Annotated in this window: 93 protein-coding genes, 1 tRNA gene and 2 riboswitches (2 of these 96 only partly in view); of the genes, 50 read left to right on the top strand and 44 right to left on the bottom strand. The window is 66.1% G+C overall.

All coding sequences use genetic code 11. The features are described 5' to 3' along the window. The 5 genes from cydB to IB259_RS14665 all read right to left on the bottom strand — a co-directional run. Positions 1 to 877 carry the 5' portion of a cytochrome d ubiquinol oxidase subunit II gene (gene cydB / locus IB259_RS14685; protein ID WP_125470129.1) on the bottom strand. It extends 131 nt beyond the left edge of the window, so only the first 877 of its 1,008 coding nucleotides appear in the window; its start codon is at positions 875 to 877; its stop codon lies off the left edge, out of view. A gap of 4 nt (positions 878 to 881) precedes the next feature. Then, positions 882 to 2,318, bottom strand: a complete 1,437-nt coding sequence (locus IB259_RS14680; RefSeq protein WP_054452023.1) for a cytochrome ubiquinol oxidase subunit I — start codon at positions 2,316 to 2,318, stop codon at positions 882 to 884. A 300-nt stretch (positions 2,319 to 2,618) separates the two neighbouring features. Next, complete coding sequence (locus IB259_RS14675; RefSeq protein ID WP_119450340.1) at positions 2,619 to 3,314, bottom strand: alpha/beta hydrolase; 696 nt, start codon at positions 3,312 to 3,314, stop codon at positions 2,619 to 2,621. A gap of 87 nt (positions 3,315 to 3,401) precedes the next feature. Continuing rightward, a complete protein-coding gene (locus IB259_RS14670; protein ID WP_175180578.1) occupies positions 3,402 to 4,280 on the bottom strand; it encodes an EamA family transporter in 879 nt (292 codons plus the stop codon). 18 nt (positions 4,281 to 4,298) lie between these two features. Beyond that, positions 4,299 to 4,916, bottom strand: coding sequence for a nitroreductase family protein (locus tag IB259_RS14665; protein ID WP_175161305.1), 618 nt, complete (start codon positions 4,914 to 4,916; stop codon positions 4,299 to 4,301). Positions 4,917 to 5,054: 138 nt separating this feature from the next. On the opposite strand from IB259_RS14665, the gene IB259_RS14660 reads away from it, so the two are divergent. Next, positions 5,055 to 5,951 carry a LysR family transcriptional regulator gene (locus tag IB259_RS14660; RefSeq protein WP_175180580.1) on the top strand — a complete coding sequence of 299 codons (897 nt, stop codon included), beginning with the start codon at positions 5,055 to 5,057 and terminating at the stop codon, positions 5,949 to 5,951. Positions 5,952 to 5,973: 22 nt separating this feature from the next. Here IB259_RS14660 and phbB read toward each other — a convergent pair whose 3' ends face one another. From phbB to IB259_RS14630, 6 genes are read right to left on the bottom strand one after another with little or no spacing between them, the layout of a single operon-like run. Continuing rightward, positions 5,974 to 6,720 carry an acetoacetyl-CoA reductase gene (gene phbB / locus IB259_RS14655; protein ID WP_192329380.1) on the bottom strand — a complete coding sequence of 249 codons (747 nt, stop codon included), beginning with the start codon at positions 6,718 to 6,720 and terminating at the stop codon, positions 5,974 to 5,976. Continuing rightward, positions 6,710 to 7,177: a hypothetical protein gene (locus tag IB259_RS14650; protein WP_082400836.1), complete on the bottom strand. Its 468-nt coding sequence runs from the start codon at positions 7,175 to 7,177 to the stop codon at positions 6,710 to 6,712. The genes phbB and IB259_RS14650 overlap by 11 nt, the downstream gene beginning before the upstream one ends. 47 nt (positions 7,178 to 7,224) lie before the next feature. Continuing rightward, positions 7,225 to 8,349 (bottom strand): ABC transporter permease, encoded by a 1,125-nt coding sequence (locus IB259_RS14645; RefSeq protein ID WP_059371289.1) that lies wholly within the window; start codon positions 8,347 to 8,349, stop codon positions 7,225 to 7,227. 1 nt (position 8,350) lies between these two features. Continuing rightward, positions 8,351 to 11,095, bottom strand: coding sequence for a ribosome-associated ATPase/putative transporter RbbA (rbbA, locus tag IB259_RS14640; RefSeq protein ID WP_192329378.1), 2,745 nt, complete (start codon positions 11,093 to 11,095; stop codon positions 8,351 to 8,353). Next, complete coding sequence (locus IB259_RS14635; RefSeq protein ID WP_054452014.1) at positions 11,095 to 12,162, bottom strand: HlyD family secretion protein; 1,068 nt, start codon at positions 12,160 to 12,162, stop codon at positions 11,095 to 11,097. The genes rbbA and IB259_RS14635 overlap by 1 nt, the downstream gene beginning before the upstream one ends. Positions 12,163 to 12,183: 21 nt before the next feature. Continuing rightward, on the bottom strand, positions 12,184 to 13,662 hold the full coding sequence (locus tag IB259_RS14630) for an efflux transporter outer membrane subunit (RefSeq protein ID WP_192329376.1): 1,479 nt from the start codon (positions 13,660 to 13,662) through the stop codon (positions 12,184 to 12,186). Positions 13,663 to 13,856: 194 nt separating this feature from the next. Between IB259_RS14630 and IB259_RS14625 the strand changes: the two genes are divergently transcribed. Together IB259_RS14625 and IB259_RS14620 are read left to right on the top strand one after the other, a co-directional pair. Beyond that, complete coding sequence (locus IB259_RS14625; RefSeq protein WP_054452012.1) at positions 13,857 to 14,474, top strand: TetR/AcrR family transcriptional regulator; 618 nt, start codon at positions 13,857 to 13,859, stop codon at positions 14,472 to 14,474. 97 nt (positions 14,475 to 14,571) lie between these two features. Continuing rightward, positions 14,572 to 16,146, top strand: coding sequence for a cyclic diguanylate phosphodiesterase (locus tag IB259_RS14620; RefSeq protein ID WP_192329374.1), 1,575 nt, complete (start codon positions 14,572 to 14,574; stop codon positions 16,144 to 16,146). A 3-nt stretch (positions 16,147 to 16,149) separates the two neighbouring features. Here IB259_RS14620 and kch read toward each other — a convergent pair whose 3' ends face one another. Continuing rightward, positions 16,150 to 17,361 (bottom strand): voltage-gated potassium channel protein, encoded by a 1,212-nt coding sequence (gene kch / locus IB259_RS14615; RefSeq protein ID WP_054452010.1) that lies wholly within the window; start codon positions 17,359 to 17,361, stop codon positions 16,150 to 16,152. 431 nt (positions 17,362 to 17,792) lie between these two features. Further along, positions 17,793 to 18,608, bottom strand: a complete 816-nt coding sequence (locus IB259_RS14610; protein ID WP_119450333.1) for a response regulator transcription factor — start codon at positions 18,606 to 18,608, stop codon at positions 17,793 to 17,795. 664 nt (positions 18,609 to 19,272) lie between these two features. Here IB259_RS14610 and IB259_RS14605 point away from each other — a divergent pair. Further along, on the top strand, positions 19,273 to 19,668 hold the full coding sequence (locus IB259_RS14605) for a helix-turn-helix domain-containing protein (RefSeq protein ID WP_119450332.1): 396 nt from the start codon (positions 19,273 to 19,275) through the stop codon (positions 19,666 to 19,668). On the opposite strand, the gene IB259_RS14600 is transcribed toward IB259_RS14605, so the two are convergent. Then, a complete protein-coding gene (locus tag IB259_RS14600) occupies positions 19,649 to 20,797 on the bottom strand; it encodes an acyltransferase (RefSeq protein ID WP_119450331.1) in 1,149 nt (382 codons plus the stop codon). The genes IB259_RS14605 and IB259_RS14600 overlap by 20 nt on opposite strands. Positions 20,798 to 21,104: 307 nt before the next feature. Here IB259_RS14600 and IB259_RS14595 point away from each other — a divergent pair, with 307 nt between their 5' ends. From IB259_RS14595 to IB259_RS14585, 3 genes are all read left to right on the top strand, one after another. Beyond that, positions 21,105 to 21,635 carry an META domain-containing protein gene (locus tag IB259_RS14595; RefSeq protein ID WP_054452006.1) on the top strand — a complete coding sequence of 177 codons (531 nt, stop codon included), beginning with the start codon at positions 21,105 to 21,107 and terminating at the stop codon, positions 21,633 to 21,635. A 129-nt stretch (positions 21,636 to 21,764) separates the two neighbouring features. Next, complete coding sequence (locus IB259_RS14590; RefSeq protein ID WP_054452005.1) at positions 21,765 to 22,562, top strand: META and DUF4377 domain-containing protein; 798 nt, start codon at positions 21,765 to 21,767, stop codon at positions 22,560 to 22,562. 85 nt (positions 22,563 to 22,647) lie between these two features. Then, positions 22,648 to 23,385 carry a sulfurtransferase gene (locus IB259_RS14585; RefSeq protein ID WP_054452004.1) on the top strand — a complete coding sequence of 246 codons (738 nt, stop codon included), beginning with the start codon at positions 22,648 to 22,650 and terminating at the stop codon, positions 23,383 to 23,385. 73 nt (positions 23,386 to 23,458) lie between these two features. Here IB259_RS14585 and metG read toward each other — a convergent pair whose 3' ends face one another. Together metG and IB259_RS14575 are read right to left on the bottom strand one after the other, a co-directional pair. Further along, positions 23,459 to 25,525 carry a methionine--tRNA ligase gene (metG, locus tag IB259_RS14580; protein ID WP_054452003.1) on the bottom strand — a complete coding sequence of 689 codons (2,067 nt, stop codon included), beginning with the start codon at positions 25,523 to 25,525 and terminating at the stop codon, positions 23,459 to 23,461. 237 nt (positions 25,526 to 25,762) lie between these two features. After that, the gene (locus tag IB259_RS14575; RefSeq protein WP_006226181.1) at positions 25,763 to 26,038 is read right to left on the bottom strand and encodes a hypothetical protein; all 276 of its coding nucleotides are present in this window, start codon (positions 26,036 to 26,038) and stop codon (positions 25,763 to 25,765) included. Positions 26,039 to 26,139: 101 nt separating this feature from the next. On the opposite strand from IB259_RS14575, the gene apbC reads away from it, so the two are divergent. The 4 genes from apbC (at position 26,140) to dcd (ending at position 33,478) form a co-directional block, all read left to right on the top strand. After that, entirely contained in the window at positions 26,140 to 27,228 is a 1,089-nt protein-coding gene (gene apbC, locus IB259_RS14570) for an iron-sulfur cluster carrier protein ApbC (protein WP_054452002.1), read from the top strand. A 3-nt stretch (positions 27,229 to 27,231) separates the two neighbouring features. Further along, positions 27,232 to 29,124: an autotransporter assembly complex family protein gene (locus tag IB259_RS14565; RefSeq protein ID WP_192329372.1), complete on the top strand. Its 1,893-nt coding sequence runs from the start codon at positions 27,232 to 27,234 to the stop codon at positions 29,122 to 29,124. After that, a complete protein-coding gene (locus tag IB259_RS14560) occupies positions 29,121 to 32,813 on the top strand; it encodes a translocation/assembly module TamB domain-containing protein (protein WP_370528704.1) in 3,693 nt (1,230 codons plus the stop codon). The genes IB259_RS14565 and IB259_RS14560 overlap by 4 nt, the downstream gene beginning before the upstream one ends. 101 nt (positions 32,814 to 32,914) lie before the next feature. After that, complete coding sequence (dcd, locus tag IB259_RS14555) at positions 32,915 to 33,478, top strand: dCTP deaminase (RefSeq protein WP_041654363.1); 564 nt, start codon at positions 32,915 to 32,917, stop codon at positions 33,476 to 33,478. A gap of 4 nt (positions 33,479 to 33,482) precedes the next feature. On the opposite strand, the gene IB259_RS14550 is transcribed toward dcd, so the two are convergent. Next, complete coding sequence (locus tag IB259_RS14550) at positions 33,483 to 34,334, bottom strand: GNAT family N-acetyltransferase (RefSeq protein ID WP_192329370.1); 852 nt, start codon at positions 34,332 to 34,334, stop codon at positions 33,483 to 33,485. 164 nt (positions 34,335 to 34,498) lie between these two features. Between IB259_RS14550 and IB259_RS14545 the strand changes: the two genes are divergently transcribed. Further along, complete coding sequence (locus IB259_RS14545; RefSeq protein WP_175161315.1) at positions 34,499 to 35,740, top strand: diguanylate cyclase; 1,242 nt, start codon at positions 34,499 to 34,501, stop codon at positions 35,738 to 35,740. A 10-nt stretch (positions 35,741 to 35,750) separates the two neighbouring features. On the opposite strand, the gene IB259_RS14540 is transcribed toward IB259_RS14545, so the two are convergent. Continuing rightward, on the bottom strand, positions 35,751 to 36,269 hold the full coding sequence (locus IB259_RS14540; protein ID WP_054452319.1) for a GNAT family N-acetyltransferase: 519 nt from the start codon (positions 36,267 to 36,269) through the stop codon (positions 35,751 to 35,753). 113 nt (positions 36,270 to 36,382) lie between these two features. On the opposite strand from IB259_RS14540, the gene IB259_RS14535 reads away from it, so the two are divergent. From IB259_RS14535 to gcvP, 8 genes are all read left to right on the top strand, one after another. After that, the gene (locus IB259_RS14535; protein WP_054451998.1) at positions 36,383 to 36,835 is read left to right on the top strand and encodes a hypothetical protein; all 453 of its coding nucleotides are present in this window, start codon (positions 36,383 to 36,385) and stop codon (positions 36,833 to 36,835) included. A 265-nt stretch (positions 36,836 to 37,100) separates the two neighbouring features. Beyond that, positions 37,101 to 39,362, top strand: a complete 2,262-nt coding sequence (locus tag IB259_RS14530) for an arginine/lysine/ornithine decarboxylase (RefSeq protein ID WP_054451997.1) — start codon at positions 37,101 to 37,103, stop codon at positions 39,360 to 39,362. Next, on the top strand, positions 39,362 to 40,564 hold the full coding sequence (locus IB259_RS14525) for an NAD(P)/FAD-dependent oxidoreductase (protein WP_088154258.1): 1,203 nt from the start codon (positions 39,362 to 39,364) through the stop codon (positions 40,562 to 40,564). The genes IB259_RS14530 and IB259_RS14525 overlap by 1 nt, the downstream gene beginning before the upstream one ends. 150 nt (positions 40,565 to 40,714) lie before the next feature. Next, positions 40,715 to 41,329 carry a superoxide dismutase gene (locus IB259_RS14520; RefSeq protein WP_119450325.1) on the top strand — a complete coding sequence of 205 codons (615 nt, stop codon included), beginning with the start codon at positions 40,715 to 40,717 and terminating at the stop codon, positions 41,327 to 41,329. A 30-nt stretch (positions 41,330 to 41,359) separates the two neighbouring features. Next, positions 41,360 to 42,253, top strand: a complete 894-nt coding sequence (locus tag IB259_RS14515) for a ZIP family metal transporter (RefSeq protein ID WP_054451994.1) — start codon at positions 41,360 to 41,362, stop codon at positions 42,251 to 42,253. A 54-nt stretch (positions 42,254 to 42,307) separates the two neighbouring features. Continuing rightward, a riboswitch (glycine riboswitch) is annotated at positions 42,308 to 42,403 on the top strand. A 35-nt stretch (positions 42,404 to 42,438) separates the two neighbouring features. Next, positions 42,439 to 42,561: riboswitch (glycine riboswitch) on the top strand. An 86-nt stretch (positions 42,562 to 42,647) separates the two neighbouring features. Next, on the top strand, positions 42,648 to 43,748 hold the full coding sequence (gcvT, locus tag IB259_RS14510) for a glycine cleavage system aminomethyltransferase GcvT (RefSeq protein WP_119450323.1): 1,101 nt from the start codon (positions 42,648 to 42,650) through the stop codon (positions 43,746 to 43,748). 98 nt (positions 43,749 to 43,846) lie between these two features. Then, positions 43,847 to 44,224: a glycine cleavage system protein GcvH gene (gcvH, locus tag IB259_RS14505; RefSeq protein ID WP_042795177.1), complete on the top strand. Its 378-nt coding sequence runs from the start codon at positions 43,847 to 43,849 to the stop codon at positions 44,222 to 44,224. 103 nt (positions 44,225 to 44,327) lie between these two features. After that, complete coding sequence (gene gcvP, locus IB259_RS14500; RefSeq protein ID WP_192329368.1) at positions 44,328 to 47,201, top strand: aminomethyl-transferring glycine dehydrogenase; 2,874 nt, start codon at positions 44,328 to 44,330, stop codon at positions 47,199 to 47,201. Positions 47,202 to 47,297: 96 nt separating this feature from the next. Here gcvP and IB259_RS14495 read toward each other — a convergent pair whose 3' ends face one another. From IB259_RS14495 to IB259_RS14450, 10 genes are all read right to left on the bottom strand, one after another. Further along, positions 47,298 to 49,271 (bottom strand): DUF945 family protein, encoded by a 1,974-nt coding sequence (locus IB259_RS14495; protein WP_175180589.1) that lies wholly within the window; start codon positions 49,269 to 49,271, stop codon positions 47,298 to 47,300. A 238-nt stretch (positions 49,272 to 49,509) separates the two neighbouring features. Next, positions 49,510 to 50,985, bottom strand: coding sequence for a M81 family metallopeptidase (locus IB259_RS14490; RefSeq protein WP_175161328.1), 1,476 nt, complete (start codon positions 50,983 to 50,985; stop codon positions 49,510 to 49,512). Positions 50,986 to 51,018: 33 nt separating this feature from the next. Continuing rightward, a complete protein-coding gene (locus IB259_RS14485; protein WP_054451989.1) occupies positions 51,019 to 52,428 on the bottom strand; it encodes an amidase in 1,410 nt (469 codons plus the stop codon). A gap of 32 nt (positions 52,429 to 52,460) precedes the next feature. Beyond that, positions 52,461 to 54,152, bottom strand: coding sequence for an ABC transporter ATP-binding protein (locus IB259_RS14480; RefSeq protein ID WP_054451988.1), 1,692 nt, complete (start codon positions 54,150 to 54,152; stop codon positions 52,461 to 52,463). 5 nt (positions 54,153 to 54,157) lie between these two features. After that, the gene (locus tag IB259_RS14475) at positions 54,158 to 55,063 is read right to left on the bottom strand and encodes an ABC transporter permease (protein ID WP_192329366.1); all 906 of its coding nucleotides are present in this window, start codon (positions 55,061 to 55,063) and stop codon (positions 54,158 to 54,160) included. A 4-nt stretch (positions 55,064 to 55,067) separates the two neighbouring features. Further along, complete coding sequence (locus IB259_RS14470; protein WP_054451986.1) at positions 55,068 to 56,009, bottom strand: ABC transporter permease; 942 nt, start codon at positions 56,007 to 56,009, stop codon at positions 55,068 to 55,070. Between the two features lie 26 nt (positions 56,010 to 56,035). Then, on the bottom strand, positions 56,036 to 57,601 hold the full coding sequence (locus IB259_RS14465) for an ABC transporter substrate-binding protein (RefSeq protein WP_054451985.1): 1,566 nt from the start codon (positions 57,599 to 57,601) through the stop codon (positions 56,036 to 56,038). An 82-nt stretch (positions 57,602 to 57,683) separates the two neighbouring features. Beyond that, positions 57,684 to 59,192: a M81 family metallopeptidase gene (locus IB259_RS14460; protein WP_192329364.1), complete on the bottom strand. Its 1,509-nt coding sequence runs from the start codon at positions 59,190 to 59,192 to the stop codon at positions 57,684 to 57,686. 205 nt (positions 59,193 to 59,397) lie between these two features. Then, entirely contained in the window at positions 59,398 to 60,891 is a 1,494-nt protein-coding gene (locus IB259_RS14455) for a CoA-acylating methylmalonate-semialdehyde dehydrogenase (RefSeq protein ID WP_054451983.1), read from the bottom strand. Positions 60,892 to 60,982: 91 nt separating this feature from the next. Beyond that, the gene (locus IB259_RS14450; protein WP_054451982.1) at positions 60,983 to 62,308 is read right to left on the bottom strand and encodes an aspartate aminotransferase family protein; all 1,326 of its coding nucleotides are present in this window, start codon (positions 62,306 to 62,308) and stop codon (positions 60,983 to 60,985) included. 161 nt (positions 62,309 to 62,469) lie between these two features. On the opposite strand from IB259_RS14450, the gene IB259_RS14445 reads away from it, so the two are divergent. Continuing rightward, positions 62,470 to 63,891 (top strand): PLP-dependent aminotransferase family protein, encoded by a 1,422-nt coding sequence (locus tag IB259_RS14445; RefSeq protein ID WP_054451981.1) that lies wholly within the window; start codon positions 62,470 to 62,472, stop codon positions 63,889 to 63,891. A 1-nt stretch (position 63,892) separates the two neighbouring features. On the opposite strand, the gene IB259_RS14440 is transcribed toward IB259_RS14445, so the two are convergent. From IB259_RS14440 to IB259_RS14425, 4 genes are all read right to left on the bottom strand, one after another. Then, positions 63,893 to 64,378, bottom strand: coding sequence for a dihydrofolate reductase (locus IB259_RS14440; RefSeq protein WP_175161333.1), 486 nt, complete (start codon positions 64,376 to 64,378; stop codon positions 63,893 to 63,895). Between the two features lie 84 nt (positions 64,379 to 64,462). Next, complete coding sequence (locus IB259_RS14435) at positions 64,463 to 66,526, bottom strand: bifunctional diguanylate cyclase/phosphodiesterase (protein WP_054451979.1); 2,064 nt, start codon at positions 66,524 to 66,526, stop codon at positions 64,463 to 64,465. Positions 66,527 to 66,885: 359 nt separating this feature from the next. Continuing rightward, entirely contained in the window at positions 66,886 to 67,857 is a 972-nt protein-coding gene (locus IB259_RS14430) for a thymidylate synthase (RefSeq protein WP_054451978.1), read from the bottom strand. A gap of 110 nt (positions 67,858 to 67,967) precedes the next feature. After that, positions 67,968 to 68,411, bottom strand: coding sequence for an OsmC family protein (locus IB259_RS14425; protein WP_119450316.1), 444 nt, complete (start codon positions 68,409 to 68,411; stop codon positions 67,968 to 67,970). Between the two features lie 124 nt (positions 68,412 to 68,535). Between IB259_RS14425 and coq7 the strand changes: the two genes are divergently transcribed. The 10 genes from coq7 to IB259_RS14375 all read left to right on the top strand — a co-directional run bounded on the left by coq7 (position 68,536) and on the right by IB259_RS14375 (position 81,388). After that, the gene (gene coq7 / locus IB259_RS14420; protein WP_013396216.1) at positions 68,536 to 69,213 is read left to right on the top strand and encodes a 2-polyprenyl-3-methyl-6-methoxy-1,4-benzoquinone monooxygenase; all 678 of its coding nucleotides are present in this window, start codon (positions 68,536 to 68,538) and stop codon (positions 69,211 to 69,213) included. A 779-nt stretch (positions 69,214 to 69,992) separates the two neighbouring features. Further along, positions 69,993 to 71,099, top strand: coding sequence for a glycosyltransferase (locus IB259_RS14415; protein ID WP_013396215.1), 1,107 nt, complete (start codon positions 69,993 to 69,995; stop codon positions 71,097 to 71,099). A 102-nt stretch (positions 71,100 to 71,201) separates the two neighbouring features. Beyond that, positions 71,202 to 72,479 carry a Vi polysaccharide biosynthesis UDP-N-acetylglucosamine C-6 dehydrogenase TviB gene (tviB, locus tag IB259_RS14410; protein ID WP_054451976.1) on the top strand — a complete coding sequence of 426 codons (1,278 nt, stop codon included), beginning with the start codon at positions 71,202 to 71,204 and terminating at the stop codon, positions 72,477 to 72,479. A 9-nt stretch (positions 72,480 to 72,488) separates the two neighbouring features. Further along, complete coding sequence (locus tag IB259_RS14405) at positions 72,489 to 73,514, top strand: SDR family oxidoreductase (protein WP_054451975.1); 1,026 nt, start codon at positions 72,489 to 72,491, stop codon at positions 73,512 to 73,514. A gap of 1 nt (position 73,515) precedes the next feature. Beyond that, positions 73,516 to 74,865 carry a murein biosynthesis integral membrane protein MurJ gene (gene murJ / locus IB259_RS14400; RefSeq protein WP_192329362.1) on the top strand — a complete coding sequence of 450 codons (1,350 nt, stop codon included), beginning with the start codon at positions 73,516 to 73,518 and terminating at the stop codon, positions 74,863 to 74,865. Next, a complete protein-coding gene (locus IB259_RS14395; RefSeq protein WP_192329360.1) occupies positions 74,866 to 76,008 on the top strand; it encodes a glycosyltransferase family 4 protein in 1,143 nt (380 codons plus the stop codon). Positions 76,009 to 76,053: 45 nt separating this feature from the next. Beyond that, complete coding sequence (asnB, locus tag IB259_RS14390) at positions 76,054 to 77,985, top strand: asparagine synthase (glutamine-hydrolyzing) (RefSeq protein ID WP_192329358.1); 1,932 nt, start codon at positions 76,054 to 76,056, stop codon at positions 77,983 to 77,985. Positions 77,986 to 77,988: 3 nt separating this feature from the next. Then, on the top strand, positions 77,989 to 79,104 hold the full coding sequence (locus IB259_RS14385; RefSeq protein ID WP_192329356.1) for a glycosyltransferase family 4 protein: 1,116 nt from the start codon (positions 77,989 to 77,991) through the stop codon (positions 79,102 to 79,104). Beyond that, positions 79,101 to 80,258, top strand: coding sequence for a glycosyltransferase (locus tag IB259_RS14380; RefSeq protein ID WP_175161342.1), 1,158 nt, complete (start codon positions 79,101 to 79,103; stop codon positions 80,256 to 80,258). Before IB259_RS14385 ends, IB259_RS14380 begins: the two co-directional genes overlap by 4 nt. Beyond that, complete coding sequence (locus IB259_RS14375) at positions 80,255 to 81,388, top strand: glycosyltransferase family 4 protein (RefSeq protein WP_192329354.1); 1,134 nt, start codon at positions 80,255 to 80,257, stop codon at positions 81,386 to 81,388. Before IB259_RS14380 ends, IB259_RS14375 begins: the two co-directional genes overlap by 4 nt. A gap of 38 nt (positions 81,389 to 81,426) precedes the next feature. Here the strand turns inward: IB259_RS14375 and pgi are convergent, their stop codons facing one another. Both pgi and IB259_RS14365 read right to left on the bottom strand, forming a co-directional pair. Further along, complete coding sequence (gene pgi, locus IB259_RS14370; protein ID WP_192329352.1) at positions 81,427 to 82,980, bottom strand: glucose-6-phosphate isomerase; 1,554 nt, start codon at positions 82,978 to 82,980, stop codon at positions 81,427 to 81,429. 5 nt (positions 82,981 to 82,985) lie between these two features. Continuing rightward, entirely contained in the window at positions 82,986 to 84,377 is a 1,392-nt protein-coding gene (locus IB259_RS14365; RefSeq protein ID WP_192329350.1) for a phosphomannomutase/phosphoglucomutase, read from the bottom strand. Positions 84,378 to 84,710: 333 nt separating this feature from the next. On the opposite strand from IB259_RS14365, the gene IB259_RS14360 reads away from it, so the two are divergent. From IB259_RS14360 to IB259_RS14325, 8 genes are all read left to right on the top strand, one after another. Then, positions 84,711 to 85,340, top strand: coding sequence for a BPTD_3102 family carboxylase-like protein (locus IB259_RS14360; RefSeq protein ID WP_054451966.1), 630 nt, complete (start codon positions 84,711 to 84,713; stop codon positions 85,338 to 85,340). A gap of 116 nt (positions 85,341 to 85,456) precedes the next feature. Then, positions 85,457 to 86,872: an FAD-binding oxidoreductase gene (locus IB259_RS14355; RefSeq protein ID WP_192329348.1), complete on the top strand. Its 1,416-nt coding sequence runs from the start codon at positions 85,457 to 85,459 to the stop codon at positions 86,870 to 86,872. A 29-nt stretch (positions 86,873 to 86,901) separates the two neighbouring features. Beyond that, positions 86,902 to 87,618 carry a response regulator transcription factor gene (locus IB259_RS14350; protein WP_119450305.1) on the top strand — a complete coding sequence of 239 codons (717 nt, stop codon included), beginning with the start codon at positions 86,902 to 86,904 and terminating at the stop codon, positions 87,616 to 87,618. Further along, on the top strand, positions 87,615 to 88,985 hold the full coding sequence (locus tag IB259_RS14345) for a HAMP domain-containing sensor histidine kinase (protein WP_175161351.1): 1,371 nt from the start codon (positions 87,615 to 87,617) through the stop codon (positions 88,983 to 88,985). Before IB259_RS14350 ends, IB259_RS14345 begins: the two co-directional genes overlap by 4 nt. A gap of 62 nt (positions 88,986 to 89,047) precedes the next feature. Beyond that, entirely contained in the window at positions 89,048 to 89,782 is a 735-nt protein-coding gene (locus IB259_RS14340) for a phosphatase PAP2 family protein (protein ID WP_054451962.1), read from the top strand. A 155-nt stretch (positions 89,783 to 89,937) separates the two neighbouring features. Continuing rightward, entirely contained in the window at positions 89,938 to 90,666 is a 729-nt protein-coding gene (locus IB259_RS14335) for a FadR/GntR family transcriptional regulator (RefSeq protein ID WP_054451961.1), read from the top strand. Between the two features lie 144 nt (positions 90,667 to 90,810). Next, complete coding sequence (locus IB259_RS14330; RefSeq protein WP_119450302.1) at positions 90,811 to 92,706, top strand: LTA synthase family protein; 1,896 nt, start codon at positions 90,811 to 90,813, stop codon at positions 92,704 to 92,706. Between the two features lie 444 nt (positions 92,707 to 93,150). Continuing rightward, positions 93,151 to 94,167, top strand: coding sequence for an acyltransferase (locus IB259_RS14325; protein ID WP_175180605.1), 1,017 nt, complete (start codon positions 93,151 to 93,153; stop codon positions 94,165 to 94,167). A 7-nt stretch (positions 94,168 to 94,174) separates the two neighbouring features. Here IB259_RS14325 and fahA read toward each other — a convergent pair whose 3' ends face one another. After that, positions 94,175 to 95,491, bottom strand: coding sequence for a fumarylacetoacetase (gene fahA / locus IB259_RS14320; RefSeq protein ID WP_192329346.1), 1,317 nt, complete (start codon positions 95,489 to 95,491; stop codon positions 94,175 to 94,177). 124 nt (positions 95,492 to 95,615) lie between these two features. Further along, on the bottom strand, positions 95,616 to 96,914 hold the full coding sequence (gene hmgA / locus IB259_RS14315) for a homogentisate 1,2-dioxygenase (protein WP_054451958.1): 1,299 nt from the start codon (positions 96,912 to 96,914) through the stop codon (positions 95,616 to 95,618). 165 nt (positions 96,915 to 97,079) lie between these two features. On the opposite strand from hmgA, the gene IB259_RS14310 reads away from it, so the two are divergent. Then, positions 97,080 to 97,988, top strand: a complete 909-nt coding sequence (locus IB259_RS14310) for a LysR family transcriptional regulator (RefSeq protein ID WP_054451957.1) — start codon at positions 97,080 to 97,082, stop codon at positions 97,986 to 97,988. Positions 97,989 to 97,994: 6 nt separating this feature from the next. Here the strand turns inward: IB259_RS14310 and IB259_RS14305 are convergent, their stop codons facing one another. The 4 genes from IB259_RS14305 to mutM form a co-directional block, all read right to left on the bottom strand. Beyond that, complete coding sequence (locus IB259_RS14305; RefSeq protein ID WP_054451956.1) at positions 97,995 to 98,189, bottom strand: DUF2783 domain-containing protein; 195 nt, start codon at positions 98,187 to 98,189, stop codon at positions 97,995 to 97,997. A gap of 19 nt (positions 98,190 to 98,208) precedes the next feature. After that, positions 98,209 to 99,879: an FAD-dependent oxidoreductase gene (locus tag IB259_RS14300; RefSeq protein ID WP_192329345.1), complete on the bottom strand. Its 1,671-nt coding sequence runs from the start codon at positions 99,877 to 99,879 to the stop codon at positions 98,209 to 98,211. A 109-nt stretch (positions 99,880 to 99,988) separates the two neighbouring features. Continuing rightward, entirely contained in the window at positions 99,989 to 100,942 is a 954-nt protein-coding gene (locus IB259_RS14295; protein ID WP_119449627.1) for an MBL fold metallo-hydrolase, read from the bottom strand. A 139-nt stretch (positions 100,943 to 101,081) separates the two neighbouring features. Beyond that, positions 101,082 to 101,909: a bifunctional DNA-formamidopyrimidine glycosylase/DNA-(apurinic or apyrimidinic site) lyase gene (gene mutM, locus IB259_RS14290; RefSeq protein WP_054451953.1), complete on the bottom strand. Its 828-nt coding sequence runs from the start codon at positions 101,907 to 101,909 to the stop codon at positions 101,082 to 101,084. On the opposite strand from mutM, the gene IB259_RS14285 reads away from it, so the two are divergent. The 9 genes from IB259_RS14285 to ychF all read left to right on the top strand — a co-directional run bounded on the left by IB259_RS14285 (position 101,908) and on the right by ychF (position 109,978). Continuing rightward, a complete protein-coding gene (locus IB259_RS14285) occupies positions 101,908 to 103,794 on the top strand; it encodes a lipopolysaccharide assembly protein LapB (RefSeq protein WP_119449626.1) in 1,887 nt (628 codons plus the stop codon). The two genes, mutM and IB259_RS14285, sit on opposite strands and share 2 nt — an antisense overlap. A 53-nt stretch (positions 103,795 to 103,847) precedes the next feature. Next, positions 103,848 to 104,390: a lipoprotein insertase outer membrane protein LolB gene (lolB, locus tag IB259_RS14280; protein WP_119449635.1), complete on the top strand. Its 543-nt coding sequence runs from the start codon at positions 103,848 to 103,850 to the stop codon at positions 104,388 to 104,390. 76 nt (positions 104,391 to 104,466) lie between these two features. Next, the gene (gene ispE / locus IB259_RS14275; protein WP_082400801.1) at positions 104,467 to 105,378 is read left to right on the top strand and encodes a 4-(cytidine 5'-diphospho)-2-C-methyl-D-erythritol kinase; all 912 of its coding nucleotides are present in this window, start codon (positions 104,467 to 104,469) and stop codon (positions 105,376 to 105,378) included. Between the two features lies 1 nt (position 105,379). Next, a tRNA-Gln gene (locus IB259_RS14270) sits at positions 105,380 to 105,456 on the top strand. A gap of 140 nt (positions 105,457 to 105,596) precedes the next feature. Beyond that, positions 105,597 to 106,547 carry a ribose-phosphate pyrophosphokinase gene (locus IB259_RS14265; protein WP_006227587.1) on the top strand — a complete coding sequence of 317 codons (951 nt, stop codon included), beginning with the start codon at positions 105,597 to 105,599 and terminating at the stop codon, positions 106,545 to 106,547. 147 nt (positions 106,548 to 106,694) lie between these two features. Continuing rightward, positions 106,695 to 107,309 (top strand): 50S ribosomal protein L25/general stress protein Ctc, encoded by a 615-nt coding sequence (locus tag IB259_RS14260; protein WP_042797362.1) that lies wholly within the window; start codon positions 106,695 to 106,697, stop codon positions 107,307 to 107,309. A 98-nt stretch (positions 107,310 to 107,407) separates the two neighbouring features. Then, positions 107,408 to 108,004, top strand: coding sequence for an aminoacyl-tRNA hydrolase (gene pth, locus IB259_RS14255; RefSeq protein WP_054451950.1), 597 nt, complete (start codon positions 107,408 to 107,410; stop codon positions 108,002 to 108,004). Continuing rightward, on the top strand, positions 108,004 to 108,789 hold the full coding sequence (locus IB259_RS14250) for a type II CAAX prenyl endopeptidase Rce1 family protein (protein WP_192329343.1): 786 nt from the start codon (positions 108,004 to 108,006) through the stop codon (positions 108,787 to 108,789). Before pth ends, IB259_RS14250 begins: the two co-directional genes overlap by 1 nt. A gap of 97 nt (positions 108,790 to 108,886) precedes the next feature. Next, the gene (gene ychF, locus IB259_RS14245) at positions 108,887 to 109,978 is read left to right on the top strand and encodes a redox-regulated ATPase YchF (protein ID WP_054451948.1); all 1,092 of its coding nucleotides are present in this window, start codon (positions 108,887 to 108,889) and stop codon (positions 109,976 to 109,978) included. Between the two features lie 192 nt (positions 109,979 to 110,170). Here ychF and IB259_RS14240 read toward each other — a convergent pair whose 3' ends face one another. The 4 genes from IB259_RS14240 to IB259_RS14225 form a co-directional block, all read right to left on the bottom strand. Beyond that, positions 110,171 to 110,554 carry a ligand-binding protein SH3 gene (locus IB259_RS14240; RefSeq protein WP_225596859.1) on the bottom strand — a complete coding sequence of 128 codons (384 nt, stop codon included), beginning with the start codon at positions 110,552 to 110,554 and terminating at the stop codon, positions 110,171 to 110,173. 30 nt (positions 110,555 to 110,584) lie between these two features. Then, a complete protein-coding gene (locus tag IB259_RS14235; RefSeq protein WP_175161364.1) occupies positions 110,585 to 111,340 on the bottom strand; it encodes a sulfite exporter TauE/SafE family protein in 756 nt (251 codons plus the stop codon). 118 nt (positions 111,341 to 111,458) lie between these two features. Further along, complete coding sequence (locus IB259_RS14230) at positions 111,459 to 111,902, bottom strand: MarR family winged helix-turn-helix transcriptional regulator (RefSeq protein WP_054451943.1); 444 nt, start codon at positions 111,900 to 111,902, stop codon at positions 111,459 to 111,461. A 3-nt stretch (positions 111,903 to 111,905) separates the two neighbouring features. Beyond that, entirely contained in the window at positions 111,906 to 113,504 is a 1,599-nt protein-coding gene (locus IB259_RS14225; protein WP_175161366.1) for an MDR family MFS transporter, read from the bottom strand. A gap of 393 nt (positions 113,505 to 113,897) precedes the next feature. Here IB259_RS14225 and IB259_RS14220 point away from each other — a divergent pair, with 393 nt between their 5' ends. Beyond that, on the top strand, positions 113,898 to 115,343 hold the 5' portion of the coding sequence (locus tag IB259_RS14220; RefSeq protein ID WP_175161368.1) for an AsmA family protein. Its footprint extends 1,074 nt past the window's final position; the window shows 1,446 of its 2,520 coding nt (coding positions 1-1,446); its start codon is at positions 113,898 to 113,900; its stop codon lies beyond the right edge, outside the window.

Below are 115,343 nucleotides of genomic sequence, written 5' to 3'. Positions count from 1 at the left end.
ATGCGGTCCAGATGGACACGTCAGGCGGGATGATGGCGGGCCAGATGCTGATGCCCAGGCCGCTGTACCCCAGGAACAGCAGCGCCAGCGACAGCACGAAGGGGCCGGCGTTGGGCATGCCCTTGACGCGGCGAATGAGATCGAAGCCGGTCACGGCGACCAGCAACGGCACCGGCAGGAACCAGAACATATTGGGCAGGCTGAACCAGCGCTGTGCGATCTGCGGCTGCGCCAGCGGCGTCCAGACGCTGAGCGCCGCGATCACGGCCAGCAGCAGCAGCGTGAGCGGACGGGCGATGTCGCACATGTGGCGGTGCAGGCGGCCTTCGGTCTTCATGATGAGCCAGGTGCAGCCGAGCAGCGCGTAAGCCACCACCAGCCCCGCCCCGGTGAAGAGCGAGAACGGGCTGATCCAGTCCCAGGCGCCGCCTTGATAGGCGCGGTCCACGACCGGGATGCCTTCGATGTAGGCGCCCAGCGTCACGCCCTGGAAGAACGTGGCGCACACGGAACCGAGCACAAAGGCGCGGTCCCACAGCGGGCGGTGATGCTCGTCCGCCTTGAAGCGGAATTCGAACGCCACGCCGCGGAAGATCAGGCCCAGCAGCATGAATACCAGCGGCAGGTGCAGCGCGCTCAGGATCACCGAGTAGGCCAGCGGGAACGCGGCCATCAGGCCGGCGCCGCCCAGTACCAGCCAGGTCTCGTTGCCGTCCCACACGGGCGCCACGGTGTTGACCATGACGTCGCGTTCCTCGCGATCGGAGATCAGCGGAAAGAGGATGCCGATGCCCAGATCGAAGCCATCCATGATCACGTACATCATCACGCCGAACAGGATGATGACGGCCCATACCAGTGCAAGGTCGATGCCCATGGCCTCAGACTCCCGAATGCTTGCGTTGCGCGGGCTCGATGCCCGCCAGGGTGGAGGCGGCCGACAGCGGCCGCGAGGGCTGGCGCGGTTCCCCCGGGCCGCCCGACAGCGGCGCGTGGCCGGGGGCGGGGCTGGGGCCCATGCGGATCAGGCGCAGCATGTACGAGACGCCGGCGCCGAACACCAGCAGGTACACCACCACGAACAGCGCCAGCGTCAGCGTCAGTTCGCCCAGTCCGTGCGGCGTGGCCGCGTCGGCGGTGCGCATGACGCCGTACACCACCCAGGGCTGGCGGCCGATTTCCGTCACGTACCAGCCGGCCAGGATGGCGATCAGCCCGGAAGGTCCCATCCACAGCGCAAACCGGTGCAACCAGCGCGATTCGTACAGCCGGCCACGCCAGCGCGACCACGCGGCCCAGAGGGCGAGCGCGATCATCAGCATGCCCAGGCCCGCCATCACGCGGAACGACCAGAACACGGCCGTGGCATTGGGACGGTCTTCGGGTGGATAGGACTTCAGGCCCGGGAACTGGCCGTCCCAGCTATGCGTGAGGATCAGGCTGCCCAGGCGCGGAATGTTGACCGCGTAGCGCGTTTCCTCGCGCTCCATGTCGGGGATGCCGAACAGTGTCAGCGGCACGCCAGCGCCAGGCTCGTTTTCCCAATGGCCTTCGATGGCCGCGATCTTGGCGGGCTGGTGCTTGAGCGTGTTCAGGCCATGGAAGTCGCCCACCACGGCTTGCAGCGGGGCCACCAGCAGCAGCATGCCCATGGCCATCGCGAACATCTTCTTCACGGCGGGGCTGCGGTCGCCGCGCAACATGTGCCAGGCGCCGGATGCGCCCACCATCAGCGCGGTCGCCAGGAACGCGGCGATGCCCATGTGCGCTAGGCGGTAGGGGAAGGACGGATTGAAGATCACGGCCAGCCAGTCCGTGGGCACCACGCGGCCGTCCAGGATTTCATAGCCGGCGGGCGTCTGCATCCAGCTGTTGGAGGCCAGGATCCAGGTGGCCGACACCAGCGTGCCCAGCGCCACCATCACGGTCGAGAAGAAATGCAGGCCCGGCCCGACGCGCGACCAGCCGAACAGCATCACGCCCAGGAAGCCGGCTTCCAGGAAGAAGGCGGTCAGCACTTCATAGGCCAGCAAGGGCCCGGTCACGCTGCCGGCGAAATCGGAGAAGAAGCTCCAGTTGGTGCCGAACTGATACGCCATCACGAGGCCGGACACCACGCCCATCCCGAAGTTGACGGCAAAGATCTTGGTCCAGAAATGGTAGAGGTCGCGGTAGACGGTGTTGCGCGTGCGCAGCCACAGGCCTTCCAGCACGGCGAGATAGCTGGCCAGGCCGATGGTGATGGCGGGGAAGATGATGTGAAACGAGATGGTGAAGCCGAACTGTATTCGGGCAAGCAATAGCGCGTCGCTATCCATGGCGGTATTCCTGACTTCTTCGCCAGCGCGCCTCAACCGCCACAAGACGGCGTGCGCTGACGGGTGTTTGACCTACACCGTGAAGTTAGAGCCGCAGCCTGGATCAGTACAGATTCAGAGCATGAATAAAAAAGCGGATCAGTTTGGATGGATTGCTGGAAGAAAATGGGCTTTTCATAGGGAGAACATCTGTGCTGCAAGTCTTGCGAAGACGATGAAGTTACAAAAAAAGCAGCACAGAAAAGGCGGGTGCGTCCCCTGATACGCTGGTTTTGAGTGCGCAGCCCGCCAGGCCGGCGCCTAGGATGCGCAGGCGCGCGCCGCTTCGTCGATCAGGCCGGCCACCTCGGCGGCGCGCGACGCAAGCGATGCGTGGCTGGCGTCCAGCGTGATGGTCTTGCGGGTGTTCAGGCGCGCGGCCATGCGCGTCTGGTTTTCGGGGGCGATCATCCGGTCCTGGCTGGATATCTGGTACCAGGACGGCTTGCTGCGCCATGCGGGGACGGACACCGTTTCGCCGAAGGCGCTGGCCAGGGGCGCCTTTTGCGTGACGGCCATGACCAGGCCCTCGTCGGCGGACAGGTCCTGGCAGAAGCTCTCATGGAACTTGTCGGCGCGCAGCCAGAGGTAGCCGTCGCTGTCGGGCGCCAGGTTGGGCGCGGCCGCGGGCAGCATTTCTTGTGTGATGCCGCCCGGGCTTTCTCCCGCGTCCGGGGCGAAGGCGGCGATGTACACCAGGCCGGCCACGTTGGGCTGGTTGCCGGCTTCGGTAATGACCGCGCCGCCGTACGAATGGCCCACCAGCAGCACGGGGCCCTTCTGCTGCGCGATCATTTTGCGCGTGCGTTCGGCGTCGCCGGCCAGGGAGGCCAGCGGCATGTCGACGGCGTGCAGGTCTTGATAGCCCTTGCGCGCCAGTTCCAGGATGACGCGGCTCCAGTGGGCGGCGCCGCCCCAGAAACCGTGCACAAGAATGATGCTGGGTTTGCTGCTCATGATGCGGCTCCTTCCTCGGGATGGAGCAACGATCATGCGCCGGCCAGGACGGCGCCGCCACAACTATTTGCGGCGGCGCCAGTGCCGTTACAGCGGACGCGGGGCTGGCGCGACGGCGGCCGCACGCTGGGCGCGCTGGCTCAGCCACACGCTGGCGACCACGATCACCATGCCGGCGATCTGCGCGGCGCTCAGCTGCTGGCCCAGCATGCCCCAGCCCAGCAGCACGGCGGTAATGGGGCTGAGAAAGCCCAGCGAGGAGACCACCGCGGGCTCCAGCCGCGCTACGCCCCGGAACCAGAGCACATAGGTCAGCGCCGCGCCAATCAAACCCAGGTAGGCGATGCCGGCCACGTTAAGCGCCGTGAGCGGCGGCAGGGCGGGCTCGGCGGCGAAGGCCAGCGGCGCCAGCAGGATGCCGCCCGCCGTCAGCTGCCACGATGTGAAGGTGAGCGCGGATACCGGCGGCTGCCAGCGCCGGCTGAGTACCGTGCCCAGGGCCATCGAGGCGGCGCTGATCAATCCGGCCGCAATGCCTACCGGGTCCAGCGCGGCCTTGGGCGTCAGCACCAGCAGCGCCACTCCGCCCAGGCCGCCCAGCGCCGCCAGCACCGACAGGCCGCGTACGGGTGTGCCCAGCAGGCTGCGTGCCAGCAGTATCACCACCAGCGGCTGGACCGCCCCCAGCGTGGCGGCCACGCCGCCCGGCAGGCGGTAGGCCGCCACGAACAGCAGAGCCCAGAAAACGGAAAAGTTCAGCGCGCCCAGGATGAAGGCGCGCAGCCACCAGATGCCTTGCGGCAGTTGGCGCACGATCAGCAGCAGCAGGAAGCCGGCCGGCAGCGCGCGCAGCATGGCGACCGTCAGCGGATAGTCCTGCGGCAGCATCAGGGTGGTGACGACGTAGGTGCTGCCCCAGATGGCGGGCGCCAGGGCAGTCAACAGCAGATCGGAACCGCGGTTCATGGTCATGCTCCGGCTAGCTCAGGCAAGTTCAAGCACGTCGTGGACGGGGCGGCGCGGCTTCTGCGGCCAATTGCCTTCCTGCGCGTAGCCCATGGCGACCAGCATGACCGGCACCTCCTCCTGGCGCAAGCCGAAGGCCTGGGCCACGCCGGCGGCGTCAAAGCCGGTCATCGGGCTGGCGGCCAGGCCTTGGGCCTGTCCTGCCAGCATCAGGGTGGAGGCGCCGAAGGTGGCGCTGCGCACGGCCTCGTCGCGCTGCGTCTGCGGCGAGTCGGCATAGAGGCGGCTGGCCGCGGCTTCCCAGGATGGCACCATGGCCGCGGGCATGAAGCCCGCGTCCACGGACGGTTGCAGGCGGTCGGCCATCCAGGCGGCCTGGGGCAGCACGCCCAGCACGATGAAGGTCACCGCCGATTCGCTCACCTTGGGCTGGTTCCACGCCAACTCGCGCAGCCGGCGCTTGCCCTCCTGGCTGCGCACGGCGATGAAGCGCCAGTTCTGCAGATTGAAGGCGGTGGGCGCGCGGGTGGCCCAGGAGACCAGGGTACGGATGATGTCGTCGTCCACGCCGCGGGCGGGATCGAAGAAGTTGGCGGAAACGCGTTGCGCGATTGCGTCGGTCAGGGCGTGGTTCATGGCTGCCATCCTTGGGATTTGCTGAGATTGCCGGCTCGCCATATGCGCGCCGTCTCCATGTCCACAGGCTAATTGAATCCTTGTTTGGCGATAATATCCAATTCAATGGCAATATCATTCACCAATAGTGAATAATCTATGGATCATCTGACGGCGCTGAGGGTGTTCAGGCAAGTGGTGGAGCGGGGCGGCTTCGCAGCCGCGTCGCGGCAGATGGGCCTGTCGCCCGCCGCGGTCAGCAAGAACATCGCCGAACTGGAAACCCACCTGGCGGCGCGCCTGCTCAACCGCACCACCCGCCGCATGAGCCTGACCGAAGCCGGCGCGCGCTACTACGAACAGGTGGCGCGCATCCTGGACGACCTGAGCGAAGCCGAGCAATCGCTGGGGCCCTTGCAGCAGGCGCCGTCGGGCACCTTGCGGGTCAGCGCGCCCATGTCGCTGAGCCTGGTCCGGCTGTCCGCCGCCATGCCGCGCTTCCTGGAGCGCTATCCGCAGGTATCGCTGGACCTCAACCTGGAGGACCGCCGCATCGACATCGTCAAGGAAGGCTACGACCTGGCTATCCGCGGCACCGACCGGCTGGAGGATTCCAGCCTGGTGGCGCGCAAGCTGATGACGCTGGACCACGTGCTCTGCGGCGCGCCGGCCTACTTCGAGCGCCATGGCGTGCCGGCCTCGCCGCTGGCGCTGCGCAACATGGAGCGCGTGCAGTTCACCTTGTCTGGCCACGCGGACGAATGGACCTTCAAGCGCGCGGGCGAGACCGAACGCGTGCCGGTGCGGGGCCGCTACAGGGTGAGTTCCAGCCTGGCGGTGCGCGATGCGCTGCGCGCCGGTTTTGGCGTCAGCCTGGTGCCGCGCGTGTACGTGCAGCAGGACCTGGACAGCGGCGCGCTGCAGGCGGTGCTGCAGGATTGGAAACCCGACGAGACCTACGTGTATGCGGTGTATCCCTCGCGCCGCCACATGGTGGCCAAGGTGCGCGCCTTCGTCGACTTCCTGCTGGAAGAACTGGGCGCGCCGCGGGAATGAGCCGCGGCGGCCCGTAGCCGCATCAATACATGTGCTGGCCGCCGTTCATGGCGACATTGCTACCGGTCATGAACGCCGCGGCATCGCTGCAGATGAAGGCGACCAGCGCGCCGATCTCTTCCGGGCGGCCGAGCCGGCCCAGCGGGATCTGCGGCAGGATCTTCTCCTTCAACACCTCTTCGGGCACGGCCTCCACCATGCGCGTCGCCAGGTAGCCCGGCGATACGGTGTTCACCGTCACGCCTTTCCTGGCCAGCTCCAGCGCCAGGGATTTGGTGAAGCCGTGGATGCCGGCCTTGGAGGCCGCATAGTTGGTCTGGCCAAACGACCCCTTGGTGCCGTTGACGGACGAGATGTTGACGATGCGGCCCCAGCCCCGGTCGGCCATGGCGCCGCATAGCGGCTGCGTCATGTTGAACATGGAGTCCAGGTTGCCGCGCAGCACGTCCGTCCAGTTTTCGTGACTCATCTTGCGCAGGCTGGCATCGCGGGTAAGGCCGGCGTTGTTGATCAGGATGTCGATCTGGCGGCCGTCTTCCTCCAGGCGCCGCGCCAGCGCCTGGCACGAGTCGTAATCGGCCACGTCCACCCTGTACATGGCGTAGCGGCGGCCCTGGGCCGCCTCCGCGTCCACCCACGCCCGCGCGGCGTCTTCGCTGGAGTGGTAGGTGATGATGACCTGGTGGCCGGCATCGTGCAGGGCGCGCGCGATGGCTTGCCCGAGGCAGCCGGCCCCGCCTGTGACGAGCGCAGTGCGTTCAGCCGTCATGATGGGATCCCGGTTGGCTTGCGTCGCGCATGGCCGAGCACGCCGACGCCATCTGGTTCGACAGCGTCTTCCAGATCTGCGCCATGGGGGTGTCTTCGATGCCCATGGCGCCGCCGGTGGCCTGCTTCAGCCAGCCTCGCATTGCTTCGCTCATGCCGGCGGCCAGGGTGGCCTGTTCTTCGAGCAGCGCGTGGGTGATGGCCTGGCTGGCTTCAAGCTGGCTTTGCCATTGCTTGCGCGTCATTTCGCCCAGCGCGGGCGCGATCTCTTGCCAGTTGCCGGATTGTTGCAAGGGCGCCAGTGCGGCCAGGTATTGTTCCGCGTTGCCGCCGGCCAGGCGGCGGCCCAGTTCAACCCAGCGCTGCTGGCTTTCCTGCGCAAGCTGCGCCATGCGCTGGCAATAGGCGGCATTGGCGCTGGCAAGGCCCTGAGGCGTGGAGGCAGTGGTTTTCTTCATCATCCGTCCTTTTAAGAGAGTGGTAAGGGGTAACGAACACACAGGCCTCAAGCCATCTGGCTGAGGGTCTTGCGAAAGCGCGCCAGCGAGAACGCGAACAGGACCGAGCCTATGAGCGCCAGCGCCAGGAAGGGTTGCCACACGACGCTCAAGCCCGCGCCGCGGTAGAGAATGGCCTGGCCGAGTTCCACGAAGTGAGTGGTGGGAGCGGCCAGCATGATGTCCTGTACGAACTGCGGCATGCTTTCGCGCGGCGTGGTGCCGCCCGACAGCATTTGCAGGGGCAGCAGCACTAGTACAAGCAACATGCCGAACTGCGGCATGCTGCGCGCAAGCGTGGCCATGAATATGCCCATAGAGGTCGTCGCGAACAGGTGCAGCGCCGCCCCGACCAGGAACAGCGCCACCGATCCTTCGATCGGCACTTGCAGCAAGCCGCGTACCACGAAAGTCAACGATAGCCCAGCAGATGCCAACACCACCAGCCCCATCGACCAGACCTTCGCGACCATGATCTCGGTCGGCGTCACCGGCATGACCAGCAGGTGCTCGATGGTGCCGTGCTCGCGTTCGCGGATCAGCGCGGCGCCGGTCAGGATGATGGACAGCATGGTGACGTTGTTGATGATCTCCATCAGCGCGCCGAACCAGGCCTGGGTCAGATTGGGGTTGAAGCGCATGCGCACCGCCAGCTCCACCGGCAGTTCGGTGGGCGCGCGGTAGCGTTTGACGAACTCGTTGATCTCGTCGCTGATGATCTGCTGGATGTAGCTGCTGCCCGTGAACGCCTGGCTCATGCGGGTCGCGTCCACGTTGAGCTGGATTTCAGCGGGCCGGCCGGCCAGCACGTCGCGCTGGAAATTGGGCGGGATGTTGACCGAGAAGGTGTAGCGCCCCGCGTCCATGCCGGCATCGGCCTCGGCCGAAGTCGTTACTTCCGGCGGTGTGAAGTGCGGGGGATAGAAGGCCGACGTGATGCGCGCGGACAGGGGCGAGACGTCCTCGTCGACCACGGCGATGGGGGCGTTGTGCAAGGTTTCCGGCACGGCCGTGGCGGCGGTGTAGATCATCAGCGTGAACGACACGAGGATCAGGATCAGCATCATCGGGTCGCGCGCCAGGCTCCACAGCTCCTTCACGCCCAGGCGGTAGATATTGGCCAGGTGCCGCATCTCAGGTCTCCTGTTTCTTCAACAGCAGCGCCGAGGCGCCCAGGATGACGGGAATGGCGATCAGCAGCGGCCAGAACGAGCCTTGCAGGTTGGAGAAGTCCAGGGCCTTGCTGAAGACGCCGCGGCTGATGGTCAGCATGTGCGTGGCGGGGTAGACCTGTCCGATCAGGCGGCCGGCGCCTTCCAGCGACGACACCGGGTTGAGCAGGCCGGCGAACTGCACCGCGGGCACCAGGGTGCCTATCATGGTGAAGAACAGCGCCGCGATCTGACTGCGGGTGAACGTGGAGGCCAACAGGCCGATGGCGGTGGCCACCACGTTGTAGATCAGCGCGGCGGCAAGCAGGGTCAGGAAGCTGCCGGTGATGGGCACGCCGAACAGCGTCACGGCCAGCAGCGTCATCAGCAGGAAATTCAGCATGGCCAGCGCCACGTAGGGCGCCTGCTTGCCCAGCAGGAATTCCAGCCGTGTCACGGGCGTGACGTACAGATTGATGATGGAACCCAGCTCCTTTTCGCGCACCACCGCCAGCGCCGTCAGCATCGCCGGCATCATCAGGAGCAGCAGCGGGATCACGGCGGGCACCATGGCGGGGAGGCTGCGCACATCCGGGTTGTAGCGAAAGCGCGTCTCTATGCTGACCGGCAGGGTCGCGTCCGAGCCCAGGCGTTCGCGCGCCTGCTGCATCAGCCAGCCCTGGTGCATGCCCAGCACATAGCCGCGGATGGTCTCGGCGCGCTGCGGCATGGCGCCGTCGATCCAGACGCCGATCTGTGCGCCGTTGCCGCGCTCCGCGTCGCGCGCAAAGCCTTGCGGTATCTCGATGGCCAGCGACAGCTCGCCGCTGCGCATGCGCGCGTCCATCTCCTCGTAGCTGGAAATGGGCGGATGTTCGATGAAGTAGCGCGAGCCCGCCAGGTTCAGACTGTAGTTGTGGCTCAGGCCGGTCTGGTCGCGGTCCATGACCGCATAGCGCAGGTCCTCCACGTCCATGCTGATGCCAAAGCCCATCACGAACATCAGCAAGAGCGAACCGGCCAGGGCCAGCGTGGCGCGCACCGGGTCGCGGCGCAGTTCCAGCGATTCGCGCCACATGTAGCTCAGCATGCGCTGCAGGCTGAAGCCGCGGTGTTCCGGCGTTTCGGCGGAGGCGGACGCCAAGGGGGGAGCGGCTTGCGCGTCGGCGTCTTCTGGTTTGGTGCCGGCGCCCGCGTCGATCAGGTAGGCGATGAAGGCTTCCTCCAGCGTCTGCGCGCCGCGCATGCGCGTGATCTCGTCGGGCGACGCGCTGACCAGCACCTTGCCCGCATGCATCAGCGACATGCGGTCGCAGCGCTGGGCCTCGTTCATGAAGTGCGTGGAAATGAAGATGGTGACCTGGTCCTGGCGCGCCAGCGCGATCAGCAGGCGCCAGAAGTTGTCTCGCGCGACGGGGTCCACGCCCGAGGTCGGTTCATCCAGGATCAGCAGTTCGGGCTTGTGCACCATGGCCACCGCCAGCGACAGGCGCTGGCGCACGCCCATGGGCAGATTCTCGGGCAAGGTGTCCAGCACTTCGCCCAGGTCGAAGCGCTGCACCATCTCGTCCACGCGCGCCGGAATCTCGGCCTCCGGAACGTGGAACAGGCGCGCGTGCAGCACCAGGTTCTGCATTACGGTCAGTTCGCCATACAGCGAGAACGCCTGCGACATGTAGCCCACGCGGCGGCGGGTATCGATGTTGCGCGGATCGACCTCGGCGCCGAACAGCCAGGCCTGTCCTTCGCTTGCCGGCAGCAGGCCGGTCAGCATTTTCATGGTGGTGGACTTGCCGCAGCCGTTGGAACCCAGGAAACCGAAGATCTCGCCCTTGCGGATGCGGAAGTTGACGTGGTCCACGGCGACGAAATCGCCGAAGCGCATGGTCAGGTCGCGCGCCTCGATGGCGATCTCGGCGTCTTGGTCGATGGCCAGCGGCACGATCTCCACCGGCTTGTGGCCGCGCTTCTTTTCTTCCGGCAGCAAGGAGATGAAGGCGGCTTCCAGCGAGTCCGCGCCGGTGCGCTGCTGCAGTTCGGCGGGCGTGCCGGTGGCCAGCACACGGCCTTCGTCCATGGCGATCAGCCAGTCGAAGCGCTGCGCCTCGTCCATGTAGGCCGTGGCCACGATCACGCTCATGCCGCTGCGCTCGCGGCGGATCTCGTTGATCAGGTCCCAGAACTGCGCGCGCGCCAGCGGATCCACGCCGGTGGTGGGCTCGTCCAGGATCAGCAAGTCGGGGTCGTGGATCAGGGCGCAGCACAGACCCAGCTTCTGCTTCATGCCGCCGGACAGCTTGCCGGCCGGGCGCGACAGGAAGGCCGACATGCCGGTGCTGCGAGTCAGGCTGTCGATGCGGCGGCGGCGCTCGGCTTCGTCATGGCCGAACAGGCGGCCGAAGAACTGCAGGTTCTCTTCGACCGACAGGGTGGGATAGAGATTCTTGCCCAGGCCCTGCGGCATATAGGCGATGCGCGGGCACACGTCGTCGCGGTGCCCGCGGCTGGCCATGTCGCCATCCAGCACGTCCACCTTGCCTTCCTGCACCGCGCGCGAACCCGCGATCAGGGCCAGCAGGCTGGACTTGCCGACGCCGTCCGGGCCGATCAGCCCGACCATGCGGCCGGCGGGAATGTCCAGGGTGATGCCGTCCAGCGCCACCGTCTTGCCGTAGCGCAGGCTGACGCCGGACAGCGTCACCACGGGCGCGGTGTCCGGGGAGGTCATCAGGGCACCTTGACTTCAAGATTGGCGGGCCATTGCGCGTCGGCATCGAGCTTCAGCCAGGCCACGCCCGGCAGGCCCGTCTTGACCTGCTTCAAGTGCCGCTGCAGCAGCTCGGGGCTGATCTGGGCCTTGACGCGGAACATCAGCTTCTGCCGTTCGCTGGCGGTCTCCACCGTCTTGGGCGTGAACTGCGCGGTGCTGGCCACGAAGGAGACCTTGGCGGGGATGACGTATTGCGGCGCGGCGTCGAGGATGATGCGTACGTCCTGACCCAGCGCCACGCGGCCGGCCGCCTGCTCGGGCAGGAAGAACGTCATGTAGACATCGGCCAGGTCCACCATGTTCAGCACCTTGCCGCCAGCGCCCAGCACTTCGCCAGGCTGTGCCACGCGGTACTGCACACGGCCGTCGCGCGGGGCGCGCAGCTCGCTGTCGGCGATGTCGGCCTCGATGCGGGCGATGGTGGCCTGTGCGGCGGTGACGGCGGATTGCGCGCCGACCTCGGCGGCGCGCGCGGCGTCGATGGCGGCCTGCGCGGCCTTCACCTGCGCACGCGCGGCATGCACCGAGGCCTGTGCGCTGCGCACGCGGGCGCGGTCGTCGTCCAGTTCCTGGATGGACGAGGCGCCTTCCTTGGACAGCGTCTCAGAGCGGGCCAGGCGGCGGCGCGCGGCGTCCAGTTCGCTTTCGCGTTGCACCACCACGGCCTCTGCAGCCAGCTTGTCGCTCTCGCGTTGCGCGACCTGCGCGCTGGCGCTGGCCGCGCCGTTGACGGCCTGCTGATGCTGGGCGCGCGCTTCCTCGCGCTGCGCCTGCAAAGTGTCGATCTGCATGCGCGCCAGCGGCTGGCCGGCGGCGACGAAGTCGCCTTCGACCGCCAGCACTTCCTGCACCCGGCCGGCCAGCTTGGCAGCCACGTCGATTTCGGTGGCTTCGATGCGGCCGTTGCCGCTGATGAATCCCTCGCCCGGGCCGCTGTCGGACAGCAACCGCCAGCCGTAGTAGCCGCCGGCGGCAACCGCCAGGGCGATCAGGACAGGGACCAGTTTTCGGGTGGGCAGGCGCATCGGGGATCCTTGATTATTGGTTTATCGGGGGCTGGCGGTTGGCGCGGAGGCGGTCTGCGCCGCGGGCGGCGCTTGCGTGCCGCCGCCCAGCGCCGCATACAGCCGCACGCGGCTGGACAGCAGGGCGCGGCGCGTCTGCGCGAGCTTCTGCTGGGCCGCCAGCAGATCGCGCTGCGCGTCCAGCACCTCCAGATAGGGCGAGGCGCCATGGTCGTAGCGCAGTTGGGCGAGGCGGGCGCGTTCGTTCTGCGCCGCCACGGTGGCGCGCAGCACGTCCACCTGTTCCGCCAGCCAGTAGCGCGCGGACAGCGCGTCGGACACGTCCTTGAAGGCGGTCTGTATGGTCTGTTCGTAGGCGGCCACGGCCTGGTCGCGGCGCGCTTCGGTCAGGTCCAGGTTGGCCGAGCGCCGGCCGCCGTCGAAGATCGGCAGGCTGATGCTGGGCGCGAAGTTCCAGGCGCGGCTGCCGCCCGAGAACAGGCCGTCCAACTCGCTGCTGGCGGTGCCGAACGCGCCGGTCAGGGTGATGGTCGGCAGGAAGGCGGCGCGGGCCGCGCCGATGTTGGCATTGGCGGCCTGGAGCTGATGTTCGGCGGCGACGATGTCGGGACGGTTGACCAGCAGGTCCGAGGGCAGGCCCGCCGGCAACTCGCGCATGACGGCGTTGTCGTCCAGGCGCGTGGGCAGCTTGGGCAGGTTCAGCGGCGCGCCCGCCAGCAGCTCCAGCGCGCTGGCCTGGGCGGCGCGGGTCTGTTCCAGGTCCGCGCCCAGCGCCTTGGCCTGCTGCCACAGCGTTTCGACCTGGGTCAGGTCCAGTTTGGAGATTGCGCCTTCCTCGAAGCGGCGGCGGAAGATGCGCAGCGACTCTTCGCGCGAGGCGATGGTCTCGCGGGTCAGCGCCAGGCGCTCGTCCAGTTCGCGCAAGGACAGGTAGCTGTCCGCCACTTCGGCGACCAGGCTCAGCGTCGCGGCCCGCGCGGCCGCATCCGAGGCCAGGTAATTCTGCAAGGCGGCGTCCTTCAGGCTGCGCACGCGGCCCCAGAAGTCCAGCTCCCAGCTGGCCATGCCCAGGCCCACCTGGTATTGGCTGGAGACCAGCGGCTGTCCCGTGAGGTTCAGGTCGCCCGGTACACGGGCGCGGGAGCCGTCCGCTTGCACGCCTATGGTGGGGAACTGGTCGGCGCGCTGGATGCCATACAACGCGCGCGCTTCTTCCACGCGCAGCAGGGCGCGGCGCAGGTCGCGGTTGTTGTCCAGAGCGGTGGATATCAGCGTCTGCAGCGCTGGATCGGGGAAGTAGGTCCGCCAGCCGATTTCGGCGGCGGCTGCGGCGTTGGCCGCGGTCGCTTCGGGCCCTGGGGCTGTATAGGCGGCAGGCACGGGCAGCGCGGGGCGTTCGTAGTCGGGCGCCATGGACACGCAACCGCTGGCCAGCAGCGTCAGCAGGGCTGCGGGAACGAGGCGCGTGGCGATCGTGGCCGGAAACGGGCGGAGTGTCATGCGGGGTCTCTCCAGCGCGGGGGCCGGGCGCGTCCCAGGGCAGGCTTGTGACGCCGCCTTCGGGGCGGACCCGATACCGGGTTCATGCTTGCAGATATTGTGCAGTGCGGCGGCTACGCATTCCTTGATCAGAATCAAAGTAGCGACTGACTGGTCGGTTTTTAATGAATTGCACATATACAGGGAGCAGAAGGATGGTCATGCAGCGCCGTCGTCTTCCTCCGGTGGTGCGGATCGGGCAGATTCTCGATGCCGCGCTCCAGGAGTTCTCGCAGGCGGGCTATGCCGGCGCCAGGATGGATGACATCGCGCTGCGGGCTGGCCTGTCCAAGGGTGGGCTCTATGCGCATTTCGACAGCAAGGAAGCGGTCTTCGAAGCCCTGCTGACGCGCCACCTCAGCCCCTCGCGGCTCGACATCGAGGCGGTGGTGGATGGCGCCCAGTCGCCGCGCCATCTGGCCGAACGCATCGTCAATCATCTCTACGTCAGCCTCGGAAACGCGGCCATGATCAGCACCATGCGGCTGCTGCTGGCCGAAAGCGGGCGCGTGCCCCACCTGGCCGCGCGCTGGCGGCAGGAGACCGCGCAGGCGCATCAAACCGACATCGCGCGGCTGCTGGAGCGCGCGCGCGACCGCGGCCTGTGCGCCGATTGCGTCGCGCTCAAGCATCCCTGGCTGCTGCTGTCGCCCATCGTTCATACCCTGGTCATGTCTGCGCTGATGGGACCTGACGAGCGCATCGACCTGCCCGAGCGGCGGCAGGCGCATGTGGCGCTGATCTGCGAGCTTCTGCGCCAGAGCCCTGCGTGACGGAGGGCCCCGGAGTTCCTTGACGCTGCGCCCGGCTTGGTGTCCTATCCAGAGTTGGTCGCGCGGCGGCCATGCACGACCTACGCGGCGAGGTGACATGGCGACATCGGGAGTGACTGGCCACACACCGTCCTGGCGTTATCTGCCAGTGGCCCTGGCTTTGGTGCTTCCCATCCTGGCCTGTGTTGGCTGGACATGGCTGCAAGCGCACAACGCACAGCGGCTCGAAGGCGAGACCGCCGCGCGCATCGTGCGCGCCCAGGCCGAGAGCATCCTCATCCAATCCCAGGACATGCTGGGGCGGGTGGCGGAACAGGCGGGCAAGCCTTGTGACGAGGTGCTGCCCATGCTGCAGCGCTGGGGCACCTTGAATCCGTATTTTCGTTCCCTGGTCCTGGTACGTAACCAGCGCGTCTACTGCTCATCGGCGGTAGGCGCCGTGGACGCCTCGCTCGACGATTTCAGCAAGTGGAAAATCAACATCGTGTCGGACCACTGGCAGATCTCGGTGGCCGGCACGCCCTTGGCGCCGGAGCGGCCGGCCATCCTCATAGGCAAGTCCGGCGCCGACGGCCATGGCGGCATCGTGGTGGTGGATGGCCGCTACGTGCAGGACCTGGTGAATGCCGTGGCCACCATGGACGACCTGCAGCTGGAATTGGTCGTCGGCAGGAACGGCGCGCCGATACGCAGCGATTCCTGGGGCGGCGCGGCGGCGCGCGCGGTGCCGCTGCGCGACGAGGACGATGCCACCGCGACGGGCCTGAGAGTCAACGTCCTGGCGCCGCCAGAGACCCTGGTGCGCGCGTGGTCCCGGTCCATGGCGACGTATCTGCCGGTGGCGCTGCTGCTCGGGCTGGGCCTGGCCGTGGCCACGCACCGGCTGCAGGTCAGCAGGCGTTCGTTCAAGGAACGCCTGCGCCGCGCCATGCGGGCTGGCGAGTTCCTGGTGCACTACCAGCCCGTGTACGGGCAGGCCACGGGCCGCTGCGAGGGCGTGGAGGCGCTGATGCGCTGGGAGAGGCCGGGCATCGGGCCGGTGCGCCCGGACGTCTTCATCGCCGAGGCCGAGGCCGAAGGCATGATCATTCCGCTGACCCAGCATCTGCTCACGCTGATCGAACGTGACATGCGGACCTGGCCCACGCCGCCGGATTTCCACATCGGCGTGAACATCGCGGCCGAACACTTATCCAGCGTGGAACTGCTGCCCGACGTCCAGGCCTTCGCGGCCAAGATCGCGGCGCGGCATCCGCTGGTGGTGCTGGAGATCACCGAGCGCAGCCTGATCATGGACAACGGGCAGGCACGGCGCAACATCGATGCCTTGCGCGCCCAGGGCCTGCGCGTGGCGATCGACGACTTCGGCACCGGCCACTGTTCGTTGTCGTACCTGCAGAAATTTCCGGTGGACTACCTGAAAGTCGACCAGGGCTTCGTGCAGGCCATCGGGCCCGCGGGCGAGGAAGCGCCAGTGCTGGACGCCATCATCACGCTGGCGCACCGTCTGGGGCTGTCGGTCGTGGCGGAAGGCGTGGAAACGCCATATCAGTTCGACTATCTGAAGGCGCGCGGCGTGGCGTTCATCCAGGGCTATCTGTTTGCGCGGCCGATGCCGTCGGCCGAGTTCGTGCGCTGGTACGCCGGGCATGAACCGCCCGGCGACGCGTAGTCTTCAGGCGGCTTTGCCGTTGGGGGCGGCCTTGGCGAAGAACAGGTCGGTGATGCTCTGGCTGTCCATGGGCTCGCCGTTGATGGCGCGGGCCAGCAGCTCGGCGCCCAGCAGTTGCACGGAGAACACCAGGTCGGGATTCACCCGGCGGATCTTCTCCAGATGCTTGCTGGTGTTGACCAGCGCGACCGTCTTGGCGCCGTTTTCGCCGCAAGCTTCCTTCGCGGCCAGCACGATGAAGGCGTTCTCGGCGTCGTCGTCGCGCAGCGCCAGCACGTAGCGCGCGCGGGTCACGCCCGCGTTGTGCAGCACATCCACGCTGGACGGGTCGCCTTCGATCAGGTCCGTGGCCGCCGGATATTCCTGCGGCACGCCAGGAGGCACGATGACGGTGACTTCGTCGCCGCGGCGCCGCAGGCCGTCGTAAACGCTCATGGCCAGGGGCGTCGCGCCCGCGATGATGATGTGATTTTTGCGCATGGCGGTGGAGAACCTGCCTTTGACCAGCCGTTTCAGATTGCCGCCGATCACCGGCCCGGCGATCGCGCTGATGGAGGTGGCGAAGATGGTGATGCCCAGGATGATAATCGACGCGGTGAACAGCCGCGCGGTTCCGGTGTGCGGCGTGATGTCGCCATAACCGACCGTGGACATGGATACGATGGAGAAGTAGAGCGCGGTGGTGGCGTCTGTGATGGGCGGATTGAATTCATTGCCCAGATAGAGCGTGCCGAAGACCGCGTAGATCAGCAGCGACAGCATGCTGACCAGGGCGAACAGCGAGCCGGCGGTCACGCTGGCGCGGTCGAAACGGCGCCAGTAGGCGATCAGCGCGATGACCAGGACCAGCGTATAGATGCCCAGGCCGGCGCGGCCGCTGTCTCCCATGATGGCGAAGGTGCCCACGCCGATCAGCAGCACCAGTGAGAACGCCCAGGCGATGCGCGCCTTGAGGATCAGTCCCAGCGCGATGACCTGCAGCCCCACGCCTAACACCAGGCGCGGTATCTCCAGCAGGCCCACCACGCGCATGACCTCATGCCAGTTGTCGATGGCGAGCCAGAATCCGTATTCGCGCGCCCGCACCTCGCGCAGCACCGGATGCATGAAGGCGTACCCGTCCAGCGCCACCAGGATGGCCAGGCACCAGTTGGGCGGAAACAGCGCCAGCAGCTTGCGCAAGCGGTGCTTGAGGGGAACGGGTAGTGTGGGCATGGCTTTGGCGGGAACGGATCCCAAGTCCTTTGGCGGCATTGTAGGGGGCGTGCCGCGCTATACCAGATATGTATGGAAGGCTATCAACAAAGAATTACTGCAAACCTGCCCGAGGTCCTAAACTTCGTGCATCAAGCGGCTATCCATGAGGAACGCCGCTGATAAGGGCGGGACGGCCGCTGTTTTAGCAAACGGACGAATCGCCTGGCGTTGATCACGTTGCAGCCTGTGCAGGGACTAGAGACCCCGCCCAGGTTCACGGTCTGACCGTACGTGAGCAGTATGAGGCACGAATGTTGGAATCGCGTGATCCAGGTAGTAGGCATCAGTGCCGGCTGATGACTCCAGGCTCACGTGTTGTTTTAGCGCGGCGTCTTACCTTTCGAGGCAGCGCCGCGTTTTTTTCGTCCTGGCCCGTTGCGGGCCGGACCTCAGATGGACGCGTTCGCGTCCGCCGTTTCTCGGCGCCAGTCGCCCTGGGCCTCCAGGCGGCTTTCTTCCCCAGATACCCGAAATTCCAGGTCCAGCGTGATGTCCGCTGCGAACATGTAGCCCCAGCCATGCACGGCGCGGATCGGCAGCGTCATCTCGTTGGCCGCCGCCTTGCGCCGCAAGCGGCTGATCATGACGTCCACGAAGCGGCGCCGCGAGATGCCGCTGTCGGCCTCGTCCGCGCCGTCCGCGTAGAAGGCGTCGCGGCTGACCTTGCGGTCGGGCGCGTTGACCAGCCGTGACAGGAAGTCGCGCTCGCCGGTGGTCAGCCCCAGCGTGCGGCCCGTGGGGCTGATCAGGGTCCAACCCTTGTTCGCAAGGCGCCAGGTGTCGTGCATGGATTCATCCAGCGTGTGTCCGTCGGATGCGGCGTCCGCGCCGTCCAGGCCCACGGCGCGGCGCACCAGCGCCTGCAGCGCCGCCGCCAGCTCCAGCCCGGATACGTCCGGCGGCAGGCAGGCATCCGCGCCGCAGAGCAGCGTACGGATGCGGCTTTCGGCATCGGCGAATGCGGCAATGGCGACAATGCCCAGGCCTCGGTCCACGGCGCGCAGCCGGACGGCGGCATTGTGGATGTCGGGCAGGGGCGCTTTCAGCACCACCAGCGGGCAGGGGCGGCGCGAGTATCTGTCGTAGACGTCGGCCAGGTCATGGCAGCGGCGCACATTGAAACCCAGGTGCGAAAGGGCTTCGATGAGTCCGGCATGCCTGGCGTCGTCGTGGCCCAGAAATATGACATCCAGCGTGTTGTTCATTGATGCTTCCAATGAGGAGACAGGCCTGGGCGGCTGTGCCTGATGCCTAGGCGGGGCGCTGCGTGTCATACCCGTCTCCCTGTGCTGCGCGCCGAGGCGCGAGAGCGCCGGGCGGTGTTGTTCGGATGGGCGCGAGGCCGGGGGGGATTGCCCCTGGTTTCGTGCTTACGCCGATGGCCGCCCATGCTTCGATGCTGCTTGGAAGTCACGCCCGTGTTTCATTTAAACACGGGCGTGTTTTTTTGTGAAGATACGTTTCTGTAGTTTCTGACAGTAACAGAAAGCGCAGGGGCAGCGCTATGGAAACGCTTGAAATACTGTTTGTTTTGGGAAGCGGGTGTTAACGCATTATGTATCGCCGATACATTATTTTCGATTTTGAATACGTGAAACGCCCTAAACTCGCCACGCTCTTGCCGCCGCGGCACGCTTGCATGACAGGGGATGCAGCTGCGCGGCAATACCGATGTGGAAAATGCAAGCCAATGATAGATATGGTCTTTTTGATGGCGCATCGACGCGCTTCGAGGCGCCTGGAACAGGCTTGAAGCGCGCGCAGTCGGCTACGTGGCGCGATTTACGGATTAGCCCCGCAATTCGGGTGTAATCCGTTTATTTGGCGCCAGTATTGAGATGTTTTAATCAAATAAATAAATTCTTATTAATGTCTCAGGTTGATCGATTGGACACGTTTAGCCATCGTCTGCGCAACGCAAGAATGCTTCAGGGATGGACTCAAAAGGACTTGGCGGTCGCAAGCAACCTGTCGCAAAGCGCTATCGGCAACTACGAGAGCGGGCAGCGCCGGCGGCCATCCAGCGACGCGCTCATCAAGCTGACCCGCGCGCTATGCGTCAATCCCATGTGGCTCAGCACCGGCGAGGGGCCGATGCTGAACCCGGAGCCGGGCGTCATCCAGGCGGGCGCGGAGCGTGTGGCGCTCCCCGCCGCCTGGCCGTTCGAATCCATCTCCTATGCCACCTATGCGCGCCTGAGCTCCCAGGAAAAACGGCAGATCGAACAAGTGCTGGCCGCCTACATCAAGGCACGCGGCGAATAGACCCGAGGGGCTGCGCGGGCGCGCCAGCGGGGCGCCGCCGGGTGTCGGACGCGGGCGCGGGATCGCGGTCGTCGGTGCGCAGGCGGCTGCGCAGACGCTCGATGGGATCCGCAATCACGCTGTTGAGCAGGGCCGAGAATGCGATGGTGCTCGTGATCACCAGCGCCATGAAGAGCAGCGGCTGGTCCAGATGCGCTTCTTCAAGCAGCCACTTGAAGAACATGATCACCAGCGAATGGCAGATGTAGATCGGGTAGCTCAACTCGCCGATCGCCTTGTCGAGCCTGTGGCGCGACTGGAACAGGAAGGCCAGCGGCAGCAGCGCCCCGAACAGCAGCACGGCCAGGCCGTCGCGCACGGTCTGGTTCATGGCGATCGAGAAATGCAGCACACAGTAGACCGCCAGCACGGCCGTGCCGATTTCCGGCAGGCGCTTGATCCGTTGCGTCCAGGCCTTATAGCGCGGCAAAAGCACCTGGTGCGACAGCGAACCGAGCAGGAACAGGGCGAGTTCGGTCGGAAAGAACCGATACGTCCAGGGATCGCCCAAGCCTATGCCGGTGGCGATCAGCACGCCGCGCAACGCCAGCGATGCGGCCAGCAATGCGAGCAGCCGGCGCGGCGAATGCAGGATGAAGGGAGCGACCAGGTAGAAGCTCATCTCCACGCCCAGGGTCCAGGCCTGCGGCACCAGCAGCCCTTCGTAAAGCGGGACTTCGCTGTGCGCGAAGTTGCCAGTGAACTTGAGCGCGGAATGTTCGATGCCGAAGAACATCAGCCAGTCCTGGCCCATGATGAAAATGTTGGAGAGCACCAGGAACAGTTCGGCGCTGAAGGGCAGCGCGTCGTAGATGCGGAAGAATGCGCCGCCGCTCATCACGTGCGCGGCCAGCGTCAGCGCCGCAACGGCCAGATAGATCGGGAACAGCCGCAGGAAGCGGTTTGCATAGAACTTGCCCACCGCGCCTTGATAGTGGTCGGTGGCGGTGAGCACATAGGAAATCAGGAAGCCCGAAATGACGTAGAACAGCTGTACCGCGAGACGGCCGCCCACCAGATGATCGGTGGCGCCTGCGCCCAGATGGTCCAGCACCACCGACAATGCCAACAAGGTTCTCAAAAAGCCCATCGCCGTGTCTCCCCCGGATTGATCTTATTTTTGGCCCCCGTGAGGAGCCGGACACCTGCGCCTGCGGTCGTTGCGATCGGCTGCCGCGCCTTGCATGCCGGCCAGGCACGGGTGACGATCTGTACTGATTCTGCGCGTCGATGTGTGCCGCCGCCATGGGGCGTTCGATGCAGCAAGGCCATGCAATTGGAGCGTGGCCATGCATTTGCCGTGCTGCTTTTGGATACCGCTTATGGGCTTAGAACACGCGTGCTGGACCGAAAGGGCGGTTACAGTCGAGGGATGTGTAATTGATGGAGTCCCGTACATGTCCAAGCTCTTGTCCACGCGTTGCCGCTTGATTGCTCCGGCTCTGCTGGCCGCGGCCCTGGCCGGTTGCGCCGGATCGACTGGCGGCGCGCGCCCGCAAGGCGCAGCTGCGGCCAACGCCGCCAGCAGCGCGGATTCGCTGGCCCAGACCAGTTGGGAACTGGTGCGCTGGACGCAGGCGGGCGGCGCGCTACGCGACATTCCCCATGGCGACAACGGCGAACCGGTACGCCTGACCTTCCTGGCGCAAGGCAAGCAATATCGCGTCAATGGCTTTTCCGGCTGCAACCGCTACATGGGCACCTACAAGCTCGAAGGCGGCAAGCTCTACATCGACGCGCCCGCCGCCACGCGCATGGCCTGCCCCGCGCCGGAACGCGCCCGCCTCGAAGCGGACTATCTGCGCGGCCTGGCGTCCATCGACACGTTCACGCTGGACAACGGCGGCGCGCCGCGGCACCTGACCTTCAATCTGCGCGGCGGCGACGTGCTGGAGTTCGCGCGGCGCCAGGATCCGCCCACCCCCTGACGTAGCCAGCGGACCGCGTATCAAAGAGTGTTAAGCCGCGAATAACGGCGCCAGGCCGCGCCTACAATGGCGTGGTCCGGCCCGCCGCCTTGCGCGGGCGCTGCATTCCTCGCTTTTTCGGAGACCCTCATGCCCCTTCCCGCGTCTTTGCGCTGGCTGGCGCCTTGCCTGTTGTCCATCGGCCTGGCCGCCTGCTCGGCGCCGCCCAAGCGTGCCGCGGATGGCCAGGATCCGCGCTTTCAGCCCGCTTCCGCTTCCGACATGCTGGCGCAGACCAGCTGGGATCTGGCGCGCTGGACCTTGCCCGGCGGCGGCTTGCGGCAGATTCCGCATCCCTCTTCCAATTCGCGCCCGCTTACGGCGAGCTTCGTCCATGACCAGGGGGCGCCGCGCATTTCCGGTTTCTCCGGCTGCAACCAGTACAACGGCTCCTATACCGTTGCCAACGGCCTGCTGATCGTGCAGGGGCGCCCGGTGTCGACCATGATGGCCTGCGCGCCGCAGAACATGAAGCTGGAGCAGGATTTCCTGGCTGCGCTGACCAGCATCACCGCCACGTCGGTGGACAACGCCAACAATCCGCAGCGTATGACCTGGGTGCTCAGCTCGGGCGACAGGCTGGACTTCGGACGCCGCACCGATCCCATCGCAGGCGGCCAGCAGGGACCGACCAAGCTGGTCTACGTGAATTCGGAGCGCGTGCCTTGCACCGCCGGCGCGGGCCGCGCCATGTGCTACCAGGTGCGCGACAGCGCCGGACAGCCCTGGCAGCTCTGGTACGGCGAAATCACGGGGTTCAACTTCCAGCCTGGCGTGCGTTACCGCTTGCGCGTGGTCGAGGTCCGCAACCCGAATCCGCCGGCCGACGCGTCGACGTTGCAGTGGGTGCTGGACGCGGTGGTCGAGCAGGAAATCGTCAATCGTTGAGCCGGATCAAACGGGGCGGCGGGCGGGGAAAACCGCCCAGCGATTACTATTACGCCTTTCGCCGCCCGCTTTTTTCCGCTTTTCCATGACTTCCGTCGTCAATATCGCCGCTTACAAATTCGTTTCGCTGGATGCTCTGCCCGAGTTGCGCGCCCGCCTTCTGGACGAGGCAGGCCTGGCCGCGCTCAAGGGCACCATCCTGTTGGCCGAAGAGGGGATCAACCTGTTCCTGGCGGGTTCGGCGGATGGCATCGACGCGTTTCTGCGCACCCTGCGCGCCGATCCGCGCTTCGCCGACCTGGAAGTGAAGTTCAGCCATAGCGCGGCGGTGCCGTTCCGCAAGCTGTTGGTGAAGATCAAGCGCGAGATCATCCGCATGAATCATCCGGCGATCCGCCCGGAAGCGGGACGCGCGCCCGGCGTGGATGCGAAGACGCTGGCGCGCTGGCTCGAGGCCGGCATGGACGACGCCGGACGGCCCGTGGTCATGCTGGACACGCGCAACGCCTTCGAGGTCGACGAAGGCACCTTCAGGAACGCCATCGATTGGCGCATTGAACGCTTCACGCAATTTCCTGCGGCGGTGCAGGCGCACCGGGCCGAACTGGAAGGCAAGACCGTGGTCAGTTTCTGCACCGGCGGGATCCGCTGCGAAAAGGCCGCGATCTACATGAACGAGGCCGGCATCGAGCACGTCTACCAACTCGATGGCGGCATCCTCAAGTACTTCGAGGAAACCGGCGGTCCCGGCTATGACGGCAAATGCTTCGTCTTCGACGAACGCATTTCGCTGGACCCGGCGCTGGCGCCCAGCAAGGCCTGATGTACCGCGCTCAATAACAAAAAGCCCGCCGATTTGAACTGGCGGGCTTTTTGCATTCAGCGGGGGCGCGGGATCAGCGCACGCGCATGCCGGGCTTGGCGCCGGGGAAGGGTTCCAGCACGTAGATGCCGGCGTCCACGGACTCATCCGCATGGCTGGCGGCCAGCACCATTCCTTCGGATACGCCGAACTTCATCTTGCGCGGAGCCAGGTTGGCCACCAGGACGGTCAGCTTGCCGATCAGGTCTTCCGGCTTGTAGGCCGACTTGATGCCCGAGAACACGTTGCGGTGACGGCCTTCGCCCGCGTCCAGCGTCAGGCGCAGCAGCTTGGTCGAGCCTTCCACGTGTTCGCAGTTGACGATCTGCGCAATGCGCAGATCGACGCGCGCGAAGTCGTCGATGGAGATGGTCTCGGCGATGGGCTCGCCGCCAGGCACCACCACGGGGGCGGCCGGCGGCTCGAACAGGTCTTCCAGCATCTGCGGTTCGACGCGCTGCATCAGGTGCTTGAAGGGCGCCACACGCTGCGGCAGCACCGAGGCATCGGCCCAGGTGAAAGGCGCCTGCGCGCCGAACAGTTCCAGCGCCACGCGTTCGGACAGCGCCGGCAGCACCGGCGCCAGCATCACGGACAAGGCCTTGAAGCCGGCCAGCGAGCGCGAGCAGATGTCCTGCAGGGCGGCCTTCTGAGCGTCATCGGCGGTGGCGATGCCCTTGGCCAGCACCCAGGGCTGGGCCGTGTCGAACGCCTGGTTGATGCGATCGGCGTAGGCCATGATTTCGCGGATGGCGCGGTTATATTCGCGCGCCTCGAACGCGGCGCGGATGGACTCCGCCTGTTCGGCGTACTCCGCGGCCAGCGCCGAGGTGTCGCCCGAATAGCCGAGGACGCCATCGAAATGCTTGGTGATGAAGCTGGCGGCGCGGCTGGCGATGTTGACGTACTTGCCGATCAGGTCGCTGTTGACGCGGGCGATGAAGTCCTCGGGGTTGAAGTCCATGTCTTCGACCCGGGCGTTCAGCTTGGCGGCGATGTAGTAGCGCATCCATTCGGCGTTCATGCCGAGTTCCAGGTAACGCAGCGGCGAAATGCCGGTGCCGCGGCTCTTGGACATCTTTTCGCCGCTGACGGTGATGAAGCCGTGCACATTCACGGCGTCAGGCGTCTTGCGGCCGGCGAACTTCAGCATCGCGGGCCAGAACAGCGCGTGGAAATACACGATGTCCTTGCCGATGAAGTGGACCTGTTCGGTGGGGCCGGCAGGATCGAGCAGCGCATCGAAGTCCATGCCCTTGACCGCGCAATACGACTTCAGCGAGGCCAGGTAGCCGACGGGCGCGTCCAGCCAGACGTAGAAATACTTGCCCGGCGCGTCCGGGATCTCGATGCCGAAGTAGGGCGCGTCGCGGGAGATGTCCCAGTCGCCCAGCTTGGCCTCGCCATCGTCCGAACCCAGCCACTCGCGCGTCTTGGCCAGCATTTCAGGCTGCAGATGCTTGCCGCCGGCGGCGTTGGAGCCGGTGGTCCATTGCTGCAGGAATTCCACGCAGCGCGGATCGGACAGCTTGAAGAAGAAGTGGTCCGAGGACTTCAGCACCGGCGTGGCGCCGGTCAGGGCCGAGTACGGGTTGATCAGCTCGGTGGGCGCGTAGACCGCGCCGCAGACTTCGCAGGAATCGCCGTACTGGTCCTTGGCGTGGCACTTGGGGCATTCGCCCTTGATGTAGCGGTCGGCCAGGAACATGCCTTTGACCGGATCGTAGAACTGCTCGATGGAGCGGGTTTCGATCAGGTCCTGTGCCTTGAGCGCGCGGTAGATGTCCTGCGATAGCGCGACGTTCTCGGCTGAATCGGTCGAGTGCCAGTGGTCGAAGCGGATGTGGAAGCCGTTCAGGTACTGCGGGCGCTCGGCGGCGTAGCGCGCCACCAGGGCCTGCGGCGTGATGCCTTCCTTTTCCGCCTTCAGCATGATCGGCGCGCCGTGCGCGTCGTCCGCACCCACGAAGTGCACCGTGTGGCCCGCCATTCGCATCGAACGAACCCAGATATCGGCCTGGATGTACTCCATGATGTGGCCGATGTGGAAAGATCCGTTGGCGTAGGGCAGCGCTGTGGTGACAAAAAGGGTGCGAGACATGGTTGTCTTTGGAGGTTGAGGGAAAAAAGGGGTAGGCCGGCCATTTTAGGGCAAGCGCGCAGACTTGCCGGACAGCGGCCCGTCAATGGCTCAACCCGCCCTTCGCGGCAGGCGAATCAGGCGGGTTGCGAAAGAATGCGGGGATGGGCGCGAATACACGGCAATTCCGCCGCGCGGACGCACAAGCCCACGGTCCGCTTGCGCCGCGGGCGGCGCAAGCATGCTGGAAAGCCGCCGTCAGCGGATTTCGCGGGCTTCGACGTCGATCACGTCGCCGCGCGGCTGCGTGGCGAAGGGGGCGGTGGCGGACTGGAACGGTCCCGGGCGGGCGCCCTGGCGCTGGCTCCAATAGGCGCGTACGCCGAAAGGTTTGCCGCGCACCTTGGCGACCACGTACAGGATCGCCACGGCGATCGCCGTGGAAAGCATGAACACCAGCGCCATCGCCATGCCGATCAAGGCCAGGGCGGCGAATAGGACGGCACGAAAGAAGCGGATAAGTGTGTTGGTCATGAAGATCGGATGCAAAACGCAGGGAAAGGTTCCCGGGTATCCGCTATCCTTTAGGGGATGGCGGGCCGCAGAAGCCGCGCTGCCTACGGAACCATAGTGACATGAGTATAACGATAGAACAAATTCGCGCCGCGCTGCGCGCCGCGCAGGACCCGAATACCGGTATGGATTTGGGCGTTTCTGTAAAAGATCGTGACATCAAGCTGGAAGGCGGACGGGTTTCGCTGGCGCTCGAGCTGGGGTATCCGGCCGATGCCGCGCGCACCCAGGTCCGCGATATCGCCGTGGCGGCGCTGGCCGCGGCCGGCGTGGCCGACGCCCAGGTCGAGGTGAGCTGGAAGGTCGCCGCCCATGCCGTGCAGAAAGGGCTGAAGCCCTTGCCCAATGTGCGCAACATTATTGCGGTAGCGTCCGGCAAGGGCGGCGTGGGCAAGAGCACCACGGCCGTGAACCTGGCCCTGGCCCTGGCGGCGGAAGGCGCCAAGGTGGGCGTGCTGGACGCCGACATCTACGGCCCCAGCGTGCCGACCATGCTGGGCATCTCGGGCCGTCCCGAAAGCCTGGACAACAAGAGCATGGAGCCGCTCACGGGCCACGGCCTGCAGGCCAACTCCATCGGCTTCCTGATCGACGCCGACTCGCCCGCCATCTGGCGCGGCCCAATGGTGACGCAGGCGCTGGAGCAACTGCTGCGCCAGACCAATTGGCGCGATCTTGATTACCTCATCGTCGACATGCCTCCCGGCACGGGCGACGTGGCGCTGACCCTGGCGCAGAAGGTGCCGGTGGTGGGCGCCGTCATCGTCACCACGCCGCAGGACGTGGCGCTGCTGGACGCGCGCAAAGGCTTGCGCATGTTCCAGAAGGTCGATGTGCCGATCCTGGGCGTGGTCGAGAACATGGCCATCCACATCTGCTCGCAATGCGGCCATGCCGAGCATATCTTCGGCGAGGGCGGCGGCCAGCGCATGGCGGAGCAATACCAGACGCCCTGGCTGGGCAGCCTGCCGCTGACGCTGGCGATCCGCGAGCAGACCGATGCCGGTTCGCCGACCGTGGTGTCGGATCCGGGCAGCGAAGCCGCGGCGCTGTATCGCGGCATCGCCCGCAAGCTGGCAGCTGGCGTGGCGGCGCTTCCCCGCGACATGGCCGGGAAGTTCCCGTCCATCGTCGTGCAGCAACCGACCTGACGCATGCGGTGGGCAGCCCGCGCCTTCTTGGCAGGACTTGTTGTGATGACGGGCGAGGCGTTGGCCAAGCGCCCGGAAATCATTGTGGACCCCGGCGGCGTGCCGCCGGCCGCCCTGCAGGCGATTACCGAAGCCGTCGATGCGATCGCGCGGCTGGCGGAAGACCAGGACGGCGGTGAAATCAACCGCCTGCGTCGGCGCGCGCGCGACGCGACGCTGGCGGCCCTGGCCACCCAGGGCTATTTCTCGCCCACGGTGAAGCTCGAAGCCGGCACCGATATCGGCGGAGAAACCTGGGACATCAGTATCGTTTCGGGCGAGCGCACCACCGTTACGTCCGTGGACCTGAGCTTCACCGGCCGCATCACCCGGCCCGAGTTCGAGGCGCGGGTGCAGAAACTGCGCGACGACTGGCAGCTCAAGACGGGCCAGCCCTTCATCAACAGCGACTGGAACAAGGCCAAGTCGAACCTGCTGGACGCGGTGTCCTCGCGTGACTTCATGCTGGCGCGCATGACCGCGTCGCAGGCGGAAATCGAGGCCGATACGGCATCGGCCGCCCTGCGCGTCACAATAGACAGCGGCCCCCAGGTGCGCATGGGCGAGCTCACCACGGAAGGCCTGAAACGGGTGCCCGAGAAGCTGGTGGAGCGCTATGTGCGCTACTCGCCGGGCGCCGCCTATGACCAGAACAAGCTGGACACCTGGCAGCAGGACCTGCAATCCACTGCGTTCTTCCGCGGCGCGTTCGTGTCGCTGGAGCAGCCGGGCCAGGCGCAGCCGACTCCTGCGCCCAATGCCGACCGGGCACGCGCGCCGGGCTCGACCGATCTGGCGGCTGCCACGCCGGCGGGAGATCCTTCCGTGTCCGGCGGCATGCCGCCGCCTGCGCCCGCCTACGACTCGAACGGCGAAGTGACCTTGCCGGTGCAGGTACGGGTGGTGGAAGCGCCGCCCAAGCGGTTCACCGGATCGATAGGCGTGGACGACGAGGCCGGCCTGCGCGTGGAGTCGCTGTACCGGCAGAACGTGGTCTTTGGCCAGCCGGTCACCCTGGAGACGGGCTTCAGCGTGGACCGGCTGCAGCAGCGCGCCTACGCGGACTTCCTGTTGCCGCCGAACCAGCGCGGCTACAAGGATTCCTTCGGAGTCCTGTACGACCACTCCGACATTCAGGGGCTGGACGTGACGCGTTACGCGCTGGGCGCTACGCGCCTGCAGGAGCGCAAGGGCGCGGGCGATAGCCGGGTCGAATACGAGACCCGCTGGGGCCTGCTGCTGGCGGAGGATCACGTGAAGATCGACGGCGGCGACCAGTACAAACTGCCGACCCTGACCGCCACGGCCGAATGGCTGCGCCGCGATGTCGATAACAAGTACGACCCGCGCGAAGGCAACCTGATCGCGGTGGGCGGCGGCGTGGGCGTGACGCTGGACTCCGGCGAACCCTACACCCGCGCCCGGCTGCGGGCCCAGAAATGGTGGCCCATCGGCAAGCTGGACGTGCTGACCGTGCGCGGCGAAGTCGGCCGGGTCTGGTCCAACAGCAAGGTGCGCGTGCCGGACGATTTCGGTTTCCGCACCGGCGGCGCGCGTTCGATCCGCGGCTACAAGTACCAGAGCATAGGCGTGAAGCAAGACGACGCTGTGGTGGGCGCGCCCACGCTGCTGGTCGGCAGCATCGAGTACGACCACTATTTCAATGAGCGCTGGGGCATGGGCGTGTTCGTGGACGCGGGCGACGCCGCGGAATCGTTCGGCGACATGTCGATGGCGGTGGGCTACGGCGTAGGCGCCCGCGTGCGCACGCCGGCCGGACCCTTGTTCCTGGACGTGGCCTATGGCCAGCGCGACCGCGACCTGCGCCTGCACTTTTCCTTGGGGATCGCGTTTTGAAGGCCTTGCGCAAATTCCTGCGCCATGTGCTGGTGTGGTGGTTGCCGGGCCTGGCCATGCTGGCCGTGCTGGCGGGCGGCTTCCTGTTCTGGCTGGTCGGTTCGCAGAACGGCACGCGGCTGCTCCTGACCACCGCCGCCCAGCAATTGAATGGCCAGGCGCTGGACGTGAGCGGCTCGCTGTTGCGCGGCGTCTCCGTGGGCAAGCTGGACCTGGACGTCAGCGGCACCCGCGTCGACATCACGGACCTGCACCTGGACGTGAACTGGCGCGCCCTGGGCGACCGTCTGCTGCACGTGCGCGATGTATCGGCGGGCTCGGTTTACATCGGCCTGACCGCAACGCCCGAGACGGCGCCTGCCGAGGACGACGGCGAGCCTTTCTCCTTGCCCGAACTGCCGGTGGACATCGCTATCGACCGGGTGGCGCTGGGCGACTTCCAGTTGGACCAGGACGGCGAACCCTTGCCCGTGACCCTGGGCAATCTGGACGCCACCTTCGCCGCGGGCAAGCAGGGCGCGCAGTTGCGCATCGCCAGCCTGCGGGTGGGCCACGAGGCTGCGCAGGCGGACATCTCCGGGCAGGCCGAACTGCAAGGCATGGCCGATCCCTGGCCGTTCGCCGCTCGCCTGGACGTGACCGCGCGCGGGACCGGCTCCGATTCCCCGCTGTGCGAAGCCGACAAGCTGAGTGGCGTGTATGAGCGTCAGGCGGGCGCTGCCAAGAAGCCCGAGCCCAAGCCTGGCGCCAAGGCCGACCCCAAGGATGAATCCAAAGCCGGGGCCAGGACAGATCCCAAGGCGACGCCTTCCGAGCCGCCCCGGCCCGCCTGCCAGGTGGTGCTGCGCGCCGATGTCGCCGGTTCCCTGGATGGTATCCAGGCCAAGCTGGAGGGCGAGGGCTCCGGCCTGCTGCTGGACCTGACCGCCGACCTTGCGCCGCGCACGGCGCTGGTGCTGCGCAGCGCCCGGGCGCAGGCGCAACTGCCTGACAAATCGACCCTGGCCGCGCAGCTAGACCTGCAATCCGATAGTACGCAAGGGACGGGCCGCGACCGCATCGCGGGCACGATAAGCGCCCAGCGCCTGGATTTGTCGCCCTGGCTGGGCAAGGATGTTCCGCCTGCGGTCCTGACCGTGCGCGGCGACGTGCAAGCCGACATCGAGAACCTGAGCCAGCTACGCCACGCCGCGGTCGATCTGCGCTTCGAAGAGGGCACGCGCTGGAACAAGCAGCCCCTGACTGGCGCGCTCAAGGCCCAGGTGGATATCGCCGCAGCGACCAATAGCGCGGAATCCGCCGCCGTGCCGAACGGTGCCGCCTCGCCCGAGGCCGATCCTCTGGCCGGGCTGCGCATCCACGGCCTGGACGTGGACCTGAAGCTGGGCCGCAACCGGGTCCAGGCCAGGGGCGAGCTGGACGCCAAGGACGGCGCGCTGTCGCTGGACGCCCAAGCGCCCCAGCTCGACGCGTTCTGGCCGGGCATCCCCGGCGGCGCGGAGTTGAAAGGCAAGCTGGCGGGCACGCTGGCTGCGCACCGCGGCGAGCTTGCTGCCGGCTACACGCCGCCCAAGCCGCGCGCGGGCGTGCTGGGCGAGGCGCCCGCCAAGGCCAACATCGTCTTTGCCGGTTCCTGGGGCAAGGGGCCAGCCGGCACGCCCGACGCAGCCCTGCCGGGATGGCGCGGCACGTTCTCGAGGCTGACGGCAGAGACCGCCGGCTTCACCGTGGCCGTGGACCGTCCGGTCACGCTGGCTTTCGTGCCTTCCGCCGTGGAACCGCAATGGCAGTGGCAGGTGGGGCAGACGGCGCTGAGCCTGACCCTGCCTGGCAAGGAGCGCGTGGTCCTGGCGCACCAGGGTTCGCGGGGGGGCGGCAAGCGTTGGGAAACGGCGGGCAAGGCCGACAACCTGGTGATCACGGCCGCCATGGCGCGCCAGGTGATAGGCGCCTTCGATCCCGAGGCCGCGGCCAAGCTGGGCAAGCGGCCCGGCCGCGTGAACGCGATGGTGCCCGAGGGCCAGCGCCGCATCGCGCTGGACGTCTTGTGGGACCTGAAGTTCGACGGCCGGCTGGGCGGCCGCGCGCGCATCGCGCGCCGCGAGGGCGACCTGCTGATACCGGGCGATCCTCCCATCCCGCTGGGACTGAAGGCGCTGGTGCTGGACCTGACCGCCACGCCGACCTCCGCCAACGCCAGCCGCCTGGACGCCAAGGTCAATCTGGCCACCGACAAGATGGGCCTCATCAACGGCACCGGCACCGCCGTGTTGGTGGTGGACGCCAAGGGCGGCATGGCGCTGGACCCGCGCCAGCCGCTGCGCGCCAAGCTGGACGCGGATATCGCCGACCTGGCCTGGGTTGGCCTGTTCGTGGGCGACTCGATGGAAGTCGGCGGCACGGTCAAGGCCAATCTGGAAGCCCAGGGCACCCTGGCGGGCAAATGGTCGGCCAGCGGCAGCATCCGCGGCGACAAGCTGCGCGTGGTGCGCATCGACGACGGCGTGCGGCTGATCGACGGCACCTTGTCCGCGCGCCTGGACGGCGACCGGGTGGTGCTGGAAAGCCTGCGCTTCCCGGCCTCGTTGCGGGTGATGCCGGCCGAATGGCGCACCAAGGAATGGATCACCACCAATCCCGAGGCAAAGGGCGGCTACGCCGAAGCCAAGGGGCAGTGGAATTTCATCGATGGCGGCGGCGATATCCGGCTGACCCTGTACCGCTTCCCGGCGCTGCAGCGTTCGGACCGCTACGCCATGGTGTCCGGGGTCATCGACGTGAAGGCGGCCATGCCGCGCATCGACATCGTGGGCGACCTGAAGGCGGACGCCGGCTGGTTCAGCCTGGAAATTCTGCAGGGCGTGCCGTCGCTGGACGATGACGTCAAGGTGCGCCGGCCCGGCGATGACCCTGGCACCGTCTCCACGCCGCTGCAGACCAGCATGAACCTGAAGTTCGACATGGGGCCGCGCTTCTACATCACCGGCATGGGACTGGACGCCGGCCTGCTGGGCTCCATTCAGATCATGCTGAACGATGGACGCCTGACCGGCGTGGGCGCGCTGCGCACCCGTGGCGGCGGCATCGAAGCCTACGGCCAGAAGCTGCGCCTGAGCCGCGGCACGCTGACCTTCCAGGGCCGTCTGGACAACCCCTTGCTGGATATCGAGGCGCTGCGCACGGGCGAACAGGTCGAGGCGGGCGTCAAGGTGGTCGGCACGGCGCAGCGGCCGCGCATCGACCTGGTGTCGTACCCGGACGTCAGCGACGTGGAAAAGCTGTCCTGGCTGCTGCTCGGCCGCGGCCCCGACGAAAGCGGCGGCGACGCGGCGCTGCTGATGTCGGTGGGTACCGCGCTGCTGGGCGGCGGGCAGCCGTTCTACAAGCAGTTCGGCCTGGACGACGTCAGCATCAAGACGGGCAACATCGGCAGCTCCGGCAGCATCCTGCCGGACCGCACGGTGGCTGGCGACGTCAACCGGGACAGCGACAGCCAGCTGGCGACGCAATTCCTGGTGGCCAGCAAGACCTTCGCCAACGGCATCACCCTGAGCGTGGAACAGGCGCTGGCGGGAAGCGATACCGTCGGCCGCGCCAGCTACAGGCTGGCGCGCGGCTTGTCGGTGGACCTGAAGGGCGGGGCGGTCAATGGCATCGCGCTGGTCTACCGGACCTTCTGGGGGAACTGAGGCGGAACCGGGCGGCACGGTCCCGCCCGGCCCCTCGCCGGTGGCGCATCCGCACTCGGGATAAAATGGCGTCCATTCCATTCCCTAGCACCATTCCCACCATGAGCATCAAAAGCGACCGCTGGATCCGCCGCCAGGCCGAAGCCGGCATGATCGAACCCTTCGAAGCAGGGCAGGTCCGCACGGCCAATGGCGGGCGTATCGTCAGCTACGGCACCAGCAGCTACGGCTACGACGTGCGCTGCGCGGACGAGTTCAAGATCTTCACCAACATCAATTCCACCATCGTCGATCCGAAGAACTTCGACGAAGGCTCGTTCGTGGATTTCAAGGGCGACGTCTGCATCATCCCGCCCAATTCCTTCGCGCTGGCCCGCACGGTCGAGTACTTCCGCATCCCGCGCAGCGTCCTGACGGTTTGCCTGGGCAAGAGCACCTATGCGCGCTGCGGCATCATCGTCAACGTCACGCCGCTGGAACCCGAATGGGAAGGCCACGTGACGCTGGAGTTCTCGAACACCACGCCGCTGCCGGCCAAGATCTACGCGGGCGAAGGCTGCGCGCAGATGCTGTTCCTGGAAAGCGACGAAGTCTGCGAGACCTCTTACCGCGATCGCGGCGGCAAGTACCAGGGCCAGCGCGGCGTGACCCTGCCGCGCACCTGAAGTCTCAGTCCGCGCGCCGCGGCGCCGGACGCAGGTAGTCGATATCCCACTCGCTTTCGCCCGTCTGCACGAACCCGTGCCGGCGGTAGAAGCGGTTGGAATCGCTGTCGCGCAGCGCGCCCAGGCTTACCGCCAGCCCCAGGCGGTCGGCCTCCTGCAGGATCTTGCGCATGACCTGTCCGCCCAGCCCCGAACCCTGCGCGGCGGGGCGGATGTACAGATGATCCAGGCGCAAGCCGTCACCCTCCGGGCGCAGCGCGTAAAACCCGATCCGCTGGCCATCTTGCTCGATGGACCAGGTGTGTTCCGGCCGGAATGTGCTGCGCAGCCGCGAGCGCGCGCGTTCAGGATCGAAGCGCCCCAGGCGCTCCAGGCTTTCGCGCATGGCTTCGATGCGCAGCGCCAGCAGGTCTTCGAAATCCGCTTCCGAGATCGGGGCGTATTGCAGCTGCGCCGTGGACAGCTCATCGTAGCCCCGGCCCAGGAACTGCAGGATGCAGATACCGTGACCGTAGGGATCGCTCAGGTGGGCGATGCGGCCCCAGGTGTGCGAGACGGCCGGGTCTTCCAGGCGCGCGCCAGCGGCCACCGCCTGTGCGACCGCGCGGTCCGCGTCCTCCACCACCACGTCCAGATGCACCGGCGTCCAGTGCCGCGCATAGTCGCGCGGCTGGCGCGTGGCGCCGGCGGCGGGCGTACCCGCCGCCTTTTCCAGCAGATAGATGGGCGCCTCGGCCCCTGCCATCTCGGCCACCGTCGGTCCTATCCGGCGTCGCAGTGTCAGGCCGAACGCGCGTTGATAGAAGTCGATGGCGTGTTCGAGATCGGGCACGTCGATGTTGACCAGGATGCGCATTGGGGGGCCGTCTGCTGAGTGAAGAAAAAAACATATCATGGCCGCGGCGCGCGGTGTTACTTGCAAATCCGCTAAAGAACATCGCCGCCGCGTCCGTAAATGACAGTACATGTGTTTGCCGATTTGGCGACGTCATCTCCGCAAGCGTAAAAAAGCCCCGACCCGTGCGTTACCCCCATATCCCCTGGCTGCCTTTGTTGTTCTATCCTGCGCTGCCGGTGGCCGCTGCGGTGGGGCTGCTGCTGTGGCGCGAATGGCCGCCGGCCTTGACGCAGATCGTGCCGTTCGTGCCTTGGGTGATGGCGCTGATCGGCGTTGCCGTGTGCCTGATGTACCAGCGCGCACAGACCATGGTGCTGATGCTCAGCGTGCTGGCCGCCACGGCGGCCTGGCCGGCGCTGGCCACGGAAGCGCCCTGGGCCGTCGGACCGGCGCTGGCGTGGTGGTCCCTGGCCTACACCATCAACGCCCTGTGGTCCGAGCGCTCCAGCATGTTGCTGGACCTGGCCGCGCGCATCGGCATGATCGCCGCCGGCGCGGCGGCGATTGCGCTGGCCGGCAAGGACGGCGTGAACGATCTGCTTGGCATGCTCTCCGTGCAGGGCAGGTTGGCCCACCTGAGCGTGCCGATCGAAGGATTGATCGCCTTGCTGGCCACGGGCCTGACGCTGACCCTGCTGTTGCTGCGCTATGGGCGTCCGCAGCAGGCGGGGCAGTGGCTAGGATTCGTGTGCATGGCGTGGGCCTTGCCGCGCGGGGCGGAGCATCCCGTCGAACTGGCGCTGATGTCTACCGCCGCGCTGACGGCCCTGTGCATCTCGCTGGCCCACGAAGGTTTCCACATGGCGTTTCGCGACGAGCTGACCGGCCTGCCGGGCCGGCGCGCGCTGAACGAGCGTCTGCAGCGCATGGGGCGCGTCTATACGCTGGCGATGGCCGACGTCGACAACTTCAAGGCTTTCAACGACACCCACGGGCATGACGTAGGCGACCAGGTCCTGCGCATGGTGGCGGCGCAGTTGCGGCGCGTGCCGGGCGGCGGCCGGGCCTACCGCTACGGCGGCGAGGAATTCACGCTGGTGTTCCCGGGCAAGACCGCGGCGGAAAGCATGCCGCACCTGGAAAGCGTCAGGCGCTCCATCGAGGCCTACCAGATGCGCCTGCGCGACAAGCCGGTGCGCCCCAAGGCCGACCAGATCGGCCTGCGCCGCCGCGGCGGGCGCGACGCGCGCAATGCGCGGCCGCTGCGGGTGACGGTCAGCATAGGCGTAGCCGAACGCAGCGACTCCCTGCGCGCGCCCGACGCGGTGATCAAGGCGGCGGATCAGGCGCTCTACAAAGCCAAGGACGAAGGCCGCAATCTGGTGCGGGCGTTCAGCACGCGGCGCCGGACTGGCGCGGCCTGATGCCGCGCCGCTACTTGCCGGCCAGCGGCAGCGCCATCAGCGCTTCGTCGTAGAGTTCGCCGTTCACGCATAGCGCTTCGCGCTCGCGCCCGTATTCGGCAAAGCCCAGGCTTAGATACAGCGCGGTGGCCGCCTGATTGTTGGCGGTCACGCTCAGCTGCACCTGGCGGATGCCGCGCATGCCCGAGGCATGGGCGATCGCCGCCTGCATCAGTTGCCGGGCCAGGCCCTGACCGCGCTGCGCCGGCGCCACGTACATGCTCCAGATGTGCGCTTTGTGGCGCATCTTCAGTTTGCGCTGTCGGCCCACGCCGACCATGCCGGCCAGGACCCCGCCGCAGAACGCGCCAAACATTGCGCTGTCGTCCGAAGGCTGGATCCAGCCGCGGATATCCTCCAATGTCAGCGTGTGTTCCTCTTCGTAACTCGATCCGAACGATTCAGGGGTTTCCACCAGGGCGTCCAGGCGCAATTGGCGCAGCGGCGCCGCGTCGGCGGGAACAAGGCGTCGGACGGTGATCGGGGACATGGTCGGCAAGTGTTGGGAATAGGGAACGTTCGGCGGTGGATTCGCCAGTATAGGGGGACGCGCTGCCTATAATGGTCCTAACGCCGCTTGCGGTTTTCACAAAGGAGCCAATGATGTTCGGTTTCCTCAAGACAAACCAGGACGCCAAGCGCGACGAAGTCCAGGAAGAGTTCGTGGCGCGCGTGGCGGGTGCTGCGCAGGACTTCGTCCAGGCAGCCGGCTCGGCTGGCGCCGTGCTGGATTACACGCCATCCAGCGTCCATGCGCTGGACGAAGCGCTGGAGGCCGCCCATCTCGGGACCTTGCCTCTCACTCCCATGCAGACCGTCGGCGCCGCCGCCTACCTCTACGAGGTGGGACGCCGCGCGTATGGCGGCCTCTACGAAGTGTGCGATGACGAGGACCCAGTGGTGCTGGTCTGCGGCGAGCCCGATTCCGAGGTCTGCTTCGGCGCCATCGCCAAGGTCGAAAGGCGCATCCGTTACGGCTCCGCCGAGGCCATCCCACCTTATTTCGAACAGTTCCTGATGGCCTTGCAGGCGGGCGAGGCCCGCACCATCCGCTAGCGTCCCGGCGCTTCGGGCGCCCGGTTTGCTTCCCCGTGCGGCCCGGCTCTCTGTGCTGAAAACGTCCGCTTTTGGCGCGATGACAACGGCCGTCCGGGCCATTCCGGGATTTCCCTTAGGGCTGTAAGAAAAACAGCCCTACAATTCGGCCATTCCCGCCGCCCTGGCGGGTGCTCGCGCCGTCTGTCATCAGGCGGATTTTTACTAGAAGTACACTCGCGCCGCGTTACGCGTCCGAACCCGCCTTGCCCCCAGGAGCGCCTGCATGAAATTCCGCTTCCCCATTTTCATCATCGACGAAGACTACCGTTCCGAGAACGCGTCCGGTCTGGGTATCCGCGCCTTGTCCGCGGCGATCGAGGCCGAGGGCGTCGAGGTGATCGGGGTGACCAGTTACGGCGACCTGAGCTCGTTCGCCCAGCAGCAGAGCCGGGCCAGCGCCTTCATCCTGTCGATCGACGACGAAGAATTCGACGTGGATTCGCCCGAGGACGTGGCCAGCGCCATCAAGAACCTGCGCGCCTTCATCGGCGAGCTGCGTTTCCGCAATGCCGACATCCCCATCTACCTGTACGGCGAGACGCGCACGTCCGAGCACATCCCCAACGACATCCTGCGCGAGCTGCACGGCTTCATCCACATGTTCGAGGACACCCCCGAATTCGTGGCGCGCCACATCATCCGCGAAGCCCGCAGCTACGTCGACAGCCTGCCGCCGCCGTTCTTTCGTGAACTGGTCAAGTACGCGCAGGACGGCTCGTACTCCTGGCACTGCCCCGGCCACTCCGGCGGCGTGGCGTTCCTGAAGAGCCCGGTGGGCCAGATGTTCCACCAGTTCTTCGGCGAGAACATGCTGCGCGCAGACGTCTGCAACGCCGTGGACGAACTGGGCCAGCTGCTGGACCACACCGGTCCCGTGGCCGAATCCGAACTGAACGCCGCGCGCATCTTCCACGCCGACCACTGTTTCTTCGTGACCAACGGCACCTCCACCTCCAACAAGGTGGTGTGGCATGCCAACGTGGCCGCGGGCGACGTGGTGGTGGTGGACCGCAACTGCCACAAGTCGATCCTGCACGCCATCACGATGACGGGCGCGATTCCGGTGTTCCTGCGCCCCACGCGCAACCACCTGGGCATCATCGGTCCGATTCCGCTGGAAGAATTCCACCCGGACAACATCCGCAAGAAGATCGAGGCCAATCCCTTCGCGCGCGAAGCGGTGAACAAGAACCCGCGCATCCTGACGCTGACGCAGAGCACCTACGACGGCGTCATCTACAACGTCGAAATGATCAAGAAGCAGCTGGGGAGCTACGTCGACACGCTGCACTTCGACGAAGCCTGGCTGCCGCACGCGTCGTTCCACGAGTACTACCAGGACATGCACGCCATCGGCCAGGACCGTCCGCGCAGCCAGGACGCGATGGTGTTCGCCACCCACTCCACGCACAAGCTGCTGGCCGGCATTTCGCAGGCCTCGCAGATCATCGTGCAGGAGTCCGAGACCCGCAAGCTGGACCGCAACGTCTTCAACGAAGCCTACCTGATGCACACGTCCACCTCGCCCCAGTACGCGATCATCGCGTCCTGCGACGTGGCCGCCGCCATGATGGAGCCGCCGGGAGGCACCGCGCTGGTCGAGGAAAGCATCCGCGAAGCCCTGGACTTCCGTCGCGCCATGCGCAAGGTGGAATCCGAATTCGGCAAGAACGACTGGTGGTTCAAGGTTTGGGGGCCGAACCGCCTGGTTTCGGAAGGCATCGGCAACCGCGACGAATGGATCCTGGAGTCCAACGACCACTGGCATGGCTTCGGCGAAATGGCCGAAGGCTTCAACATGCTGGACCCGATCAAGGCCACCATCATCACCCCGGGCCTGGACATGTCGGGCAGCTTCGGCGAAACCGGCATTCCCGCCGCGCTGGTCTCCAAGTACCTGACCGAGCACGGCGTGGTGGTCGAGAAGACCGGCCTGTATTCGTTCTTCATCCTGTTCACCATCGGCATCACCAAGGGCCGCTGGAACACGCTGCTGACCGCCTTGCAGCAATTCAAGGACGACTACGACCGCAACCAGCCGCTTTGGCGCATCCTGCCGGAATTCTGCCGCGACCATCGCCGCTACGAGCGCATGGGCCTGCGCGACCTGTGCCAGGAGATCCACGAAGCCTATCGCGCGCGTGACGTGGCCCGCCTGACTACCGAGATGTACCTGAGCGACATGGTGCCGGCCCTCAAGCCGTCGGATGCCTTCGCCCGCATGGCGCACCGCGAGGTCGAGCGCGTCGACATCGACAAGCTCGAAGGCCGCGTCACTGGCGTGCTGCTGACCCCGTATCCTCCGGGCATCCCGCTCTTGATCCCGGGCGAACGCTTCAACCGCACCATCGTCCAGTACCTGCAGTTCGCGCGCGAGTTCAACCAGCGCTTCCCGGGCTTCGAAACCTACATCCACGGCCTGGCCGACGAAGTGGGTCCGGATGGCGAAAAGCGCTACTACGTCGACTGCCTGATCGAAGACTGATGTTCGATGTAGCAGTACTCGGCGCCGGCGCCGCGGGCATGATGTGTGCCGCGGTCGCCGGCCAGCGCGGCTTGCGCGTGGTGCTGGTCGACCACGCCGAGCGCCTGGCGGAGAAGATCCGCATTTCCGGCGGCGGCCGCTGCAACTTCACCAATATCGGCGCCGGCCCCGCCAACTTCCTCTCCGACAATCCGCATTTCTGCCGTTCGGCCTTGGCCGGTTACACGCCGCAGGATTTCCTGGCGCTGATGAAACGCCACCACATCGCCTGGCATGAGAAGCATCGCGGCCAGCTGTTCTGCGACGATTCCAGCGAATCCATCATCGAAATGCTGCGCGCGGAGTGCGACGCGGGCAGGGTGCAGTGGCGCATGGGATGCTCGGTGGCCGAGATCGGCCATGGCGAGCAGGGTTACGAGCTGCACACCAGCCAGGGCACGATCCGCGCCGCGAAACTGGTGATCGCGACCGGCGGCATGGCCATTCCCCAACTGGGCGCCACCGATTTTGGCCTGAAGATCGCGCGGCAGTTCGGCCTGAAGGTCGTGGAACCGCGTCCCGCCCTGGTGCCGCTGACCTTCGATGCCGAGCAGTGGCGGTCCCTTTCCGAATTGTCCGGCGTGGCGCTGGAGGTCAATCTGCACACGGGGCAGGGCAAGGCGCGCGGCGAGTTCCTCGAGGACCTGCTCTTTACCCATCGCGGCCTGTCCGGACCTGCCATTCTGCAGATCTCCAGCTACTGGAAACCTGGCGAGCCCATCGTGATCGATCTGGCGCCTGGCCGCGATCTGGCGGAAGAACTGCTGGCGTCGAAGTCGGGCAACCGGCAGCAGCTGCATACCGTCCTGGCGGGCCTCTGGCCCAAGCGCCTGGCCGACCGCTGGCTGCACCTGGCGGAGCAGGGCGGCAAGCCGGGCCTGGCGGCGCTGCGCCTGGCCGACGCGCCGGACAAGACCCTGCGCACACTGGCCCAGGACATCCATCAATGGAGCCTGGTGCCCAGCGGCACGGCTGGCTACAAGAAGGCCGAAGTCATGCGCGGCGGCGTGGACACGCGCGGGCTGGACCAGAAGTCCATGCAGGCCAAGACCGTCGCCGGCCTCTATTTCATCGGCGAAGCCGTGGACGTCACGGGTTGGCTGGGCGGCTACAACTTCCAGTGGGCCTGGGCTTCGGGCGTGGCCTGCGGCAAGGCGCTGTAGCGTCCTCTGGCGGGACAGGGCGCCGATAGGCCGGCGCTATGGCAGGTATTGGAAGCCTGCCATTGTTATATCAAATAAAAATACTTATCATTTATGTTTTCGATATTGATCCAAACCCTGAATCGGGGGGCGGATCCAACGGAGACATGCATGGCCTACACCCTTCCGCCCCTACCGTATGCCTACGACGCCCTGGAACCTCACATCGACGCGATGACGATGGAGATCCACTACAGCAAGCACCATCAGACCTACGTCAACAGCCTGAACGCCGCGCTGGAAGGCGCGGGCATCGTCACCAACGAGCCGGTCGAGTCCCTGGTGGCGCGGCTGGAGCAGTTGCCCGAAGCCATCCGCGGCGCCGTGCGCAACCATGGCGGCGGCCACGCCAACCACAGCCTGTTCTGGTCGGTCATGTCGCCCGAGGGCGGGGGTGAGCCGGACGGCGTATTGGCAGCGGCCATCGAGTCCGAACTGGGCGGGCAGGCCGCCTTCCGCGACGCGTTCACCAAGGCTGCGCTGACCCGCTTCGGCAGCGGTTGGGCCTGGCTCTCGGTCACGCCGGCCGGCAAGCTTGCGGTGGAAAGCAGCGCCAACCAGGACAGCCCCCTGATGCACGGCAACACGCCCATCCTGGGACTGGACGTGTGGGAGCACGCCTATTACCTGAAGTACCAGAACCGCAGGCCCGAGTACATCGGCGCCTTTTACAATGTCGTGAATTGGCCTGAAGTGGCGCGCCGCTACGCGGCAGCCCAGCGCTGAGCGCATCTCTCGCAAGGAGGGCAGCGGCACATGAATACCTTCAGCCGTCATCGCGTGCGGCCGGCGGCCACCAGCATCAGCGTGTGGACCCTGGCCGTATTGGTGGCATGCCTGGGCCTGCACCAGTTGTGGGCCTATCTGGACGTGCGCGCGCCGCACGTGGCCGATGCCCTCCTGGGCGGGCTGGTGGCCGCGGGCGCTACTGCCCTGGGTACTTTGCCCATCCTGTTTGCTCGGACGATCCCCCAGAAAATGCAGGACAGCATGTTCGGCTTCGGCGCCGGCGTGATGCTGGCCGCCAGCGCCTTCTCGCTGGTGGCGCCGGGCATCGCCGCGGGCCGCGACCTGGGCTATGGCCCCTGGGGCGCCGGCTTGACGGTGGGCGCGGCCGTACTGCTGGGGGCGGCGGTGCTGCTGCTCATGGACCGTACCCTGCCGCACGAACATTTCATCAAGGGCCGGGAAGGCATCGAGGCGCACCGCCTGCGCCGCACTTGGCTGTTCGTCTTCGCCATCACCCTGCATAACCTGCCGGAAGGCCTGGCCATCGGCGTGGGCTACGCGGGCAACGACGCCATGCGCGGCACCGCGCTGGCCACGGGCATTGCGATCCAGGACATTCCCGAAGGGCTGGTGGTGGCGGTGGCGCTGCTGGCGGCGGGCTATCAGCGCGCCTTCGCGGTGGCGCTGGGCATGCTGTCCGGCCTGGTCGAGCCGCTGGGCGCGGTGCTCGGAGCCGCAGTGGTCGGCTGGTCCGAGCCGCTTCTGCCCTGGGGCCTGGGTTTTGCCGCAGGCGCCATGCTGTTCGTGATCAGCCACGAGATCATCCCCGAATCGCACCGCAAGGGGCATGAGGTCTACGCGACCTGCGGCCTGATGCTGGGTTTCGTGCTGATGATGCTGCTGGACACGGCGCTGGGCTGAGCCGCCGCGGGCATTCCCTGGCCGCGGCTTTCGTTGTATGCTTGCGCCGCTGTCACGCATGTTGCGGGAGAGAGCGGCCTGTACGTCCGGCCGCCGCCGAAGGCGCAATTCGCCCGGAATCGCTCAGGTAACCCATACCGCCCATGCTTGCCCTGTCCCGGTTTTCTCACCGTGCGGACGCGGCAAAACAGTACTCTGGAGAGACCTGGCGCCGGCCCTGAACTAGGGACATAGCGAGCAGCCCAGGCGCCGAAGGTGCAAACCCGCCATGCGGGGCAACTCTCAGGCAAAAGGACAGAGGGGCGGAAGATTCAGCCGTTGTACAAGCGCACCCCGCTTGGCACCACTGGCATTCCGTAACCCTGGCAACACTGCCGCCCCGGAGTTTCCGCGCATGTCCGCAACCCTCAAACGCACCCCGCTGGCCGAAGAACACATCGCCTCTGGCGCCCGCATGGTCGACTTCGGCGGCTGGGACATGCCGCTGGCCTACGGTTCGCAGCTGGAAGAGCACCACGCCGTGCGCCAGGACGCCGGCATGTTCGACGTGTCGCACATGCTGAACGTCGACGTGGCCGGTCCCGACGCGTTCGCCTTCCTGCAGCGCCTGGTCGCCAACGACGTGTCCAAGCTGACCGTGCCCGGCAAGGCGTTGTACAGCTGCATGCTGAACCCGCAAGGCGGCGTGATCGACGACCTGATCATCTATTTCTTCGCCGCCGACGAATGGCGCGTCGTGGTCAACGCAGGCACGGCCGACAAGGACGTCGCCTGGATGCAGCGCGTCAAGCAGGCTGGCCAGTTCGACGTTGCCATCACGCCGCGCCGCGATCTGGCCATGGTGGCCGTGCAAGGCCCCAACGCCCGCGCCAAGGTCTGGGCCGCGCGCCCGGCCTGGCAGGCCGCCAGCGAGCCGCTGACCCCCTTCGTGGCCGCCCGCGTGGGCGACGACACCCTGGTGGCCCGTACCGGCTACACCGGCGAGGACGGCTTTGAAATCGTGCTGCCGGCCGCCGAAGTCGTGCAGCTGTGGCGCGACCTGGTTGCCCAGGGCGTGCGGCCCTGCGGCCTGGGCGCGCGCGACACGCTGCGCCTGGAAGCCGGCATGAATCTGTACGGCCAGGACATGGACGAGCTGACCCAGCCCGACCAGGCCGGCCTGACCTGGACCGTGTCCCTGAAGAACGCCGAGCGCCGCTTCATCGGCCGCGACGCGCTGGAACAATTCGCTACCCCCGCCACCTTCATCGGCCTGAAGCTGCAAGAACGCGGCGTGATGCGCGCGCACATGGCCGTGCGCACCAAGGAAGGCACGGGCGAGCTCACCAGCGGCACCATGTCGCCCACGCTGGGCGTATCGATCGGCTTTGCCCGTCTGCCTCAAGGCGTCAAGCCCGGCGACACGGTCGAGGTCGACATCCGCGGTAAGTGGGTGCCCGCCCTGGCCTGCAAATTGCCGTTCGTGCGTAACGGCAAAGCGGTCGAACACTCGTAAACTCGAAGCTTCGCGCGAGCCGCCGGCCCCTGGGGTGACGGCCGCCCGCGCGAGGCGCGCAACACCATTCATCTACCCGCATTCCCTCAGGAGTTCCCATGAGTCTGCCCACCGATCGCAAGTACACCGAGTCCCATGAATGGGTCAAAGCCGAAGGCGATGTGTTCGTCGTCGGCATCACCGATACCGCCCAGGATCAATTGGGCGACCTGGTCTTCGTTGGCGACGTGAAGGTCGGCGCCAAGCTGAACGCCGGTGAAACCGCTGGCGTGGTCGAATCGGTCAAGGCCGCTTCGGACATCTACGCTCCCGTGGCCGGCGAGATCGTCGCGTTCAACGAAGAGCTGGAAAACAATCCCAACCTGATCAACGAATCGGCCTTCACCGCCTGGATCTTCAAGATCAAGCCGGTCAACGCCGCCGACGCCGACAAGCTGCTCGACGCCGCCGGCTACGAAGCCGTCGCCAACGGCTAAGCCAGCCTGGCTGGAACGGGCGCAGGGCACCCGCCACGCGCCTGTTCCGCAAGATGCAATACCGTCCGTCCTCCGACGACACCCGCTATCCCGAGACCTCTCCATGTCGCGCGCCCTAGACACCCACACCGACTTCATTCCCCGCCACATCGGCCCTTCCGACGCCGACCAGGCCGCCATGCTTGCCGTCATCGGCAGCGCCAGCCTGGACGCCCTGATCGAAGAAGTCGTGCCGCCCAAGATCCGCAGCCAGGCCCCGCTGGCGCTGCCCGCCTCGCGCAGCGAAACCGACGTGCTGGCCGAACTGAAGCAGATCGCCGGCCGCAACAAGGTCTACCGCAGCTACATCGGCCAGGGGTACTACGGCACGCAGACGCCCAACGTGGTGTTGCGCAACATTCTTGAGAATCCCGCCTGGTACACGGCCTACACGCCTTACCAGCCCGAGATCTCGCAGGGCCGCCTCGAAGCCCTGCTGAACTACCAGACCATGGTCGCGGACCTGACCGGGCTGGACATCTCCAACGCCTCGCTGCTGGACGAAAGCACCGCCGCCGCCGAAGCCATGACGCTGGCGCGTCGCAGCGCCAAGTCGAAGAGCCCGGTGTTCTTCATTTCGCGCCACGTGCATCCCCAGACCATCGAAGTCGTGCGCACGCGCGCCGAAGGCCTGGACATCGAGATCACCATCGGCGACGAGGCCGAAGGCCTGCCCGAGTGCTTCGGCATGCTGCTGCAGTACCCGCACAGCACCGGCTCCGTCGCCGACTACCGCAAGCTGGCCGAAGCCGCGCATGCGCAAGGCGCCATCGTGGCCGTCGCGACTGACCTGCTGGCGCTGGCCCTGCTGGCCGCGCCCGGCGAATGGGGCGCGGATATCGCCATCGGTTCGGCCCAGCGCTTCGGCGTGCCGTTCGGTTTCGGCGGCCCGCATGCCGGCTTCATGGCCTGCAAGGACGCCTTCAAGCGCAACATGGCTGGCCGCCTGGTCGGCGTGTCCAAGGACGCGCAGGGCAACCCGGCCATGCGCCTGGCGCTGCAGACGCGCGAACAGCACATCCGCCGCGAAAAGGCCACTTCCAACATTTGCACCGCGCAAGTGCTGCTGGCCGTGATGGCTGGCATGTATGCCGTGTGGCACGGTCCGGCCGGCATCCGCCGCATCGCCGAGCGCGTGCAGCGCAGCACCGCCATCCTGCGCGCCGAGCTGGTCAAGCTGGGCGTGAAGGTCGTCAACGACACCTTCTTCGACACGCTGCTGCTGGAAACCGGGGCGGCCACGCCCGCCATCCTGACCGCCGCCGATTGCGCGCACATCAACCTGCGCCGCGTCGATGGCGCCCGCCTGGCGGTGTCGCTGGACGAGACCGTGACCGCGGCTGACCTGCAGGCGCTGGTCAACGTCTTCGCCGCCGGCCTGGAACGCGATGACGTCGAACTCGACATCGACGCGCTGGACGCGGCCGCCGCCAGCGGCATTCCCGCCGGCGTGGCGCGCGAAAGCGCGATCCTGACGCACCCGGTGTTCTCCAGCGTGCAGTCGGAAACCGACATGCTGCGCTACCTGCGCAAGCTGGCCGACAAGGATCTGGCGCTGGACCGCACCATGATTCCGCTGGGCTCGTGCACCATGAAGCTCAACGCGACCGCCGAGATGATCCCCATCACCTGGCCCGAGTTCGCGCTGATCCACCCGTTCGCGCCGGCTTCGCAAAGCCAGGGCTACAACGAACTGATCGACCGCCTGTCGGCCGCGCTGTGCGAGATCACCGGCTACGACAACATCAGCCTGCAGCCCAACTCGGGCGCGCAGGGCGAGTACGCAGGCCTCCTGGCCATCCGCGGCTACCATCAGGCCAACGGCCAGCATCAGCGCAACATCTGCCTGATCCCGTCGTCGGCGCACGGCACCAACCCGGCCTCGGCGCAACTGGCCGGCATGGACGTGGTGGTGGTGGCGTCGGATGCCAACGGCAACGTCGATCTGGCCGACCTGCGCGCCAAGATCGAACAGGTCGGCGACAAGCTGGCCGCTTTGATGATCACGTATCCGTCGACCCACGGCGTGTTCGAGGAAGCCGTCACCGAGATCTGCGATCTGGTGCACCAGGCCGGCGGCCAGGTCTACCTGGACGGCGCCAACATGAACGCGATGGTGGGCGTGGCCCAGCCGGGCAAGTTCGGTTCGGACGTGTCCCACCTGAACCTGCACAAGACCTTCTGCATTCCGCACGGCGGCGGCGGCCCCGGCGTGGGCCCCGTGGCGGTGCGCGCGCACCTGGCTCCGTACCTGCCGGGCGTGGTGAACGAGCAGGGCAAGCTGCCTGGCGACGCCAAGGTCGGCCCGGTGTCGGCCGCGCCGTTCGGTTCCGCGGGCATCCTGCCGATTCCGTTCGTGTACATCTCGCTGATGGGCGCCGACGGCCTGCGCCGCGCCACCGAAGTCGCCATCCTGAACGCCAATTACATCGCCACCCGCCTGCGTGACCACTATCCGGTCCTGTACGCGGGCCGCAACGGCCGCGTGGCGCACGAGTGCATCCTCGATGTGCGTCCGCTCAAGGAAACCAGCGGCATCAGCGCCGAAGACATCGCCAAGCGCCTGATGGACTACGGCTTCCATGCGCCCACCATGAGCTTCCCGGTGGCCGGCACGCTGATGGTCGAGCCGACCGAATCGGAAGGCGTTGCCGAACTGGACCGCTTCATCGACGCGATGATCTCGATCCGCGAAGAAATCGCCCAGGTCGAGCGCGGCGAGCGCGATGCCGAGGACAACGTCCTGAAGAACGCGCCGCACACCGCGCAGATGCTGCTGGCCGAGGAATGGCTGCACGCGTACCCGCGCCAGCAGGCCGCCTACCCGGTGGCCTCGCTGCGCGACGCCAAGTACTGGCCGCCGGTTGCCCGCGTGGACAACGCCTATGGCGACCGCAACCTGGTGTGCGCCTGCTTGCCGATCGAAGCCTACGCATAAATGCGGGCCGGGAGGCCCGGCGCGAGCCGGGCCCAAGGCAAAAAAAATCCCCCATCCGAAAGATGGGGGATTTTTTTGTCTTGCGTCAGCCGAGGTTTACTTCGCCGGCGCGGCCTTGCTGGCCACCGAGAAGTCTTCCGCGATGCTGAAGAATGTGTTGAGCATGATCTGCAGGTTTTCCTTGCCGATGCCGCCTTCCGAGTTCATGTCCATCTGCAGCACGGCCCGGTTCTTGTCGTCCAGGTAGGCGCGGGTCCAGCGGTATTCCTGGTTCCAGGCGTTGATGGCCTTGAGCGAGACCGGCTTCTTGCTGCTGTAGGTCGCGGTCACGACGAGGTCATGGCACTTCTCGGTGAAGTCGTTGCACAGGAAGTCGACGCGCAGCTCGCTGGCGCCGGTGTCGCGGGGATCCAGGATCAGGACGGGACCTTCGTCGCCGTCTTGCTTGCGGGGGTTGTAGACCATGTCGTCCAGCATGGTCGTCACGGTGTCCAGGTCGAAGTCCTGCATGTAGCCGGCCACGGACGCGGTGTCGGAGGGCGCGGCAAGTTCCGCGCCTTCGGCCGGTTCGCCTTCCTCTTCCATGCCGTCCATGTCATCCATGTCGTCGTCCATTCCGGTCGCGCCCAGCAGGCCCGAGAACAGTTCGTCGGCGGGGATCTTCTGGCCGTTCAGGTCGCCCATGCCATCGGCGTAGTGGAACTTGCCGATGATGTTGTCGCCGTCGTTCTTGCCGACGTTGAGCATTTCAGCCATGCCGGACATCGAGCGCATCTGGTCGTCGGCTTCCTCGGCCGCCTTTTCCGCGGTCAAGCCTTGCTTCTTGACGGCGTACTGGACGATCAGTTCGCGCACCATGGGCTTGGAGATGACCAGCGTCGCATCGATCTGCTTGATGGCCTTGACCATGATCTCCTGCGGCGTCAGGTCCTTGACGTTGGGCGGATTGGTCAGGTCCAGCGCGAAGGTCAGCTTGCTTTCGCCCTTGTCGGTCTTCCAGCTGATCGGGTCGATGCTGAACGTGGGGTTGCCGTTGAGCAGCTTGCCGGCGTTTTCCAGCACGGCGTCGAACTGCTCGTCCTTCAGGCCTTCGTCGCTGGCGCCCAGCATGTACTGGCGCACGATCTGGTTGTAGGTGTCCGACAGCTGCTTGATGGCGGCGCCGTCCAGCTTGGCGAGCTTGATCACGGCCTGGCCGTTGCCCAGCGCCACGTCGTTGAGCGTGATGGTGCCGGTCTGGTAGGTGGCTTCGACGTTGACGTTCTTGTCGTCTTCGGCCAGCTTGACGCCGTAGCCCAGATTGTCCACCGAGACCTTGATGTCGTCGCCGGCGCGGGTCACGTCGAGGCGCTTGAGCTTGACGCTGGAATCTCCGATGGAGAGGCCGAACTTGCCCATGCGGCTGTCTACGTCCATGGTCAGGCCGGACATCAGCATCTTGACGGGATCATCCGACTTTTCGCCGTCCACCGACAGCGTTTCGACCAGGGCGTGCGCCGTGACGGCCTGCAGCGCGCGGTCGAAGGTGCCGTTGATCGCCATGCCGCTGAAATTGACGGCGTTGCCTTCGTGCGTGATCTGCACGGGGGCAATATTGGCGGTGGAGGTGGCGAAGCCGCCGAAACTGATGACCGTGTCGGCGCTCAGGGGCGCGACGCCCTTGGTCAGCTCGAACAGTTCCTTGATGTTGTCGGTCTTGGCGAGCTCGGCGTGCGTGAACGCCAGCTTGGGCGCGATGGCGCCGCGCGCCAGGGCGCTCTTGGGGAAGGGGCCGTGTTCGATGGACGCATCGAACTCGATCATGCCCTTGGGCATGTCTTCGGCGACCTTGTCGCCCTTGACCAGCGACACGCCGTAGCGCGCCTGCGTCGAGAACAGGCCACGCTCGTACTTCAGCTGATCGATGCGCAGACCGAACAGGGGCGTGATCTTGGCCAGCTTTTCATTGGCTTCCGCCAGGTGGCGCTGCGAGCTTTCCTCGATGCGCTTGCCGGTGTACCACGTGGCCCCGACCCAGCTTCCCGCTCCCACTATGACCACGCCCAGGGTGATCGCTACGCTCTTTTTCATCGTTCTGCTTGTATCGTTGATTATCGAGTCATATCCGGTGAACGGCGGCTGCTTCTGGCCGCCGGACGCCGTTACTGACGCCCGCCATCGGAATACGCGTATTCATCGGCCTGTAAGGCCCGCGGCGAGTATACCGAGGCCGATGGTCATCTGAGGGCGCTCGCCGTTACAGAAGATTTCAAAATGAAAGCCGGCGCAGTTGCGCCGGCTTTCCGGGGTACAGCGACGGCGGTCCGGTTTACATCGGATCGAGGGGATAGATGGGGCGGCGCACGTGCTTGAAATCAAGCTGGCCGTAGTCCGAGGTGGTCACCCCCACGCCGGTGCATTCGATGACCTGCGTTGCCATGTCGGAAAAGCCCGCGCGCCAATGCACGCGGCTCTTGAGCACGACATAGCGTTTTTGCAGCGGATCGATGCCGGCCGACAGCAGGCAGTTGATGTCGAACGGCTCCTGGTGACGGGACACCACCACGATTTCCACGCGGCCTGTGTCGATCACGACTGTCAGGCCGGTGTCGTTGCGCACGCCGCGGTACATGGGGCCGCGGTTCAGGTAGACGCCGTCGAACACCAGCTTGACGCGGCCGGTAACCTCCAGCGGCTCGCTGGGCTCCTTGATGGCGGGCATGGCGAGCTTGCCGCCGAGCTGGATCGTGATCGTCTGGCCCACGCCTGCCGCGGCCGCGTCGAGTGCGGCCTGCGGGTCGCAAATGGCATAGAAGACCACGTTCTCCAGTTCCTGGCGCAGCACCTCGGCCAGCACGGCGGTGGTGTCCATGGTGCCGCCGGAACCGGTATTGTCGTAATGGTCCAGCAGCACGACCGGGCCTTGTTCGATGGCCTTGGCGCGGGCTATGGTAGGCGCCAGCGGCTCCGGGTGGAATACCCAGTCGGCGCGGCCGTTCCAGGCCTGGTCCAGCAGTTCGTCGCGGTGGCGCTGCGCCTGGGCCAGGTTGCCGTCGGTACAGACCACGGCGCTCAGGCCGGCTTCGCGGATGTCGGCGTGGGGGAATCCCACGAAGACGGAGGCGGCCAGGACGCCGCCGGCTTCCAGTTCCTTGCAGCGTTCCTGCAGCGGCCTGTTGGGCGCCGCGTGGGTGCCTTGGCACATGATGTGCGGCAGCATGGGCTTGTTGGCCCAGGACATGACAGGCTTGATCTCGCCCTTCAGGGTGCGCGCGATCACGTTCGCGGCGCGCAGGCCGGCCGCGCGGATGTCCACGTGCGGATAGGTATGGAAGCCGGTGATGACCGTGGCATGCTTGACGATGTCGTCGTAGATATTGGCGTGCATGTCCAGCGTCACCGCCACGGGCGTGTGCGGATCGATCTCGCGCAGGCGGCGCAGCAGGTCGCCCTCGGCGTCCTCCACGCCTTCGGCGACCATGGCGCCGTGCAGGTCGAGCAGGATGGCGTCGTAGCCGCCGCGCTGGACCTCGTCCAGGACCAGCTTGCATAGCCGTTCATGGGTTTCGGCGCTGGCGGGGCCGCTGGGCCAGGATTCGGCCGCCACGGGCACGACCATCTCGGCGCCTTCGCGGCGCGCCACTTCGATATAGCCGCCCAGCCCGCTGTCGGTGTTCTCGTAGGCCTTGATGGCGCGGTCGCCGGCCAGGACCTCGGGGTTGCCGCGAAAGAAGCGCTCAAGCGGGGTAGGCACGGGCGAAAACGTATTCGTCTCGTGCTTGATCATTGCCAAAAGCCAACGCATGGGAATTCCTGTGGGTTTGCTGTTGAGGATCGGTCAGGCCGCCCGGGGCGGCTGCGGCCAGGGGTGTTGTTCGGGTCGCATGGCTTCCCAGGCGCGCGCCATGCGCAGCACGCCCAGGTCGTCAAAGCGCGCGCCGGCGATCTGCAGGCCGATGGGCAGGCCGGCCTTGGTGTAGCCGCAATTGACGGACGCCGCCGGCTGTTCGCTCATGTTGTACGGGAGCGTGAATCCGATGTGGTGCATGGTGGTCGCGACCTCGTTGGTGGGCGACGGCCATTCGGCGTTGTAGGCGACCACCGGGGCCACGGGCGAGAGCACGTAGTCGTAGGGCGCGCAGGCCGCGACCGTCTTGGCGCGCACGTTCATGGTCTCGTAGTAGCTGCGGAATACGGCTTCGCCGGACTGGCCGCCGCCGCTTTCCGCCCAGGTGCGGATGAAGGGCAGGATCTTGTCGCGGCGGGCCTGCGGCAAGGCCGACAGATCGATGGCCGAGCGCGTGCGCCAGAAGCGGTCCACGCCCTCCAGCATGTCGGGCGTCATCCAGGGCTGCATCGGCGTCACGATGGCGCCGGCGGCCTCGAAGGCGCGGGCAGCGGCCTCGACCGCGGCGCGGATTTCCGGGTCCAGGGGCAGGCCGCAGCCCGCATCCATCAGCAAGCCGATGCGCAGGCCGCGCAGGTCGAGTTCCAGGTCCAGCCAGTCGAAGTCCTGGTAGGGCAGGCTCATGTGGTCGCGCGCGTCGGGCTGCGACAGCACGCCCATCATGAGCGCCGAGTCGGCGACGGTGCGCGTCATGGGGCCGGCGCAGCGGCCCATGAACGGCGGGTCGATGGGAATGCGGCCCAGGCTGGGCTTGAGCGTGGCAATGCCGCACCAGGCCGCTGGCAGACGCACGGAACCGCCGATGTCGGTGCCGATATGCAGCGGGCCGTAGCCTGCGGCAGCCGCGGCGCCCGCGCCGGCGCTGGAGCCTCCGGGGTTCTTGGAAAGGTCCCAGGGATTGCGGGTCAGTTCATGGAAGCTGGACAGTCCCGAGGACAGCATGCCGAAGTCGGGCATGGTGGTCTTGCCCAGCAGCACGGCGCCCGCCTCGCGCATGCGGGCGGCCGGCGGTGCATCGGCGGCGGCAGGCTTCAATTCCGTTGCTGCCGTGCCCAGCGGCACCGGCACGCCGCGCGTGGCGATGTTTTCCTTGATGGTGGCGGGCACGCCGTCCAGCGTGTGCCCGCCGGTCGCCAGCGGTTCGCCCTTCATCCAGCGAGCCTCGGAGGCGCGGGCCTGCGCCAGCGCGCCATCCGCATCCAGCGCGTAGGTGGCCTTCAGCTGGGGTTCCCAGCGGGCGATATGCTCCAGCACCGAGCGGGTGACTTCGACGGGCGAGAGCGTCTTGTCGCGGTAGGCCTGGAGCAGCTCCACGGCGGACAGTTCATGCGGTTGCGGCATTTCGGTTCCAGTGTGTGTACAGGCTGCGAGTTTCAGGGCGCGGCCGCGTGGCCCAGGCCGGCGGCGACAGGCCGGAAGTTGCGGAAGTCCCAGTCGCGTCCGGGGGCGGCGTCGATCAGGGCCCGCGTGTATTCGTGGCGCGGTTCGGTCAGCACGGTTTCGGCGGAGCCGGTTTCGACGACCTTGCCTCGCTGCATGACCATGATGGTGTCGCAGATCTGTGCCGCCACGCGCAGGTCGTGGGTGATGAACAGCACGCCCACGCCGGTGCGCTGGCGCACCTGTTCCAGCAGTTCCAGCACCTGCGCCTGCACCGACACGTCCAATGCGGACACGGCTTCGTCGGCCACCAGGACCTCGGGGTCCATGACCAGGGCGCGCGCGATGCAGATGCGCTGGCGCTGGCCGCCGGAGAACTGGTGCGGGTAGCGGTTCATTGCGTCCGGACTCAGGCCCACCACGCTCAGCGTTTCGCCGGCGCGCTTCAATGCCTGCTCGCGGGCCACGCCGAAGTTCAAGAGGCCCTCGATGATGGACTCACCGACGGTGCGGCGCGGATTCAGCGAACGGTACGGATCCTGGAACACGATCTGGATGCGGCGGCGCACAGGACGCAGCGCCGAGCCGGACAGGGTGCTGAGGTCTTCGCCGCCCATCATCATGTGGCCGGCGGTGGGTTCGATCAGGCGCACGATGCAGCGCGCCACGGTCGACTTGCCTGAACCGGACTCGCCCACGATGCCCAGGATCTCGCCCTTGCGCAGCGTCAGGTTGACGTCGGCGGCCGCGATCACGTTGCGCGCGGCCTGGCGCGAGAACAGCGAACTCTTGGTGCCGTAGGTGCGGCCCAGACCCTTGACGTGCAGCACCGGCATGCCGGCCGGCGCCTCGCGGCGCGAGGGCACCAGGCTGGGTACGGACGACACCAGGCGACGGGTATAGGACTGCTTGGGCTCGGCCAGGATCTCGTTGCGCGTGCCGCTTTCGATCAGGTCGCCGCGGTTCATCACCACGATGCGGTCGGAGATCTCGGCCACCACGCCGAAGTCGTGGGTGATGAACAGCACCGCGGTCTGGTGCTTGACCTGCAGTTCCTTGATGAGCGCCAGAATCTGCTTCTGCGTGGTGACGTCCAGCGCCGTGGTCGGCTCGTCCGCGATCAGCAGCTTGGGCTCCAGGATCAGCGCCATGGCGATCACGATGCGCTGGCGCTGGCCGCCCGACAACTGGTGCGGATAGGCTTCGAAGATGCGTTCGACGTCTGGCAGGTGCACCGATCGGAACATGTCCAGCACCTTGGCGCGGCGTTCCGCGGCCGACATCTGCTTGCGGTGCAGGCGCAGCACTTCGTCGACCTGCTTGCCCACGGTGTGCACGGGGTTCAGCGCGGTCATGGGTTCCTGGAACACCATGGCCATGCGCGTGGCGCGCATCTCGCGCAGGCGGCGCTGCGTGGCCGTGACCACGTCTTCGCCTTCCACGCGGATCGAACCCGCGCTGACGCCCAGCACGCCGGGAGGCAGCAGGCCCATGACGGCCAGCGAGGTGACGGATTTGCCGGAGCCGGATTCGCCGACCACGCACACGGTTTCGCCGGCATGCACGTCCAGGCTCAGGTTGCGCACGACGCGGTTGCCGGCGCCGGCGACTTCCACCGAGAGGTTGCGGATGGCCAGGATGGCGGTCGAAGTATCGCCCGCGGGAGGAGTGGGGGAATAGGTCATCGGCATCAGATCCTGCGCACCATTTTCGGGTCCAGCGCGTCGCGCAAGGCGTCGCCCAGGATGTTCACGCTGAGCACGGTCAGCGACAGGAACAGGCCGGGGAACAGGATCAGGCCGGGCAGCATGCGGAAGTACATGCGTCCTTCGGACATGATGTTGCCCCAGGAGGCGATCTCGGGCGGGATGCCCGCGCCCAGGAAGCTCAGGATGGCTTCGGTGAGCATGGCGGACGCGAACACATAGGTGCCCTGTACCGTCAGCGGCGCGATGGTGCTGGGCACCATGTGGCGCCACAGCAGCAGCGGCAGCGGCGTGCCCAGGGCCAGTGCGGCTTCGACATAGGGTTCGCCGCGCACGGTCAGGATCTGGCCGCGCACCAGCCGCACCACGCGTGGAATTTCGGGGATGGTGATGGCGACCAGAACGGTGGTGATGCTGGCGCCAGTGACCGATACCAGGGCGATCGCCAGCAGGATGCCGGGGATGGCCATGATGGCGTCCATGGTGCGCATGATCAGCCCGTCCAGTGAACGGAACCAGCCCGCGATCACGCCGATGACCAGGCCGATGGCGACGCTGACCAGCGCCGCGCCCAGGCCCGCGATCAGCGAGACGCGCGCGCCGTAGGCCACGCGCGACCAGACGTCGCGGCCGAAGGCGTCGGTGCCCAGCAGGTAATCGGAGAAGGGCGGCTTCAGGCGCGCGCCGGGGTTGATCGAGGTGGGGTCGACGGTACCCAGCAGCGGCGCGAACAGCGCGATGGCGACGACGGCCACCAGCACGATCAGCGCCAGCATCACGGGCCAGCTTTTGAGGCCCAGGCGGATCTGGCGCCAGGCGGTGGCTTGGGGTGTGCCGCCGCCGGGGAGATCTGCGGCCGCTTGCGCGGCGGCATCGATTGGCGTTTGCATGGTGTTAGTACCTGATCCGAGGGTCGAACACCGTGTAGGCGCAATCGACAACAAGATTGATGAACACGTAGACGAACGCGAAGAAGAGCGTCAGGCCCTGGATGACGGGGTAATCGCGCGCGAGCACGGCTTCCACCACCAGCCGGCCCAGGCCGGGGATGTTGAACACCGATTCGGTCACGACCACGCCGCTGATCAGCAGCGCGATGCCCAGGCCCACCACCGTGGCGATGGGCACGGCGGCGTTGCGCAGGGCGTGGCCCAGCAGCACGCCGGTTTCGCCCAGGCCCTTGGAGCGCGCCGTGCGGATGAAGTCCTCGCCCATGACCTCGATGACGCTGGTGCGCGTGATGCGCGCGATCAGCGCCACGTAGACCGTGGACAGGGCCAGCGACGGCAGGATGAGGCGGTGCAGGTACGGCCAGAAGCCCTTGGCCAGCGGCGCGTAGCCCTGCACGTTGAACCAGCCCAGCTTGATGGCGAAGAGCCAGATCAGCAGGTAGCCCGTGACGAAGACCGGCACCGAGAATCCCAGCACCGAGAAGCCCATCACGGCGCGGTCCAGCAGCTTGCCTTGGCGCCATGCAGCCAGCACGCCCAGCGGAATGGCGACGAGCAGGGTGAACACCAGGGTCAGCACCGCCAGGCTGAGCGACGGTTCCAGGCGCTGGCCGATCAGCTTGGTGACCGGCACGCCCGACATGAGCGAAGTGCCCAGGTCGCCTTGCAGGAGCTTGCCGCCCCAGATGAAGAACTGCTTGATGACCGGCTGGTCCAGGCCCATCGTCTGGCGTATCTGGACGATGCGCTCGGGCGTGGCGCCGTCGCCCGCCATGATGATGGCCGGATCTCCCGGGCTGAAACGCAATATCGCGAAGACCACCACCGCGACCATCACCAGAACGGGGATGGTCGCGAGGAGCCGGCGTGAGACAAATGCCAGCATGTATTTCCCCCTGAACTACTTGCCCATCAAGGGGCTTTCTTGACGTTCCAGAACGCGAACACCGGCGCGTGCACCAGGCCCGAGAGCTTGGTCGAGTAGACGGTGGGCACGGACATCTGGCCCAGCGGCACGTACAGGCCTTCATCGATGCCGATGCGCTGCACTTCCTCGGCGATCTTCTTCTGTTCCGCGGGGTCGGAGGTCAGCGCCATCTTGGTGCGCAGCTCTTCGATCTGGGGGAAGTCGGGCCAGCCGAACCAGGCGTTGTCGCCGTTGGCCGCGGCCGGGGCGGAACGGACCGGGTCCATCACGTCGGTGGCGTACCAGTTGGTGTTGTGGATGTTCCAGCCGCCTTCCGCGGGCGCAGCCTTCGAGGCGCGGCGCGTTGCGACGCTTTGCCAGTCCATCGCGGCCAGGTTGACGTTGAAGCCGGCCTTGCGCAGCGCCTGCGCCATCACCACCGGCTGCGCCGACAGCGTACCGACGTCGGTCGCGTGCATGACCAGGATGGGCGTGTTGTCGTAGCCCGCTTCCTTCAGCAGCGCCTTGGCCTTCTCGATGTTGGACGGCACCACCATGTCCTTGCCGATGTCGCTTTCCAGCGGCGTGCCGCAACCCCACAGCGAGGCGCAGGTCTTCCAGTACTTCGGATTGCCGACCAGCGCCTTCATCACGTCTTCCTGGCCGATGGCGTACATCGCGGCCTGGCGCACCTTCTTGTTGTTGAAGGGCGGGTACTTGAAGTTGAAGCGGTACATCGTGAAGTAGCCGACCGGGCTGAGCGACTCTTCCTTCAGATCCTTGTTGCCTTCGATCATCGGCAGCAGGTCGTAGGGGAACTGTTCGACGAAGTCGATCTCGCCGCCCAGCAGCGCGTTGGCGGTGGTCAGCGCATCCGGCATGACGTCCCATTCGACCTTGTCGACGTTGACGACCTTGCCGCCGGCCAGGCCGCTTGCGGGTTCCTTGCGCGGCACGTAGTCGGCGTTCTTGGCGTAGACGGTTTTCACGCCCGGCTTGAATTCGATGACCTTGAACGGACCCGAGCCGGTCATGTCGGTGATGGGCTGGCCGATGGCCTGTTCGGCGATGCGCTTGGGCATCATGAACGGCGCGGTGCCGGTGGGCTTGGACAGGGCGCGCAGCGCCAGGTCCGTGGGTTCCTTCATGACGATGCGGAAATTCTTGTCGTCGATGACTTCGATCTTGTCGGTGAACTTCAGCAGCGTGCGGCCCATGCCGTCGCCGGCGGCCCAGCGCTTGATCGAAGCGACGCAATCCTCGGACGTCACCGGCTTGCCGTCATGCCATTTCTGGCCGTCGCGCAAGGTCATGGTGTAGGTCTTGCCGTCGGGGGAGACTTCCCACTTTTCCAGCATCTGCGGCTGGATCTTGTTGTCGGCGTCGGTGGCCAGCAGGGTGTCGTAAATCATGTAGCCGTGCCACGTCGTGATGTACGCGGTGGTGGCATGCGGGTCGGTCAGGCGCAGAGGCGAGTGCATCACCGACTTGATGACGGTCTCGGCGTAGGCGCCGTGAGCCATCATCATGGTGGCGCCGGCCAGCGCGGCCGCTCGGACGTACTTCAGCATGAATGTTCCCCTTGATGCGTGGTGAGCGGCGCCATCGCGCCGCTGCGTCGTTGGTCCGCCGCGCGGTGGCGGCGTGCGAGCTTCAGGCGGTAGCGGGCCCGCCCGAAAAGACAGGTCCGCAAGGCGCCATTCTGATGCCGGGACGCAACCGTGTCCATGGTTGTTTTGCCGCATCCATCAGCATGGAACCCGGGGCCGCGCATACCAGGATCTTTTCTGCGATGCCGGTGAAATCCGCGCGGAAGTGGGCGGAGCTCTTGACCACCAGGATCGCTGCGCGTTGCGGTTCCACGCCGGCGAAGCGGAACATCTCCTGGTCGGCCATCTGCACTTTGTTGGAGGCGACGATGATGCGTACGCCGCCTACGCGGAGGCAGGCGCTGGGGCCCAGGTCCATATGGAAGCCGCGATAGAAGGCGCCGTGCGTATCGAAGCGTCCATCTGAAGTTTTCTCGACGATGAACTCGGTGTCCAGCGGTTCATCGTCGGGAATACCCGAGTGTCCACCCAATGCAATACGTACCTTGTTTCCAGCGCCCGCGCGATGGGCCGCCAGCGCGGCCGCGGGGTCGACGATGAGGCCGATGGCGGTGTCGCGCGCATCGTGCCGGATCAGGGCGCGCAAGACGCCGGTGGTGTCCGAGCTGCCGCCCGCGCCCGGGTTGTCCTGCGCGTCGGCGATGACCACGGGTTTGTGCGCGTCGCGCGCCAGGCGCATGGCTTCCTGCACGGCTTCGTCGGGCGTGTAGAGCCTGCCGCCGAAGTCGCGTTCGGCGTTGAGCACGGCGCGCGCCATTTCGTCGGCAGCGGCGTCGGCGTCGGCTTGGGTGGCGCCATAGGCCCAAACGGTGGGCGCGCACTCGGGGAAGTCGGCTGCGGGAAAACCCGTGGCGAACGACAGGCTGAGGGCGCCGCGCGCTTCGATGTCGCCCACCATCTGGTACAGGCTGCGCGAGGGTTCGATGTCGGTGGACTGCCAGCACAGCGAAATCAGGTAGGGCAGCGCACGCAGGGCCACGCAGGGACGCGGCGCGCCCGCCAGCCGCGCGGCCAGCAGTTCGGCTGCGCGCTGCCCGGTTTCGGCCATGTCGATGTGAGGATAGGTGCGATAGCAGACCAGCGCGTCCGCGTGGCGCACCATGGCGCGGGTGACGTTGGCATGCAGGTCCAGGCTGGCCACGACAGGCACGTCCGGACCCACCAGCTCGCGCACGCGCTTGAGCAGTTCGCCTTCGCCGTCGTCCAGGTGTTCCGTGACCATGGCGCCGTGCAGGTCCAGATAGACGCCATCCAGCGGCAGCGCCTGCGACAGCCCCTGCAGGATCATCGCGCTGATGCGTTCGAACGCATCCTTGGTGACCGGACCCGAGGGGCTGGCCGCCGCCCAGGTAGCAGGTACCAAGGTGTGCCGTCCCATGGCTTCGATGAAGCCCGCCACCGGTATGTTGGCGCCCGCCACCGCCTGGAACATGGCGGGCCCGCTGACCAGCTTGGGCCAGCCCCCGCCTTTCTCGGCAAAATCTTCCCACGCCGCGCGCGAAGGCGCGAACGTATTGGTCTCATGCTGAAAGCCGCCTATCCCGATGCGCATCAGGATTCCCCTTGTCGTTTTTGATATGAGGAAGGCGCGGCTACGCCGCGCCCGTTTCAGTTCCCGCTGCAAACGGGCACAACGCAACTAACTGGCAAGATCGTCCCAAGCGGGGTCGCGCGGATCCGGCTTTGCCGGTCCGCAGCGACGCCCCCTTGAGGGGGGCCCGCCTGAGGGGGAAGCGCGCAGCGCTTCGGGGGTGGGCTCACTTCGCTACAGGCATGGTGAACTCGGCGCCCTTGGCGATGCTGTCGGGCCAGCGCTGCATCACGCTCTTGTAGCGCGAATAGAAGCGGATGCCTTCTTCGCCGTAGGCGTGATGGTCGCCGAACAGCGAGCGCTTCCAGCCGCCGAACGAATGCCAGGCCATGGGTACCGGGATCGGCACGTTGATGCCGACCATGCCGACCTTGATCTGGCGCGCGAAGGCGCGCGCCACGCCGCCGTCGGACGTGAAGCAGGCCACGCCATTGCCGAATTCATGGGCGTTGATCAGTTCGACTGCCGAGGCGAAGTCCGGCACGCGCACCACGCACAGCACAGGCCCGAAGATTTCTTCGCGGTAGATGTTCATGGCAGGCTTGACGTTGTCGAACAGCGTGCCGCCGAGGAAGAAGCCCTTTTCGTTGCCAGGTACCTTCAAACCGCGGCCGTCGACCACCAGCGTGGCGCCGGCGGCGATGCCGTCTTCGATATAGCCCACGACCTTGCCGCGATGCTGCGAGGTGACGAGCGGGCCCATCTCTGCATCGCCTTGCATGCCGTCCTTGACCACCAGCGCCTTGACGCGCGGCGTCAGGCGTTCGACCACCTTGTCGGCCACGTCGCCCACCGCCACCGCCACCGAGATGGCCATGCAGCGTTCGCCGGCCGAGCCATAGGCCGCGCCCATCAGCGCGTCGGTGACCTGGTCCAGGTCGGCATCGGGCATGACCACCATGTGGTTCTTCGCGCCGCCCAGCGCCTGCACGCGCTTGCCGCGGCGGGTGCCTTCGGCGTAGATGTATTCGGCAATCGGCGTCGAGCCGACGAAGGACAGGGCCTCGACGTCGGGATGCGCGATCAGCGCGTCCACCGCCTGCTTGTCGCCGTGCACGACGTTGAACACGCCTTCGGGCAGGCCGGCTTCGGCCAGCAGTTCGGCCAGGCGCACGGACGCCGACGGGTCGCGCTCGGAAGGCTTGAGCACGAAAGTGTTGCCGCAGGCGATGGCCACCGGGAACATCCAGCACGGCACCATCATGGGGAAGTTGAACGGCGTGATGCCGGCCACTACGCCCAGGGCCTGGCGCATGCTCCAGTTGTCGATGCCGCCGCCGATCTGGTCGGAGTATTGGCCCTTCATCAACTGCGGAATGCCGCAGGCGAATTCGACGATTTCGATGCCGCGCGTGACCTCGCCCTTGGCGTCGGAGAAGACCTTGCCATGTTCGCGGGTGATCAGTTCTGCCAGTTCGTCCTGATGCTTGTCCAGCAGCGCCTTGAAATTGAACAGGATGCGTGCGCGCTTGAGCGCGGGCGTTTCGGACCAGGCCGGAAACGCGGCCTTGGCAGCGGCCACGGCCAGCGCGACTTCGTCATTCGACGCCAGCGGAATGGACGCGGTGACTTCGCCGGTGGCGGGGTTGAAGCCGTCGGCGTAGCGGTTGCTGCGGCCGTCGTAGTGCTGGCCATTGATGAAATGCGGGATCTTCTTCATGGGAACGCTCGAATCTGGGGCTTTGAAAAATGCCACAGGGCGGCCGTCGGCCGCCCAGGCGAAAAACCGCCCCTCGCGGGGCGGCGGACGATCAGGCGACTTCTTTCAGGATGCGGCCGATCTGTTCGAAGATCTGGCCGATCTGCGCCTCTTCGATGATGAGCGGGGGCGAGATCGCGATGATGTCGCCGGTGTACCGCACCATCAGGCCGCTGTCGAAGCACTTCTGGAAGACTTCGGCGGCGCGCGCGCCGGGAGCGCCCGCGCGCGGCGCGAGCTCAATGCCGCAGACCAGACCCAGGTTGCGCACGTCGATGACGTGCGGCGCGCCCTTCAGGCTGTGGGCGGCTTCCTGGAAGGCGCCGGACAGCTTGCGGGCGCGGCCGAACAGGTCTTCGCGGCGGTAGATGTCCAGCGTGGCCAGGATGGCGGCGGCGGCCAGCGGGTGCGCCGAATAGGTGTAGCCGTGGAAGAACTCGATGCCGCCGGCCGGGCCGTTGACGATGGCGTCATGCACTTCGCGCTTGACCGCGACCGCGCCAGCCGGCACGGCGGCGTTGCTCACGCCCTTGGCCATGGCGATGATGTCCGGCGTGACGCCGAAGAACTCGGAGGCCGTGGCGGCGCCCAGGCGGCCGTACGCGGTGATGACTTCGTCGAATATCAGCAGGATGCCGTGCTTGGAGGTGATCTCGCGCAACTTTTCCAGATAGCCCTTGGGCGGGATCAGCACGCCGGTCGAACCCGCCATGGGTTCGACGATGACCGCGGCGATGGTGGACGGGTCGTGCAGGGCGACGATGCGCTCCAGTTCGTCGGCAAGGTGCGCGCCCCAGGCCGGCTGGCCCTTGGAATAGGCGTTCTGCTCGATGTTGTGGGTGTGCGGCAGATGATCCACGGCGGGCAGCAGCGCGCCGGAGAAGGTCTTGCGGTTGGTCGAGATGCCGCCGACCGAGATGCCGCCGAAGCCTACGCCGTGGTAGCCGCGCTCGCGGCCGATCAGGCGGGTGCGCTGGCCTTCGCCGCGGGCGCGGTGATAGGCCAGGGCGATCTTCAGGCAGGTGTCGACGGATTCGGAGCCCGAGTTCGTGAAGAAAACCCGGTCCAGGCCCTGCGGCATCATGCTGGCGACGGCGGTCGCGGCCTCGAAGGCCAGCGGGTGGCCCAGCTGGAAGCCCGGCGCGTAGTCCATCACGCCTGCCTGCTTGGAGATCGCGGCGACGATTTCCTCGCGGCCGTGGCCGGCGTTGACGCACCATAGGCCGGCCGTGCCGTCCAGGATCTGGCGGCCGTCGGTCGAGGTGTAATACATGCCCTTGGCGGTCGCCAGCATGCGCGGGTGTGCCTTGAACTGCTTGTTGGCAGTGAAGGGCATCCAGAGGTGGGACAGGTCGGGCAGTTTGTCGGGGGCGTTCATGGCGGCTCCAGGGGACGGACAAGCGCTGGACTTGGGCGACGGTTGTGCAGCCAGCGGGATTGAAACGATTCTGGTGCGTCCGGATAGGAATGAAAATATACGATCCGCGCAAATGCGGCTAACTGTATAGTTATGAACGACACAACTGTACAGTTATCTCCGTGATCGATTTCCAGCCCAACCGCGCTCGCGGCCAGGCGCCGACCCTGGTCGAGCAGCTGGTCGCCGCCATCCTGCGCGCCATCGAAGAACAGACACTGCGTCCGGGTATGTCCCTACCCTCGGTGCGGGAGTTTGCTCGCCTGTATGACGTCAGCACCTTCACGGTGGCCAGCGCCTACAGCCGGCTGGTATCGCTGGGCTGGCTGGCGGCGCGGCCGGGCGCGGGCTATCGGGTCGCGACGCCGGACGCGCCGGCGCGCCCCGCCCAGCCGCCATCCTGGGAGCCGCCGCGCCTGAACGCCGGCTGGCTGCTGTCGGATATCTTCGCGGACCATTCCATCCCCATCAAATCGGGCTGCGGCTGGCTGCCGGGCGAATGGTTGAACGAAGAGGGGCTGCACATGGCCCTGCGCCATATGGGGCGGGTGCCGGCCATGCGTATCGCGAACTACGGCCATCCCTACGGCTACGCGCCGCTGCGCGAGACCATCGCGGCCAGCCTGAGCGCGCAGGGCATGGAGGTCGAGGCCTCGCAGGTCGTGCTGACCCAGGGCGTGACGCACGGGCTGGACATGGTGATACGCACCCTGCTGCGGCCGGGCGACACGGTGGTGGTGGAACAGCCCGCCTACGCCAACCTGCTGCAGATGCTGCGTCTGGCTGGCTTGCGGGCGGTGTCCGTGCCCCGCACGCCGGACGGGCTGGACTGCGAGGCGCTGGAAGCGGTGGTGGCTCGCCACCGGCCGAGAGCGCTGGTCGTCAACACCGCCTTGCAGAACCCGTCGGGCGCCAGCATCAGCATGGCCAATGCCTTCCGCATCCTGCAGGCGGCCGAGCGGCATGGCCTGTGGGTGGTGGAAGACGATATCTCGCGCGAACTTGCGCCCGGCGTAACGCCCATGCTGGCCGCCCTGGATGGGGCGCGGCGCGTGGTTTACCTGGGCGGCTACTCCAAGGTTATCAGTCCATCGGTGCGGGTGGGCTACGTGGTGGCGCATCGCGATCTGGCGCGCGACATCGCGCGCACCAAGATGGCGGTGGGCCTGACCTCGCCGGAGATCATGGAGCGCATCGTCCACCAGGTCATCCGCGAAGGCCGCTACCGTGCCCACATCGCCCGCACCCGCGAACGGCTGGCAGAGGCCCATGCCGGCGTGGGCGAGCTGATGGCGCAGCATGGCTTCGAGATATATGGGAGGCCGCAAGGCGGCCTCTTCCTGTGGGCCAAGGTGGCCGGGCAGTGGCGCGAACGCGGCGCCAACGGACTCGCGGAACTGGCGCTGAAGGACGGGATCTGGCTGGCGCCCGGTTCCTATTTCGAGGCGGACGAGGCCGATACGCCCTGGGTGCGTTTCAACGTCGCTTACTCGGAGGCGCCAGCGCTCTGGCGCTTCATGCGAAATGCCGGGGCGGCGGCCTGAGTCACTGGCGCTCGTAAGTCACGAAATCGTATTCGTAGCCGTTTTCGGCCGGCTGCGCTTCGCGCGCCGTTTCCTTCCATTGGAAGGCGGGCAGCAGGGGGAAGAAGGCGTCGCCTTCAACCTCGGCGCGGACTTCAGTGGCCAGCACGCGCTGGGCCAGCGGCAGGGCTTGCGCGTAGATCTGCGCGCCGCCGATCACATAGGCCGCATCGATGTCGCCGCAGGCCTGGATCGCTGCTTCGAGCGACGGCACCACGATGGCGCCCGCAGCGCTGAAATCGGGGTTGCGGCTGATCACGATGTTGCTGCGGCCGGGCAACGGCCGACCCAGCGAGTCCCAGGTCTTGCGGCCCATGATGATGGGGTAGCCCAGGGTGCTGCGCTTGAAATGCGCCAGATCGCCCGGCAGTTTCCAGGGCAGGGCATTGTCGCGTCCGATGGCGCGATTGGTGGAGTAGGCGACGATGAGGGTAAGGCTGGCGGGCATGCGGGGTCGGGACGGTAGGGGTTCGGCCGGTTGGCTACGGCAAGCGTAGCAAATTTGCGCGGCGGCTTGCGCCGCGCGGGCCGCTCAGTCGACCGCGTGTTCCAGGAATTCGGTGGCGGGCATGGGTTTGCCCAGCAGGAAGCCCTGCAGCGAATCGCAGCCCAGGCCCGTCAGGAACTTCTGTTGCGCCGGCGTTTCCACGCCCTCGGCGACGATGCGCAGGTTGAGTTGCTGCGCCAGCGCGACGATGGCCGAGACGATGGCGGCGTCCTCGTTGTCGTTCTCCAACTGGTTGACGAAGCCGCGGTCGATCTTCAGCTCGGTGGCCGGGAGCCGCTTCAGATAGAGCAGGCTGGAATAGCCGGTGCCGAAGTCGTCGATCGAAATCGTCACGCCCAGGTTCGACAGGCGCTTGAGCACCGCCAGGCTGGCCTCGGCGTCGCGCATGGCGGTGGACTCGGTCACTTCCAGGGTCAGGCAGGCCGGCGGCACGCCATGGCGGTCCAGGGCCGAGCGTACCGTTTCCACCAGGCTGGCGTGGGCGAACTGCAGGGCCGAGATATTGACGGCGACGGTCCAGTGGCCCTGGCCGGCGTTGATCCATTCCCGCATCTGGCGGCAGGCCTCGTTGATCACCCATTCGCCGATGGACAGGATCAGGCCGGTCTTTTCCGCCGTGGGGATGAACTGGTCCGGGCCCACCAGGCCGCGGGTCGGGTGGTTCCAGCGCAGCAGCGCCTCGGCGCCGATGATGGGGCCGGCGGGCGCTTCGTACTTGGGTTGGTAGTGCAGGACGAGCTGGTTGCGCTCCTGCGCCAGGCGCAGGTCGTGCAGCAGTTCGATCTGCTCGTGCGCGTCCGCATTCATGGACGGTTCGAAGAAGCTGTAGCCAGTGCCGCCCAGGCGCTTGGCGTGGTACATCGCCGCATCGGCGTTGGTCAGCAGGGCGTGGGTGTCCTGGCCGTCGTTGGGATAGATGGCGATGCCCACGCTCGAGGTCACCATCACCTCATGCCCGTAGACAGTGACGGGTCGTGCGATGGCGTCGATGAGGCGGTCAGCGACGTTGGCTGCGTCGGTGGGTTCGATCACTTCGCTCAGCACGATGAACTCGTCGCCGCCCAGGCGCGCCACGGTGTCCTGCGTGCGCAGGGCCTGGCGGATGCGCTGCGCCAGGTCGATCAGCAAAGCGTCGCCGGTGTGGTGTCCGTAGGCGTCATTGACCGCCTTGAAGCCGTCCAGGTCGAAGAACAGGACCGCGAAGTAGCCCTTGCGGCGGCTGGCGCTTTCGATCGCCTGCTCCAGCCGGTCTTCCAGCAGGATGCGGTTGGGCAGCTTGGTCAGCGTGTCGTGCAACGCCAGTTGCACCAGTTCTTCGTTGGCCTCGGCCAACGAAGAAGCCAGGGCCGAGGTGCGCGCCTCCAGCCGGTTGTCCAGCACCGCGACCAGCAGGGCGATGGCCAGCACGCTCAGGGTCACCGCGGTCACGGCGATGGCCAGCCAGCCGGCCGAAATGCCGCTATTGGCCGCCATGCAGATACTACCCGCGGGGAATCCGGCGGCGGCCATGCCGGTGTAGTGCATGCCGACGATGGCGATGCCCATGATCACTGCCGCCAGCGGCCGCGACCAGACCACGCGGGGGCCGCCGTGGCGCAGCCGGTAGGTGATCCACAGCGCCGCGCCGGAGGCGGCCACGGCAATCACGATGGACAGCGCGAACCATTTGGCGTCGTAGACGATGCCGGGTTCCATGAGCATGGCGGCCATGCCGAGGTAGTGCATCGCCGCGATGCCGGCTCCCATGAGCAGGGCGCCGATCATCAGCCGTCGCCGCGGCAGCTCATCCTTGCTTACAGTCCATAGCGCGAAGGCGGAGCAGCCGATGGCAATGACCAGCGACAGGACGGTCAGGGGCAGGTCGTAACCCATGGCAATGGGCAGGCTGAAGGCCAGCATGCCCACGAAGTGCATGGACCAGATGCCCACGCCCATCGCGAACGCGCCGCCCGCCAACCAGTAGCGCGCGCTGGGCAACCCGTGCGAGGCCCTGACGCGGTTGGCCATGCCCAACGCCGTGTACGACGCCAGGATGGCGACTCCTAGAGATACGAGGACGAGCGAAGGGTTATAAGTTCCGACGAGCATTTGTAGGGTCCTGTCCTTGGCGCATGCTGCCGCCGCGCGGGCTTCATATCAATTCAATTGGTAGTCTATGGTTGCAAGTCGGTCGCAAGACAGAATTCGGCGGTCGACGCTGGTGATACACGTGCTCTCTTTTTGGGAAGGGGAGTGCGGCTGAGCAACGCCTGCGGACGGCGCTGCCGGGCGGACTGCCCGGGTCGCGGCGAGCGACAGGCACGGCGCGGCAGGTGCCGGTCGGAAGCAATGGCGCGCGGGCATTTCTGGACGCGCGTCCATGGCTAAGGGATGGGTTATACCGAAAACACGCTTCCAGATGCTCACCAATCTTCACCTGCGGCCATGAGCACGCAGGCTGCCACGGTCTATACGGCCATGGCGGCGGTGAGGGGGGCGTGGTGGGTGTAGCCCGACAATGAAAAGTCGCTGGGTTCCACCTTCTCCAGCCATTCGGGCTCATAGCGTCCGGTGACCGCGAAATCGGGAATGCGGTCCGACAGCACCAGCGTGGGCGCTTCGTAGGGCTCGCGCGTGAGTTGCTCACGCAGCATCGGCAGGTGGTTTTCGTAAATGTGCGCGTCGCCGATGAAATAGGTGAACCAGCGCGGCGTGTAGCCAGTCAGTCGGCCGACCAGATGCAGCAGGGCCGCACCTTCGGTGAGATTGAATGGCGTGCCCAAACCGACGTCGTTGGAACGGATGTACAGGCACAGCGATATCTCGCGGGTCGTCGCGTTCGGCAGGAATTGGTAGAGCAGGTGACACGGGGGCAGCGCCATTTCCTCGATCTGCGCCCAGTTCCAGCCGTGGAACAGGATGCGGCGGTCGCCGGGCCGCTCATGGATGGTGTCCAGGCATTGCCGCAGCTGGTCCACCGCCTTGTAGAGCAGCACCTTGGGCACGCCGCCTTCCTCCAGATCGGAGACCTTGGCGTAGCCGCGCGACAGGGCGTCGGCGATCTGCGCCGAGCGGCTGGCGTCCAGCATCTTGTAGGCCGGCCACTGGCGCCATTGCACGCCGTAGACCGGGCCCAGGTCGTCGGGTCCTTCACGGTACGGGTTGGCCAGCCACTGGCTGTTCTCGTTGGCATTCTGGTCCCAGACCTTGCAGCCAAGCTCGCGGAATTCTGCTGCGCTGCGCGAGGCGCGCAGAAAACCCACCATTTCGCCGATGGCGGACTTGAAGGCCAGCTTCTTCGTGGTCACTGCGGGGAACCCTTTTTGCAGGTCGAAGCGCAGCGATGCGCCCGGCATGCTCAGGGTGCGTATGCCCGTGCGGTTCTCCTGCCACGCGCCGGTGTCCAGGATGGATTGAACGAGGTCCAGGTATTGTTTCATGGCGGTCCTTGCGCACGCTCGCCCGGCGGGTGACGCAGACAGCCGCCGCGAACGGATCGCGGCGGCTCTTATAAGTTAGGAATAGATGAATTACACCACGCGGGCGCGGTTCAGGCGGCGGCCGGCGTTTCCTGCGTGTCGACGATCTCGACCGAGAAGGTCAGCGCCGCAGTCTTCTCCAGCATGGCCGAGGCCGAGCAGTATTTTTCGTGCGACAGCTGCACCGCGCGCTCGACCGCGGCGCGCGGCAGGTTGTGGCCGGTAACGGTGAAGGCGAAATGGATGCGGGTGAAGACCTTGGGGTCGGTATCGGCGCGGTCGGCCTGGAGCTTGACGCTGCAGCCGCTGACGGCATGGCGCCCGCGCTTGAGGATCAGCACCACGTCATAGGCGGTGCAGCCGCCGGTGCCGGCCAGCAGCATTTCCATGGGACGGGGGGCCAGATTGTGCCCGCCGCCGTCCACGGCGCCGTCCATCACGGCCACGTGGCCGCTGCCGGTGCTGGCGGTGAAGAGCATGCCGTTCGGGCCGCCCCAGTCGATCGTGCATTCCATATTGTCGTGTCCTTGAGCTTGAGCGCTGTCAATGGCTGATGATACCTGTTGCGTACAATTCCGGGCATGAGAGCCCCGCCCCGCATCAGGGGTGTGTGCGCCAGCCTTGCCGAGGAGTTGCCCTATGTCCACCGCTCTGTCACGCCCCAGCCCCGTTTCCTTCCTGCGCCGCATCAGCCCCGTGGATGCCCTGCTGGCCGAGGCCGACCGCGCGTTGCGGGTGCTGTCCGGCAGCGCCACTGCTGGCCGTCCGTATCCGGCCACCGCCGATGAGGCGCCGCAAGCCCTGTCGGCCCAGGAAAAGCGCCACGCGGCCGGCTTGATGCGGGTGAATCATGTCGGCGAGGTCTGCGCCCAGGCGCTGTACCGGGGCCAGGCTTCGGTATGCCGCGAACCCGCGCCGCGGGCATTGCTGCTGAACGCGGCTTCCGAGGAAGTGGATCATCTGGCCTGGTGCAATCAAAGGCTGACGGAACTGGGCAGCCGCCCCAGCCTGCTGAATCCGGTTTGGTACGCGGGTTCGTTTGCGCTCGGCGTGCTGGCCAGCTACGCCGGCGTGCCGCGCAATCTGGGTTTCATGGCGGAAACCGAAAAACAGGTCGAAGCGCATCTGGAAGAACATCTGCGCACCTTGCCGGTGCAAGACGAGCGGTCGCGCCAGATCGTGCAGAAGATGAAAGAGGACGAGGCGCAGCATCGCGCCAGCGCGGAAGCGGCGGGCGGCGTGCCCTTGCCGGCGCCAGTGAAGGCCGCGATGCGGGCGATGTCCAAGGTCATGACGACTACCGCTTACTGGGTCTGAAGCAGTTGGAAAGCGAAATGTTGCAATGCGCAAAAATAGCTGCAACTTGGTGCCAGGCGCACCGTTCTGGTGCGAAATCCAGAGCGGGATAACCCGATGATGGCTAGGGTAAGCCCCGGGTGGGTTTACCCATTCGGCAAAAACCCTGTTTTTGGAACAGGCATTGATTGGCGCGGGTTTCCAGAGGGATGCCTGGGGTGTTGCGGCAAATTTGCAACGCAAAAAATCTCTTGTGCGGCAGACTAAAAAAATTCTTGCATCGCACAAAAAACCTCGGTACTATTCATTCATCGGATGTTGAAACGCAGTCGGCGCGGTGCAAAACCCCGAAAGCGTAGCGAGCAGAAGGCCAGCTCCCAACATGCCACGGTTGTCTCCTCCACCCTCCTCCTTTGGTGGATTTAGCCCGAGATCTCACGATCTCGGGCTTTTTTTTCGATGTTTTAAATGTGTCCCCATTTAACTGGAACAGAGCATCGACCGTAGCCCTTCATGGCACTTATGCCAGGGGGCGGTCTGCGCGTTTTCCCTTGGATATTTCGCGTGCGCCAGGGCGGAAAGTTCTACAATCGTTCCATGAAATCCCTATTTCCGCGCCTGCGCGGTTTCGCCTTGGCGATCGAGCCAAATGGCAGTTCCAAGCTGGTGCTGCCGGCATGGCGCAATGCGTTACGTTCTGTGCCGGTGAATTGCACTTCCTTATTCCTCCCATATATGGGCGTTACACCTGCCTCCGATAATGGCGGGCCTGTCTCGATAGACCAACCAGAGGTGACTCGGTGACCTGGCTGTACATTTGCGTGGTCGCATTCATGGTGGGGGGACTCATCGTGGCGTCGGAGCGCTGGCATGGCGCCTTCACCGGCGACAGCGACCTCAACAAGCCCCAAGCCAACCATTCCCGCGCCACGCCCCGCGTCGGCGGGCTGGCAGTGCTCGCGGGCACGCTGGCGGGCCTGCTGGTTCTTGGACCCAGCAACATGACGCTGACCTGGCTGTGGCCCGCGCTATTCGTCGCGGCGCTGCCCGTGTTCGTGGCCGGCCTGCTGGAAGACATCACCAAGGACATCGGCGCCAGCAAGCGCCTGCTGGCGGCCTTCCTGTCGGCCGCGATCGCCTGGTGGCTGCTGGGCGGCGTCAGCCGCGTGGGCATGGCGCCGGTGGATTACGTGCTTTCCTTCTGGCCGGTGTCGCTGCTGTTCACCATGTTCGCGGTGGGCGGCTGTACGCACGCGCTTAATATCGTTGACGGCATGAACGGCCTGGCCGGCATGGTGGCCACGCTGATGGCCGTCTCGATCAGCCTGGTGGCGCTGCAAGTGGGCGACGTGCCGATTTTCCTGGTGGCGGCGGCGCTGGCCTCGGCCACGCTGGGCTTCCTGGTCTGGAACTTCCCGTTTGGGCGCGTGTTCCTGGGCGATGGCGGCGCGTACTTCCTGGGCTTCATGCTGGCCGAGTTGGCCGTGCTGCTGGTAGTGCGCAATCCTTCGGTGTCGCCGTTCTACGCGCTGGCGGTGTTGTTCTATCCCGTCTTCGAAACCGGTTTTTCGATCTGGCGCCGCCGCTTCAAGCGCGGCGTGCCGGTGGACCAGCCGGATGCGCTGCACCTGCACCAGCTGGTGTTCCGCCGTCTGGTGCGTGTCACGTTCAGCCGCGGCCGGCGGCATGCGGTGCCGGCGCTGTGCAATGCGCTGGCCTCGCCTTATATGTGGGTGCTGGCCCTGATCGGCCTGGTGCCCGCGACCATCTGGTGGGACAACGCCTGGGCGCTGTGCGCCAGCCTGGTGGTGTTCGCCGCCGTCTATATCTGGCTGTATTCGCGGCTTGTGTCCTGGCGTCGTCCAGGCTGGCTGCTGCTGCCATCCGTTTTGCGGACTTCCGATTAGTTTTGGGCGCCCCGGCGGCTGCCGCCGGGGGCTCGGTAATCTTTTTCTAATTACCCGACCATATTTGAAATGCCGTAATCGTTCTACGGTGAAGGGAGAGTTATGTTGCGAATTCAGGATGTGAAACTCGCTGTTGTCGGCCTGGGCTATGTCGGCCTGCCGCTGGCTGTGGAGTTCGGCAAGAAGCGTTCGGTCATCGGGTTCGATATCAATACGCGCCGCATCGACGCGCTCAAGGCGGGCCACGACCATACGCTGGAAGTCAGCGATGAAGAGCTGAAGGAAGCAACCCAGTTGAGCTACACGGCGGACCGCGCCGTGCTTGGCCAGGCCAACGTGTTCATCGTGACCGTGCCGACCCCCATCGACGAGTACAAGCAGCCGGACCTGACCCCGCTGGTCAAGGCCAGCGAGACCATCGGCGCCGTGCTCAAGCGTGGCGACATCGTCATCTACGAATCCACCGTCTACCCTGGCGCCACCGAAGAAGACTGCGTGCCGGTGCTGGAGCGCGTGTCGGGCCTGAAGTTCAACGTGGACTTCTTTGCCGGCTACAGCCCCGAGCGCATCAATCCGGGCGACAAGGACCACCGTGTCAGCACGATCAAGAAGGTGACCTCCGGTTCGACGCCCGAAGTGGCCGAACTGGTCGACCAGCTTTACAAGCAGATCATCACCGCTGGCACCCACAAGGCCTCCAGCATCCGCGTGGCCGAGGCCGCCAAGGTCATCGAAAACACGCAGCGCGACGTGAACATCGCGTTGATCAACGAGCTGGCCCTGATCTTCAACAAGATGGGCATCGACACCGAAGCCGTGCTGCAGGCGGCCGGCACCAAGTGGAACTTCCTGCCGTTCCGTCCGGGCCTGGTCGGCGGCCACTGCATCGGCGTTGATCCCTATTACCTGACTCACAAGGCGCAATCCATCGGCTATCACCCCGAGATCATCCTGGCGGGCCGCCGCCTGAACGACTCGATGGGCAGCTACGTGGTGTCGCAACTGGTCAAGGCCATGACCAAGCGCCGCATCCACGTGCAGGGCGCCCGTGTGCTGGTCATGGGCCTGGCCTTCAAGGAAAACTGCCCCGACCTGCGCAACACCCGCATCGTGGACATCGTGAAGGAACTGGGCGACTACAACGTCGATGTCGACGTGTACGACCCGTGGGTCGATTCTGAAGAAGCCATGCACGAATACGGCCTGACCCCGGTGGCCAAGCCCGAGGAAGGCAAGTATGACGCCGTGATCCTGGGCGTGGCGCACAATCAGTTCAAGGCGTTGGGTGCGGAAGGCATCCGCAAGCTCGGCAAGCCGCAGCACATCCTGTATGACCTGAAGTACGTGCTTTCGCCTTCCGAATCCGATCTGCGCCTGTAAGGACTGCCCATGACCACCCGCTTTGAGACCATCAAGAAGGAACTGTCGGCCGCGCCGCGCAAGTGGCTGGTGACCGGCTGCGCCGGCTTCATCGGTTCGAACCTGCTGGAAACCCTGCTGAAGCTGGGCCAGACCGTGACCGGCCTGGACAACTTCGCCACCGGCCATCAGCACAATCTGGATGAAGTGCGCGACTCGGTCACGCCCGAGCAGTGGGCGCGCTTTACCTTCATCGAAGGCGACATCCGTGACCTGGAAGCCTGCCGCCGCGCGGCTCAGGGCGTGGATTTCGTGTTGCACCAGGCCGCGCTGGGCTCGGTACCCCGCTCGCTGAAGGATCCGATCACCACCAACGAGGTGAACATCGGCGGCTTCCTGAACATGCTGGTGGCGGCGCGCGACGCCGAAGTCAAATCCTTCGTCTACGCGGCCTCCAGCTCGACCTACGGCGACCACCCGGCGTTGCCCAAGGTCGAGGAAAACATCGGCAACCCCCTGTCGCCGTATGCGGTCACCAAGTACGTCAATGAGCTTTACGCGGACGTCTTCGCGCGTTCCTACGGCTTCGAGTCGGTCGGCCTGCGCTACTTCAACGTGTTCGGCAAGCGGCAGGATCCCAACGGCGCCTATGCGGCCGTGATCCCCAAGTGGACGGCCGCGATGATCCAGAACGAGGACGTCACCATCAACGGCGACGGCGAGACCAGCCGCGATTTCTGCTTCGTGGAAAATGCCGTGCAGGCCAACATCCTCGCGGCCATGGCCGCGCCGGAAGGCCGCAACCAGGTCTACAACGTGGCGGTCAGCGGCCGCAGCACCTTGAACCAGCTGTTCGGCTTCCTGGTGCAAGCCCTGGGCAACCAAAACGTGGTTTATGGCAAGAAGCCGGTCTACGCCGACTTCCGCGCGGGCGACGTGCGTCATTCGCAGGCGGATGTCAGCAAGGCTGGCCGGTTGCTGGGCTACGAGCCTACGCACACTGTGCTGCAAGGCCTGGAAGTGGCCATGCCCTGGTACACGCAATTCCTGCGTTGATTTGAAAGCACTCGTCAGAAAACTCGGCAGCATCCACCCGGACCACCAGCGCATCTTCAAGGGCGCCTTCCGGGTGGCGGTGTTCCTGCTGCTGGGCAAGGCCGCCGGCGCCATCAAGGAGATGGCGGTGGCGTACCGCTACGGCGTCAGCGACGCCGTGGACGCCTACCAGTTCACGATGACCATGGCCACCTGGCTGCCGGTCACCATCGTGGGCGTGCTGTCGGTGGTCCTGATCCCGGTGCTGGTGCGGCTGCGCCGCGCCGATGTCGCCGAAAGAAATCTGTTCATCCGCGAGCTGCAGGGCTGGGTGGCCGCCGCGGGCATTGCGCTGGCGCTGCTGACCTGGTTCGCCTGGCCGCAGGTCGTCGGCGTGCTGGGCCAGGGTTTGTCGGCCCGCGTGGGCGACATGACGGGCCAGCTGCTTGTCGCCTTCGCGCCGGTGTCGGCGCTGCTGCTGGTTGCCGGCATCAGCGCCGCGCGGCTGCGGGCGCAGGAAAGACACGTCAATACCCTGCTGGACAGCGTGCCGGCCGTGGCGACGCTGGCCTGGGTGATGCTGGCCGCCAGCGCCGACGGCGTCGGGCCGCTGCTGTGGGGCACGCTGGTGGGTTACGCGATCCAGACCGTCTGGCTCGCGTGGCTGGCTGCGCGCGCCGATGGCGGCTTCTGGGGCGCGCCCCGGCTGACGCTGCAATCGCCGCACTGGCCCGAACTGCTGGGCGCCGCGGGCGTGATGCTGATCGGCCAGGTGGCCATGAGTTTCGTCGGTCCGCTGGACCAGTACGCCGCCGCCAATCTGGGCGCGAACGCCAACGCCACGCTGGGCTATGCCAGCCGGCTGCTGTCGCTGGTGCTGGGGATTGGCGCCGTGTCGGTGGGGCGCGCGGCCTTGCCGGTGCTGGCCGATGTGCAGGCGCGCGGCGACACCGCTCGTGCGCGAGGCATGGCGCTTAAATGGTCGGTGCTGATGGTGGCCGCAGGCGCCGTCGCCGTCGCCGTGGGTTGGATACTGGCGCCGTGGGGCGTTTCCGTGCTTTTCCAGCGTGGCGCCTTCACCGCCGAGAATACCCAGGCCGTGGCGCATGTGTTTCGCTGGGGGCTGCTGCAACTGCCGTTCTACTTCGGCGTGCTGATCCTGGTGCAATTGCTGGCCAGCCAGAACCGCTACCGCGTGATGGCGGCCATTGCCGTCGCCAATTTCGCCCTGAAGGCGGTGTTGAATACCGTGCTGGCGCCCAGGATGGGAGCTGCCGGCATCATGCTGGCGACCAGCCTGATGTATCTGTTGTCCTTCGCGTGCTACCTGCTGGTGGCAATGCGCAAGCCTGAACCCAAAGAGGCCGATTGAATGCCCGTGACCGATACCGGCCCGGCGCCGCGCGTCCTGCTGTTCATCCACTCCCTGCATGGCGGCGGCGCGGAGCGCGTGGCCGCGGACCTGAGCGCGCACTGGGCGGGCATGGGCCGCGAGGTCATGGTCGTGACGCAGGCCAGCGCAGAGGGCGACGTCTACACGCTGCACCCCAAGGTGCGCCGCGAGGTCCTGCATACGGCGGGCGAAGGCGGTGGCCTGCGCGGCATCTGGAGCAATGTGCAACGGGTGCGCGCCTTGCGCCGCGTGGTCAAGTCGTTCCGCCCGGACATCGTGCTGGGCATGATGACGACGGCGTCGGTACTGTCGGTACTGGCCTGCGCGGGCCTGTCCTGCCGGGTGATCGCCACCGAGCATACCCATCCGCCTTCGCAGACCCTGTCGGGCTTCTGGCAGCGCCTGCGCCGCCTCACATATCCGCGCGCAGCCAGCGTGGTGGCGCTGACCCGCGGCACCGCCGACTGGCTGGCGCAGCACGTGCCGGGCAGCAAGCTGGCCGTCATTCCCAACCCTGTACACTTTCCCCTGCCTCGCGCTGAACCGGTCTTGACGCCGGTGTCGGGCGACGGCCGCAAGCGCCTGCTGGCGGTGGGGCGCCTGCACGCCGACAAGGGTTTCGACCTGCTGATCCAGGCCTACGCGAAATTGGCGGCGTCGCATCCTGGCTGGGATCTGGTTATCCTGGGCGAGGGCGACGAGCGCCGCGCCTTGGAGGCGCAGGCCCGAGAGGCCGGCCTGGCGTCGCGGATTTTCATGCCGGGGCGCGCAGGCAACGTCGGCGACTGGTATGACAGCGCCGATCTGTACGTACTGACGTCGCGCTTCGAAGGGCTGTCCAATACCCTGCTCGAATCCATGGCAAGCGGGCTGGCCGCCGTGTCGTTCGATTGCGACACGGGGCCGCGCGAGATCATCCGCGAGGGCGTGGACGGCGTGCTGGTGCGCCCCAATGGCGACGTGCCCGCGCTATGCAAGGCGCTGGACGCCGTCATGCGCAATGACGCGGACCGTGTACGCATGGCGCAGGCCGCGACCGACGTGCGCGACCGTTTTTCGGCCGCGTGCGTGCTGCAGAAATGGCAAGATCTTTTTGACGGTGTGCGCGGAACCGGCCGTTGAGGCCGCGCGTCGCGCCGTTGCTACAGTGACAACGAGAACTTCATCATGTGCGGAATAGTCGGGATTTGGGGCCCTGTCGGGAACAAGGAGCGGGTGTTGGCGGAAAGCTGCCGCCGCATCCGCCACCGCGGGCCGGACAGCAATGGTTTCTGGGAGGATCCCGAGGCCGAGCTGGCGCTGGCGCATGTGCGCCTGGCGATCCTCGACCTGACCGAGGCCGGCCACCAACCCATGACGTCGGCCTGCGGCCGCTATGTCATGGTGTTCAACGGCGAAATCTACAACCACCTCGACATCCGCAAGCAGCTCGAACAATCTGCGCTGGCGCCGTCGTGGCGCGGCCATTCCGATACGGAAACGCTGCTGGCGGGCTTTACCGCCCTGGGCATCGAGGCCACCTTGCAGGCCGCGGTGGGCATGTTCGCCATCGCGTTGTGGGACCGCGCCTCGCGCAAGCTGATGCTGGCGCGCGACCGCATGGGTGAAAAGCCGCTGTACTACGGCTATTCAGGCGCCGAGCTGGTGTTCGCGTCCGAACTCAAGGGCCTGATGCCGATTCCGGGCTTCGGCCGCGAGCTCAACCGCAACGCGCTGGCGTCGTTCATGCGGCACAACTACATTCCGGCGCCGCAGTCGATTTACCAGGGCATCGCCAAGCTGCCGCCGGGCACCTGGGTCGAATTCACGGCCGACGATACCCGCAGCCGCCGCATGCCCGAGCCGCGCGTGTACTGGTCGGCCCGCGAGGCCGCCGACACCTCGGCGCAATCGCTGCTGTCGTTCGAGTCCGATGCGCAGGCGACCGATGCGCTGGAAGGCGTGCTGTCCAAGGCGGTCGGCGGCCAGATGCTGTCGGACGTGAGCCTGGGCGCCTTCCTGTCCGGCGGCATCGACTCGTCCACCATCGTGGCCTTGATGCAGGCGCAGAGCTCGCAGCCCGTGCGCACTTTCGCCATCGGCTTCCACGAGAAAGGCTACGACGAGGCGCAGCATGCCAAGGCGGTGGCCACGCATCTCGGCACCGACCACACCGAACTGTACGTGACGGCAGAGGACGCGCTGGCCGTGGTGCCCACGCTGGCCGACATGTACGACGAGCCGTTCGCGGATTCGTCGCAGATCCCGACCTCGCTGGTCACCCGCATGGCGCGCCAGCACGTCACCGTGGCGCTGTCCGGCGATGGCGGCGATGAACTCTTCGGCGGCTATTCGCGCTATTTCCGTGTGAACAACTGGTGGCAGCAATGCGAACGCGTCCCGGCGCTGCTGCGCAAGCCCGCCGGCGCGTTGTTGAGTGCGTCCACCCATCTGCCCGGGCGCGGCGCCTGGCGCGGCAAGGTCGGCAAGCTGGGCGAGCTGCTGCGCACCGATACGCGCGGCGAGTTCTACCGCCATTTCGTGTCGTACTGGGCCGATCCTTCCAGCGTGGTGAAGGGCGGGGTGGAGCCGGTGTCCGAATTCGCCCGGGCGATGCAGGGTTCCACTTTCGAAGCCATGATGAAGCTGGACACGGTGACCTACCTGCCGGACGATATCCTGGTCAAGGTGGACCGCGCCGCCATGGCCGTCAGCCTGGAAACGCGCGTGCCGCTGATCGATCACCGGGTGTATGAGTTCGCCTGGAGCCTGCCGCACCAATACAAGGTGCGCGGCAACACGGGCAAGTGGCTGCTGCGCCAGGTGCTGCACCGTCATGTGCCGCAAGCTCTGGTGGACCGTCCCAAGCGCGGCTTCGCCGTGCCGCTGGCCGCGTGGTTGCGCGGCCCGCTGCGTGAATGGGCCGATGCGCTGCTGGACCCGGCGCGCCTGCGCCAGGAGGGCTGGTTCGAGCCCGAGCCCATCCTGCGCAAATGGCGCGAGCACAGTTCGGGCCATCGCAATTGGGACAGCCATCTGTGGGGCGTGTTGATGATGCAGGCCTGGCTTGACCGCTACCGCGGCGGCAAGGAACAGGGAGGATCGGTTGGGAGTCTTTGACGCATGAAAATCTTGATGCTGGTCAGTTCCATGCACGCGGGCGGCGCCGAACGGGTCGCCGCCACGCTGGTCAACGCATGGGCCGAACGCGGGGATTCCGTCATTCTGACGCCCACCTACTCGTCCAAGGGCAGCTGCTTCTATCCGCTGTCGGACAAGGTCGAACTGGCCTGGCTGGCGGATCTGGCAGGCACGCGTGCGTCGGGAGCCATGGCCGCATTCAAGCGTCTGCTCGCGCTGCGCAAACACATCCGCGATTCAAAGCCGGACGTGGTGGTGTCCTTCCTGACCAACGTCAATGTGGCCGCCATACTGGCTTCCCTGGGATTGAAGGCGCCGCTCATCGTTTGCGAGCGCACCAATCCGGTGGCCGAAACCACGACGGGAACGGTGTGGCGCAAGCTGCGCCGCATCCTGTATCCCCGCGCCGACATGGTGACGGTGCAGGCGGAGGATACCGCCGGCCCGTTCGCGCGGCAGGTGCCGGGCATCAAGCGTCTGGCCGTGATTCCCAATCCTCTGCCCGCACCCTTGCTGGATGCGCCGCTGGTGCCGCAACGAGAAGACGGTGGTCCACGCGAACTGTTGGCAATGGGACGCCTGGTCACTGATAAGCAATTCGACCTGTTGATCGACGTGTTCGCACAATTGGCGCCGGACTTTCCGGATTGGAATCTGCGCATCTGGGGCGAAGGCCCTGAACGCGGCGCGCTGGAAGAGCAGGTCGCACGCCTGGGCCTGCAGTCGCGCATCAGCCTGCCCGGCCGCACCGAGGCGCCTTGGGAGGAACTTGCGCGCGGTCAGGCATTCGTGCTGAGCTCGCTGGTGGAAGGCTTCCCCAATGTGCTGCTGGAAGCCATGTCGTTGGGCCTGCCCTGCGTGGCGTTCGATTGTCCCAGCGGACCGCGCGAGATGACGCGCAACGGCGAGGACGCCCTGTTGGTGCCCGCCGGCAATCGCGATGCCCTGCGCGAAGCCTTGCGCCGCTTGTTGGGCGATGCCTCCCTGCGTCAGCAACTGGGCATGCGCGGCGCTGCCGCGGTGCGCCAGCGTTATGCGCTGGCCAGCGTCCTGGCGGAATGGGATGAATTATTCGATGCCGTGCGGGAGGGACGATGAACGCCCGGCGGCTGCGTGTCCTGCACATCATCACCGGCCTGGGGCAGGGCGGGGCCGAATCCGTGCTGTTCCGCCTGGCGACCTATCCCGGGGCTGACGTGGAGCATGTCGTCGTGTCGCTGACGGACGAAGGCATCTATGGCGAGCGTCTGCGCGCGGCAGGCGTCGCCGTGCATACGCTGGCCATGAAGCGCGGACGAGTCAGCCTGGGCGGCTTCCTGGCGCTGCGCTCGCTGATCGCGACGACGCGTCCCGATGCGGTGCAGACCTGGATGTACCACGCCGATTTGATCGGCGGCCTGGCGGCGCGCCTGGCGGGCGTGCGCGCCATCGCCTGGGGCATCCGCAATTCGGGCGAACACCTGGAGCGCAGCAGCCGCTCGGCTCGCCTGGTGCTGCGGGCCTGCGCGCTGCTGTCGGGCCGCATACCGAAGGCCATCGTGTGCGCCGCCCAGAAGTCGGCGCAGCGCCATGCCGACAAAGGCTATGACCGCGAACGCATGGTGGTCATCGCCAATGGCTATGACTTATCGCGCTATGCGCCGAATGATGAAGCCCGGCAGCGGGTGCGCGCGCAATGGGGTTTGCCGCAGGACCTGCCGGCCATTGGTTGCGTGGCCCGCTGGGATCCGCTCAAGGACCACGCCAACCTGCTGCGCGCCGTCGCCGCGCTGGTGCGCGACGGACGCGATGCGGGACTGCGCTGCGTGCTGATCGGCCGCGGCATGGATCCCGCAAACACCGAGCTGGCGTCCTTGATCGACAGGTTGGGCCTGCGGGACCGGCTGGTGCTGGCGGGACCCAGCGATGATGTGCCCGCCGCAATGAACGGGCTGGACCTGCATGTCCTGTCCAGCTGCGCGGAAGGCTTTCCCAACGTGGTGGCCGAAGCCATGGCCTGCGGCGTCTACTGCGTCGTGACGGACGTGGGCGACGCGGCCTTTATCGTGGGCGACGCGGGCGTGGTTGTGCCGCCGGAGCAGCCCGAGGCGCTGGCCCGCGGCATTGAGACGGCCCTGTGCGAAGTGGCCTCGCGCGGCCGCATGCGCGCGGGCGAAGCGGGCCGCGCCCGCGTGCTGGAAAATTTCGACCTGGCTCGCATGGTGCAAAGCTATATCGCGGTGTGGCGCCGCATCTCGGGAGTCAAAGCATGAGCGCAGGGCGCCGCCTGCTGTTTGTCGTCAACAATCCGGCCTTCTTCATGTCGCACCGCGTGCCCGTGGCGCTGGCCGCGCAACAGGCGGGCTACGAGGTGCATGTCGCCACCATGGACGGTCCGGCCGTGGCCGACATCCAGGCGTTGGGCATGACGCATCACGCCATACCGATGACGCGCAGCGGCAAGCATCCCTTGCAGGAGTTGGGTACGCTGCTGGCCCTGATACGGCTGTTCCGGCATCTGCGGCCGCAGATCGTGCATCTGGTCACGATCAAGCCCGTGCTCTATGGCGGCATCGCTGCCCGTCTGACGCGCGTGCCGGGCATGGTCGCGGCGATTTCCGGCCTGGGCTTCGTGTTCCTTTCCAATTCGCTGAAGATGAAGCTGGTGCGCGCCGTGGTGGCGCGCCTGTATCGGCTGGCGCTGGGCCATCCCAATAGCCGCGTGATCTTCCAGAACGCCAGCGACCGCGATTTGCTCAAGTCGCTGGGAGCGGTGCGCGACGCCCAGGTCGTCATGATCCGGGGCGCGGGCGTGGACCTGAATGAGTATCGGGCCCAACCCGAACCGCCGGCGCCGCCGGTCGTGGTCACCATGGTGGCCCGATTGCTGCGCGACAAGGGCGTGCAGGAATTCGTGCAGGCGGCAAGGCTGCTGCGCGAGCGCGGCTTGCCTGTCACGATGCAACTGGTCGGCGGCGTGGACGCAGGCAATCCGGCCTCGGCGACGCAGGACGACGTGGACGCCTGGCAGCAGGAAGGCTGCGTGCGCGCATTAGGCGAACGTTCCGACGTGGCCGCGTTGTACGCAGCCTCGCATATCGCCGTGCTGCCTTCCTATCGCGAAGGCCTGCCCAAGTCGCTGATCGAGGCCGCGGCCTGCGCGCGCGCGGTCGTGACCACCGACGTGCCGGGTTGCCGCGATGCGATCGAACCGGGCGAAACCGGACTGCTGGTGCCGGTGCGCGATGCGCAGGCGCTGGTGGACGCCATTGCCCGTCTGGCCGAGGATCCGGCCTTGCGGCAGTCCATGGGCGCCGCCGGCAGGGCGCTGGCCGAGCGCGAGTTCAACATCGATCGCGTGGCGCGCATCCACGTGGAAATCTACGACGCGCTCAGCGCCTGAAATGGAAGCGCCGGCGCCGGCAAGGCGCCGGTTCGCGCTTAAGGACGGCGCGTGATCGCGTCGATCCAGTAGCGGGTGGAGGGATCCTGCTGGCTGGCTTGCTGCGAATTCAACTCGTGCATGATGCCCTTGGCCAAGGCCTTGCCGAATTCAACGCCCCATTGGTCGAAGGGATTGATGCCCCATACCACGCCCTGGGTGAACACCTTGTGTTCGTACAGCGCCAGCAGCGCGCCCAGCGTATAGGCTTCCAGGCGCGGCAGCACGATGAGCGAGGAGGGCCGTCCGCCCGGATGCACACGGTGCTGCGCCAGCAGCCGGGCGCGGTCGGGATCGCTTTCAATCGCCGAGGTTTCGGCCAGCGCTTCCTCGAAGGTCTTGCCACGCAGCAGCGCGGAACGCTGCGCCAGGCAGTTTGCTATCAGCAGCTCGTGGTGGCGCGCGTAGGCGTGGTCGGGTTTTTCGCACAGGATGAAGTCGACGGGAGCGCCCCGGGTGTCCTGGTGCAGCCACTGGAAGAAGGTGTGCTGGCAATCGGTGCCCGACATGCCCCAGACGGCCGGACCGGTGGGCACGCCGGCCGGGCTGCCATCGGCGGTGGCGACCTTGCCCAGCGACTCCATTTCCAGCTGCTGGGCCCAGGGCACAATGTGATACAGCCGTGAATCGTAGGGCGTGATTGTCAGGGAGTCATAGCCCAGCACGCTGCGATTTACGACACCGGCCAGGGCCAGTTGGACGGGTGCGTTTTCCTCGATGGGCGCGGTACGGAAATGCTCGTCCATGGCGGCGGCGCCCGCTAGTAGTTGGTCAAAGCAGTCGTTACCCAGCGCCAGCGCGACTGGCAGGCTGATCGCGGACCATAGCGAATAGCGTCCGCCCACCCAATCCCAGATCTGGAAGATGTGATCGGGCAGGATGCCCAGGTTCAATGCCGCCTCGACATTGGCGGTGACCGCCACGACCTGCTTGATCGGGTCCGACACGCCGGCATCGCGCAGCCAGTTCATGGCGACCTCGGCATTGGCCAGCGGTTCAGTGGTGGTGAACGACTTGGAGGCGACGATGACCAGGGTGTCGTGCGGGTCCAGCCGGCTCATCGCGTCCGCGACCGAATGCGAGTCCACGTTGGACGCGAAACGCACTTCACGCCGCGCGCCGCCGTGGCGCAGGGCGCGCGTGACCAGGCGCGGGCCCCAGTCGCTGCCACCTATGCCCAGATGCAACACGCAGCCATAGCGTCCGGCCGCATCGGCCTGACGCACGAATTCGCGCATCCGCTCACGCTCGGTCAGGACGGCCTTGGCCACCCTGGCGGGTGGTTGGGCCGCGCGCAGGGCGGTGTGCCAGGCGGGGCGCTCCTCTGTCCAGTTGGCGTTGCCGCCGTCGAACAGGCAAGCCCGGGCCGCCTCGAAGCCTTGTTGTGTCAGCAGCGCGGCCTCTGCATTTTCCAGCTCCGGCGAATACGCCTGCGCGCTCAAGTCCAGGCGTAGCCCGGGAGCATTGATGATGCGCAATTGGGCGCCGGTCTTGGGCGCGGCGCGCGTGGCCGTGATGAACGCTTGCCAGGCGGGGCTGTTCGACAGAGACATGGAATTCAGAAAGGCAGTTTGGCTTGCGGGGCGAGCTTGCTCAGCTCACGTCGAAAGTCGGCTTGGATGCGCTCCAGCGCCGCAGTCGTTTGCGCTTCGAACCGCAGCACGACGACCGGGGTGGTATTCGAGGGGCGGGCCAAGCCGAACCCGTCGGGATACTCCGCACGTACGCCATCAATGGTGATCACGCGGTTCGCATCTGGGAATTGGCCTTGGTCTTGCAAGGCCTGGACCAGGGTGAAGGGCTGGCCTTCTTCCATCTCCAGCTTCAACTCAGGAGTGGAAACGTCTTGTGGCAGGGCTTCCAGCACGGCGCAGGGATCGGCGTCGCGCGACACGATCTCGAGGAGGCGCGCGCCAGTATAGAGCCCGTCATCGAAGCCGTACCAGCGCTCCTTGAAGAAGATGTGGCCGCTCATCTCGCCGGCCAGCGGGGCGCCGGTCTCGGCCAGCTTCGCCTTCACCAGCGAATGGCCGGTCTTCCACATCAGCGGCACGCCGCCGGCGGTTTCGACCGACAGGCCCACGTGGCGGCTGCACTTCACGTCATAGATGATGGTGGCGCCCGGATTGCGGTCCAGCACGTCGCGGGCGAACAGCACCAGTTGGCGGTCCGGCCAGACAATCTGGCCCGATTTCGTCACCACGCCCAGGCGGTCGCCGTCGCCGTCAAAAGCCAGGCCCAGTTCGCAGTCGGTCTCGGCCACGCACTTGATCAGGTCCTGCAGGTTCTTGGGTTCGGCGGGATCGGGATGGTGGTTGGGGAAGGTGCCGTCCACTTCGCAGAACAGCTCGGTGACCTCGCAGCCCAGGGCGCGGAACAGCGCCGGGGCGACCGCGCCGGCCACGCCGTTGCCGCAGTCGATGGCGATTTTCATGGGCCGCGCCAGCTTGATGCCGGACGCGACGCGCGCGATGTAGGACGCCACCAGGTCCAGCTGGCGGCGCACGCCGGGCCGGGCCGCCGGGGCGCTGGCTGGGCCGTTCATGCTGGCAGCCAGCGCCTGAACGTCCTCGCCGTAGAGCGCGCGGCCACCCATCATCATCTTGAAGCCGTTGTACTTGGGCGGGTTGTGGCTGCCGGTGATGGCGACGCCCGATCCCGTTTGCATGACGTTGGCGGCGAAATAGACCAGCGGGGTGGGCACCATGCCGATGTCCAGGGTATCCACGCCGCCTTCCAGCATGCCTTCCTGCAACGCTATTGACAGCATTTCGCTGCTCAGGCGGCCATCACGGCCGACGACCAGGGTCTGTACGCCCTGGTCGCGCGCACGGGCGGCCAGTGCTACGCCCAAGGCCCGGGCAAAGCGTGCGTCGATCAGATCGGGCACGGTGCCGCGGATGTCATAGGCTTTGAACACCGAGCCCGGAAATTGCGTGTTGTCGCCCACAGCGATTCCTTGATGAGAGTTGCAGCGCGCATTCTGCCGGGGTCTGCTGGTAAACCCTCGTATCTAAAAGGCGGCTGGCAGGAGATTAAACCGGAATTATCCCCCATTGGCGCTCCCCCTTCATCCGGCAGACGGAGTAGGGCTTTTTTCCCCGTTGCGCCGTGGCAGTACGCCTGCCCTGATCTGGTGCGTACTCGGGCGCTGGCGCCTTGTTCCGGTGCGGCGGTCGGCCGCATTCCAGGTGCTCGCCCTGGTGGCTGGGCATGGCACAAAACTTGCTCGTCCTCCGAAGGTGATACGCTTGCTATGCAAGCAGAAAGACCGGGAGGGGCCATGGGCGCCAAAGTTTCTACTGTCATGTCATCCAGGGGCGCCTCAAACCGGCGGGGCCCGCCCACGGATCACGCCGGACCGGCCGCAGGCCGCGAGCGCCGGCTCGACATTCACGTGTTCGTTTCCGAGGCGGGCGGCCTGGCCACGGGCCGCGCCTGGGAACGCTGCGTATGGCGCGACGCCCGCGTGCTGATCGCCGAGTGTCCGGCGCCTCATCTGCCGGTTTCCGTGGAAAGCGCGTTGCGCGCCGTCGCCGCCGACGTGGCGCGGGATCGCGGCTGGCAGGGCATGGGCACTGTCGCTTTCGCGCTGGACGATCGCAGCGGCGTGTTCCGCGTGATTGACGCCCAGGCGCAGGCACATGCGGGCACGGCCGTGCATGACTGCGAACCGGTCGCTGCCCATGCGCTGGAACTGCGCATCGATGGTTGCGTGGACCGCCGCCTGCCGTGCACGCGGCTGCTGGTGTGCGGCGCGACCCGGGGCGAGGTGCTGCGCCGCGCCTACCGCGCGCTGTCGGAAATGCCCGGCCCCGCGGGCGTGGACCGGGCCTTCCTGATGAACCGCATCGCCTCGCGGGCCTATTGTTCGGGCCTGACCGGTACGCGGCTGGATCAGGCCGTCGGCTGAAAGGCTCTGCCGGCGGGTGCGGCATGCCCGCCGTGCTGTGACCCGGGCGCTCACCCCCTACAATAGACCGCACACTCCCAGCCTGGGCTCGCCCCAGGCGCTACTTGTGCCGCGCTATGACCTTGCTGAGCGATCTACAGTCCCTTCTGGGCGCATCCCACGTGCTGACGGGCACGGACGCCGACACGTATGTGCTGGATTGGCGCCGCCGTTATCGAGGCGCCGCGCTGGCGGTCATCCGTCCCGGCTCGACCGGGGAAGTGGCGGCGGCCGTCAAACTGTGCGCTACCCATGGGGTGCCGTTGGTGCCGCAGGGCGGCAACACGGGCCTGTGCGGAGGCGCCACGCCTGACCTGTCCGGCAGCGCGGTGATCCTGTCCACTACCCGCCTGACAGCGGTGCGCGCACTGGATACCGACAACGACACGATCACCGTGGAAGCGGGCTGCGTGCTGCAGGCCGTACAGGAGGCCGCAGCCGCGGCGGGCCGGCTGTTTCCGCTGAGCCTGGCCGCCGAAGGCAGCTGCACCATAGGCGGCAACCTGGCGACCAACGCCGGCGGCACCCAGGTGCTGCGCTACGGCAACACGCGTGAACTGACTCTTGGCCTGGAGGTCGTGACCGCCGAAGGCGAGATCTGGCACGGCCTGCGCGGCCTGCGCAAGGACAACACCGGCTACGATTTGCGCGACCTGTACATCGGCAGCGAAGGCACGCTGGGCATCATCACCGCCGCCACGCTGAAACTGTTTCCCAGGCCCGTGGCTTCATGCACGGCATTGCTGACCCTGGACGGCATCGATCAGGCCGTCGAGCTGCTGTCGCGCGCCCGGGCGGGCTTTGGCGCGGCGCTGACCGGCTTTGAACTGATGAGCGGTGCCTGCCTGCAGTCGGTCGTTCGACTATTCCCGCAGCAGCGCCTGCCCTTCGAGGGAGATTCCGCCGCATCGCCATGGTTCGCCCTGCTTGAGCTGTCCGACAGCGAAAGCGAGGCGCACGCGCGCGAACGCTTCGAGACCGTATTAGGCGAGGCCATCGAAAGCGGGCTCGTGAACGATGCAGCCATTGCCGCGAATGTGGCGCAAAGCAAGGCGCTGTGGCACTTGCGTGAAAGTATTCCGCTGGCCGAAGCAGAGCTGGGCAAGTCGGTCAAGCATGACGTGTCGATCCCGATCTCGGCCATCGCCGGCTTCGTGCACAAGACCAACGCCTTGCTGCAGGCGCGATTTCCTGGCGTGCGCCATGTGATCTTCGGGCACCTGGGCGACGGCAATCTGCACTACAACGTGGCCCATGCGCCGGGGCAGACCGAGACCGAACTGCTGGCGCTGCAAGGCGACATCTACGGCGTGGTGCACGACAGCGTGCACGCGCACCATGGTTCGATCAGCGCGGAACATGGCGTCGGGCAGCTCAAGATCGACGAACTGCCGCGCTACAAGAGCGCCATCGAACTGGATCTGATGCGCAGAATAAAGCGAGCGTTGGACCCGCAAGGTCTGATGAATCCGGGCAAGGTACTGCGGGCCTGAGGTGGCGCGCACGAAAGGGAATCGCAACCATGGCAACCAGTCCCGCGGCGGGCGCGAATTACAGGGTGTTGATCGTCGAGGATGATCCGGTCATCTCGGGCAATCTGTACACCTTCCTGGAAGCGCGCGGCTTTCTGCCCGATGCCGCCTATTCGGGGCCGGCCGCGCTGGAGCGGCTGAAGGAGCAGCGCTTCGACGCCCTGATCCTGGATATCGGCCTGCCGGGCATGGACGGAAACGCAGTGCTGCACACGCTGCGAAACGACATGCGCGCGGATGTTCCGGTGCTGATGCTGACGGCGCGCGACAGCCTGGAAGACAAGCTGGCCGGGTTCTCGCATGGCGCGGACGACTACCTGACCAAGCCTTTCGCGCTGCTGGAAGTGGAAGCGCGCCTGGTGGCGCTTATCCAGCGCGCCAAGGGCGCGACAGTGGACTCGGTGCGGGCCTTTGGCCCCCTGTCCTACGATACCCGCAACCGTGCGGTGTCGGTCAACGGCAGCCCCGTGCACCTCACACGCAAGGCCAGCCTCATCATCGAGGCGCTGCTGCGCGATCCCGGCAGGGTGGTGTCGCGCGAGGAGCTGGAGTCCACGCTGTGGGGCAACGAGCCGCCTTCGTCCGATGCTTTGCGCAGCCAGGTCCACTTGTTGCGGCGTGCGCTGGCCGATGCCGGTTTCGACGGTATCGAAACCATCCACGGCACCGGCTGGCGCCTGACGCTGGAAGCCGGGGCGACAAGATGAGCGGCATTTCGTCGGCGTCCGCGGGGGGTACGCTGACCCAGCGCGTGGTCTGGGCGTTGACCGGAACCGTGGCGTTGTTCGTGACGGCGCTGGCTCTGCTGGCCTACCTGACCTTCGATCAGATGGAAGACGATCTGGTCAACGACATCCTCAACACCGAAATGGACCGGCTGGTGCAGCACGCCCGGGTCAGCGACGGTTTCCTGCCGCGCGAAGGTGTACGCGAACTGGGCGGTTCGATGCGCGCCTGGGTCAGCTTGGACGGCAATCGGCCCGCCGACATGCCGCCGGAAATCGAGTCTCTGGATAGCGGCCTGCATCTGGTGGAGCCGGGCGCCTACACCTGGCATGTGATGGTGGCCGAAACAGGACGGGCCAAGGTGTACCTGCTGTACGACGCCACCGAGAACGAAGGGCGGGTGCATGACTTCGGCCTGATCGTGCTGGGCGTGGGCGCCATTTGCGTGGTGGGCGCCTATGCGTTGTCACGGCGCGTGGCGGCCATCGCGGTCGGTCCGTTGCTGGACCTGACCGACCGGCTGGCCACCTGGGCGCCGGGGTCGCCCGATATGGCAGTGACGCGCGACGACGAGGCGGGCCGGCTGATAGAGGCCTTCAACCGGGTGCAGAACCAGGTGGACAGGTCGATTGCGCGCGAGCGCGAATTCGCGGGCAATCTCAGCCACGAGGTGCGCACGCCCTTGGCCGCGATCCGCTCGGACAGCGAGTTGATGCTGCTGACCCAGGTATTGACTCCGGACCAACGCCAGCGGCTGACTCGCGTGGTGGACAACGTGGACGATGTGATCGTGTCGCTGGAGAGCGCACGCTCCATGGCGCGGGACGAACTGCGCCCGGCGGAGTCCGTCGATCTCGGCGAATGCATGGACAACGCCTGGCGCGGGTACGAAACCCAGGCGGGGTTGACCGGGCTCGGTTTCGAAAACCGGATCGCCGCCGGTCAGGTTCGCATGCTGGATCGCTATGCCTTGTTGACCGTGTTGCGCAACCTGATCCGCAACGCGGTGGAACACGCCGCGCCCGCGACGCTGACCGCCAGCATGGCGGCCGACGGCGCGCTGGAGCTGCGCGACGATGGCAAAGGCATTGCCGCCGACGATCTGCCCTTCCTGTTCCGCCGCTATTACAGCGGCCGCATGCGGGATTCGGGCGCGGGCGGCCCCGACGAGACGGCGCGCGGTCTGGGACTGGCGATCGCCAAGCGCGTCTGCGATATGCAGGGCTGGTCGCTGACGGTCGATTCTTCGCGCCAGGGCGAGCAGCGCGGCACCTGCTTCACGCTGCGTTTTGAGGCCGCTGAGGGGCATGCGATGGCGGCGGCCGGCGGGGCGCAAGGTCAAATTTGACGAAAGTTTGACTGTCGGCGGCCTAAGCTGCCCGTTTGCCTGACGGACATTCTGTCGCCACCATGCCGCCTTTATCGCCGCCCGCGTTGCGCAAGCCGACGCCGGCATCGTATCTGTCGATCCATGTTTTTGCGATCACGCTTGCGCTGGCCTGCCTGGCTTGGTGGGCCAATGTCTCAGGATTGGATATGCGCATCGCCCGAGCGCTGTTCGATCCGGCGCTGGACGATTTTCCGCTGCGTCTGAACCGTTGGCTGGATCTGATCGGGCATCGCATGGTGTTGGCCCTGCCTATCGGGATAGGACTGGCCGCGGTGGGCGTGGCGGCGGCAAGCTATCGCATTCCGGCCTGGCGGCCGTGGCGCGGGCCGGCGCTGGCGCTGGCGGCAACTTGCCTGACCGGGCAGGTGCTGGTGAACCAACTGAAGCACTACACGACGCTGCCCCGTCCCTATGATCTGGACTCCCTGGGCGGCTACACCCCTTATCCGTCGTACTGGTGGACCTGGGTGCGGGCAGGAGGGGGCGGCGCTTTGCCCAGCGGTCATGCGGGCGCGGGCTATTCGATGTTGACCCTGTATTTCCTGGGCTGGGCGCTGGGGCGTCCGGCATGGCGCTGGTGGGGGCTGGCAGCGGGTATCGCGGGAGGAGTTGGTTTTTCCACGGTGCGTATCTTGCAGGGCGCCCATTTTCTCAGTCAGACGCTCTGGTCCGCTACCTTGATGTGGTTCCTGGCGGCCCTGTTTTTCTATCCCCTCATCGTTGCGCGTCCGGCCGTCTCGGGCTTGAACCATTAGCCGTGGGACTCCCGGGACGGTTGCTCCGGGCGAAACGGCGGCATGCTGCGCGTCGCCAGCGCTATTCTGGAGCGCGGACTCGATACCAGCCCAAAGTACAATGAGCGGCGACGCTCGGTCCCCGGCCGCGCTCAACTGTTTTCGGATCCTAGCCAATGAATGTTCCCGCCGATACTCCCGTCACGCCGCGGCGTCGTCCCCGGAACCTGGCTCAGGGGCTGGTCGAGAGCATCACGGAACGCATCCGTGGCGGGGACATCCGGCCCGGTGAAAAATTGCCGACGGAATCCGAGATCATGCGCCAGTTCGGCGTCAGCCGTACGGTGGTGCGCGAAGCCCTGTCGCGACTGCAGGCTTCGGGCCTGGTAGAGACGCATCACGGCGTGGGGACATATGCGCTGGAGCCCAGCGGCGGCGGGGATTTCCGCGTGGATCCTGCCGACATCGCCACGGTGCGCGATGTGCTGGTGCTGTTGGAGCTGCGCATCTGCCTGGAAAGCGAGGCTGCCGGCCTGGCTGCGGCCAGGCGCAGCCCGGAGCAGTTGCATGAGATGCGGCGCGCGCTGGAGGCCTTCAAGAGCGCGCTGGAAAACGACGGGGACACCGTCACGCCGGACTTCCAGTTCCATCTGCTGGTCGCGCAAGCCACGGACAACCGCTATTTCGCGGATCTGATGTCGCATCTGGGTTCGGCCATCATTCCACGCACGCGGATCAATTCGGCGAAGTTCGCACACGAGGACCGCGCCGCCTACCTGGCGCGTGTGAACCTCGAGCACGAAGACATCTACAGTGCGATCCAGCGCCAGGACGCGGAGGCCGCGCGCGCAGCCATGCGCACGCATCTGAGCAACAGCCGCGAGCGGCTGCGGCGCGCCCAGTAAGAGCGGCCGCGGGATCGTCCCAAACCGCGTTAACCTTTGCGCGTTTTCCAATTTCGAACCACGAGGCGGCATGGCTCTGCTCGGCATATACAGCGGCATTCTTTCATCTGGGCAGGCGTTGCGGCGCCAGGGGGAGGTGCTCGCATGCGCCGTCTGACTCTGCGGTTCATCATTGCGGTCCTGGCGCTGCTGACGCTGTCGCGGCTGGGGCTGGCCTTCTGGATGTGGGACCGGGTGGAGGCGGCAGGGGGGCTGGGGCCGCTGCTGCTGGGCGGCCTGCGCATCGACGTCTGCCTGATGTCCATGGTGATTGCGCTGCCGGCGGTGTTTTCGCCCTGGTTCGGGCATCGGCCGCTGGCCGCCCGCATCACCGCCTGGTGGTTCCGCGCCTGGTGGATGCTGTTCGTGCTGCTGGAGGTTTCCACGCCGCAGTTCATCGCGGAATACGATACGCGGCCAAACCGGCTTTATTTCATCTATCTGCTCAATCCGAAGGAAGTCGGTTCGATGCTGTGGCAGGGCTACAAGGGCGTGCTGCTGGCGGCCTTTGTGGTGCTGGTGCTGGCGGCCTGGCTGTCGGTCCGCCTGTTTCCGACCCGCACGCGCGATCCCTTCATGTCGTGGTGGAAACGGCCGGTGGCTTCATTCGTGATCCTGGCGCTGGTGTTCCTGGGCGCGCGCGGCACGCTGGAGCATCGTCCGATCAATCCGGCCAAGGTTGCCTACAGTTCGGACGCCATGGTCAACGCGCTGGCGCTGAATTCGCTGTATAGCGTGTTCGATGCCGCCTACCGCATGCGCGATGAGCGTTCCTCGGCCGCGATGTATCCCAGGATGGCTGTGGACGAAATGAATGCCATTGTGCGTGAGAAGGCGGGACTGACGGGGGCGCCGCTGGATGCGCGCTATCCCAGCCTGCATGAGCAGAAGGCGACGGTGCGCCGGGACAAGCCGCTGAATCTGGTCATCATCCTGCAGGAAAGCCTGGGCGCGCAGTATGTGGGCAGCCTGGGCGGGCGTGACCTGACGCCCAATATCGACCGGCTGGGCAAGGAAGGCTGGATGTTCCACCGTGCCTATGCGACGGGCACGCGTTCGGTGCGGGGCATCGAGGCGGTGACGGCGGGGTTCCTGCCCAGCGTGGCCGACGCGGTGGTGAAGCTGCCGCGTTCGCAGACGGGTTTCTTCACGCTGGCGCAGGTGTTGGGCAAGCATGGCTACCATTCGCGTTTCGTGTACGGGGGCGAGTCGCACTTTGACAATATGCGGGCCTTTTTCCTGGGCAACGGTTTCGATGAAATAGTGGATCGTCCCAAGTTCGTGAATCCGGTGTTCGAGGGGTCGTGGGGAGCGTCGGACGAGGACATGTTCAATCAGGTGGACCGGCTGCTGCGCGCGGATGGCGACAAGCCGGTGTTCACGCTGGCATTCTCGGTGACGAACCATTCGCCGTGGGAGTATCCGGAAGGGCGCATCAAGCCGGTGGGCGATCCGGCGACGGTGGATAACACTGTGCGCTATGCGGACTGGGCGCTGGGGCAGTTCTTCGACAAGGCGCGCAAGGCGCCGTACTGGGACAACACGGTGTTCCTGGTGATTGCAGATCACGATTCGCGTGTTTACGGTTCCATTCCGGTGCCGGTGCGGCATTTCCAGATTCCTGCGCTGATTCTGGGGGCGGGGATTGCGCCTCGGCAGGATGAACGGTTGGTCAGCCAGATCGATATGGCGCCTACCATGCTGTCCTTGATGGGCCTGGACAACGTGAATCCGATGCTGGGCGTGGACCTGACGCAGCGGGATCCTGATCGGGCGATGATGCAGTACGCGGATAATTTCGGGTATTTGCGGGGGGATCAGCTGCTGGTGCTGGAGCCTTCGAAGGCGCCGCGGCAGTTCAGGTATGAGGCTGCGCCTGTGGGGCGGGATGAGGTTTATGCGCCGGTGGAACCTTTGGATCCTCGGCTCTCGGAAGAGGCTTTGGCGCATGCTTTGTGGGCTAGTTGGGCTTATCGGGAAGAGCGGTATCGGTTGCCTTGATGGCGGCGTGGTTTGTGCGGGATGCTGCTGGTTCTTAAGACGCTTGGGGCGTTGGGGGCCTGGGGCGCGCGGGGCAACGATTGCGGTCCGGAGCCTTCGCTCCGGACTTCCCCGTCGTCATCTTCGTCAAGGCCTTCGGCCTTTCCTTCAGATTCCCTCGGGCTTATCGACGCCCCGCACGCCCCAGGCCCCCAACGCCCCAAGCTTCGGTTTTTGAAACTTTACCGTCGCGGGGGTGGGTGGTTTGCTTGGCGTGCTTGCCGCGGGCGACGGGGCGGTGGAAGATTTTGCGGTGCCCGCTCGATCAGGCCGCCCGGGCGGCCTGATCGAGCATACGCGGTGTCTTGCGCTGTGTTGCCGTTGGTGGTGGCGCTGTGCGCTGTGCGCTGATCGTGGCTTGATTCTGCGCAAGTCGAGTTTTTGCTGAAGGTAGGAAACTGGCGCATGACTTTTCCTGAATCGTCTTCCGGGGCTGGCCGCGCTGCGCCTGCCCAATCAAACAAATCCAGTGCTCGCGCGCCTGCGCGCCGTCGCGTGTTGCCATTGCCGCGTGGACGTTTCGCCTGGGTGACGGGCGTTATCAGCACCGTCTGGCTGGCGCTCAACACGGTGTTCTGGTGCCTGCTGCTGTTCCCGCTGGCCTTGTTGAAGCTGCTGCTGCCATTCGCGGCGGTCAGGCGGGGTGTCGATCCCGTGCTCAACGGCATTGCCACGGCCTGGGTGTCCTGCAACGCCGGATGGCTGGCGCGGATCCAGGATGTGCCCTGGGATGTACAGGGCAATGACGGCCTGCGCTATGCGGACTGGTATCTGGTGAACTGCAATCACCAGTCCTGGGTGGATATCTTCGTGTTGCAGCAGTCGCTGAACCGGCGTATTCCGTTGCTGAAGTTCTTCCTGAAGCAGCAGCTGATCTATGTGCCGGTGATCGGGCTGGCGTGGTGGGCGCTGGATTTTCCGTTCATGAAGCGCCACGGCAAGGCGGCGTTGCGCCGCAATCCGGATTTGGGGCGGCAGGACCAGGAGACCGCGCGGCGGGCCTGCGCGAAGTTCTCGCTGGTGCCGACCAGCGTGATGGTATTTGCTGAAGGGACGCGTTTCAGTCCTGCCAAGCGCGATGCGCAAGGATCGCCGTATCGGCATCTGCTCAAGCCCAAGGCGGGCGGACTGGCGGTGGCGTTGAATGCGATGGGCAAGCGATTTCGTTCGATGATAGACGTGACGATCGTCTATCCGGATGGTGCGCCCAGCTTCTGGGATCTGGCCTGCGGTCGTGCGGGGCAGGTGCTGGTGCGCATGCGGCAGTTGCCGGTGCCGCCGGAGTTTTGCGAAGGCAACTACTCCGGCGACAAGGCGTTCCGTACGACCTTTCATCACTGGCTGGGCCAGCAGTGGCAGGCCAAGGACGATGAGATCGAGGCGTTGACGGCGCCCGCCAGGGCGGGCGCCGGCGCGGACTAGGCGCGGATCAGGCGCGGGCGGGCAGCACGGTGCCGGAGCAGGCGCCGAAGCCGATGCGCGGATAGCCTGCCTTCACGCATTCGGCGCGGATGATGACCTGGTCGCCATCCTGCAGGAAGGTGCGCTTTTCGCCCCAGGGCAGGTCGATGGGGTTCTTGCCGCCGTTGCACAGTTCCAGCAGCGAGCCGGCTTCCGAGGGTTGCGGGCCGGACAGGGTGCCGGTGCCCAGCATGTCGCCGGGTTGCAGGTTGCAGCCGTTGACGGTGTGGTGGGTGATCAGCTGCGCCACGTTCCAGTAGGCATCGCGGAAGTTGCTGCGCGACAGGAAGGCCGGCGGCTGCTTGTCGGCGCGCGATTTTTCGGTGGTCAGCAGGACTTCCATCTGCACGTCGAAGGCGCCCTTGGCGCGGTTCGCATCGGATGCCAGGTAGGGCAGGGGCTGCGGTTCGGACGGGCCGCGCATCCACTGCGTGCGGAACGGTTCCAGCGCTTCCATGGTGACGACCCAGGGCGAGATCGTGGAGGCGAAGTTCTTGGCCAGGAAGGGGCCCAGGGGCTGGTATTCCCAGGCCTGGATGTCGCGCGCCGACCAGTCGTTCAGGATGCACAGGCCGAACACGTGCGATTCGGCGTCGGCCAGGGGGATGCGGTCGCCCTGGGCGTTGCCGGTGCCGACGAAGATGCCCAGTTCCAGTTCGTAGTCCAGGCGGGCGCAGGGGCCGAACTGCGGCGCTTCGCCTTCATTGGCGGGACGGGTCTGGCCGACGGGGCGGGGGAACTTCTGGTCCACGCCGATGCTGGAGGCGCGGCCGTGGTAGCCGATGGGCACCCACTTGTAGTTCGGCAACAGGGGATTGTCGGGGCGGAATTGCTTGCCCACGGCGGTGGCGTGGTGCACCGAGATGTAGAAGTCGGTGTAGTCGCCGATGCGGGCGGCCGTGGTGTATTCGGCGTCGGCTTGCGCGACGAGCAGGGGCTCGACCGTGCCGCGCAGGGCAGCGCCTTCGCGCAGTGCGCGCGACAGCGCCAGGCGCAGGGCGCTCCAGTGGGCCTGGCCCAGGGCCATCAGGGCGTTCAGGCTGTCCGTGGCGCACGCGGCCAGGGCTTCCGCTGCCAGGCCCTCGAAGGGCTGTTTGGCGGCCAGCGCGGCCAGGTCCAGGATCTGGTCGCCGATGGCCACGCCGGGGCGGAACGACTCCGTCGAACCCTTGCGGCGGAAGGTGGCATAGGGCAGGTTCTGCACCGGGAAATCCGACTCGCCGGTGTTGGCGCTGGCGATCCAGCTCTTCAGGGACGGGTCGTGGGTTTCGTTGATGGTGGTCATGGCTGCGTGTCTCTTTCAGTGTGGTTATGCGGTGGCCGGGCGTCAGGCGCCGGAAATTACAAATGCCAAACGGCGATGAGCTTGCGCTCATCGCCGCGGGCGTGGATGGCAGAAGGCCTGCGCGTCACGCCTTGCTGGGGTCGAAATGCTTGGCGATGCCCTGCCAGCACCGGTAGTAGTCGCCTTGCAATTCTACCGAGGCCAGCGCCTGCTCCGTGGGGCGGATGACGCGCCGCGTCTCGAACATGAAGGCCATCGTGTCGCGGATGTAGTGGGCCTTGCTGGTATCGGCGTGCGAGGCCTTTTCGAAAGTCTCGGCGTCGGGGCCGTGGCCGCTCATGCAGTTGTGCAGGCTGGCGCCGCCCGGCGCGAAACCGTCGGCCTTGGCGTCGTAGACGCCCTGGATCAGACCCATGAATTCGCTGGCGATGTTGCGGTGGAACCAGGGCGGACGGAAGGTGTTCTCCATGGCCAGGATGCGCGGCGGGAAGATCGCGAAATCCATGTTGGCCGTTCCCGGGGTGTCCGACGGCGCGGTCAGCACCGTGAAGATCGAGGGATCCGGATGGTCGTAGCTGATGGAGCCGACGGTGTTGAAGTTGCGCAGGTCGTACTTGTACGGCGCATGCGTGCCGTGCCAGGCCACCACGTTCAACGGCGAATGGTCGATGGAAGCGCGCCAGAAGCCGCCCGTGAACTTGGCGATGAGTTCGAAGTCGCCTTCGAGGTCTTCGTACCAGGCCACCGGGGTCTTGAAGTCGCGGGCATTGGCCAGGCAGTTCGAGCCGATGGGGCCCAGCTCCGGCAGGCGCATGGCCGCGCCGAAATTTTCCAGCATGTAGCCGCGCGCGTTGCCGTCCAGCAGTTCAACGCGGAAGCGCACACCGCGCGGGATGACGGCGATTTCCAGCGGTTCCAGGTCGATCAGGCCCAGCTCCGTGGCCAGGCGCAGGCGGCCTTCCTGCGGCACCAGCAGCAGTTCGCCGTCGGCGTTGTAGAAGTAGCGCCCTTGCATCGAACGGTTGGCCGCATACAGGTGGATGCCAACGCCGCTGAGTTCGTCGGGGCCGCCGTTGCCGCCCCAGGTCTTCACGCCTTCCAGGAAGTCGGTGGGGGCGGCGGGGATGGGCAACGGGCTCCAGCGCAACTGATTGGGCGTGACGGGACCTTGGCCGAAGGTGCTTTGCCAGCCGGCGGCGCCGTCAAAGGCCTCGAACGGCTTGTGCTGCGCGCCGGGACGGATGCGGTAGAGCCAGGAGCGGCGGTTTTCGCTGCGCGGCGCGGTGAAGGCGGTGCCGGACAACTGCTCGGCGTACAGGCCGTAGGGGCATTGCTGCGGCGAGTTGCGGCCCAGCGGCAGCGCGCCGGGCAGGGCTTCGGTAGCGCAACTGTTGCCGAAGCCGGTCTGGTATTGCAGTTCCATGGATTCCTCCTGAGCGGCGGCGCGGTGCTTGGCCGCGCGGCCTGGTGCGGGTGGCTCGTGCGGAAGGTTTCCGGAGCCCATATGGCATTGTCGGAAAAAATCCCCGCTACGGCTATGGGAATGCAAAAATAGAGACTATAAATTTTGTGAATAGTAGGGGGGCGTATGGCCGAGCTGCGCGATGTCGATCTGAATCTGCTGCTGTTGTTCCAGCATCTGCTGGAGGACCGCAATCTGTCGGCCGTGGCGCGGCGCATGGACCTGTCGCAACCCGCGGTCAGCAACGCGCTGCGCCGCCTGCGCGAAGCATTCGGCGACGATCTGTTCGTGCGCACGGCGCAGGGCATGCTGCCCACGCCGCGCGCGCAGCGCCTGGCGGGCCCAGTCAGCGAGGCGTTGACCATGTTGTCGCAGGCCCTGAAAGACCAGGACGTCTTCGATGCCGCCACCAGCACCCGCCGCTTCCGGGTGGCGATGACGGACGTGGGCGAGATCCACTTCATGCCGCGCCTGATGGAAGTCTGCGTGCAGGTGGCGCCGCAGGTGCGCATCGATTCGGTGCGGGTGCAGGGACCGGATCTGCCGCGGGAAATGGAGGCGGGGCGGGTGGATCTGGCGATCGGCGCATTCGATGAAATGGGGGCGGGTACGCTACAGCGCATGCTGTTCCGCCAGGGCTATGCGACCCTGTTCCGGCAGGCGCATCCGACGGCGCACGCCGGCATGAGCCTCAAGGCCTTCCGGGCCGAGCGCCACCTCATCGTGTCGCGCGCGGCGCCCTACGGGCAGGTCAACCAGTCCATGGAACGCGCCGGCGTCGATCTGGCCGAGCATTTCAGCGTGCCGCATTTTTCGGCCGTGCCCTACATCGTCAGCGCGACCGACCTGCTGGCCACCGTGCCCGAAAAACTTGCCGCCAGCGCCGCGCCGCCATTCGGCCTGCGCTACATGACGCCGCCGATAAGAGTGCCGGCGCTGCAGACCAACATGTACTGGCAGCGCCGGGTGGACCGCGACAGCGGCAACCAATGGCTGCGCGCGTTGATCGTCAATGCGTTCGCGGTCGGGGCGTGAAGGGAACTACGGCGCCACGGACGCCCGCGCTTGCCGCAGCGCCTCGCGCAGCACTTCCATGTCGCCCAAGTGGTTGGCCAGCAACAGGATCAGCGCCGCGTTGAGCTCCTGGCTTTGCTCGTTGGTGAGGTCGCGGTGGGTCTCGATCAGCGCTTCGTAGAAGTCGTCAGGCGAGACCAGGTTGGTTTCGGTAATCAGCATGATGGAGTGATCTCGAAGTTCAGGCCCGGCCCGTGGCGCGGCTGACGGCCGCGGTGACGGCGCCGGCGTCGAAGGCGCGCCAGCGGGCGGTGATGTGCTGGTCGGGGCGGATCAGGTAGGCCGTGCCGGCTTGCGCGTCATAGCGCTTGCCCAGGCAGCCTTCGCGGTCCGTGACGGACGCCAGCTCCTTGGGCAGCGCGGACAGATCGCATTGCGGGCTGGCGACCAGCACGGCCTTGACCGGCACAGGCGCCATGCGCAGCGCCTGGAGGGCAAGCAGCGTGTTGCGGTCGGGCAGGGCGTCGCCACAGAAGAACGCCAGCACGAATTCACCGTCCAATTGCGCCAGCCACCAATCCTGCGCGTTCACCGGCGCGTCCAGCGCCACCGCGCCCGGCACCATGCGGCCGCTGAAGGCGTCGGTGTCCGGCGTGTTCAGCGGCGAACCGGTGTAGGTCGCGGGCAGCGACAGGCGGCCGCTGTTGACCAGCGAGCGCGCGAACGGATGGGTCTTGGCCAGGTTCAGCACCGCGTTGCGGAAATTGCGGCTGATGTCGCTCTTGGGCGTGATGAAATCGGTGGCGCGCGACGAATTCAGGATGTTCTCGTCGGCGGCGTATTCGCGTTCGACGGCGTAGCTGTCGATCAGTGTCTCGGGCGCCTGGCCGGCCAGCACCAGCTTCAGTTTCCAGGCCAGGTTCTCCGCGTCCTGCACGCCGCTGTTGGCGCCGCGGGCGCCGAACGGCGATACGCGGTGCGCGGAGTCGCCGGCGAAGACGACGCGGCCGTGGCGGAACTTGTCCATGCGTTCGCACGCGAAGGTATAGACGCTGACCCATTCCAGCTCGAAGCGAGCGTCGGGGCCCAGCAGTGCGCGGATGCGCGGCAGCACGTTTTCAGGCTTGACGGCCTCGACCGGGTCGGCGTTCCAGCCCAGCTGGAAGTCGATGCGCCAGACATTGTCGGGCTGGCGGTGCAAGAGCACGGACTGGTTGGGATGGAAGGGCGGGTCGAACCAGAACCAGCGCTCGGTCGGGAAGTCCGCCTGCATCTTGACGTCGGCGATGAGGAAGCGGTCGCGGAAGATGCGGCCGTGGCTTTCCTGGCCGATCAGCTTGCGCACCGGCGAACGCGCGCCGTCGCAGGCGATCAGCCAGTCGGCATGCAAGGCATACGCGCCGTCCGGGGTTTCCACGTTCAGGACCACGCCGTCATCGCGCTGCTCCAGGCCGACAACTTTGTTCTTCCAGCGCAGATCGATGTTGGGTTCCTGGCGCGCCTGCTCGTACAGATAGCCTTCGGCGTAGTACTGCTGCAGGTTGATGAAGGCCGGGCGGCGATGGCCGGGTTCGGGCAGCAGGTCGAAGCGCCAGACTTCCTGCTCACGGAAGAAGACCTTGCCCACGTTCCAGGACACGCCCTTGTCGATCATGCGTTGACCCACGCCCAGGCGGTCCCAGATCTCCAGCGTGCGCTTGGAGAAACAGATGGCGCGGGAGCCGGTCGACAGGCGGAAGTCGTCGTCCAGCACCACCACGCGCACGCCCTGGCGCGCCAGGTCCAGCGCCGTGGTCAGACCGACCGGGCCGGCTCCCACCACCACCACCTGATGGCGCGCCAGCTCGCTGGCGGCCTGGTCGGCGTGTTTTTCATAGGCGAATTCCATCGCCTGAAAGTCGATGTCTCCCACGGTTGTCTCCTGTGTGGGTCATATTGTTTTTATGTCGCGAAGCCGCGCGCCGCCTTGCGGCGCGCGATTCCGGTTGGTGCTCGGATGGGCCATTGGCGGCCCGCCGGGATCAGCCTTCCAGCTGCGCCCACATCTCCAGATCGCGCTTGTCGGTCCAGATGCGCGGGTGGGTGTAGCCGGTGGCCTCGTCATAGGCGCGCGACACGTCGAACGGCATGCAGTGGTCGAAGATCACCCAGTCGCTGTAGCGCGGCTTCATGAAGTCGTAGACCTCGCGGTAGATGGTCTTCAGGTCCTTGCCCTCGGCCACGCCGCGGTTCACCGCGCCGTACAGGTCGGTCAGGAAGGCGCGCGTGCCGGCCAGGCCCTGGCGGACTTCGGTGGCGTTCTTCAGCGCGGGGCCGCGGCCCGGGACCATTTTCTCGGCTTCGAAGCCAGACAGCGCGTCCAGCGTGCTGGGCCAGTCGCGGAAGTAGGCGTCGCCGCAGTAGGGGGTGGACTGGTATTCGACCAGGTCGCCAGCGAACAGGATCTTCTGCTCGGGCAACCAGGCGATGGTGTCGCCCTTGGTGTGGCCGCGGCCCACTTGCAGCAGCTTGACTTCCAGGTTGCCCAGGTTGACCGTCATTTCGCCCTTGAACGTCATCGTCGGCCAGACCAGGCCCGGCGGAATCGATTCGGCGTTGCGGAACAGGCGGGGGAAGCGGCCGATTTCGCTGGCCTTGTCCTGTTCGCCGCGTTCGGCGATCAGGTCGTAGGTGTCGCGGCTGGCCAGGATTTCCTGGGCGTTGTAGGCCGACGCGCCGAACACGCGCACGGCGTGGTAATGCGACAGCAGGATGTACTTGATGGGCTTGTCCGTGACTTCGCGGATGCGGCGGATCACGTCCTGTGCCATGACAGGGGTGGCCTGGGTGTCGACCACCATGACGGCCTCGTCGCCGATGATCACGCCCGTGTTGGGATCGCCTTCGGCCGTGTAGGCATAGGCGTTGTCGGACAGTTTTTCGAACGAGACGACCTTGTCGTCCAGGTCGGCGTGCGAGGCGAATTGCTTGCTCATGGAGGCTCCTTCCACTTTTATAGGAATACGGTGTGTGGAAGGAATATAGCTTGACGTTAGTTTTCGTGCAATACGTTTGCTATAAACAAATAGTCTTGTTTTTACAGGGATTTCCCGTGGATTTCCGGGGCGGCAGCGGTCAATTCCTTTGGCATTTCGGGCAATAGTAGGTGGCGCGCTGGCCTTGGACGATGCGCCGTATCGGGGTGGCGCAGACGCGGCAGGGCAGACCCTCGCGTTCGTAGACGGCGGCGTGGATCTCGAAGTAGGCGCCTGGTTCGCCGGTGGCTCCGACGTAGTCCCGCAGTGTGCTGCCGCCGGAGGTCAGGGCATCGGCCAGGGTGGCGCGCACCATGTCGGCCAGGCGCTCGCAGCGGGCGGGCGACAGTTTGTTGGCTGGCGTCTTGGGATTGATTCGGGCGCGGAACAGGCTTTCCGACGCATAGATATTGCCCACGCCCACCACCGCCATGCCGGCCAGCAGCACCTGCTTGATGGCGGCGCTGTGGTTCTTGAAATGGCGGTGCAGCCAGGCGCCGTCGAACCGTGGATCGAAGGGTTCGATGCCCAGCTTGGCCAGCAGGGGGTGGGCTTCGATGGGGCCGTCGGATTCGGGGTGCCACAGCACCGCGCCAAAGCGCCGCGGGTCATGCAGGCGCAGCACGGCCTGTTCGAAGATCCATTCGACATGGTCGTGCTTGCGCAGGAATTCACCAGGCGCGACGCTGCGCAGCGACCCCGACATGCCCAGATGCACGATCTGGGTGCCGTGTTCGAATCGCAGCAGCAGGTACTTGCCGCGGCGCGCGCATTCCAGCACGGCGCGGCCAGCGACCAGCGACGGCAGATCCTGCGGGATCGGCCAGCGCATGCGGGATTCGTGGATGACCAGGCGCGTGAGCGTCCGGCCGGTGATGACGGCGTCGATTCCCCGACGCGTGGTTTCGACTTCAGGCAGTTCCGGCATGAGCCAGTGTAAGATCATTAATTGCGTGTACGAAGATTGTGCCATCAACCGGACGGGCCGCGTGAAGTCGTCTTTCAAACCTATAAACATCGGGATCGCCGCGCTAGCGCTTGCGCTGGCAGCAATACTGACCCCGCCGGCCCAGGCCGCCGACAGCCGGACGCGCGATGCGACCGGGCCCAGGATGGCGCCCCAGAGCCGCCACCCTGAAACCGAAGTCATACGGCTGCGCCCCGGGCAGTTGCCCTATGTCTCGCTGACCGCGGACATTTTTTATCGCGTGCTCGCCTCCGAGATCGCCGCGCAGCGCGGCATGTACGGTTCCGCGGCTACCACCATGCTGGGCCTGGCGCGGGATACCGGCGATCCACGCCTGGCTCGCCGCGCCCTCGAATTCCAACTGGCCGGCGGCAACCTGCCCGGCGCCCTGGACGCCGCGCGGGTCTGGGCGCGCCTGTCTCCCAACGACGTCGAGGCCAGTTCCACCGAGCTGGCGCTGGCCGCCGCCAACGGCCAGACCAAGGGCCTGTCGCAGGCCCTGCGCAACCGCATCGATTCCTCGCGCGACAAGCCGGCCGCCATCGGCCAGGCCCTGGCCGTGCTGAGCCGCCTGAACGACCGCCGCCTCGCCCTGCGCATCCTCGACGAATCCCTGAGCGACAGCGTGCGCAAGCTGCCGGCAGCGCACCTGGCGCTGGCTGACGTGGCTTCCGCCTCGGGCGACTACACCCGTGCCGCGCAGGAGTCGCGCGCGGCCCTGGCGGCGGATCCCAAGTCGGAACCCGCGGCCCTGCGCGTGCTGGAATACGGCTACAAAGTGGACCCGCAGCGCGCGCAGGCCGAGGCGCGCGCCTATATCGCCCGCAATCCCAACGCCCGCAAGGTGCGCCTGATGCTGGCCGGCCAGTTGGCCGACAGCGGCGACTACAACGGCGCGCTGGCTGAATTGCAGGCCATGTCGCGCCGTTCGCCGGAAGATTTCGACCTCCTGTTCATGCAGGCGCAACTGGCCTACAAGGCCGGGCAATTGCCGCAGGCCAAGAGCCTGTTGCAACAGTATCTGGACGTGCAGCAGCAACGCCAGCGCGCGACCGTCCCGGGCGCAACCGATGCCGGCGCCGCCGCGGCCGACGCCCATGTCTTGCTGGCCCGCATCGCCGAAGACCAGGGCCATTACGACGACGCCATTGCTGAACTGGGCCGTATCGACGATCCGACGCTGCGCTACTCGGTGCGCATGCGCCAGGCCGCCTTGCGCGCCAAGAGCGGTCGCATTGACGACGCGCTGGCCATGATCGACGCCGCCGGCCCGCAGGACGAGGAAGAGCGTACGCTCGGCGTATTGACCAAGGCCCAGATCCTGCGCGACGCCGACCGCGTGCAGCAGGCGGTGTCGGTATTGGAAGCGGCCGATCAGGCGCTGCCCGACACGGTCGAGATCAAGTACGAACTGGCCATGCTGTACGAACGCCAGAACCGTCTGGCCGACCTCGAACGCATGCTGCGCCAGGTCATCGCGCTGGACCCTGATCATGCGCATGCCTACAACGCGCTGGGCTACACGCTGGCCGATCACAACCAGCGCCTGCCCGAGGCCCTGGATCTGATCACGCAAGCGCTGGAGCTCGCGCCCAACGATCCGTTCATCCTCGACAGCATGGGCTGGGTCAAGTACCGCATGGGCGATTCCGCAGCTGCCGCCGACTACCTGCGGCGCGCCTACAGCGTGCGTCCGGAAGCAGATATCGCAGCCCACCTGGCCGAGGTTCTCTGGACCCAGGGCAAGCGCGACCAGGCCGTCGAGTTGCTGCGCGCCGCGGTGGCCAAGGATCCCAAGAACAAGACTGTTCAGGACGTGGCCAAGCGCCTGGGGATCAGCCTGTGACCGCAGTGTTTCAACGTGCGCTCGGCGCCGCCGCGCCGCTGCGCTGGTTCCTGATGGCAATGCTGGCGGCGACGCTGGCGGCCTGCACCACGCCCAAACCGATCGAAGGCGCCAGCGCCGACGCGTTTTCGCGCATCGGCCGCTTCGCCATTACCGTCAACGAGGAAAGCGGCAAGCAGAACGCCGTGCAGGGCGGCTTCTCGTGGTCGGACGATGGCCGCCAGTATGTGCTGGACCTGACCAACCCGCTGGGTTCGACCGAGGCTCGGGTGGAAGGACGGCCCGGCGCGGCCAGCCTGACCAAGGCCGACGGCACCCGCCTGGTCGCCGACAATCCCGATGCCCTGGCCGCGGAAGCGCTGGGCAGCAGCATGCCCGTGTCCGGGCTGCGTGACTGGCTGCGGGGCAAGCTGGCGGCCACGCCCGAAGCGACCGAAGTGTCGCGCGACGAACTGGGTCGCCTGGCGGCTTTTGAGCAGGGCGGCTGGCGCGCGCGGCTCTCACGTTACGACACGCTAGGTCCCCAATTGCTGGTGTTGGAACGCCAGGAGCCGGGCCGGCGCATCATGTTGCGTCTGGTCGTCAATCAGCCTTGAATGGCGGGCCGTCTTGGCCCGGAATCAGCGGTCGCCCGGTAAAATCGGGCGACCGCTTTTTTTTGTTTGTTCAGCCGTGACTCTCTACGACGTACCCGCTCCCGCGAAGCTCAATCTGTTCCTGCACGTCGTAGGCCGGCGCGCCGACGGCTATCACCTGCTGCAAACCGCCTTCCGCTTTATCGATCTGTGCGACACCTTGCATTTCGATGTGCGCGCCGACGGCGTCATCAGCCGCGCCACGGAGCTGCCTGGCGTGCCCGAAGAGCAGGACCTGACCCTGCGCGCGGCGCATGCGCTGCAGCGGGCCACGGGTACGAAGCAGGGCGTGCAGATCGGCCTGGAAAAGCGCATCCCGCAAGGCGGCGGCCTGGGCGGCGGCTCCAGCGATGCGGCATCCGTGCTGATCGCGCTGAACAAGTTGTGGAATACCGGGCTGTCGCGGCGCGAACTCATGGAGCTGGCCTTGCCTCTGGGCGCCGATGTGCCCGTGTTTGTCTTCGGTCAATCCGCATTCGCCCAGGGTGTAGGCGAAGACCTGACGGCGGTGACGCTGCCGGATCGTGCATATCTGGTGGCGCAGCCGGACGCCAGCGTGCCCACGCCACAAATATTTTCCGCACCTGATTTGACAAGAGATTCTTCTTCCATCACAATAGCGGTCTTTCTTGCTTCGCCTACTTCCCGCTTCGGCAGGAATGATTTGGAGCCGGTGGTCTACCGCCTTTACCCAGAAGTGCTTGGGGCATCGCGGTGGCTTGCTGAGCAGGAGGTCCTTCGTGGAACTCCAGTTCGCATGTCGGGATCTGGTGCGTGTTTATTCGCCGAATTTTCCGAACTCTCCGAAGCCGTTTTGGCAGAAGCAGAAATATCCGCTATAATGCGCGGCGCTGATAAAACATTCAGCCAAACGCATCCACGGTTTCGGTTAGTGCAGGCATGTACTGGGTTAGCTGAACATCCGTTGCGGAATTGGATTGCAAGATAGTTGGGGAGTCGCCAAGCTGGTTAAGGCACCGGATTTTGATTCCGGCATGCGAAGGTTCGAATCCTTCCTCCCCAGCCAACCGAATACATAAAAAAGCTGTTGAACACGCCTGTAAGACACTGGCCCGGGTTCAGCAGCTTTTTTATTTTCCGGGTCCGCTGGTGCATTACCTCGCATCATCTCGTTAGTGTCTTAAAACGACCATCGCATCATCCATCATGGCAAACGATAGCTTCATGATTTTCACGGGCACCGCCAATACTCGGCTGGCCGTGGACGTAGTCAACCACCTCGATATGTCCCTGGGCAAGATGACCGTCGGTCGCTTCTCGGACGGCGAAGTGATGGTCGAGATCAACGAGAATGTGCGCGGCAAGGACGTCTTCGTCCTGCAGCCCACCTGTGCCCCCACCAACGACAACCTGATGGAAATCATGGTGATGGTCGATGCCTTGCGCCGCGCTTCCGCTGGCCGCATCACCGCCGCCATTCCCTATTTCGGCTATGCCCGCCAGGACCGCCGCCCGCGCTCGGCGCGCGTGGCCATCTCGGCGAAGGTCGTGGCCAACATGCTGCAAGTGGCTGGCGTCGACCGCGTCCTGACGATGGACCTGCACGCCGACCAGATCCAGGGTTTCTTCGATATCCCCGTGGACAACATCTACGCGGGTCCGATCCTGCTGGGCGACATCTGGCGCCGCAATTTCTCGAACCTGGTCGTCGTGTCCCCGGACATCGGCGGCGTGGTGCGGGCCCGCGCGCTGGCCAAACAGCTGGAAGCCGATCTGGCCATCATCGACAAGCGCCGTCCGCGCGCCAACGTGTCGGAAGTGATGAACATCATCGGTGAAGTCGACGGCCGCACCTGCATCATCATGGACGACATGGTCGACACCGCCGGCACGCTGTGCAAGGCGGCCCAGGCCCTGAAGGACCGCGGCGCCGGCGCCGTTTACGCCTATTGCACGCACCCCGTGCTGTCGGGCGGCGCCATCGACCGCATCGAAGCGTCGGAACTGGACGAACTGGTCGTCACCGACACCATTCCGCTCTCCGAGCAAGGCCAGGCCAGCGGCAAGATCCGCCAGTTGTCGTGCGCCGCGCTGCTGGGCGAGACCATCCTGCGTATCTCGAACGCGGAATCGGTCAGCTCGCTGTTCGTCGATTAAGACGTAGCGGCCCTCGGACGGGTAGTCCGGATACAGAGTTTTGCGCCTTGCTGGTCGCGGCAAGGCGCAACAAACACGGCGCGCATTTCGCGTGCCGTGCACTAATCGGCGAAGTCTCTTCGCCATTTATTGTTTTTGGAGTTTTCCATGAAATTCAATGCCACTGCGCGTAGCGTCCAGGGTTCGAGTGCGAGCCGCCGCCTGCGCCGCGCGGGCCGCGTTCCCGCCATCGTTTATGGCGGTACGGCTGCCCCCCTGAACATCGAACTCGACCACAACGAGATCTACCACGCCCTGCGCAAGGAAGAATTCCACGCGTCGATCCTGCAAATGGCGCTGGAAGGCGCAGCCAAGGAAGAGCAAGTCCTGCTGCGTTCGGTTCAATGGCACGCCTACAAGCCGCAAGTCCTGCACGTGGACTTTCAGCGCGTGGACGCCAACCAGGCCCTGCATACCAAGGTCCCGTTCCACTTCATCAACGCTGAAGTCTCGCCGGCCGTGAAGCTGGGCGGCGCCATCATCAGCCACGTCCTGACCGAACTGGAAATCACCTGCCTGCCGGCAGCGCTGCCCCAGTTCATCGAAGTGGACCTGAAGGATCTGCTGCCTGGCGCTTCGGTCCACCTGGCCGACATCAAGCTGCCCAAGGGCGTGACGTACGTGCCCCACGGCGGTGACGCCAACCCGCTGCTGGCCGCCACGGCCGTGGTCAAGGGCGGCGCTGCCGCCGACGAAGGCGCTGCCGAAGCTCCGGCCGCCTAAGTTCCGCCGGAAAGCCCGCGGGCTTTCCACGGCTGGTACCCGAAACCCTGCGTGTGCATTTGCATGCGCAGGGTTTTTTGGTTTAAACACCCCCCATCATGTCTACTCCTATACGCCTCATCGTCGGACTGGGTAATCCCGGCCCTGACTACGAAACGACCCGGCATAACGCCGGCTTCTGGCTGGCCGACCATCTGGCGGACGACTTGCGCGCTTCTTTTGCGCTGGAGAAGTCCTTTTTCGGCATGGTGGCCAAGTCCCGTCTGGGCGCCGACAACGTGCTGCTGTTGAAGCCCAATACCTACATGAATCGTTCCGGCCAGGCGGTGGGCGCGTTGGCTCGTTTCTACAAGCTTGTGCCTGAGCAGGTGCTGGTGCTGCATGACGAGTTGGACCTGATGCCCGGTCAGGTGAAACTGAAGCAGGGCGGCGGGCACGCCGGCCACAATGGCTTGAAGGACATCCAGGCGGCCTTGGGCAGCCCCAACTTCTGGCGCCTGCGCATCGGCATCGGCCATCCCCGCACGCTGGGCCTGGCCCAGCAGGTGGCGGACTTCGTGCTGCATCCGCCGCGCCGCGAGGAACAGAAAGAGATCGAAGCGGTGATCGACCGGTGTCGCGCGGTCGTGCCGGCGATGCTGGCCGGAGATTTTCCCCTGGCGACACGCCAACTCCACAGCGGCAACGAGGCCTGATGACGGACCAGCGGCAATCGGCTTCGCTATCTGGCGGAAAACTTCGCTTTCGCAGCGAAGTTGCGGATTTCTGGCGCTTCATCCGGCACCCGCATCCGGCTTCGCGCCTGCCGGGCCGCGCGTCCGCGAGCGGGCTGGTGGCCGACTGGTGGCCGGGCCTGGGGCCTGGACGCCTGCTGGCCTGGGCCGCGCTGCTGTGGGCCGTGAACCTGTTCGCACTGGGGCCGGTGGCGGTGGCCGCCGCCGGGCTCGGCGGCGTTACGCATCGGCTCGATCCCGCCAACATCCCCTGGCTGACCGCCGTCATCTGGGCGCCGCTGGTGGAAGAGATACTGTTCCGCTATGGCCTGCGCCGTCCAAGACAGGCGCTATGGCTGATCCCGGCGATGGTGCCCGTGGTGCTGTGGGGGCCCAAGGTCTGGACCGGCCTGCTGCTGGCTGCATTCGTCATCCTGGCCTGCTGGGGCGTGCGCCAGCGTCCCGAACTGCTACGAGGCTGGGACACCACCTGGCGGCGCTATTACTTGCAGCATTTCGGCCTGGTGTTCCACCTGGTCGCGCTGACCTTTGCCGCGGTGCACCTGACCAACTTCGTCTACGGCAAGACGCCATACTGGCTGCTGCCCCTGCTGGTGCTGCCGCAATGGCTCACGGGCCTCGTGCTGGGCTGGATGCGCGTGCGTCGCGGAATCGGCGCAGCCATATTGCTGCATTCCGCTTTCAACGCTGGCCCCATTTTGATGATCTGGATCATCATGCGCTGGGTTCCCGCCGCCGCAGCCTGACCGGGGCCGCAACGGCGGCCCGGCCGGCGGGGCCTGAGCGCCCAGCCGGGGTAAACTAGAACGTTAACGATCAATACCGTACTTACACAGGATTCCCATGGCTCTGCAATGCGGCATCGTCGGCCTGCCCAACGTAGGCAAATCGACCCTCTTCAACGCTCTGACCCGCGCCGGCATCGCCGCCGAGAACTATCCGTTCTGCACCATCGAACCCAACGTCGGTGTGGTCGAAGTGCCGGATCAGCGTCTGCAGAAGCTGGCTGAAATCGTCAAGCCCGAACGCATCCTTTCCGCCACCGTCGAATTCGTCGACATCGCGGGCCTGGTCGCCGGCGCGAGCAAGGGCGAAGGCCTGGGCAACCAGTTCCTCTCGCACATCCGCGAAACCGACGCCATCGTCAACGTGGTGCGCTGCTTCGAAGATCCCAACGTGATCCACGTGGCCGGCAAGGTCGATCCCATCGCCGACATCGAAGTCATCGAAACCGAACTGGCTCTGGCCGACCTGCAGACCGCTGAAAAGGCCCTGCAACGCCACCAGAAGACCGCGCGTTCGGGCGACAAGGAATCGCAGCGCATCGTGGCTGTGCTGGAAAAGTGCGTGGCCCAGCTGAACGAAGCCAAGCCGATCCGTGCGCTGGACCTCTCAACCGAGGAAAAGGCCGACATCGCCCAGCTCTGCTTCATCACCGCCAAGCGCGCGATGTACGTGGGCAACGTGGCGGACGACGGCTTCACCAACAATCCGCTGCTCGACCGCCTGACCGAATTCGCCGCCGCGCGCAACGCGCCCGTGGTCGCCATCTGCGCCGCCATTGAATCCGAGATCGTCGACCTCGACGACGCCGACCGCCAGGCTTTCCTGTCGGACATGGGCATGGAAGAGCCCGGCCTGAACCGCCTGATCCGCGCCGCCTTCAAGCTGCTGGGCCTGCAGACCTACTTCACCGCCGGCGTTAAGGAAGTGCGCGCCTGGACCGTGCCGATCGGCGCCACCGCGCCCCAGGCCGCCGGCGTCATCCACACCGACTTCGAACGCGGCTTCATCCGCGCCCAGACCATCTCCTATGACGACTACATCACCTACAAGGGTGAGCAGGGCGCCAAGGAAGCGGGCAAGATGCGCGCGGAAGGCAAGGAATACATCGTGCAGGATGGGGACGTGATGAACTTCTTGTTCAACGTCTAAGCGAAACAGCATATCCCCCGAAGCACCCCAAAGATCAGACCTGTGTCCGATCTTTGGGGTGTTTTTTTTGGTGAGGCGTCAACAGCGATGCGCGCCGCTCCAGGAAGGGCTTTGCGAGAACGGTATGAGGGATGAGAAACAATCGGTTGCGGCGAATAGCGGGATGACTGGCAGCGGCCGGGTTGGACCGCATCAGCAGATGGTGTGATCGCACAGACGCAGGTTTTCAAGCGGCACCCAGCCCGTCTCTCCATCCCCAAGCCTGACCGCCCACACCCACCCATTCAGTTCGCGCTCTCCGCGCAGCATTTCGCCTTGCGCGACATCCAGCTCCTTGTTGGTGAAATCCTCCAGCATCGTGGCGCTGCCGTCGGCGTGGCGGTCCAGGAATTGCGCCGGCACGAAGCCGGCTTGTTGGCCTGCTGGCGTGCACAGATACCAGTCGGGCCAGCCCTCGGGGCCATCGTACCGTTCGCCGACGGTGACGCGATCTCCCTTGCGCACCAGCATGGGTTCGGGGAACTCGCTGGCGTGGGCCTGGATGACGAGGTAGCGGCGGTCGGGATTCATGGGCATTGATTGTCCGTATTGCGGTCACGGACGGAACTATGCCATGCGTTCCAGCAGCCGCGGCACCGCCGAGGCCAGCAACGCGACTCCGGAAGCCGTCAGTAGCCCCAGCACGATCTGCCGGAAGCGCGCCTCGCTGATGCCTATGTAAAGCTTCGCGCCCAGCAATACCGGCACCAGCATGGCGGCGGCGACGATGGCGAACATGGGCAGCATGGCGCGGGTGACGATGCCGCTGGCCAGATATGTGCCCATGGTCACCAGCAGCATGGACAGGTTGAAGTTCTGGATGATGGCGCGTTGCGCGTCCTTGTCGAATCCGCGCAGGGTGCACCACAAGGTGGGCAGCGTGCCTGTGAAGCCGCCTATGCCGCCCAGCACGCCGCCGGCCATGCCGACGGCCGCATCGGCGGCGCGCCCGCCTGCGGCGATCTTCGGCAGGTTCTTGGCCAACAACATGGCGGGACACCAGATCACAAGCAGGATGCCGAGTATGGTCTTGAACCAGTCCATGTCCAGGCGCGGCAGCAGCGCCACGCCCAGCGGAATGCCGAACAGGCCGCCGATCACGAAGGGCAGCAATCGCCGCAGATCGAAGCCGCGGCGCACGGTGATGGCGGCGAGGATCTGCCCGACCAGGGCGCCGAAGACCGCGAGCGTCGCGGCCAGGCGCGGGTCCAGCACCCAGGCCCAGAACGACATCGCCACCAGGCCGAAGGCAAAGCCTGACAGGCCCTGCACGAAGCCCGCGATGACCGCGCCCAGCGTCACCACCAAATACACCGAATCCATTGCCGCCTCTTTGTTCTTATGTGGGGGAGTCGGTTTGTATTCTGGATGATCCTTATGGCTCGCGAATCGTGTTTTGCTATGGGCCGATACCGTACTTCTTATGGCGGCGGAGCCTGTGCTAGCTTGGCGCCTTGTCCGCCGCCCGCAGGAAATTCGCTTCCAGCACGCTTAGCACGCGATTCAAAGTGTCGATATCCGCGGCCGACAAGCCCTTGAGCGACTCCTCGAAGAACGCCGCCCGCTTGGGCAGGGCTTCATCCACCACGGCCTGGCCGACGGGCGTGAGACTGGCGTTGGTCAGGCGGTTGTCCTGCGGATCCACTGCGCGCGCGATCCAGCCCATTTTTTCCATGGCCTGCAGCTGCCGTGTGAGCGACGCGGGATCGAGCCGGCAGCGTTCGGCCAGATGCTTCTGCGAACATTGGCCGCACTCATGCAGCGCCAGCAAAATGCGCCAACGGGGCAGGGCGTGGCCGACGGTGCTACTGAACGCGCTCTGCATGCCGCGGTAGGCCTGTCCCATGTGCTGGATGACCTGCAAGCCTTGTTGTTGTTTGGGCAAAAGCTATTCTCCGACGCCGGCCGGCTCTGGTGTGGAAGGGCGGATCAACTGGACCGGCGGCACGCGCCGCACGCACCAGAGCGCGAACACCGCAACCGCCAGGGCTATGAGTTGCCCTTCGTGGATGGCGCCGACGAGCGCGACGCGAGCGATCTCGATCAGCGAGGTTCCGTCCTGGCCTTGATGCGCCAATTGTGCCAGGAACTGCGTCTGGGCCTCGGGATTGACGAGCATCTGGGGATCATTCAGCTCTGGCAGCCAGCGGGCGGAAGCGCCGCGCAGCGTGGATTCGACGCCGCTGAAATAGCTGTGGTTGATCATGGTGCCGACGATCGCCGTGCCCAACATGCCGCCGATCATGCGCAGGGATTGCAGCAGCGCCGTGGCGATGCCCAGGTGGCTGCGGCCGGCGGTCTGCTGCGCGAAGACCGTCAGGTTGGGCATGATGAAACCCATGCCCAGCCCGGCCATCAGCATGTATGCAGCGATGAGCGCATGTGACGTATAGCTATGGGTGGTAACAATGCCCAGGCACGAGAGCGCCATCAGGATGAAGCCCGCATACAGCATGCGGTTGGGATTGCGGATGCGGGTGATGATGCGGCCGTTGACGATGCTGCCCACCGTGATGAAAACCACCATTGGCGTGATCAGCAGGCCGGCGTCCTGGGGCGACAGCCCGAAGCCGCCTTGCAGCAGCAGCGGTGCGTAGAACAGCAGCGAGTACATGGTCACGCCCACCAGCAGGGCCAGCGTGAAGAGCATGGCGAGGCCGCGGTTGCGGAACATGTCCAGCGGCAGCAGCGGGTGGGGGCAGCGCCGTTCCCACCAGAACAGCAGGGCGAAGGCTACCGCGCTGCCCGCGCCCAGCAGCAGGATGGATGCGCTAAGCCCTTCCTTGGGCAACAGTTCGACCAGCAGTTGCAGGCTGCCCAGCGCCACGGCGATGAGCAGCGCACCCTGCCAGTCCAGCCGCACGCGGCCGGTCGTGTGGTTGCGCAGATGCGGCAGATAGCGGGCGACGAACCAGAGCCCGAGGAGGCCAATGGGCAGGTTGACGTAGAACACCGAGCGCCAGCCATAGTGCTCGGTCAGCGCGCCGCCCAGGGTCGGGCCGATGGCGTTGGCGATGCCGAAGGCGGAACTGAGCATGACTTGCCACCGCAATCGCACGTGGGGATCGGGAAACAGGTCGGGGATGGACGCGAACGCCGTGCCTACCAGCATGCCGCCGCCTATGCCTTGCAGCGCCCGCGCCAGGACCAGCGTGAACATGCTGTCGGCCGCGCCGCATAGCGCCGAGGCCAGGGTGAACAATACGATGGCTGCCACTACGAACGGCTTGCGGCCGTAGTAGTCGCCCAGGCGGCCGAAGATAGGCACGGTGATGACGGAGGTAAGCAGGTAAGACGTCGCTACCCATGCATACAGTTCGAAGCCCTTGAGTTCGGCCACAATGGTCGGCAGCGCGGTGCCGACCACGGTCTGATCGATGGCGACCATCATCATGACGAAGCACATGCCCAGCATGGCAAGCAGGGTTTGGCGGAAAGGAAGCACTTGGCCGGGCGAGTGCGGGGTGCCTGTAGCGGGGGCGGACATTGTTGGATCTATCAATGATTGATGTATCAATCATTCTAGCCCTACAATCCGCGAGACAGAAAGTTGTCAGGTCCGAGGCCGGATTTCGAGACGCCGCATCGATACCGATAGTGTTGATTTTGCGCGGCCGCGCCCGGCCATCCGCGCGAAGTCGGCCCGATTTGTTACGATAGCGCTATCTGTACGCTGGCTCGGCTGGCGTCTTCATCAGGCTTTCCTTGGCAGATTCCATTTTCGGCGCCGCAGCCCCAGGCTCGGCAAGAGAGCGGGCACGCCCTGAAAGGCCGTGGCTACATGGGCCTGGCGGTTTTTCCGCAGCTAAAGCACCTTCCGCGCGCCCGGCGCAGCGGACGGCATTCAAGGATTTCCAGTCGAGGTACCGACGGGGCAGCAATGAAAACGTGGTTCAAGCGCATTTTGATAGGCCTGGTAGTGTTGGTTGTCGTGGCCGTCGTTGGCCTGGCCATCTTCTTGCTGACATTCGACCCCAACGCGTACAAGTACAAGCTGGAAGAGCTTGTCCAGCAACGCTACCAACGCACGCTGACGATAGACGGCGAGATCGAGTTGTCGCTCTTCCCGCGCATCGGGCTGTCGGTGCAGGGCGTGTCGCTGTCCGAGCCGGACAGCTCCGAAACCTTCGCCTCCATCGATAGCACCCGTCTGGCGGTCGCGGTGTGGCCGCTGCTGTCCAACAGCTTCGTGGTGGACCACGTCGCGATCACCGGTTTCAAGGCCCGTGTGGTGCGGGACAAGCAGGGCCATTTCAATTTCAGCAATCTCGTGGGCGGCACCGCGCCGATCACGGCGGCGCCGGCCAATCCGGCTGAAGCCTTGGCGGGCGCGGCGCAGAGCGCGGTGCAGGCCATCGCCAACGGCAACCTGCCGCAGCCGCGCAACAACATGCAGATCGACATCGCCGGGCTGGACCTGAAGGACGGCCAGGTGCAGCTGCAGGACGAGATCACGGGCATGGCGGTGGCGGTCACCAAGATCAACGCCAACACCGGCCGCGTCACCTTCAATCAACCGTTCGATGTGCGCATGACCGCACGCGTCGAGGGTGGCGATCCGCGCGTGGACGCCAATTTGACCGGCCAGGCCCTGCTTACGCTGGATCCGTCGGCCAAGCGCTACGCCGCGCAGAAGCTGGACCTGCGCATGGACGGCAAGCTGCCGGGGGCCGAAGCCAAGAGCCTGGCCATGCGCGGCAATCTGGCCTTCAACGGCCAGAAGTCGGCGTTGGACATCGCCGGCCTGGAAGTCGTGTTCCAGGGCGACGTCACCGATCCCGCTGCGCGCGCGACCAATGTGGATGCCAGCGTGGCCATTCCCAAGCTGGCGATCGACCCGCATAAGAGCCAGCTGCAGATCGAGAAACTGGCGATACGCGCCAAGGGCGGCGTGGCCGATGGTCCCTTCGAATTCGCCGTGGACGCGCCCGCGCTCAATATCTCTCCGGCGTCGGCCACGGGTGAGGCGCTGACGGGCCGCGTGCGCATCAGCGGCCTGGACGCGAGTTTCGGCTTGAACGGCATCAGCGGCAACGCCGGTGAGCTGGAGATCAAGGAAGCCAAGCTGGACAGCACGTCCAAGAATGGCGAACGGATCGTCAAGCTGAACTTCGCCTCGCCGCTGTCCTTGAACCTGTTGCAGCGCAGCGGCGGCCTGTCCGGTTTGCGTGGCGACGTCAACATCACCGATCCCGGACTGCCCAAGGGCAGCCTGCAGATTCCCGTGATCGGCAGCGTGACCGCGGATCTGCTGAAGGATCAGGCCACGAGCAAGATCAACGCCGTGCTGGAAGGCGGCAAGTTCGATCTGAGCGCGGACATTACC

Source organism: Achromobacter sp. ACM04, assembly GCF_014851465.1.
In the GTDB taxonomy this organism is placed as follows: Bacteria; Pseudomonadota; Gammaproteobacteria; order Burkholderiales; family Burkholderiaceae_B; genus Achromobacter; species Achromobacter aegrifaciens.
The sequence above is the reverse complement of the archived record's forward strand: the minus strand, read 5'-3'. Positions and strand labels throughout refer to the sequence as shown.

Excerpts from the sequence above, each read along its gene's own strand:
- IB259_RS14680 (WP_054452023.1), bottom strand. The coding sequence starts at position 2,318 with ATGGATAGCGACGCGCTATTGCTTGCCCGAATACAGTTCGGCTTCACC.
- IB259_RS14675 (WP_119450340.1), bottom strand. The coding sequence starts at position 3,314 with ATGAGCAGCAAACCCAGCATCATTCTTGTGCACGGTTTCTGGGGCGGC.
- IB259_RS14670 (WP_175180578.1), bottom strand. The coding sequence starts at position 4,280 with ATGAACCGCGGTTCCGATCTGCTGTTGACTGCCCTGGCGCCCGCCATC.
- IB259_RS14665 (WP_175161305.1), bottom strand. The coding sequence starts at position 4,916 with ATGAACCACGCCCTGACCGACGCAATCGCGCAACGCGTTTCCGCCAAC.
- IB259_RS14660 (WP_175180580.1), top strand. The coding sequence starts at position 5,055 with ATGGATCATCTGACGGCGCTGAGGGTGTTCAGGCAAGTGGTGGAGCGG.
- phbB (WP_192329380.1), bottom strand. The coding sequence starts at position 6,720 with ATGACGGCTGAACGCACTGCGCTCGTCACAGGCGGGGCCGGCTGCCTC.
- IB259_RS14650 (WP_082400836.1), bottom strand. The coding sequence starts at position 7,177 with ATGAAGAAAACCACTGCCTCCACGCCTCAGGGCCTTGCCAGCGCCAAT.
- IB259_RS14645 (WP_059371289.1), bottom strand. The coding sequence starts at position 8,349 with ATGCGGCACCTGGCCAATATCTACCGCCTGGGCGTGAAGGAGCTGTGG.
- rbbA (WP_192329378.1), bottom strand. The coding sequence starts at position 11,095 with ATGACCTCCCCGGACACCGCGCCCGTGGTGACGCTGTCCGGCGTCAGC.
- IB259_RS14635 (WP_054452014.1), bottom strand. The coding sequence starts at position 12,162 with ATGCGCCTGCCCACCCGAAAACTGGTCCCTGTCCTGATCGCCCTGGCG.
- IB259_RS14630 (WP_192329376.1), bottom strand. The coding sequence starts at position 13,662 with ATGACACTCCGCCCGTTTCCGGCCACGATCGCCACGCGCCTCGTTCCC.
- IB259_RS14625 (WP_054452012.1), top strand. The coding sequence starts at position 13,857 with ATGGTCATGCAGCGCCGTCGTCTTCCTCCGGTGGTGCGGATCGGGCAG.
- IB259_RS14620 (WP_192329374.1), top strand. The coding sequence starts at position 14,572 with ATGGCGACATCGGGAGTGACTGGCCACACACCGTCCTGGCGTTATCTG.
- kch (WP_054452010.1), bottom strand. The coding sequence starts at position 17,361 with ATGCCCACACTACCCGTTCCCCTCAAGCACCGCTTGCGCAAGCTGCTG.
- IB259_RS14610 (WP_119450333.1), bottom strand. The coding sequence starts at position 18,608 with ATGAACAACACGCTGGATGTCATATTTCTGGGCCACGACGACGCCAGG.
- IB259_RS14605 (WP_119450332.1), top strand. The coding sequence starts at position 19,273 with ATGTCTCAGGTTGATCGATTGGACACGTTTAGCCATCGTCTGCGCAAC.
- IB259_RS14600 (WP_119450331.1), bottom strand. The coding sequence starts at position 20,797 with ATGGGCTTTTTGAGAACCTTGTTGGCATTGTCGGTGGTGCTGGACCAT.
- IB259_RS14595 (WP_054452006.1), top strand. The coding sequence starts at position 21,105 with ATGTCCAAGCTCTTGTCCACGCGTTGCCGCTTGATTGCTCCGGCTCTG.
- IB259_RS14590 (WP_054452005.1), top strand. The coding sequence starts at position 21,765 with ATGCCCCTTCCCGCGTCTTTGCGCTGGCTGGCGCCTTGCCTGTTGTCC.
- IB259_RS14585 (WP_054452004.1), top strand. The coding sequence starts at position 22,648 with ATGACTTCCGTCGTCAATATCGCCGCTTACAAATTCGTTTCGCTGGAT.
- metG (WP_054452003.1), bottom strand. The coding sequence starts at position 25,525 with ATGTCTCGCACCCTTTTTGTCACCACAGCGCTGCCCTACGCCAACGGA.
- IB259_RS14575 (WP_006226181.1), bottom strand. The coding sequence starts at position 26,038 with ATGACCAACACACTTATCCGCTTCTTTCGTGCCGTCCTATTCGCCGCC.
- apbC (WP_054452002.1), top strand. The coding sequence starts at position 26,140 with ATGAGTATAACGATAGAACAAATTCGCGCCGCGCTGCGCGCCGCGCAG.
- IB259_RS14565 (WP_192329372.1), top strand. The coding sequence starts at position 27,232 with ATGCGGTGGGCAGCCCGCGCCTTCTTGGCAGGACTTGTTGTGATGACG.
- dcd (WP_041654363.1), top strand. The coding sequence starts at position 32,915 with ATGAGCATCAAAAGCGACCGCTGGATCCGCCGCCAGGCCGAAGCCGGC.
- IB259_RS14550 (WP_192329370.1), bottom strand. The coding sequence starts at position 34,334 with ATGCGCATCCTGGTCAACATCGACGTGCCCGATCTCGAACACGCCATC.
- IB259_RS14540 (WP_054452319.1), bottom strand. The coding sequence starts at position 36,269 with ATGTCCCCGATCACCGTCCGACGCCTTGTTCCCGCCGACGCGGCGCCG.
- IB259_RS14535 (WP_054451998.1), top strand. The coding sequence starts at position 36,383 with ATGTTCGGTTTCCTCAAGACAAACCAGGACGCCAAGCGCGACGAAGTC.
- IB259_RS14530 (WP_054451997.1), top strand. The coding sequence starts at position 37,101 with ATGAAATTCCGCTTCCCCATTTTCATCATCGACGAAGACTACCGTTCC.
- IB259_RS14525 (WP_088154258.1), top strand. The coding sequence starts at position 39,362 with ATGTTCGATGTAGCAGTACTCGGCGCCGGCGCCGCGGGCATGATGTGT.
- IB259_RS14520 (WP_119450325.1), top strand. The coding sequence starts at position 40,715 with ATGGCCTACACCCTTCCGCCCCTACCGTATGCCTACGACGCCCTGGAA.
- IB259_RS14515 (WP_054451994.1), top strand. The coding sequence starts at position 41,360 with ATGAATACCTTCAGCCGTCATCGCGTGCGGCCGGCGGCCACCAGCATC.
- gcvT (WP_119450323.1), top strand. The coding sequence starts at position 42,648 with ATGTCCGCAACCCTCAAACGCACCCCGCTGGCCGAAGAACACATCGCC.
- gcvH (WP_042795177.1), top strand. The coding sequence starts at position 43,847 with ATGAGTCTGCCCACCGATCGCAAGTACACCGAGTCCCATGAATGGGTC.
- gcvP (WP_192329368.1), top strand. The coding sequence starts at position 44,328 with ATGTCGCGCGCCCTAGACACCCACACCGACTTCATTCCCCGCCACATC.
- IB259_RS14495 (WP_175180589.1), bottom strand. The coding sequence starts at position 49,271 with ATGAAAAAGAGCGTAGCGATCACCCTGGGCGTGGTCATAGTGGGAGCG.
- IB259_RS14490 (WP_175161328.1), bottom strand. The coding sequence starts at position 50,985 with ATGCGTTGGCTTTTGGCAATGATCAAGCACGAGACGAATACGTTTTCG.
- IB259_RS14485 (WP_054451989.1), bottom strand. The coding sequence starts at position 52,428 with ATGCCGCAACCGCATGAACTGTCCGCCGTGGAGCTGCTCCAGGCCTAC.
- IB259_RS14480 (WP_054451988.1), bottom strand. The coding sequence starts at position 54,152 with ATGACCTATTCCCCCACTCCTCCCGCGGGCGATACTTCGACCGCCATC.
- IB259_RS14475 (WP_192329366.1), bottom strand. The coding sequence starts at position 55,063 with ATGCAAACGCCAATCGATGCCGCCGCGCAAGCGGCCGCAGATCTCCCC.
- IB259_RS14470 (WP_054451986.1), bottom strand. The coding sequence starts at position 56,009 with ATGCTGGCATTTGTCTCACGCCGGCTCCTCGCGACCATCCCCGTTCTG.
- IB259_RS14465 (WP_054451985.1), bottom strand. The coding sequence starts at position 57,601 with ATGCTGAAGTACGTCCGAGCGGCCGCGCTGGCCGGCGCCACCATGATG.
- IB259_RS14460 (WP_192329364.1), bottom strand. The coding sequence starts at position 59,192 with ATGCGCATCGGGATAGGCGGCTTTCAGCATGAGACCAATACGTTCGCG.
- IB259_RS14455 (WP_054451983.1), bottom strand. The coding sequence starts at position 60,891 with ATGAAGAAGATCCCGCATTTCATCAATGGCCAGCACTACGACGGCCGC.
- IB259_RS14450 (WP_054451982.1), bottom strand. The coding sequence starts at position 62,308 with ATGAACGCCCCCGACAAACTGCCCGACCTGTCCCACCTCTGGATGCCC.
- IB259_RS14440 (WP_175161333.1), bottom strand. The coding sequence starts at position 64,378 with ATGCCCGCCAGCCTTACCCTCATCGTCGCCTACTCCACCAATCGCGCC.
- IB259_RS14435 (WP_054451979.1), bottom strand. The coding sequence starts at position 66,526 with ATGCTCGTCGGAACTTATAACCCTTCGCTCGTCCTCGTATCTCTAGGA.
- IB259_RS14430 (WP_054451978.1), bottom strand. The coding sequence starts at position 67,857 with ATGAAACAATACCTGGACCTCGTTCAATCCATCCTGGACACCGGCGCG.
- IB259_RS14425 (WP_119450316.1), bottom strand. The coding sequence starts at position 68,411 with ATGGAATGCACGATCGACTGGGGCGGCCCGAACGGCATGCTCTTCACC.
- coq7 (WP_013396216.1), top strand. The coding sequence starts at position 68,536 with ATGTCCACCGCTCTGTCACGCCCCAGCCCCGTTTCCTTCCTGCGCCGC.
- tviB (WP_054451976.1), top strand. The coding sequence starts at position 71,202 with ATGTTGCGAATTCAGGATGTGAAACTCGCTGTTGTCGGCCTGGGCTAT.
- IB259_RS14405 (WP_054451975.1), top strand. The coding sequence starts at position 72,489 with ATGACCACCCGCTTTGAGACCATCAAGAAGGAACTGTCGGCCGCGCCG.
- IB259_RS14395 (WP_192329360.1), top strand. The coding sequence starts at position 74,866 with ATGCCCGTGACCGATACCGGCCCGGCGCCGCGCGTCCTGCTGTTCATC.
- asnB (WP_192329358.1), top strand. The coding sequence starts at position 76,054 with ATGTGCGGAATAGTCGGGATTTGGGGCCCTGTCGGGAACAAGGAGCGG.
- IB259_RS14385 (WP_192329356.1), top strand. The coding sequence starts at position 77,989 with ATGAAAATCTTGATGCTGGTCAGTTCCATGCACGCGGGCGGCGCCGAA.
- IB259_RS14380 (WP_175161342.1), top strand. The coding sequence starts at position 79,101 with ATGAACGCCCGGCGGCTGCGTGTCCTGCACATCATCACCGGCCTGGGG.
- IB259_RS14375 (WP_192329354.1), top strand. The coding sequence starts at position 80,255 with ATGAGCGCAGGGCGCCGCCTGCTGTTTGTCGTCAACAATCCGGCCTTC.
- pgi (WP_192329352.1), bottom strand. The coding sequence starts at position 82,980 with ATGTCTCTGTCGAACAGCCCCGCCTGGCAAGCGTTCATCACGGCCACG.
- IB259_RS14360 (WP_054451966.1), top strand. The coding sequence starts at position 84,711 with ATGGGCGCCAAAGTTTCTACTGTCATGTCATCCAGGGGCGCCTCAAAC.
- IB259_RS14355 (WP_192329348.1), top strand. The coding sequence starts at position 85,457 with ATGACCTTGCTGAGCGATCTACAGTCCCTTCTGGGCGCATCCCACGTG.
- IB259_RS14350 (WP_119450305.1), top strand. The coding sequence starts at position 86,902 with ATGGCAACCAGTCCCGCGGCGGGCGCGAATTACAGGGTGTTGATCGTC.
- IB259_RS14345 (WP_175161351.1), top strand. The coding sequence starts at position 87,615 with ATGAGCGGCATTTCGTCGGCGTCCGCGGGGGGTACGCTGACCCAGCGC.
- IB259_RS14340 (WP_054451962.1), top strand. The coding sequence starts at position 89,048 with ATGCCGCCTTTATCGCCGCCCGCGTTGCGCAAGCCGACGCCGGCATCG.
- IB259_RS14335 (WP_054451961.1), top strand. The coding sequence starts at position 89,938 with ATGAATGTTCCCGCCGATACTCCCGTCACGCCGCGGCGTCGTCCCCGG.
- IB259_RS14330 (WP_119450302.1), top strand. The coding sequence starts at position 90,811 with ATGCGCCGTCTGACTCTGCGGTTCATCATTGCGGTCCTGGCGCTGCTG.
- IB259_RS14325 (WP_175180605.1), top strand. The coding sequence starts at position 93,151 with ATGACTTTTCCTGAATCGTCTTCCGGGGCTGGCCGCGCTGCGCCTGCC.
- fahA (WP_192329346.1), bottom strand. The coding sequence starts at position 95,491 with ATGACCACCATCAACGAAACCCACGACCCGTCCCTGAAGAGCTGGATC.
- hmgA (WP_054451958.1), bottom strand. The coding sequence starts at position 96,914 with ATGGAACTGCAATACCAGACCGGCTTCGGCAACAGTTGCGCTACCGAA.
- IB259_RS14310 (WP_054451957.1), top strand. The coding sequence starts at position 97,080 with ATGGCCGAGCTGCGCGATGTCGATCTGAATCTGCTGCTGTTGTTCCAG.
- IB259_RS14305 (WP_054451956.1), bottom strand. The coding sequence starts at position 98,189 with ATGCTGATTACCGAAACCAACCTGGTCTCGCCTGACGACTTCTACGAA.
- IB259_RS14295 (WP_119449627.1), bottom strand. The coding sequence starts at position 100,942 with ATGAGCAAGCAATTCGCCTCGCACGCCGACCTGGACGACAAGGTCGTC.
- IB259_RS14285 (WP_119449626.1), top strand. The coding sequence starts at position 101,908 with ATGAGCCAGTGTAAGATCATTAATTGCGTGTACGAAGATTGTGCCATC.
- mutM (WP_054451953.1), bottom strand. The coding sequence starts at position 101,909 with ATGCCGGAACTGCCTGAAGTCGAAACCACGCGTCGGGGAATCGACGCC.
- lolB (WP_119449635.1), top strand. The coding sequence starts at position 103,848 with ATGGCAATGCTGGCGGCGACGCTGGCGGCCTGCACCACGCCCAAACCG.
- IB259_RS14265 (WP_006227587.1), top strand. The coding sequence starts at position 105,597 with ATGGCAAACGATAGCTTCATGATTTTCACGGGCACCGCCAATACTCGG.
- IB259_RS14260 (WP_042797362.1), top strand. The coding sequence starts at position 106,695 with ATGAAATTCAATGCCACTGCGCGTAGCGTCCAGGGTTCGAGTGCGAGC.
- pth (WP_054451950.1), top strand. The coding sequence starts at position 107,408 with ATGTCTACTCCTATACGCCTCATCGTCGGACTGGGTAATCCCGGCCCT.
- IB259_RS14250 (WP_192329343.1), top strand. The coding sequence starts at position 108,004 with ATGACGGACCAGCGGCAATCGGCTTCGCTATCTGGCGGAAAACTTCGC.
- ychF (WP_054451948.1), top strand. The coding sequence starts at position 108,887 with ATGGCTCTGCAATGCGGCATCGTCGGCCTGCCCAACGTAGGCAAATCG.
- IB259_RS14240 (WP_225596859.1), bottom strand. The coding sequence starts at position 110,554 with ATGCCCATGAATCCCGACCGCCGCTACCTCGTCATCCAGGCCCACGCC.
- IB259_RS14235 (WP_175161364.1), bottom strand. The coding sequence starts at position 111,340 with ATGGATTCGGTGTATTTGGTGGTGACGCTGGGCGCGGTCATCGCGGGC.
- IB259_RS14225 (WP_175161366.1), bottom strand. The coding sequence starts at position 113,504 with ATGTCCGCCCCCGCTACAGGCACCCCGCACTCGCCCGGCCAAGTGCTT.